This window comes from Streptomyces sp. NPDC021749, from assembly GCF_040640655.1.
In the GTDB taxonomy this organism is placed as follows: Bacteria; Actinomycetota; Actinomycetes; order Streptomycetales; family Streptomycetaceae; genus Streptomyces.
In genome coordinates, this window is the sequence record NZ_JBFACE010000008.1 from 1 (window position 1) to 113515 (window position 113515).

The following is a 113515-nucleotide window of genomic DNA, read 5'->3' on the forward strand; positions in this document are numbered from 1 at the left end:
CCGGTGGGGCCGGGGTGTGGGACGTAAAGCGAAGCAGTCCCACACCCCGGCCCCGCAGGACCGTCACCGCACCCGACAACAACCCCGCCCGCCGCAGGCGCCAGGCGAGAAGCCCCGCGGCGGGTCAGACGAGTACGTACGGGGCGCCGCAAAGCGCAACGGCGAGACGCCCCGCGGCGGGACAGCCAAGTACGTACGCGGCACCCCTGAGCGCGCCGAGGAACGTCAGCCGAGCGACGCGAGGTACGCCGCGGCCTTGTCCGGGTCGAAGAAGAAGTTCTCGAAGTCGGACGGGTCGTTGAAGCCGTTGGCGAAGCGGTCGGCGATGGGCTGGAGCTGGCCGGCCGCGCCGAGGATGTTCAGGACGTGCTCCGGCGGCGGGGCCAGCATCGCGTTGGTCCACTTGGTGACGTGCTGGGCGGTGTCCCAGTAACGGTCGAAGGTGGCCTGCATCCAGGCCTCGTCGAACGGCTTCTCACCGCGTTCCACGATGGAGGCGAGGTAGGCGGCGGCGCACTTGGAGGCCGAGTTGGAGCCCTGGCCGGTGATCGGGTCGTTGGCGACGACCACGTCGGCGACGCCGAGGACCAGGCCGCCGGAGGGCAGCCGGCCGATCGGGTTGCGCACGGTGGGCGCGTAGCGGCCGGCCAGCGTGCCGTGGGCGTCGGTCAGCTCGACCTTGGTGCAGCGGTCGTACTCCCACGGCAGGAACGTCTTCATCAGGTCCAGCGTGACGGCCAGGTGCTCACCGGGGTCCTTCACGTTCTGGAAGACGTCCAGGGGGCCGCCGGGGATGCCCTCCCAGAAGAGGATGTCGGCCCGGCCGGAGGTGGTGAGCGTCGGCATCACGAAGAGCTCGCCGACACCGGGGACGACGTTGCAGCGCACCGCCTCGAAGTCCGGGTGCTCGGGGCGCGGGCCCATGCCGTGCACGTAGGCGACGGCCAGCGCCCGCTGCGGGGTGTCGTACGGCGAACGGGAGGCGTCCCGGCCGAACATGGACACCAGCTCGCCCTTGCCGGCCGAGACCAGCGTCAGGTCGTAGCGGCTCGCGAAGAAGTCCAGGTCGGAGACGGCGGCGCCGTGGATGACGAGCTGCCCGCCGCGCTGTGCGAAGGTCTCCATCCAGCCGGCCATCTTCACCCGCTGGTCGACGGACTGGGCGTAGCCGTCGAGCTTGCCGACCCAGTCGATGGCGCGCTGGGAGCCGTCGGGTCCCTCGTGGCTGCCGGGGGCGGCGACGGAGACGCCGAGGCCCTCGATGCGCGGGGCCTGGCTCTCCCAGAAGTTGATGCCCAGGTCGCGCTCGTGCTGGAGGGCGGTGTCGAACATGCACTGCGTCGACATGACCCGGCCGGAGCGGATCTCGTCGGCGGTGCGGTTGGACATGAGGGTGACCTCGTAGCCCTTGGACTGCAGGCCCAGGGCGAGCTGGAGGCCGGACTGGCCGGCTCCGATGACGAGTATTTTCCGCATGGCGGCACTCTTCTCTGCTACTGCGATGTTTCGGGGGTGAGGGGTGGGGTCGTGCGAGGGGTGGCCCCTCAGGGCGGGCCCGCGGTGGGGGGCGGGGCCCGGCGAAGGGCCGGCCCGTAGGAGGGCCGGCCCGGTTACTCCGGCGCGGTTTCCAGGGCGTGGCCGACCAGGGCGAGCAGCGACTGGACCACGGTGGGCCGCTTGCGCGCGTCCATGATCACGATCGGTACCGCCGCGGGTACGGTCAGCGCCTCGCGGACGTCCTCGGCCTCGTAACTGTCGGTGCCCTCGAAGTGGTTGACCGCGACGACGTAGGGCAGTCCGCAGCTCTCGAAGTAGTCCAGCGCCGGGAAGCAGTCCTCCAGCCGCCGGGTGTCGGCCATCACGATCGCGCCGATCGCGCCGCGCACCAGGTCGTCCCACATGAACCAGAACCGCTGCTGCCCGGGCGTGCCGAACAGGTACAGGACCAGTTCCTGGTCGAGGGTGATCCGTCCGAAGTCCATCGCGACCGTGGTCGTGGTCTTCTCCGGGGTGGCGGTCAGATCGTCGGTGCCCTCGCTGGCCTGGGTCATCACCGCCTCGGTCTGCAGCGGAGTGATCTCCGAGACCGAACCGACGAACGTGGTCTTGCCCACGCCGAAGCCACCGGCCACCACGATCTTGGTGGCGATCGGCGCCCGCGAGCGGTCCGTCTGCCAGCTCTGCAGCCCCGCGTCGGCGGCCGTGGCCACCGGGCCGGCCTGACCCACGGAACCGGCGGTCGTCGTCGGCCCGGCCGATATCGTGTCAGAGCCTGTGAAGTCCACTCAGCACCCTTTCGAGCAGCGCGCGGTCGGGCCGACCGGTGCCGTGCCCGGTGCCGTAGACGCGAATCTTTCCCTGGTCGGCGAGGTCGCTGAGCAGGACGCGGACCACGCCCAGCGGCATCTTGAGGAGGGCGGAGATCTCCGCCACCGAGCGCATCCGGCGGCAGAGCTCGACGATCGCCCGCATCTCCGGCATCACCCGGTCGCCCCAGCCGCCGGACGTGAGCTCGCGCCGCTCTTCGGGGGCTTCCAGCGCGGCCACGAAGGTCTCGACGAGCAGCACGTGGCCGAACCGGGTGCGGCCGCCGGTGAGCGAATACGGCCGCACGCGCGAGGGTTTGCGATCCCCGCCGCGCACGGGGAGTTTGGGGGACTTACTCACTGGGCGCTCTCCATCGACTTGCGGAGTTCGGTGCGGAGTTCGGGGGTGAGGACGTGGCCGGCCCGGCCGACGAACAGCGCCATGTGGTAGGCGATGACGTTCATGTCGCAGTCCGGTGCGGCGTGCACGCCGAGCAGCGAACCGTCGCTGATCGACATCACGAACACGCTGGCCTCGTCCATCGTGATCATCGTCTGCTTGACGGCCCCGCCGTCCATCAGCTTCGCGGCGCCCTGGGTGAGGCTGCCGAGCCCGGAGACGATGGTGGCGAGGTCGGCGCTGGACCCCCGGGGCCCGCCGGCGTCACCGGGGCGTGCCGCCCCGTCCGCCCGGTCAGGGTCGGAGCTGAGCAGCAGCAGCCCGTCGGAGGAGACCACCGCGACCGAGCGGATGCCCGGCACCTCCTCCACCAAGTTGCTCAGCAACCAGTGGAGATTGCGGGCCTGGCTGCTCAGTCCTTGTCCGTAAGCAGTGGGCGCTTGCGCCATCACTCGCGTGCCTCCTCGACAATCTGGCTCTCTTCCGGGGCCCCCGCTCCGTCGGTGTCGTTCAGTGGGTCGGTCTGGTCCGTCGTATGTCCTGCGAGTTCGGCCGCCACGTCGCGTCGGCCGGTCCGCGCCCCCTGCTGGAATCCGCCGAGCCGGCGCCGCAGTGCCTCGGCGTTGGCCGCGCCGCTCTTGCGCGGGGCGGTGGGCGCCTGCTGCTGCGCCACGATCTTGGGCGTGCGTTTGGGCAGGCCCAGGCTGGTCCGCTGCTTCTCCGGGGCGGCCGCGGGCGCCGTGGCGTCGGGCGCCGTGGCGGAAGGGGCCTCCTCTGCGGGTGCGGTGTCCGTGGGCGCCGTGGCCGCGGGTGCCGGGTCCGGGGCCGGAGTGGCCGCCTCGGCGCGGGTGTGCTCGTCCGGGCCGATGGCGTACGGGTCCGGTGCGGCCGGGGCGGCGGCCGGCGCGGGCTCGTCCGGCGTGACCTCGCGGGGCCGGGTGTGCTCACCGGTGCCGCCGGCCGGGATCCCGGCCGCGTCGATCGCGCGCTCCGCGGCGGCGACGAACGGGTCGTCCGCGGAGCCGCCCGCGGGACCGGCCTCCTGGGCGGCCGGGGCGGGCCCCGCAGCGGCGTTGCCCTCCGGGGCCGGCTCGGTCTCCGACGCGGCGCGGCCCGCCGCCGGGTCCACCCGCGGCACCCGCGTCTGCAGCGTGTTGGAGTTGGCCTCGGCCACCGACCCGGGCAGTCCCGGGGCGTGCGCATCGTGCTGGACGGTCAGCGAGGACGCCGGGCCGGGACGGGTCGGCAGGATCGAGCCGGGCAGCACGATGACGGCGGTGACCCCGCCCTGCTTGGCGTCCCGCAGCTGGACCCGGACGCCGTGCCGGGCGGCCAGCCGCACCACCACGTACAGCCCGAGGCCCAGCGCCTCGTCGATGTTCTCGGCGGTCGAGGCGGCCTCCGCGTCCGTCAGCCGCTCGTTGAGCTCGGCCATCCGCTCCGCGGTCATCCCGATGCCCTCGTCCTGGACGGAGAGCATCACCTCACCGCTCTCCAGCAGCCAGCCGGACAGCTCGACGTGGGCGTCCGGCGGCGAGAACGCGGTGGCGTTCTCCAGGAGTTCGGCGACCAGGTGGCTCAGGTCGTCCGCGGCGAACCCGGCGACCTGGGAGTGCGGGGGCAGCGACTGGATGCGCACCCGTTCGTAGCGTTCGATCTCACTGACCGCGGCGCGGAGCACGTCCAGCAGCGGGACCGGGCCGGGGTGGTTGTTGCCGTGCTGCTCGGCGCCGGCCAGGACCAGGAGGTTCTCGCTGTTGCGGCGCATCCGCGCGGCGAAGTGGTCCAGTTTGAAGAGGGTGTCCAGCCGCTCCGGGTCCTGCTCGGTCTCCTCCAGCCCCTCGATGACGCCGAGCTGGCGCTCCACGAGGCCCAGGGTGCGCAGTGCGAGGTTGACGAACCGGCCCTGCACACCGGTGTGGGCGGCCTTGAGCCGCTCGGTGAGGTCGGCGATCTCCTCCTTGAGCGCCTCGTTCTGCTCCTGCAGCACCTCACGCTCGGCGACCAGCCGCTGCCGGCCGCCGACCAGCCGCTTGCGCTCGCCCTCCAGTTCGGTGGTGCGCCGTGACAGCTCGCCGACCTGGGCGTGCAGCGCGTTCACCGACCGTACGGTGGCGGCGAATTCGTCGTTGCGGCCCTTGTAGGTGACAGGGTCCTCGTGCGCCGGGTCCGCGGCCACCCGGCGGGCGCCGATCCGCAGCGCGGCCAGCGGCTGGGTCATCGAGCGGGCGGCCCAGATGCCGGCGCCGACGGCGAGCAGCAGGCACAGGCCCGCGAGGCCGATCCGGACCTCCAGCTCCGTGACGTCGTCGTCGCGCAGCTGGCCGAGGCGCTGGACGTCGGCGGTGGCCATGGCCGATTCGACGCCCCGCATCAGCCCGATCCGGGCGGTGAGGGCGTTCTCCACCCGCTGGCGGCTGAGCCGCAGATCGGCGGCGTCCAGGCGTGGCTGGTCGGTGAGCCGGGTCAGATAGCGCTCGGCGGTGCTGACGTCCGAGCCGTTGACGGTGCGGTCGAACCGGTCCCGGGCGCCCTGGCTCGCGGTCTCCCGGAAGTCGCCCAGCGCGCCCTGCTCGCGGACGTGCGCGACCTGTGCGAGGCCGGTCAGCGTGGGCTGGTTGCCGCCCGCGTTGAGCCCGGCGAGCAGCAGCGCGCGGGTGCCGGCGGCCTGGTCGGTGGCGCGGGCGAGCGCGGGCAGCGCCCGGGTGTCGGCGGCCGCGGAGTCCGCCCGGGCGGGCAGCCCGCGGGCGATGTCGTCGCTGATCGCCCCGAGCGCCTGGATGATGCCGGTGTAGGCACGGTAGACCTGCTCGGCCGATTCCGCTCCGGTCAGCGCCTTTTGACGGGTTTCCGGGAGGGTCTTGAGCAGTTTGTCGGCGGTCGCGTAGACCGCGCTGTCGCCCGAGCCGTCCTGGGCCTCGGTGCGCAGGTCGTCGATCTGCCGGTCCACGCGGGCGCGCTGCGGGCGGGCGACGGCGGCGCTGTCGGCACCGGGCCCGCTGGTGACGGCGGTGCGGGCCGCGGCCGTGTGCGCCCGGGTGCCGTTGACGCCGGGGAGACCGGTGCCGGTTCCGGCCGTTGTGGTGCCGGTTGTTCCGCTTCCACCGGTCGTGCCGGTTCCGCCGGTCGTGCCGGTTCCGCCCGCTCCGGTCGTGCCGCCGGTGCCGGTGCCGTTGGCCCTGCCGTTCCCGGGGCCGGTGCTCCTGCCCGCACCCGCGCCGTTGTCGCCGGTGCCCGTACGGCCGTTGCGTCCCGTGGCGGCGTACGCGGTCATCCCGTCGCGTTCGTCGGCGAGGGAGTGCGCCAGGGCGATGGCGCGTGCGTTGAGTTCGGCCAGGTCGACCAGCTGCTGGCTGTTGTTGGCGTCGTCCGCCGTGCCGAGCAGACCGGGGGCGCCGGCTCCGAGGACGGCGGCGGCCACGACGGCCACCGCGCCGACCAGCCGGTTGCGGACCCGTGCGGGACGGCGCCCCGCGAGGTCGTCACCGCCGGTCGTGCCCGGTCCCTTGCCGGAACCGGAGCTCTTGCCAGGACCCGTACCCGTACCCGGTCCGGAGACCGAACCGGCCGGTGAACCCGGCTTCCCTGCGCCGCCCCGAAGCCGCATCTTCCGCACCGCTGCTCGCAATCCTGTCTCGCCTGCCCACGCCGTGTGGCGTCGCGGACCCGGCTCGCTCTCCGCTCGCGGGCGGACCTGCGCGCACTCCGCAGCGGCGCATACTTCCGCGAGGGGGAACAGTCCGGCTCTGCGCGTCGCAACGAATGGCCTGGCCCCCCGTGATTCCGGGCATCGACCATTCCACCGGCCCCGCGCAGTGGCTCGGCAACACATGCCCGGCCACCCGAACGAGTGAACATCACTCGGAGTTTGGCCATCAACTTCCGTGCGGCAACGATTTTCGCCGCAACCCCGCGCAACCCCCGAACGGGTTTGGAGATGCGTCCCCGTCCTGGCAGGATGCGCGCCCGCACGCCGCCGGGCCCCCGGTCCGTACCTTCCGCACGGCGCTGACCTGCCCGTACGCCGAACGTCGCGGTGCGCGCCGGTCACCCGGTGGAATCCGCGCCCTCCGGCACACTGGCCGGCATGCGCATCGAACTCGCCACCGAGCCGGGCGGTGCCCAACGCCCCAACGAGGACTACGCATCGGTAGCTCTGCCTGCCTCCGGCCAGGGCGGAGTGCTGGTCCTGCTGGACGGCGTGACCCCGCCCGAGGAGGACTACGGATGCCGTCACACGGTCCCGTGGTTCACCGCGCGGCTCGGCGGCGCAATGCTCGAACTGTCGGTTTCGCGGCGGGATATGACGCTGGCTGAGGCGCTGGCCTCGGCCATCTCCCGGACGGCCGCCGTTCACCGAGGCACGTGTGACCTTTCTCACGTCCGCACTCCGCAGGCAACTGTGGTGGCCGCCAGGTGGTCCGCGGACACCGTCGAGCACCTCGTCCTGTCCGATTCGGTGCTCCTCCTGGAGCACATCGACGGTTCGGTGCACCCCGTGGTGGACCCGCGGCTGGACGAACTGCCGCCCGCGGTCCGGGCGCAGCGCGCCGCCGTACGGGCGCTGCCCCGCGGGTCGGCGGAACGGGCCGCGGCGGGCCGGGAGTACGGGCGGGCCGTCGAGGCGCTGCGGAACGCGGAGGGCGGCTTCTTCACGGCGGCCGCCGATCCGTCGGTGGCGGCCCGCGCGGTCACCGGCACCACCCCGCGGGCCCGGATCCGCTCGCTGACCGCGCTCAGCGACGGCGCAGGCCGCTGGGTCGAGGTCTTCGGGGAGGGCTCCTGGGCGGACTGCGTGCGCGTGGTGGCCGAGGAGGGCCCCCAGTCCCTGATCGACCGGGTGCGGGCCGCGGAGGCGGCGGATCCGGAGTGCACGGCCTACGCGCGGGGCAAGGCCCGGGACGACGCCGCGGTGGTTTTCGTCATGCCGTGACAATCCCGTGCGTGACGGCTCTTGCCGGGCTGGTGGGTGCGTAACGGGCGTTTCCGGGCCGGCTCTTGGCCGGACGCACCCGGCTGCGGCGGGTCGTTCCGCGGTGGTTCGTTCCGCAGCGGGAATTAAGCGGCGGGACCGGTCACCTGGCCGGCTTTCATCCCTCTTCGCCCTCTTGCTCCGTGTTCAAGCGGTGCAGCAGCCGGGCGAGTTCGGCCACCTCGCGGCGGTCCCAGGCGGCGAGGCGCCGGGCGTACCGGGCGCGGCGGTCGTTGCGGACGCGGGTGAAGCGTTCCCGGCCCTCGTCGGTGAGGCGCACCAGGACGGCGCGGCCGTCGGCCGGGTCGGGTGCGCGGGCGACCAGCCCGAGCTGTTCCAGGGCGTGCAGCTGGCGGCTCATCGTGGCCTTGCCGACGCCGAAGAACCCGGCGAGGTCGGTGGCGCGCTGCGCGCCGGCGTCGGCCAGCCGGACCAGCAGGCCGTAGGCGGACGACTCCAGGTCGGGGTGCACCTCCCGGGCGAGTTCGCCGGACGAGGCCCGGGCCCGGCGGAGGAACACCGCCAATTCGCGTTCCAGGGCGAGGAATACGTGGTCCACACCGGTCGGCTCGCCGTCCGCCGGCGTCCCGTCGGCCCCGGGGTTGTGCACGTCAGCGCCCCTTCTCGCGTTTCCTGGTCTGAAAGTTTCCGCCCGCGGCGGCCGAAGCCGCAGCTCGGCCAGTATTTCGCAGGATTAGACCAACGGCAGCCCAGGGACCCTCTTTTGTCGCGCCGGTCTACGCGCGTATCGTCATTTATGGCATGGCCACACCAAACAGCGGCCGTTCGCCAAAGGTTCCGCCGCGCGTCCCTGCACACCGCACCTCCGTGTCAGCCACGCCCGCGCCATGCCGGCAGATCACCCCCCTCAGAGCAGCACTCATCCCCCTCAGGTCACACCGAGATCTCCGGAGACACGTATGTCCGTGCTCAGATCCGGCTCCCCCCATCGCCCCGCACGCTCGCTCGCGACCGTGACCGGGGCCCTCCTCACCCTCCTCGCCCTGCTCCTGGCGCTGCCCGGCACGGCCGGTGCCGCGGCCGTGCGGCGGGCGCCCGAGCCGACCCACCCCGGCCAGGACTGGGCCGGCTCGCAGATCGCCAAGCGCGAGGGCACCGCGGCCGGCCGCACCGCCCCGCCGGCGGGCTCGCTCCTGGCGTCCGTCGAAGGAGTGGACGTCAGCAGCCACAACGGCAACGTCGCCTGGTCAACGCTCTGGAACAGCGGCGCCCGGTTCGCCTACGTCAAGGCGACGGAGTCCACCAGCTACACCAACCCGTACTTCGCGCAGCAGTACAACGGCTCCTACAACGCCGGCATGATCCGCGGCTCCTACCACTTCGCCACGCCCAACACCTCCAGCGGCGCCGCCCAGGCCAACTACTTCGTCGACCACGGCGGCGGCTGGTCCAAGGACGGCAAGACGCTGCCCGGCGCACTGGACATGGAGTACAACCCCTACGGCGCGACCTGTTACGGGCTCAGCGCGGCCGGCCTGGTCAACTGGATGAAGGACTGGTTCGCCACCTACAAGGCGCGCACCGGCCGGGACGCGGTCATCTACACCTCCACCAGCTGGTGGAAGCAGTGCACCGGCAATTCGTCCGCCTTCGGCGCGATCAACCCGCTGTGGGTCCCCCGCTACGGCTCCTCGGTCGGCGAACTCCCGGCCGGCTGGGGCTTCCACACCATCTGGCAGTACACCTCGACCGGCCCCACGGTCGGTGACCACAACCGCTTCAACGGTGCGATGGACCGGCTGCAGGCGCTGGCCAACGGCTAGCCGGTCGCGGAGGCCGTGCGGGCGGACGGCCCGCCCGCACCCCGAGACCCCTCCCGCCTGCCGCGGGAGGGGTCTTCCGCTCGGGTCGCGCCGCTCACGCCGCGACCGGAACCTCCGGTGCCGCGCCGTTGCGGGCCGGGGTCAGCGCGAGCTCCAGCACCTGGCGGACGTCGGAGACCGGGTGGACCTCCAGGGCGTCCAGCACCTCGGCGGGCACGTCGTCGAGGTCCGGTTCGTTGCGCTTGGGGATGATCACGGTGGTGAGCCCCGCGCGGTGCGCCGCGAGCAGCTTCTGCTTGACGCCGCCGATCGGCAGCACCCGCCCGGTCAGCGAGACCTCGCCGGTCATCGCCACGTCCGGCCGTACCTGCCGGCCCGACAGCAGCGAGGCCAGCGCCGTCGTCATCGTCACGCCCGCGCTCGGCCCGTCCTTGGGAACGGCGCCGGCCGGTACGTGCAGATGCACTCCGCGCTCCTTCAGGTCGCCGACCGGAAGCTCCAGCTCCGCTCCGTGCGACCTCAGGAACGACAGCGCGATGTGCGCGGACTCCTTCATCACGTCGCCGAGCTGGCCGGTCAGCGTCAGACCGGAGGCCCCGGTTTCCGGATCGGCGAGCGACGCCTCCACATAGAGGACGTCACCGCCCGCGCCGGTGACCGCGAGACCGGTCACCACGCCCGGCACGGCCGTCCGCCGCTCGGCCGGGTCCTGGGCCGACTCCGGGGTGTGGTGCGGCCGTCCGATCAGCGGGCGCAGCTGGTCCGCGCCGACGCCGAACGGCAGCTCCTGCTCGCCGAGTTCGTGCTGCGCGGCGATCTTGCGGAGCAGCCGGGCGATCGACCGCTCCAGATTCCGCACGCCCGCCTCGCGGGTGTACTCGCCCGCCAGCTTGCGCAGCGCGTCCTCCTCCAGCGTCACCTCGCCGGGCTCCAGACCGGCCCGTTCCAGCTGGCGCGGCAGCAGGTGGTCCCGGGCGATGACGACCTTCTCGTCCTCGGTGTAGCCGTCGAGCCGGACCAGTTCCATACGGTCGAGCAGCGGCTCGGGGATGGCTTCCAGCACATTGGCGGTGGCCAGGAAGACCACGTCGCTCAGGTCGAGTTCGACCTCCAGGTAGTGGTCGCGGAAGGTGTGGTTCTGCGCCGGGTCCAGAACCTCCAGGAGGGCGGCGGCCGGGTCGCCCCGGAAGTCGGAGCCCACCTTGTCGATCTCGTCGAGCAGGACGACCGGGTTCATCGAACCGGCTTCCTTGATCGCCCGGACGATCCGGCCCGGCAACGCGCCGACGTACGTACGGCGGTGGCCGCGGATCTCCGCCTCGTCCCGGACGCCGCCGAGCGCGACCCGGACGAACTTGCGGCCCATGGCGCGCGCCACCGACTCGCCCAGAGAGGTCTTGCCCACACCGGGCGGCCCGACCAGCGCGAGGACGGCGCCGCCGCGGCGGCCCCCGATCAGCCCGAGCCCGCGCTCGGCCCGGCGCTTCCTGACGGCCAGGTATTCCGTGATCCGTTCCTTCACGTCCGCCAGGCCCGCGTGGTCGGCGTCCAGGACCTCCTTGGCACCGGCGATGTCGTAGGCGTCCTCGGTCCGTTCGTTCCACGGCAGTTCGAGGACGGTGTCAAGCCAGGTACGGATCCAGGAGCCCTCGGGGCTCTGGTCGCTGGCCCGCTCCAGCTTGTCGACCTCCTTGAGGGCGGCCTTGCGGACGTCCTCGGGCAGATCGGCGGCCTCCACCCGGGCGCGGTAGTCGTCGCTCTCGTCCTCGGGGTCGCCGTTGAGCCCGGCGAGCTCCTTGCGGACCGCCTCCAGCTGGCGCCGCAGCAGGAACTCCCGCTGCTGCTTGTCGACGCCCTCCTGGACGTCCTTGGCGATGGACTCGGCGACGTCCTGCTCGGCGAGGTGGTCGCGCAGCGCCTCGGTGGCGAGCTTCAGCCGGGCGACCGGGTCGGTGGTCTCCAGCAGGCGGACCTTCTGCTCGACGGTCAGGAACGGCGAGTAGCCGGAGTTGTCCGCCAGCGTCCCGACGTCCTCGATGCCCTGGACGCGGTCGACGACCTGCCAGGCGCCGCGCTTGCGCAGCCAGCTGGTGGCCAGCGCCTTGTATTCCGTGACGAGTTCGGTGACCGCCCCCGGGAGGGGATCGGGGACGCTCTCCTCGACGGCGGTGCCCTCCACCCACAGCGCGGCCCCGGGCCCGGTCGTGCCGGACCCGATCCGCACCCGGCCAAGGCCCCGGATCAGCGCTCCGGGATCGCCGTCGGACAGCCGCCCGACCTGCTCGATCCGCCCGAGCGTGCCGATTCCGGCGTAGTTCCCGTCGACGCGGGGCACAAGGAGCACCCGCGGTTTGTTGCCCGAGGAGGCGGCGGCCTGCGCGGCCTCCACCGCGGCGCGCACCTCCGCGTCGGACAGGTCCAGGGGCACCACCATGCCGGGGAGCACCACCTCGTCATCGAGGGGCAGCACGGGCAGAGTGAGCGGTGTGGACGTCGAAGCCATGATCTCCCCTTCGGCAAGCAAGTTGAGCTTTACCCACTCAATGCAGGGAGTCGGGGAGATGTTCCCCGCCGCGCGTTCGCTGTGAGCGATCAGGTGGCGGGGCGCCAGTGGGCGGGACGGGTCAGGCCGGACGGGAGCCTGGTGGCCGCATCGCCCCGGGCCGCGTTCAGTTGGGCCTGGGTCAGGAAGAGCGCACCGGTCAGATCGGCACCGCTGAGGTCGGCGTCCCGCAGGTCGGCGCCGATCAGGTCGGCCCGCCGCAGGTCCGCCCCGGTGAGGTCGGCGGCGATCAGGTACGCCCCGCGGAGGTTGGCGCCCTGGAGCCCCGCGCCCTTGAGGCGGGCCCCCATCAGGTCGGCGCCGCGCCGCTCCTGCTTCCGGCCGGGCACCCGGGCCCGCACGAGCTCGCTGGTGCGCAGCAGCAGGACGTTGACCTCGGCCCGGTGGGCGGGCACGTCCAGCCCGCCGAGCTCCTCCGCGCTGCCGCGGGTGAGGGCCTCGGTCTTCTCCAGCGCGGCACGCAGGTCGTCGTGGATCGGGCGGGCGGCGGGCAGGGTCAGCGCCTCGGACAGGTACCAGAGGAGTTCGTGCAGCTGCCGCATGACGGGGAAGACGTCGAACATCTGCCGGGCGGTCGCGGGCGCCTGCCGCCAGTCCGTGCCGCCGAAGGTGACCTGGGAGACCTTCTGCCCGGCGCCGAAGCAGTCGAAGACCGTGCAGCCGGAGAAGCCGCGGTTCCGCAGGTCGCGGTGGATGCCGCAGCGGAAGTCGTCCTGGAGGTTGGGGCAGGGCCGGCCGGCGTCCTTGTCGATCGCGAAGTCCGCCGAGCGCGCGAACGGCAGGGCGACGCAGCAGAGCCCGAAGCAGCTGCCGCAGTCGGCGTTCAGGCCGAGGTCGGCAGCCGTGCGGCCGGAGTCGCCGCTCTGCCGGCCCGGTTCGGCGGCGTCGGGAAGCGGACGGGCGGTGCGGTCTCGGGACACGATGCGGGTACTCCTGCGGCCGGCGGGCGCGGTAGGCGGCGGCGCCCGGATGGGGTCCCATTCTCCCAGCCCGCGCTCCCCGCTCTGCCGGACTGCGTGGTCGGGGGCGTTGTGGTCGGGGGCGTTGTCAGTGGTCGCCCCTAACCTCGGCCACATGAGCATGATCGGAGAGTACGCACGTGTGACACCCGCCGAACTCACCCGCGTCCTCGGCGATCCGGAGTGGGGGCTGGCGCTCGTCGCCCGGCGGCGCGAGGCGGAGGCCGAAGAGGTCCCCGAGCCGGCGAGCGCGCGCTGCCTGGACGTCGACAAGAGCTGGGACGCACTGGGATTCCTGCTGCGCCGGGCGGGCTTCCCGGTGGACGTCGTGCACGGCGAGGAAGCCGTCCCGGACGCCGAGGACTGGGGGTACGGCCCGCCGCGCTACCTCACCCCCGAGCGGGTGCGGACCGCGGCCGAGGCGCTGGCGGGGATACCCGCGACGAGCCTGACGGCCGGAGTCGGCCCGGAGGACCTGGCCGAGGCGGAGATCTACCCGACGATCGTGTGGGAACGGGGGGAATCGCTGGACTACGTCACCGACTACTACGCACTCCTGCGGCCGTTCTTCGGTGCGGCGGCGGAGAAGGGGGACGCGATGCTCATGTGGCTGGGCTAGGGGCGGCTGACGGCTCGCCGCCGCGACGGCCGGTCAGGCCGCGACCGGGCGGCCCGCACGGCCGCAACGGCCCCTCGGCTCCGGCCCGGCACCCTGCCACCGCAACGGCCCCTGGGCTCCGGCCCGGACGGGCCTCACGGAACGTCAGGACTGCTAGGTTCGCGGCATGTTGCAGCGGATGTCCGGGGTGTTCATCGGTGCACTGTTCGGGACGGTCTTCGTGGTCGCCAACGCGCACGATCCGCTGAGCCCCGTCGTCGGCGTCACCCTGCGCGTGGTCGCGGTGCTCACCTTCGCGGGCCTGCTGGCGCTGGCGCTGCTGGCGGGCCGCCGGGGCCGGCCCGTGGCGGACGGGGACGGGGCTCCGCAGGCGGACTGGTTCCGCGGGAAGTTCGGGTTCGTGGTGGCGGCCGAGGCGCTGCTGCTGATCGGCGGCCGGCTCGCGCTGCGCGGGGCGGGCGCCCCCGACGAGACCGCCGTGGCCTGGATCGCGCTCATCGTCGGCCTGCACTTCATGGCGTTGGCCGCGGTCTGGCAGCGGCGCTCGGTCGCCGTCCCGGGGACGGCGCTCACCGCGCTCGGCGCGGCCGGTCTCGGGATGGCCGCGACCCGTGCGGTGGTGTGGGTGCCGTTCGTCAGCGGCGTCCTGTCCGGCGTCGCCCTGCTGGGCGGCTGCGCCTACGCCATCGCGCAGACCTACCGGTCCGCCGTACGGCCGTAGTTGACCCACGACGGCCGGGGGCTCGCGCGGTAGGCGCCCGGCGCACGGATGCGTAGTCACACCCCGGCGAGCTACGTATCTCCGTCCGCAGCGGACGCACTCCCCGGGTTCGGTGCGGGCGCCCTCCCCGGGCTCGGTGCGGGCGCACGCCCTGGGTTCGATGCTGGCGCACGCACCGCGGTCCGGCGTGCGCGCGGGCTCAGGAGGTGCCCGGGCTCAGGAGGCGGCCGGACTCAAGAGGCGCCCGCGCTCAAGAGGCGACGGGGCTCAAGAGGCGACCGGGCTCCGCAGGGCCGGGTGGCCCAGGTCGCCGAGGAGCGGGGCGGGGCCGGCGCGCACGGCCCGCCAGCGTCGGAGCAGTGGCCAGCTCGCCACGCCCAGGGTGAGCGAGAGCAGATGGCCCCAGTCCGTCATCGGGTCGGCGTAGGCGAGCAGGGCGGTGCCGGCGAGCCAGCCGGCACCGCCCAGCAACGGCCAGCGCAGCCGGGCCGGCAGCACCCCGGCCAGCGCGCCGGTGCAGGTCATCACGCCGAAGCTGATCCCGTAGTCGAGGCGGTGCAGCGAGCTCTCCGGCAGCCCGCCGGCGGCGACGGTGAAGGCGACCGGGACCTCCGTGGCGAGGGTGGCCAGCGCATGCCCGCCGAAGAAGACCGCAGCGGTGCGCAGCCCGCCGATCCGCCGTTCCAGCGCGGGCAGGACGAGGAGGAACCCGAGCGCGTAACCGGAGGTCAGTCCTCCGGCGACCCACAGTGCGCTGGCGACCAGCACCAGCAGCGGGGCCTGCGTGAGGTGCACCACGTCCGTACTGGAGCCCTGGAGCAGCTCGGAGACCAGGGTGGGGTCGGCGTGCTCGGCGAAGAGGGAGGTGGCCACGAGCAGCAGGGCGTAGCCGAGGGAAAAGGGGGCGCCGAGCAGCAGCCGCCAGGGCCGCGGGCGGACGCGCGGCCGGCCGGGCGCGCCCTCCGCCGCGGCGACGGGTATCGCGGTGTCCCGCCCGGTGCGCTGCCGGGGGATGCCCGGCAGGACGGCGGGCGGGCCGTCCGCCCCGGTGCTCCCGGCCGGCGCCCGGCCGTCCGACGCCCGCTCCCCCTGCATTCCCCCGACGGTTCCCAGCCTGCTCACGGTCCGAGGCCCCTTCCGTCCTGACGCATCCACCGAGCCACGCCCGGAGTCAACTGGGCCGTGCGTGAGTGCTCCGCCGTGCATCACGTCCGCCCGCCCTGCACAACGTCGCGGACCAGCCTGCACGCTCAACCCATGAAGAAGCTGTGAGAGTGAGATGCATCACGCGAGGCAACCATCACGGGACGGCCACGGTCCCGTTCGGTCCGCACGCCACCCGCCCGCGCCGCCGCCCGGTACCGCCCCGGACCCCACCCCCTCTATTCCCCCTCAAGCCGTTGGACCACCAGGGCCTCTCTTGGCCACCATGGCCGCATGGCTGCTCCCGTTACCCCTCCGCAGACCCCGTCCGACCGCCCCGAGTCGCCGCGCACGCTCGACCGCCGGGAGGGCCCGTACGGCGAGGTGGTCCTGCGGGAACGGGCCGGGTCACCGGGTGGCCCGCCCGTCATCCACGAGATCATCGCCAACGGCTGCTTCCTGATGGACACCTCCGACGGCCGGTCCGAGCGGCTGCTGGTCGACGCCGCGCTGGCCGAGCTCCCGGCCGACCGGCAGCGGCCTGCCGTCCTCATCGGCGGCCTGGGCGTCGGCTTCTCGCTGGCCCGTGCGGCAGAGCAGCCGCGCTGGGGCCGGATCACGGTGGTCGAGCGCGAGGCCGCGGTCATCGACTGGCACCGGAACGGCCCGCTGTCCGCGATCTCGGCCGCGGCGCTGGCCGATCCGCGCAGCGAGATCCTGCACACCGACCTCGTCGCCCACCTCCGCGCGCCCGCCGGCCCGTCCGCCGGCGGGGCGCCCGGGGCCGACGCGGCCCCCGACGGCGGCGCCGTCACCTACGACGCCCTCTGCCTCGACATCGACAACGGCCCCGACTGGACCGTCACCGAGGACAACAACGGCCTCTACTCCCCCGCCGGCCTCGCCGCCTGCCGGGACCGGCTCACCCCCGGCGGAGTGCTCGCCGTCTGGTCCGCCCAGCCCTCCCCGGCCTTCGAGGAAGCGCTGCGAAATGCCGGTTTCCAGGGGGTCCGTACGGAAGAGATCCCGGTTGCCCGAGGCGTCCCGGACGTCGTTCACCTCGCTCGGAAGGGTGCGTAGCCGACAGTCACACCATGCCCGTACGCTGCTGCCCAGCAAGACGCGACCACGCAGGGACATGCAGGGGCGGGCGATGGACCAGACTCAGACAACGCAGGGCGGCGCCGCCGCTGCCACCCCGGGCGCCCAGCGCCGGGTGCTGGTGGTGGAGGACGACCCCACGATCGTCGATGCCATCGCGGCCCGGCTGCGCGCCGAGGGCTTCCAGGTGCAGACGGCCACCGACGGCCCGGCCGCGGTGGACACCGCCGAGGCCTGGCAGCCCGACCTGCTGGTCCTGGACGTGATGCTGCCGGGCTTCGACGGCCTGGAGGTCTGCCGCCGGGTCCAGGCGCAGCGCCCCGTTCCGGTGATGATGCTCACCGCCCGGGACGACGAGACGGACATGCTGGTCGGCCTCGGCGTCGGCGCCGACGACTACATGACCAAGCCGTTCTCCATGCGCGAGCTGGCCGCCCGGGTGCACGTCCTGCTGCGCCGGGTCGAGCGGGCCGCACTGGCCGCGCACACCCCGCGCAGCGGCATCCTGCGCCTGGGTGAGCTGGAGATCGACCACGCCCAGCGCCGGGTCCGGGTCCGCGGGGCCGACGTCCATCTGACGCCGACCGAGTTCGACCTGCTGGTCTGCCTGGCGAACACCCCGCGCGCGGTGCTCTCCCGCGAGCAGCTGCTGGCCGAGGTGTGGGACTGGGCGGACGCCTCCGGGACCCGTACGGTCGACAGCCACATCAAGGCGCTCCGCCGCAAGATCGGCGCCGAGCGGATCCGTACGGTGCACGGCGTCGGCTACGCCCTGGAGACCCCGCCGGCATGAGCCCCTGGCGCCTGCGGTCCTGGCCGCTGCGGAAACGCCGGTGGTGGCGGACGCCCGTCCGTGAACTGGGAACACGGGTCTGGGAGGCGCTGCGCCCGCTGGACCCGTACCGCTCGGTCAAGGCCGCGCTGGGTGCGCTGGTCAGCGTCTCGGTGATCATCACCACACTGCTGGTGTTCGTCGCCATGCACTCGGCGACCGAGCTGCGGGTGATCACGATCTTCTCGATCATCGCCTCGCTGCTGATCACCCAGTTCGTGGCGAACAGCCTGACCGCCCCGCTCGGCGAGATGACGGACGTCACCCGCGCGATGGCGCACGGTGACTACACCCGCCGGGTGCGCTCGGTTCGCCGCGACGAGTTCGGCGACCTGGCCGACGCCTTCAACCGCATGGCGGCCGACCTGGAGGCGGTGGACACCCACCGCAAGGAGCTGGTCGCCAACGTGTCGCACGAGCTGCGCACCCCGATCGCCGCACTGCGCGCCGTCCTGGAGAACGTCGTCGACGGCGTCAGCGAGCCCGACCCCGAGACGATGCGGACCGCCCTGAAGCAGACCGAGCGGCTGGGCCGCCTGGTCGAGCACCTCCTCGACCTGTCGCGGCTGGACAACGGCGTGGTGCCGCTGCACGCCCGGCGCTTCGAGGTCTGGCCGTATCTGTCCGGGGTGCTCAAGGAGGCCAACATGAGCCGCGGCGCCTCCACGCTCTCCGGGCTGGCCGGCTCCGGCACCCACACCCGTACAGACGTGCATCTGCACCTCGACGTCTCGCCGCCGGAGCTGACCGCGCACGCGGACGCCGAGCGGCTGCACCAGGTCGTGGCGAATCTCATCGACAACGCGATCAAGCACAGCCCCCGGCACGGCCGGGTCACCGTGCGCGCCCGGCGCGGGGAGGGCCCGGAGAGCCTGGAGCTGGAGGTGCAGGACGAGGGCCCCGGCATCCCGGAGTCGGAGCGCTACCGGGTCTTCGAGCGCTTCAACCGCGGCGGCCCGGGCCCCTCGGGTCCGGGGACGGACGGCGGTACCGGCCTGGGCCTGGCGATCGCCCGCTGGGCGGTGGATCTGCACGGCGGCCGGATCGGCGTGGCCGAATCCGCACGCGGTTGCCGGATCCGGGTCACTCTTCCGGGGCTGGAGTCAACGCGGAGCTGACGACCGTACGGACGGTCGCTGGCGTAGGGTCGGTGGTGGGAGCACTCACCCCGTGGGTGCGACGGCGGTGAGCGCTACCCGCACACGGGCAAACTCCGTGTGTTTCCCGCCAAGTCATGCCGCGAAACCCTTCGGTGAATGTGACGTACGCGACGAGTGGCCCTCCCGGACTGCACCAAAGGTCACAAGAGGCGTAGCCTTTATTCCCGCTGTCCACCACCTTAGGAAGCGGAAGAGGGCGGTTGCCGCCGTGTCGCTACAGTCCCCCAACACTTCGAGCATCTCGAACGAGGCCGATCAAGAGGGGCAGGGCAAGAGCCCTGCCGCCGCCTTCGGCCCCAATGAGTGGCTCGTCGACGAGATCTACCAGCAGTACCTCCAGGACCCGAACTCGGTAGACCGAGCCTGGTGGGACTTCTTCGCCGACTACAAGCCGGGCGGCGCCACCGCGCCGAGCACGCCGGCGGAGGCCCCCGCCCCCGCCGGGGCCACCCCGGCCCAGTCGACCCCCGCCGCGCCGGCCGCCCCCGCGGCCCCCGCCGCGGACGGGCCGAAGCCCGCCGCCGCGCCAGCCACCCCGGCCGCCAGCGCCCCGGCCCCCGCCCAGCCCGCGCCGGCCAAGGCCGCCGACGCCCGGCCCGCCGCCGCGAAGCCCGCGCCGAAGCCGGCCGCCGCGAAGCCGGCTGCGAAGGCCGACGGCGAGGCCCCGGCCGCCGGTCCCGAGTTCGTCACCCTGCGCGGCCCGTCGGCCGCCGTCGCGAAGAACATGAACGCCTCGCTGGAGCTGCCGACGGCCACGTCCGTCCGCGCGGTCCCGGTGAAGCTGCTCTTCGACAACCGCATCGTGATCAACAACCACCTCAAGCGCGCCCGGGGCGGGAAGGTCTCCTTCACCCACCTCATCGGGTACGCGATGGTGCAGGCCCTCAAGGCCATGCCGTCGATGAACTACTCGTTCGCGGTGAAGGACGGCAAGCCGACCCTGGTCAAGCCGGAGCACGTCAACCTCGGCCTGGCCATCGACCTGGTGAAGCCGAACGGCGAGCGCCAGCTGGTCGTCGCCGCGATCAAGAAGGCCGAGACGCTCTCGTTCTTCGAGTTCTGGCAGGCCTACGAGGACATCGTCCGCCGGGCCCGGGACAACAAGCTGACGATGGACGACTTCACCGGGGTCACCGCGTCGCTGACCAACCCCGGCGGCATCGGCACGGTCCACTCCGTGCCGCGCCTGATGCCCGGCCAGTCCATGATCATGGGCGTCGGCGCGATGGACTACCCCGCCGAGTTCCAGGGCACCTCGCAGGACGCCCTGAACAAGATGGGCGTCTCCAAGGTCATGACGCTGACCAGCACCTACGACCACCGCGTGATCCAGGGCGCCGCCTCCGGCGAGTTCCTGCGCGTGATGAGCCAGCTGCTGCTCGGCGAGAACGCCTTCTACGACGAGATCTTCAAGTCGCTGCGGATCCCCTACGAGCCGATCCGCTGGATGCGCGACATCGACGCGTCGCACGACGACGACGTCACCAAGGCCGCCCGGGTCTTCGAGCTGATCCACTCCTACCGGGTCCGCGGCCACGTCATGGCCGACACCGACCCGCTGGAGTACCACCAGCGCAAGCACCCCGACCTCGACATCACCGAGCACGGCCTCACCCTGTGGGACCTGGAGCGGGAGTTCGCGGTCGGCGGCTTCGCCGGCAAGTCCATGATGAAGCTGCGCGACATCCTGGGCGTGCTGCGCGACTCGTACTGCCGCACCACCGGCATCGAGTTCATGCACATCCAGGACCCCAAGCAGCGCAAGTGGATCCAGGACCGGGTCGAGCGTCAGCACAAGTCGCCCGAGCGTGACGAGCAGCTGCGCATCCTGCGCCGGCTGAACTCCGCCGAGGCGTTCGAGACCTTCCTGCAGACCAAGTACGTCGGCCAGAAGCGCTTCTCGCTGGAGGGCGGCGAGTCCGTCATCCCGCTGCTGGACGCGGTCATCGACTCCGCGGCCGAGTCGCGCCTGGACGAGGTCGTCATCGGCATGGCCCACCGCGGCCGCCTCAACGTCCTCGCCAACATCGTCGGCAAGTCCTACGCGCAGATCTTCCGCGAGTTCGAGGGCAACCTCGACCCGAAGTCGATGCACGGCTCCGGCGACGTGAAGTACCACCTGGGCGCCGAGGGCACCTTCACCGGCCTGGACGGCGAGCAGATCAAGGTGTCGCTGGTCGCCAACCCCTCCCACCTGGAGGCCGTCGACCCGATCGTCGAGGGTGTCGCACGCGCCAAGCAGGACATCATCGGCAAGGGCGGCACGGACTTCACCGTCCTGCCGATCCAGCTGCACGGTGACGCGGCGTTCGCCGGCCAGGGCGTGGTCGCCGAGACGCTGAACATGTCCCAGCTGCGCGGCTACCGCACCGGCGGCACGGTGCACATCGTCATCAACAACCAGGTCGGCTTCACCGCCGCGCCGGAGTCCTCGCGCTCCTCCATGTACGCCACCGACGTGGCCCGCATGATCGAGGCGCCGATCTTCCACGTGAACGGTGACGACCCCGAGGCCGTCGTCCGCGTCGCCCGGCTGGCCTTCGAGTTCCGCCAGGCGTTCAACAAGGACGTGGTCATCGACCTGATCTGCTACCGCCGCCGCGGGCACAACGAGTCGGACAACCCGGCCTTCACCCAGCCGCTGATGTACGACCTGATCGACAAGAAGCGCTCGGTGCGCAAGCTCTACACCGAGTCGCTGATCGGCCGCGGTGACATCACCCTCGAAGAGGCGGAGCAGGCGCTCCAGGACTTCCAGGGCCAGCTGGAGAAGGTCTTCACCGAGGTCCGCGACGCCACGACGGCCCCGGCCGCCCCCGAGGTGCCGCAGCCCAAGGCGGAGTTCCCGGTCCACGTCGACACGTCGATCTCCCAGGAGGTCGTCAAGCGGATCGCCGAGTCGCAGGTCAACATCCCCGAGCACATCACCGTGCACCCGCGTCTGCTGCCCCAGCTGCAGCGCCGCGCGGCCCAGATCGAGGACAACGCCATCGACTGGGGCATGGGCGAGACCCTCGCCATCGGCTCGCTGCTGATGGAGGGCACCGCGGTCCGGCTCGCCGGCCAGGACTCCCGCCGCGGTACGTTCGGGCAGCGGCACGCGGTGCTCATCGACCGCGAGACCGGCGAGGACTACACCCCGCTGCTCTACCTCTCCGAGGACCAGGCCCGCTTCAACGTCTACGACTCGCTGCTGAGCGAGTACGCGGCGATGGGCTTCGAGTACGGCTACTCGCTGGCCCGCTCCGAGGCGCTGGTCATGTGGGAGGCGCAGTTCGGTGACTTCGTCAACGGCGCGCAGACCGTCGTCGACGAGTTCATCTCCTCGGCCGAGCAGAAGTGGGGCCAGACCTCCGGCGTCACCCTCCTCCTGCCGCACGGCTACGAGGGCCAGGGCCCGGACCACTCCTCGGCCCGTATCGAGCGGTTCCTGCAGCTCTGCGCGCAGAACAACATGACCGTCGCGATGCCGACGCTGCCCTCCAACTACTTCCACCTGCTGCGCTGGCAGGTGCACAACCCGCACCACAAGCCGCTCATCGTCTTCACCCCGAAGTCGATGCTGCGTCTGAAGGCCGCGGCGTCGAAGACGGAGGAGTTCACCTCGGGCGGCTTCCGTCCGGTGATCGGCGACTCCACGGTCAAGCCCGAGGACGTCCGCAAGGTCGTCTTCTGCTCCGGCAAGGTCTACTACGACCTGGACGCCGAGCGGCAGAAGCGGGGCGCGCACGACACCGCGCTGGTCCGCATCGAGCGGCTCTACCCGCTGCCCGGCAAGGAACTCCAGGCGGAGATCGCCAAGTTCCCGAACGCCGAGAAGTACCTGTGGGCCCAGGAAGAGCCGGCGAACCAGGGTGCCTGGCCGTTCCTCGGCCTCAACCTGATCGACCACCTCGACCTGGCGGTCGGCGCCGACGTCCCGCACGGCGAGCGTCTGCGGCGCATCTCGCGCCCGCACTCCTCGTCCCCGGCCGTGGGCTCCGCCAAGCGCCACCAGGCCGAACAGGCCCAGCTGGTCGCGGAGGTCTTCGACGCGTAGGCGTCGGCCCGCTGACAGGGCAGGACAGAGCGGAAGGGCCCGTCCCCGGTGGGGCGGGCCCTTCCGCCTGCTCCGGTCAGACCGGCTGCGGCTCGAAGTCCCAGTACGGCCGGCGGCGGCGACGGGCCGAGACGGTGTGGGGGTGTTCGGCGCCCAGGGTCTCGCTGAGCTGCTGGACGGCTTCCTGCTCCAGTTCGGCGGCGTCCCTGGCGCGGCGCAGCGCCCGCAGATCGTCGGCGAGCGCGGTCTTGGCGGACAGGGTCAGCGGATGCGTGTCGCCGAGTACTTCCGCGGCCCGCCGCACGATGTCCCGGCCGAGCTCGACGGCGCCTTCCTCGTCGTCGGCGCGGTTGCGGGCCGCGGCCGCGTTCAGCGCACACCCCAGGGTCCAGGGGTGGTCGGGGCCCACCGCCGCGGTCATCCCGGCGAGTGCTTCCTCCGCGAGGGCCAGGGCTTGGGCGTGCTCACCGAATTCCGACCGGACGAGCCCGACGTTGCCCAGGGTGCCCAGGGCGTAGGGGTGTTGGTCCCCGACCAGGGCGCGGTAGCGCTCGGCGACCTCCTCGGCCAGGTCCCGGGCCCGCCCGAGGTCGCCGTGTTCGCGCAGGAACGTGGCGTGGTCGGCCGTCATCATGAGGGTGTCGGGGTGCCGGGCCCCCAGGACCCGCTTGCTGCGTTCGACCACGTCCGGCAGCAGCGCGTCGGCCTGCGCGGTCTCTCCCATGCGGCGCATGCACAGGGCGAGATTGTGCTCGGCCCGGAGGGTCTGCGGGGTGTGGCGTCCCATGACCTGGCGGTGCAGCCGGGCGTTCAGCTCCTGGCGGGAGACGGCGTCGCGGTACCGTCCGGTCAGCCGCAGCATCCGGGCGTAGAGGGTGCCGGTGCCGAGGGTGAGGTGGTGGCGGGCGCGCAGCTCGCGCTCGCGGATCGTGACCACCTCGCGGAGCAGGTCCAGCGCTTCCTCGAAGCGCCCGAGCAGCCCCAGGGCGATGGCGAGGTTGTTGCGGGAGGCGACCGTGCGCGGTGACTCCGGGCCGAGCAGCTCGGTGTACCGGCCGGCGACCTCCTGGAAGAGAGCGCAGGCCCGTTCGTACGCGCCGAGGGTCATGAGCGTGCCGGCCAGACCGTCCTTGGCCCGCAGCAGATCGGCGTCGGCCTCGCCGCGTTCGGCCTCCAGCTCGTCCACGATCGCGCTGCCGACCGCCTCCGCCTCGCGGTACCGGCCCAGCCGGCGCAGCATGTTGGCGTGCTGGTGGGTCAGGACGAGCATGGTGCGATGGGTGGGTGCCAGCCGGTTCTTCCAGCGGAACATGAACTGTTCGCACAGCCGGAGGCCCATGCGGTACTCGCCGCGCACCCGGAGGTATTCGACGCAGTTGATGACCAGGCCCTGTACCGCGGGTTCGGCACTGTCCAGGGCGCCGGCCGGCTCCAGGTGCGGAATGAGTTCGGCGTAGCGGTCCCACTCGCGGGTGTCGAACGGGTTCTGCGGATCGGCCGAGACCAGGACCCGGCAGGCCGTCGCGGACAGCTTGTCGCGTTCGTCCTCGGACATGTCGCTGCGCAGGAAGCGGTGGTAGAGCCGGTGCATCTGCGCGGTTTCGACGGCCGGGTCGGAGTCCTGGGAGTTCTGGTAGTCGAGGCGTACCGCGGTGGACTCGGTCAGGCGGCGGAGCGCGGTGTTCCAGCTGATCGGTTCGGCGGCGAGATCGGCCAGGTGCTCGGGCAGGTCGCCGCGGCGGGCCTTGGCCAGTTTGGGCACCGGGATGGCGTCCGGTGCGAAGAAGGCGAACAGTTTGAGGAGTTCGACCGCGGCCGGGCTGCGTTCCCGGAGGGTGTTGAGGGTTATGGCCCAACTGGTCTGGAAGGCCATCGGATAGTCGGTGGAGATGCGGATCCCGACGAGACTGGGCTCGCCGCGCCGGATCAGTTCGATGTACTCCCTGGGCGGCATCGGGTTGGCGTCCAGCCAGGCGGCGGTCTGCGCCAGCAGCAGCGGCAGGTCCTGCACCGCGTCCGCCAGGTCGTCGGCGTCCCTGGGCGTCAGCCGCGGGGCGCGGCGCCGGGCGTAGGCGACGCTCTCGACACGGTTGAAGGGCAGCACCTCGATTTCCTGGGCGCTGCCGGAGCCGGACCAGTCGCGGGTGAGCGTGGTGATCAGGACGTGGCCCCGGCCGTCCGGGACGAGATCCTCGATCTGCTCCATGTCGTCGGCGCTGTCGAAGATCAGCAACCAGCGGCGGTAGGGACGTCCGGTGCGCAGCGCCTCGTGCACCGCCCTGATCCGGTCGCCGATCTCCTGGCCGACCGGCAGCCCGAGCCGGGAGGCCAGCTCGGCGAGCTGCTCGCGGGCCGCGCCGCGGTGGGTGGCGCTGATCCACCACACCACGTCGTAGTCGTTGCCGAAGCGGTGCGCGTACTCGGCCGCGATCTGGCTCTTGCCGACGCCGGAGATGCCGTACAGCGCGATCCGGGTCTCCTGCGGCGGGCCGGAACCGGCGGCTCCGGAACCGGCCAGCTTGTGGTGGAGTTCTTCGAGGACGTCGTCCCGGCCGGTGAAGCGGTTGTTGCGGCGGGGGATGTTCCAGACCTCGGGCGGGTCGTTGGGGAAGCGGGGCGCGCCGGGTACCGGTTCGTGCCCCACGGGGGCCGTGGCGGTGATGCCGAGCCGGTTCCGTACCCGGCGGTTGGCCTCGCGGGCGTCGAGGTCCCGGAGATCGGCGGGCCGCAGCAGAGAGGCCGTGGCGGGCAGGCTCTGGGTCGCGACGCTCACCGCCGCGAACCGGTCGGCGTGCGGTTGCACCACCTCCCGCAGGGCGGTGGTCCATTCGTCCTGGGTCTTGGGGCCCAGCCGGAAGTACCAGTCGTCCAGCACCATGAGGAGCCGGCCCTCGGCCTGGAGCAGCCCGGACAGTTCCTCGGTCAGCGCGGTGTCCGCTTGGGGGTCCCAGCGCAGCAGGGTCGTGCCGTAGTTCAACTGCTCCAGCTGGTGCGAGAGCCAGGCGGCCCAGGGCCGTGCGAAGCCTGCATAGCTGATCGTGACGTGTTCTGCGGAGCCGGCGGAACCGGTCTGATCGGCCATGCGACCGTCTCCCTGCGATTAGCGGTACGTCATGCGTGCGCGATTGGCTGGCACGATAACCCAAGTGTGCACCGATTCGTCGACTGTGCGTCAGCTGATGTCGGCACGCCGCGAGTTGGGCGCCAACGCGGCGTTGACCCGGCTTGCGATGTGGCGGATCAGCCGCTCCAGGTCCGCGCAGTAGACGGACGGGTTGCGAAAACCGCTGCCGGCGTCGCGGTAGCGGTGGGCGTAGTTCCCGCCCCCGCAGACCGTCACCAGCGGGCAGGCCCGGCACTGCTCGCCGAGTCCGGCCAGGCCCTGTTGCCGGGCCGCCATGCCGGGGTGGGCGAGGGCCTGGTCGAAGCTGTGCCGGAAGACGTCCAGGCCGGTGGCGGCGGCACCGTCGTAGGCGGACTTGAGCGAGTCCACCTGCTCTATGGTGCCGTCGGTGTCCACCACCAGGGCGACCACCGGCGACAGTCCGACCGCCTCGGTGGAGCTGGGGCGCCCCAGCAGCAGCCCGATGATCTCGGTGAACAGCCGTATCCGCGGCCCGGGTGCCGGCCCGTCCCACCACAGGTCGAACACCGTACAGAGCCAGTCGCCGTACGGTGTGCGGCCCGCGGGCGGGGCCGGGAGAGGCGGCGGGCTGGACCAGTTGGCGTGCGGCAGCAGGAAGTCGAGCATCGGCGGGGACAACGCGCCGAGGCTCCGGTAGACCTGCCCGGGATCGGTGGCGAGGTCGATGGTGCAGAGGATGCCGGCGAACGCGTCGGGCCTGGCGGCCAGTAAGCGGGCCGCGCGGGCGGCCGCCGGCCAGGAGGGCCGGCCCGCGTGGTCGACCCGGCGGTGGTTCAGTGCGGCGGTGCCGCCGTCCAGGCTGAGCCCGACCAGGAATCCCGAGTCGGCCAGGGTGTTCAGGCCCGCGGCGGTGAGGAGGGTGCCGTTGGTCTGGACGCCGAAGCTCACCGCACAGGACGCGGGGACCGCCGCCCGGATGGCCTGCGCCTGCTCGATGAGCGGGCCCGGTCCGGTGAGCAAGGGCTCCCCACCGTGCAGATCGATGCGGATGTCGGGGAGGTGGTGGGCGCTGACGTGTTCGGCGATCCGACGGGCGGTCTGGCGTACGGTGTCCGGCCGTACGGTCAGCGGCCGGCTCTGCCAGCTGCGGTCCGGACCGGTGTAGAGGTAGCAGTACGTGCAGGCCAGATTGCACCGGCTGTGCAGTTTGAGCACGAATTGCCGGAAGGGGGCCGCGGCGGCCCGGTCGGTTCTGCGCACCACGACGCCGCCCCCCTGCCTCCGCCGAGGTTCCCGAGACCCCGTCGACGCCCGCTGCTCCATATCTGGCTCATCGCAGGAAAAGCAATCAATTCCGATCGATAACTGGCTGAATTCTTTAACCCGTTGCCCAGAATCAATCGTTGCGGGGAGAGTGCCGAAGACCCACATGGGAAGGGCCGTCGTCGTAATAGGCCACTGCCTCGCCCTCCGGCAGCCAATTGCGGAGCAGCAGGTCCGCCACTTCCCGGAGCACAGGATGGGGCGTCATCTCGGGCAGGGCACCCACATCGACCGCCCCGAAATCCGGCAGCGGCTCGGCCGACGGCCCAAAGGGGGCGGCCGCAGCCGGTTCGGTGCGGGGGGTGTTCGCCACGCTGCTCTCCTCTGGCCGGCTGGACGGGGGTGTTCCCGGACTCCCGTCCACGGAAACACGTTCGGGTGGCGGCGGCCGGGCGGCCGGCCGGGGCTGCCGGGGGCTCAGGCGGGGGCTTCGAGGGCGCGCATACGGGCGCGGGTGCGCTGCGCCTCGGGGCCGGGGTCGGCGGCGGTGCGCTGCCAGTGTTCCCAGCTCTCGCGGTAGGCCTGGAGTGCGGAGCGGGGACCGGCGGTGACTTCCAGGACCTCGCCCCGGCGGTGGTGGGCGCGGGCGGCCAGCAGGGCGCTGCCGGCCCGGCTGGCGGCCTCGGCGGCGCGGCGGTAGCAGGCGGCGGCGCGGTCGTGGCGCTCGCGGGAGCCGAACCGGCGGTCCAGCAGCAGCTGCACGTCACCGACCTCGATCCACGCCTCGGCGACCACCACGTCCGGCACCCCGGCCCCCCGGGCGGCCAGCTCCAGGATCCAGTCGGCCTCGTGCAGATCGGCGACCGAGGGCCGGCGCTCGTGCCGCAGCCGCAGCGCCCGGCCGAACAGCAGCCGGTGACTGCCGAGGTCGGGGTCCTGCGGCGCGACCCGGGCCAGCGCCTCGCGCAGCACGTGCACCGCCTCGTCGGCCAGTCGCCGGCCGGGCTCCTCGGCCGGCTCCTGGCGGGCCCGCAGCAGCAGCGCGGCACCGCGTTCGGCGAGCAGCGAGCTGTGCTCGGGGGTGTCCGGTGCGGTCAGCCGGAGCGCGGCGGCCAGCGCGTCGACGGCCGCGTCCAGGGCCGCGAGATCACCGGTACGGGTGTGGACGGCGCGCTGCGCGGCGGCGATCCGGCGCAGGCCGTCGGCCTCCAGCGCCGGGTCGCCGAGGGCCTGCGCGATCGCCCGGGCCCGCTCCAGGGTGGGGAGCACGGACGGCAGCCCCGCGCCGCCGCCCAGCCGACGGGCCGCCGCGAGGTCGAGCAGCGTGAGGCACACCAGGCGGTCGGCGTCGCTGCCGCGGCGGCGCAGCAGGACGGTCGCGGTGTCGAGGTCGTCGGCGGCGCGCAGCGCGAGCACCTCCGCCGGACGGGCCGCGCCGGGTTCCTCGGGCCGGCGGGCGGCGGCCCGGCGGGCCTGGTCGAGCAGCACCCCGCCCCGGGCGGCGTAGACCTCACCGGGCACCTGCTGCCCGCTGGGCCAGCGGTCGAGGAGGGCGGTGAGCGAGCGTTCCGCCTCGTCGAGCGGGTCGGGCGCCGCGGTCGGGTCCGGCGCCGCGGTCGGGTCGGGCACCTCAGCCGCCCCCGGCAGGGCGGCCAGGCGGCGCAGGGCCTCGGTGCGCAGCACCATGCTCTCCAGGACCCGGGGGTCGAGCAGGCTCATCAGCCCGCAGGCGGTGTCCAGTCGGCGGGCGGCCTCGGCGAGCGCGGTGCGTTCCCCGGCCGGGTCACCGGCGGCGCGGCGCTCCCGGGCACGGGCGTGGGCGACCCGGCCGAGCACGATCAGCACCCGGGTCCGCTCGGCCGTACCGGCGTCGTCGTCCCCGGAGCCGTCCCCGGAGCCGTCGCCGGAGCCGTCGCCCACGGTGTCCGCGGGGGACACCCGGCAAAGGGCCCGTTCCGCCGCGCGCACCGCCCGTTCCGCCTCCTCCAGGGCGTCCGGCTGGCGCCACTCGGTCCAGGCGTGCAGCAGGGCCCGGGCGAGGTCCGTGCCGGCCGGTGGGAGGCGTTCCGCGGCGGCCCGCAGCAGCCGGACCGCCGCGATCAGGTCGCGGACGGCGCGGTCCTGTTCGTAGCGCTCCAGGAGGGCGGCGCCCTCCGCCGCCGGGCCGTCGGAGGCGTACGGCCGCCGGTCGGGCGGGCGCAGCGCCGGTTCGAAGCGGCGCAGTACGCGTTCGGAGACCCGGGCGAACGGTTCGGGGACCGCACCCCGGCCGGTCTCCGGCTCCCGGCCGCTGCCGGAGAGCATGGCCACCGCGACCGCGGGAAAATTGCGGGCGCTGCGGCCGAAGGTGCGCTCGATGTAGAGCGAGCAGTGCTTGAGCACCAGCGCGGCCTCGCCCGCGCTCAGCCGGGCGAGCAGTTCGTCCCGTACACCGGGCACGAAGTCGTACCAGGGGCCGGTCGCGGCGGGTTGCTCCTCCGGCGGGCCGGCGCCCGGGGTGTGCTCCCCCGGTGGCGACTCCTCCGCCGGGACCTGCACGACCAGGCCGCTCAGCAGCACCTCGGCCAGCTCGGCCGGCCCGGTCTGGGGCAGCATCGCGCGCTGGACGAGCTGGATGACGGGCAGCGCGAGCGGCACGGCGGAGAGGTGCACCGCGAGCAGCCGGGCGGCCGGCGACGCCTGCCGGTCGAACTCCCGGACCATCCGGGACGGTTCGCCGCTCCCGGGCGCGGGCGGCGGGCCGGTCCGCGGCTCGGCGCCGTGGTCGGCCCGGACGACGGAGGCCGCGCCGCGCAGCGAGAGACCGGCGTCGGCGGCGGCCAGCCGGGCCCAGGAGCCCAGCGCGGAGGGGGTGGCGGCGAGCACCGGGACGGCGCGCTCGCGCGGCGGCTCGGACCCCGCGCCCGGGGCCGGGGCGGGCCGGCGCCGCCGCCGGGCGGGCCGGAAGTCGAGGGGCTGGTACGGGCCCTGGCGCCGGACCAGGGTGCCCGCGACGGCGGGCAGCAGCGTCCGTCCCCACATCCGCTGCGGCAGCGGCTGGACGACGGCGAGCGGGGCGTCGGCCGCCCAGCGGTAGAGCAGCCGCTGCATCCGGCCGTCGCGCCAGAGGGGGCCGGCGCAGTCGCTGACGACGAGGGTGAGGTGGTGGCCCGTCGGGTCGTGCAGCTGGTCGGCGGGGCGCAGCGGGCGGCCGGGGCCCGGGGTCGCGGCGACGCCGACGTCCGCGCCGTGCGGGTGGAGGTAGTGGACCGTGACGTCCCGGAAGGCGCCCACACGCTCGCAGACCTGGCGCAGGTCGTGCAGCATCTGCTCCCATACGGCCATCGAGGAGGAGCCGTCCATCAGCAGCCGGAGCGCGGCCGTGCGGCGGTGCACCCCACGCAGCACGGGGATGACCATTTCGGCGTGCGCGGAGAGTTCGGCGGTGGCCCGCTCGTCCAGCTTGTGGCGGGCCGGGGCGGCCGGCGGGCGGTACCGCTGGACCGGCCGCAGGGCGCGCTGCAGCGGCAGGAGGCCGGGGAACGCCGAGGCGATCGGGACCGCGACCTCGCCGAGGCGGTGCCGGTCCGGGTCGGTGCTCCGCTCGTGCCGGGCGGGCAGCAGCTCCGCCACGCGGCGCCGGGCGGCCTCCCGGAGCGCGGCGGCGGACGCGGCCCGGCCGGCGTCCGGGTCCGGGGAGCCGTCGCCGTCGAGGGACGCTCCCCGCCCGCCCGTCAGGCCCGGTGGGACGGGAGGCCCCGCCCGGAAAGTGACCGGATCCGCGCCGTCGGGGCGGCGGCCGGCACCGGTGTCTCCGGACCCGTGAGCACCGCCGGCCCCAGCCGTCCCGTCGCCCTCGTCCGTCCCCTCGGCCCGCGAGGGATCGGGGGTGATCCACTGGGCGAGCCAGAGGGCGTCGGCCATCCCGCGGGCATCGGGCGGCAGCCCCGCCGCGGTCAGCCGGGCGACGAGCTCGTCGAGGGGGCCTGGACCGGGCTCCCCGAGGGGCACCGCACTCACCTCGTCCGATCGAGAGGCCGCATCAGCTCCGCCGTCAGTCGCCGCCGGGTCTCCTCCTCGTCCTGGTCCGTCCAGCCGGCCTTCTGCGTGAGGTGGATGGCGTTGAAGAGCTGGTCGACGGCGCGCACGTCACCGGGCTCGCGGTCCAGGAACCGGTCGATCACGGATTCGTAGCGCTCGGCCGCGCCCTCGCCGAAGTGGGCCCGCACCATGGCGGCCAGCCGCTCCTTGTCGGGCGCCGGTATGTGGAGGTGGATGCAGCGGCGCAGCAGGGGCGCCGGGAAGTCCCGCTCGCCGTTGCTGGTGAGGACGATGAAGGGGAAGGCGTGGCAGCGCACCCGGCCGCCGCGGACCGCCACCTGCGTGCCGTCGTCGGTGAGCACCTCCACCTCGGGCGCCGATCCGGCCAGCCGCTCCAGCTCCGGAATCCTGAACTCCCCTTCTTCCAGGACGTTGAGGAGGTCGTTGGGCAGGTCGATGTCGCTCTTGTCGAGCTCGTCGACGAGCAGCACCCGGGGCCGGGCGGCCGGCAACAGGGCCGTGCCCAGCGGGCCGAGACGGATGTAGCGGCCGATGCCGCCGCCCGGTTCGCCGGCCCCGTCCTCGGTGTCTCCGGCACCGCCGTCCGCGGCGGGCGACGGGGCGGCGCGGGCGATCTGGAGGTCCTGGAGCCGGCCGATGGCGTCGTAGTCGTACAGGCCGTCGCGGAGCGTGCTGCGGCTGACCACCGGCCAGCTGAGCACCCGGCCGAGGCCGAGTTCGTACGCGACCGAATGCGCGAGGGTGCTCTTGCCGCTGCCCGGGGCGCCGGTCACCAGCAGCGGCCGGCGCAGGTAGAGCGCGGCGTTGACCAGCTCGCGCTCGGTCTCGCCGGGGCGGTGGTGGCTGGCCTCGCGGTACTGCACACCGAGCCTGCGCTCGGAGGCGGGGTCGAGCGCGGCCGGCGGCGCCACGAGGGGGCCGCCGTCGAAATCACGCCAGGGGGGCGGCGGCGGAAGGTGCTCGATTCCGTCGTGCGGTGCCCCCGCGCCACGGTAGATGAGCCAGTCGCTCACGTCGGAACTCCTCGTCGCCGGCCCGGGTCGATACCTTCTGTCACGGCCTTCTGTCACGTCATCGCGCCACCGCGCGGGTCCTCACGTCGTCCCGCTCACATCGTCACGTGCCCGCAGCCCGGCCACGCCGAACTGCCCTGCGCCGTCGCGCCGTTGCGCCACATCGTCCACGCACAAGTCTTCCACGAAGCTATGACAGTACCCATCCCCGCGGAAGCGCACGGGGCGGTTTCCGGTCTCGCGGGTCGCGGGCGGGGCGCTGCGCGCCGGGCGGGGGCACGGGACCGGGGCACGGCATCGGCCACCCGGCGCACGCCCTCGTGCGCTGCCCCCGCTCATCCGGGGGACACCTGGGGCCGGTCCGGGAAGAGCGCGGGCAACGGATCCTCCGGATCGTCGTAGAGGAGGATCAGGTCACGCGCCCAGTGGCTGCCCTCCTCCGCCGCCTCGGCGGCCTTGGCGCGCAGCTGCCGGACGAGTTCGGGGAGCCGCACCAGGCCGCCCGAGCCCTGGAGCAACTCCCGTACGCCGCGGTGGAATTCCTCGCAGGCGGCGTCGCACTCCCGCTCCTCGCCATGACCGCGGGCCGGCCACAGCCCGGCCGGGAAGCCGGTGTCCAGGGCCACCCCGACCGCGTCCCGGCCGAACCCGTCGGCGACCGTCCGGCACAGCGCGGGCAGCGCCCCGTCCTCCGCCGTCTCCAGCAGCCGCCAGATCGTCTCGGCCGAGCCACCGGGGCGCACGCCGGCGCCCGTGGGCGGGATGCGCAGCGCCGACAGGGCGGGGACGGCGGTCATCCCCTGCCAGCGGCGCAGCCAGGCCGGATCGACCTCCTCGCGCCGGCCCTGGTCCCGCAGGACCACCGCACGGCCGGGACCCACCGGCCGCCGCCGGGCGGTGCGCCGGGTCGACGCGGCGACCTCCCACTGGCCGGCGGCGGTGTGCCAGCGCCCTTCGGGGACGGCGACCTCCAGGCGCACCCGGGCGCCCGGCCCGGCGTCCCCGTCGGCCCGCAGCAGCCGCCCGCCGAGCCGCCGCAGCACCTGCTCGCGGGCCTCCTCGAACGGCACCCCGCCGGCCGACTCCTGGACGTCCACCCGCAGCCACTGCCCCCGGCCGTAGCCCTCGCTGACCGACCAGTTGTAGAGCTCATGGCCGTTCTCGTCGTAGAAGAGCGGCTCGAACTCGACGAGGACGGAGCGCGGGCGGCGGCGCACCGGCCCGATCCGTCGGCGGTCCTGCGGCTGCAGCACGACCGCCTTGGCCTGGACGAACTCCGCGAGCCTGGCCGTGCCTTCGCGGATCGCGGCGGCCTCCTCGCCCGGTACGTCCCGCACCTCGTCGGCGGTCCGCTGGGCCACGATCCGCAGGTAGTGCACGAAGGCGCGGAGCTCCGTGTACGGATCGCTGCCCTGGTAGAGCGCGCCGTGCCCGTCCCGCCAGGTGCGCAGCGACCAGGCGCCGGGCCGGGCGCCGCGCTCCAGCGCCTCGTCGACCGCCGCCTCGACGAGCAGCGGGTCGCGCGGTGCGGGCAGCCGGGCGAGCAGGTCCAGGGCCTGCAGCCGCTCCTGGACGCCCCAGAGGCGGCCGCGGCCCGCCATGATGGCGTGCTGGGCGTCGAACCAGGTCGGCCCGCCGGCCCGGGCGAGGTCCTGTCCGGCCCAGTGCCAGCGGTCGTGCAGCCCCATCAGCGCGTGGTACGGCTCGGGCCCGAGGCCTTCCGCACCGGCCACCAGATGCTCCGGGCCCAGCCCGCGCAGCGCGGTGACCGGTACCGCGAGGCCGACGTGGTCCTGCTGGTGGCGGCCCTTGACGATGCCGACGACCTCGCCGCGGTCACAGTCGATCAGCGGCCCGCCGGACGCCCCGGGGGTGACCCGGACATCGCTGCCGAACTGGAGCCCCCGGGCGTCCCGGGCGCCGAAACGGACGGCGATGAACGGGTCCACGGCGGCGGACGGGGCCGGCGCCCCGGCCGGCCCGCGCACCGCCGACTCACGTACTACGCGTTCCTCGGCGGCCGGCGTATCGCATCCGCCGGACCGCTCGTGCCCGCCGGGCTGCTCCTGTGCGCCCGACCGGTCGTGCCCGCGGAAGATGTAGGCGTCCTCCAGGAGCGTCGCCGGCTGGTCGCTCAGCCAGGCGCACGGATGGCCGGCCTCCGCGTCGAGCAGCCGCACCAGGGCGAGATCGGCACGGGCCGCGCCGGGGCCGGCCTCCGGGGCGGGCCGGCTCAGATCGTACACCAGGCGGGCCGGCTCCACCCGGCCGCCGAACACCACCCCGAAGACCCCCTCCGGGCCGGTGTCGCGGCGCCGTCCGTCGCTCGCCGCGAGGACGTGGGCGCAGGTCAGCACCCATCCCGGGGCGATCAGCACACCGCTGCCCCACAGCCGGATGTCGGCTGCGCCCGGCGCCGCGCGCAGCGCGACGGTGGTGCGGCCGGCGTGCTCCAGGAGCCGGGCGTACCGGGCGCGGTCGTCGCGGTCACCGGTACGTCCCTCGACGGTCGCCATCAGCGGCCCGTGTCATCCGGCTCCGGGGGGCCGGCCGGCGGATCCGGCTGCGGTGCGGCCGGGGGGTGCGCCTGCGGTGCGCCCGCCGGCGCGCCCCCACCGCGGTCCGGGCCGCCCTGCCGTTCCTGCCGGTCCTGCCGCCAGGTGAGGGTGACGGAGAGGTTCGTCTTGGCTTCGCCGTCGGCGAGCAGGGCGACCGCCTTGCCCGGTTTCGCGGAGAGCTCCACACCGAAGGTCACGCTGGTCTCGTGCGGTGCGACCCGGGCGGCGGCCTGGCGGACGCTGGCGGCCACCCCGCCGATCACCTCGCGGAGCCCCTCGACCCGGGCGCCCATCGCGTCCCAGGCGCCGACGTCCTCGAAATCCCCGTCCCCGTCCTCGCCCCCGCGCAGGGGATCGCTCCCGTCGAGGCCGGGGGCGTCCAGCCGGGAGACCCGGGCCCAGACCTCCGTCCCGTCGGGCAGTTCGATGCGCTGTGCGCGATCGTGCATCACGGCCTCCGCTCCCCCTGGACGGCAATTCCCCGATTGCCGCAGGACCGCTGACAGGTGATCAGGCTAGCCCCCGGGCGGCTGGGGCGCGAGAGGTCCGTGGGCCTGCCTATCCTGGCCGGGAATGACCCATGACCCCTGGTGGAGAGCGCGTGTATTTCACTGACCGTGGCATCGAGGAGCTGGAGAACCGGCGCGGCGAGGAGGAGGTCACCCTCGCGTGGGTGGCCGATCAGCTGCGCACGTTCGTCGATCTGAACCCGGACTTCGAGGTTCCGGTGGAGCGGCTGGCCACCTGGCTGGCGCGGCTGGACGACGAGGACGACGAGTAGGCGGACGAGGGACGAGGACCAGGGAAGACGTAGGGGACGAAAACCAGGGATGACGTAGGGGGCGAGTAGGGGACGGGTCAGGGTCGGGGCCGCTTGACTTCCCGGAGCCGCGATATATCGTGTCTGCTGAGGACGCGATATGTTGCGTTGCACGGCTATCCAGGGGAGGCCAGGAATGTCAGCCCGGACCGCGTGGTCGCAGAACCCGATCGAGGTGACCGAACCACGCACGCTGGAGATCCCGGACTCCGTCCGCGGGCTCAACGTCCGCCTGGTGGGCGGCACGGTCAACGTCGTCGGCACCTCCGACGACAGCCCCCCGCGCCTGGAGATCAGCGAGCTGCACGGCCCGCCCCTGACCGTCTCCTTCGACGACGGCACCCTGTCCGTCGCGTACGAGGACCTGCCCTGGAAGGGCTTCATGAAGTTCCTCGACCGCAAGGGATGGCAGCGCAGCGCGGTGGTCTCGGTGGCGGTGCCGGCCGGCACCCGGGTCGAGGTCGGGGTGATCGGCGCCAGCGCGGTGGTCTCCGGCATCTCGGGGCGTACGGACGTCCGCGGCATCTCCGGCGACATCACGCTGGTCGGCCTGACCGGCGGGGTGCGGGCGGACACGGTCTCCGGCAACGTCGAGGCGCAGTCGCTCCAGGGGGACCTGCGGTTCAACTCCGTCTCGGGCGATCTGACGGTGATCGACGGTGCGGGCGGCGCGGTGCGCGCGGACTCCGTCAGCGGCGACATGGTCCTGGACCTCGACCCCGGCAAGGGCGCCGGCATCACCCTCACCACGGTCTCCGGCGAGGTCGCCATCCGGCTGCCCGACCCCGCCGACGCCAGGGTCGAGGCCAACACCACGACCGGCACGGTCTCCAACGCCTTCGACGACCTCCGGGTCAGCGGCCAGTGGGGCGCCAAGAGGATCACCGGCTCGCTGGGCGCGGGCACCGGCCGCCTCAAGGTCACCACGATCTCCGGCGCACTGGCCCTGCTGCGCCGACCCGCCTACGAGGACTCCCCCGCCGACCCGCCCGCCGAGAAGAAGGTGCTCTGAGCATGCCCCCCGTCTTCGCCCATGGCCGCCTGCGCCTCTATCTCCTCAAGCTGCTGGACGAGGCCCCGCGGCACGGCTACGAGATCATCCGCCTCCTGGAGGAGCGCTTCCAGGGCCTCTACGCCCCCTCCGCCGGCACGGTCTACCCGCGGCTGGCCAAGCTGGAGGCCGAGGGCCTGGTGACGCATGCGACCGAGGGCGGCCGCAAGGTCTATTCGATCACCGACGCCGGTCGGGCCGAGCTCGCCGACCGCGGCGGCGAACTGGCCGATCTGGAACTGGAGATAAGGGAGTCGGTCGCCGCGCTGGCCTCCGACATCCGCGAGGACGTGAACGGCTCGGCGCGCGATCTGCGCCGCGAGATGCGCGAGGCCGCGCAGCAGGCCCGTGCGGGCGCGTCCGCGGGGGGCGGGCACGGCGGCGGCGCGAAGAACGGTGCCACGGCGGGCGCCGGACGCGGCGGCTCCGGACGGCCGTTCCCGGAGGCCGCGGACTACTTCGACGCCCCGTTCGGCGACAAGGAGGCCTGGCGGCAGGCGAAGGAGGAGTTCCGGCGCGCCAAGGAGGAGTGGAAGGAACAGGCCCGGCGGGCCAAGGAGGAGAGCAAGCGGGCCCGGCAGGACGCCCAGCGCGCCCGTAAGCAGGCCCGGGAGGCGCAGGTCTTCGCGCGTGAGGAGGTCCAGCGGGTCATCAGGCGGGTCCAGGAGCAGGCCCAGGGTGCGGTGCGGTCGGGCGACTGGTCGGGCGTGGTACGGGAGGCGTTGTCCGAAGTGTCCCGGGAGGTCGGCCGGTTCACCGGCGAACGGCCCGCGGAGGACCGGCCCACCGGGGAGCACACCCCCGACGACGGCACCAGGGTGACGGTCGAACGCATCGACCTCTCCAAGGAGGACACCGAGCACCCCCAGGAGCCCACCGCGTCCGCGGAGCCCCCTGCCCCCGAGTGGGCGAAGGAGCCCGTCAGCGGCGACCCGGCCCGCGACTTCGACCGGCTGCTGGACCGCTTCCGCGACGACCTGCGGGACGCGGCCCGCGATCACGGCGTCACGCCCGAGCAGTTCAGCGAAGCGCACCGCCGCCTGTCGGCCACCGCCGCGCACATCGGCGCCCTCCTCCGACACCCGGACCAGCATCCGCCCACCACGACCCCGCAGCGGTAGCCCGCAGTCCCACACCCGAGGCCCACAGCGGCGCGCCCGGTTCGCCGGCATACCGGCTCCGAAGCCCGCCGCCGCAGGCCCTCCCACCCTCCGCCACGCCCTCCGCCCCCGCGGCCGAAAGCGCACCCCCCCCCCGCCCCCAAGGAGCCCACCAGGCTCGCAGCACGGCCCCAACTCACCGACAACTACACAGAGTTGCCTTCTGCGCGCTGGATTCACGCGCCGTAATCGGGGAAGTCACTATTTCGCACGGCTTTTCGTCCGGCACGGGGGTTCCGACGGGCCCCTTCCCCACGCCGCCGGCCGGCGGCCGCGCTCCGGCCCCTTAAGGACCAGCCCGGTCAACTCCCTGTCCGCGCGCACCCGTAGCCCAAGAGGTAACGCGATGTCGGAATACCTTTCGGTCGCCCGCCGGATGTGGCATCTGCTGGAGCCACTGCACGCCATGCTGCACTTCGCGCCCGAAGCCCGTCAGGTCGCGGCGGACCTCGGTTACGACGTCGCCTCCCCCTGGCCCAGCTACTTCGCCTGGCGGACGGCTCCCCTCGGCGCCGCCGGGCCCGAGCTGGTGACCGCCACGTTCTACACCTTCAGCCCGCGCCTGGTCGCCCGGTACGTCCCGCAGATCTGGACGGTCGCGGAACCGGCCAAGGTGCTGGACGCCCGGCTGCTGGCCATGGACCGCGCACTGACCCCCCTCATCGACGGCCGGCTGACCACCGCTCAGCTCACGGAAGCGGCCCGGCTCGCGCGCCAGGCCGCCGAGAACGCCGGTCCGGCCGGCCGCCCGCTGGCCGCCGCCAACCGCGACCTGCCCTGGCCGGAGGCCCCCCACCTGGTCCTCTGGCAGGCCGCCAGCGTCATCCGGGAGCACCGCGGCGACGGCCGGGTGGCGGCGCTGCTGACGTGCGGACTGGACCCGTGCGAGGCGCTGGTGTCGTGCGCGGCGATCGGGACCGCGCCCGACGCCGGGTTCGCCGGGCGCGGCTGGAGCGCACAGGAGCGGAGCGACGCCCGCCATCGCCTCGCCGCGCGCGGCTGGATCGCCCCGGACGGCAGCGCGACCGCACGCGCCCGTGAAGAACGCCAGACCATCGAGCGCCTGACGGACCGGCTCGCGGCCGGCCCCTGGCGCGCCCTCGGCCGCTCCCGCGCCGACCGCCTGGCCCAACTCCTGGAGTACCTGCCCCGCCCCACGTTCCGCTGCGCTTAGCGGCGCCGCGTACGCACTGGGCCGTCCCGCCGCGGGGGTTTCCCACCGTTGCGCGCTGTGCGACGCCGCGTACGTTGTCGGCTGTCCCGCCATGCGTGTTGTTCGCCGTTGCTCCCCCACTGCCTGAAGGGCGTGAGGGAGCAACGGCGAGAAACCACCGCGGCGCCGCAGCCAAACACGCGGGAAGCCACGCCAAGCAGCGGAATTCAGACGGTAAGGACGATCTTGCCGAACAGGTCCCCCTCGGCCATCTTCGCGAAGCCCTCGGGGGCCCGGTCCAGCGGCAGGGTGGAGTCGATCACGGGGCGGATCCCCTTCGCGGCGCAGAAGCTGAGCAGGCCGGCCAGTTCCTCCTTGCTGCCCATCGTCGAGCCGACGATCTTCAGCTCCAGGAAGAAGATCCGGTTGAGCTCCCCGCTCTTGGGGGTGAAACCGCTGGTCGCGCCGGAGATGACGAGCGTTCCGCCGGGGCGCAGCGACCTGACGGAGTGCGACCAGGTGGCGGCGCCGACCGTCTCGATCACCGCGTCCACCCGCTGCGGCAGCCGCTCGCCGCTGGCGAACACCGCCTCGGCGCCCAGTTCCAGGGCGCGCTTGCGCTTGGCCTCGTCGCGGCTGGTGGCGAAGACCCGCAGCCCGGCAGCGGCGCCCAGCACGATCGCCGCGGTCGCCACGCCGCCGCCCGCGCCCTGCACCAGCACGCTGTCGCCGGGCCGTACGCCCGCGTTGGTGAACAGCATCCGGTACGCGGTCAGCCAGGCGGTCGGCAGGCAGGCGGCCTCCTCGAAGGACAGCTCCTTCGGCTTGGGCAGCACGTTCCAGGCGGGAACGGTGACCTGCTCGGCGAAGGAGCCCTGGTAGCGCTCGGTGAGGATGGAGGGCTTCTCCTTGGGGCCGACGCCGTGACCCGTCTGGCCGATGACGGAGTGCAGCACGACCTCGTTGCCGTCCGCGTCGATCCCGGCGGCGTCGCAGCCGAGGATCATCGGCAGCGCGTCCTCGGTGATGCCCACCCCGCGCAGCGTCCACAGGTCGTGGTGGTTGAGCGAGGCGGCCTTGACGTTGACGGTCGTCCAGCCGGGGCGTACGTCGGGGGCCGGGCGCTCCCCCAACTCAAGGCCGTTCAGCGGCTGGTCACGGTCGATGCGGGCGGCATAGGCAGCAAACATGATCCCAACGTAGGCCGCGGGCGGGCGCCGCGGTACCGCGCACGGGTGTGACACGCGCCGCGCCACCCGGCCGCAAACCGGCACAACGGCCGCGCACCTCATCAGGTCGCACACCGCGACGGGCCGGGCCCGCACCCTGAGGAAGGTGCGGGCCCGGCCCGTGCGCGTGGGCGGCAAGGGCCGCCCGGTGGCTCAGCGGCGTGCCACGCCCTCGGCTCGGGCGGCGGCCGCCACGGCGGCGGTGACGGCGGGGGCGACCCGCTCGTCGAACGGCGAGGGGATGACCCGGTCGGCGCTCAGCTCGTCGGCGACGACGGCGGCCAGCGCCTCGGCGGCGGCGAGCTTCATGCCCTCCGTGATCCGCGACGCGCGCACCTGCATGGCGCCGGCGAAGATGCCGGGGAAGGCGAGCACGTTGTTGATCTGGTTGGGGAAGTCGCTGCGCCCGGTGGCCACCACGGCCGCGTACTTGTGCGCGACGTCGGGGTGGATCTCGGGGGTGGGGTTGGCCATGGCGAAGATCAGCGAGTTCTTCGCCATCTTGGCCACCGCCGCCTCCGCCACCGTGCCGCCGGAGACCCCGATGAAGACGTCGGCGCCGTCCAGCGCCTGCTCCAGCGACCCGGTCAGCTTCGCCTTGTTGGTGAAGCCGGCCAGCTCGCGCTTGACGTCGGTGAGGTCCTCGCGGTCCGCGGAGACGACGCCCTTGCGGTCGCAGACCGCGACGTCGCCGATGCCGGCCTCGATGAGGATCTTGGCGATGGCGACCCCGGCCGCGCCGGCGCCGGAGATGACCGCGCGCAGCTGCCCCAGCGAGCGGTCGGTGAGCTTCGCGGCGTTGCGCAGCGCGGCGAGCGTGACGACCGCGGTGCCGTGCTGGTCGTCGTGGAAGACGGGGATGTCCAGGGCTTCCTGGAGCCGGCGCTCGATCTCGAAGCACCGCGGCGCCGAGATGTCCTCCAGGTTGACGCCGCCGAAGGACGGGGCCATCCGGACGACGGTCTCGACGATCTCGTCGGTGTCGGTGGTGCCGAGCGCGATCGGCACCGCGTCGACGCCGCCGAACTGCTTGAACAGGATGGCCTTGCCCTCCATCACGGGGAGGGAGGCCTCCGGGCCGATGTCGCCCAGGCCCAGCACCGCGGTGCCGTCCGTGACGACCGCGACGACCTGGGACTTCCACGTGTAGTCGTGCACGAGCTCGGGCTGCTCGGCGATGGCGCTGCACACCTTGGCGACGCCCGGCGTGTACGCGAGGGACAGGTCGTCCTTGTCACGCACCGGGACGGTGGCCTGAATGGCCATTTTGCCGCCGCGATGCAGCGCGAAGGCCGGATCGAAGGTGCCGTCGGGCGCCGTGCCCGTGCCTTCGTCCGCGCCGGTATTGCCGTCGCTGGCGGGATTGACGATCTCCGCTGCCACTTGTCTTACCCCTTTTATTCGTAAATCTGCTGAGGGTGACCACTCCCTGGTTAAGGGGTGGGCGGGCACCGCGTCCGCGCCCTGCGTGACGGTTGGCCGCCGCGCGGGGGGAGGTACGGACGCCGGGCGCGCCGCACACGCGCCCTGAGCCCCGGATGAGGGGTGTAACGCACCTTTCTACCCGACGGGCGCAGGCCCCGACGAGTCAGATTCATTACCCTCGGGTTGAGAGGCCCGACAATAACGGCGAAATGGACGAAAAGGGCAGAAGAGCCATGAGTCTGCTGTCCGGATTCCGAGACACCCGGAGTGAACCTAACGCCCCTCGCGCCTCACCGGACGCCGGCTTCGCATCTGCCACAAGGCCGTCACCTTCGCTTCCCCGTCCGTTATCCGATTTTGACCTGTACGACAGTCCGAATACCGGAGTCCGGATGGCAAGATTCCGTCACCAACCGAGGTCGCGACGCTCGAAGGGGTGCGCACGGCCCCTTTGTCACGTCTTTGTCACGTCGGCTTCTCCATCCGCAGGAGGATCAGCATGACCGCAAGCACCACGCGTCGCCCGGCCGCCGGCAGGCACCGTAAAGCCGTGGCGGGTGCGGCCGCGGTCGTCGCCTCGCTGATGGTGCTCAGCGCCTGCGGCGACCAGACGGACGCCGCGATCGCCCGGCGCGAGGCACAGAAGAGCCGGAACGTCCATGCGCCGCTGTTCAAACTGCTGCCCAAGGACGTGCAGGAAAAGGGCTTCCTGCAGGTCGGCTCGGACATCACCTACAAGCCGGTGGAATTCCGCTCGAACGGTGTGGTCAAGGGCATCGACCCGGACCTCGCGGCGGCGATGAGCAAGCTGCTGGGCATCAAGCTCAACTTCAACAACGCCACCTTCGACACCCTCATGGGCGGCCTGAAGTCCAAGCGCTACGACATCGCGATGTCGGCGATGACGGACACCAAGGAGCGCCAGCAGGGCATCGACAGCAACACCGGCAAGAAGATCGGCCAGGGCGTCGACTTCATCGACTACCTCAACGTCGGCGTCTCGCTGTACACCCAGAAGGGCAAGACCAACGGCGTCGACGGCTGGGAAACGCTGTGCGGCAAGAAGATCGCGGTACAGCGCGGCACGGTCTCGCACGACCTGGCCAAGGACAAGTCGAAGGCCTGCCAGAAGAACGACCAGGAGCCGATCTCGATCGAGGCGTTCGACAACGACTCCGAGGCGCAGACCCGGCTGCGGACCGGCGGCGTGGACGCCGTATCCAGCGACTACCCCGTCGCGGCGTACGCGGTGAAGGTCTCCGGGGGCGGCAAGGACTTCCAGATGGTCGGCGGCGCGCCCCTCAAGGCGGCCCCGTACGGCATCGCCGTCCCCAAGGGCCAGGAGAAGCTCCGCGACGCCCTCAAGGCCGCCGTGGAACTCGCGATCAAGAAGGGCTCGTACGCCGACGTCCTGGACAAGTGGGATGTCAAGGACGCGGCGGTCAAGGAAGTGAAGCTCAACGGCGGCACCTGAGCCGCCGTCAGCCGTCCCGTCCCCTTTCCGGCCCCTCCGCCGAATGCTGAAAGGCAACATCCGTGTCAGTTGACGTCGACAAGCCGGCCCAGCCGCCGGCGGACGCCCCGCCCCCGCCCGAGTCCATCAAGGCCATCCCGGTCCGCCACTACGGGCGCTGGGTCGCGGCGCTCGTCGTCCTCGGGCTGATCGCGCTGCTGTTCCGGGCCTTCGCCTCCGGGAACGTCAACTGGGGCGCGATCCCCCAGTACATGTTCAACGCGGACATCCTCAAGGGCCTGCGCAACACCCTGCTGATCACCGTCCTGTCGATGATCATCGGCATCGTGCTCGGCGTGATACTGGCCGTGATGCGCCAGTCCAAGAACCCGGTGACGTCCTCCGTCGCGTGGTTCTACGTCTGGTTCTTCCGCGGCACCCCGGTGTACGTCCAGCTGTTCCTCTGGTTCAACCTGGGCCTGGTCTTCCAGTACATCGACATCATGCCGATCTACAAGGACGAGTGGTCGGACTTCATGACCCCGTTCCTGTGCGCGCTGCTCGGCCTCGGCCTCAACGAGGCCGCGTACATGGCGGAGATCTGCCGGGCCGGCCTGAACGCCGTCGACGAGGGCCAGACCGAGGCGGCGCACGCACTGGGCATGAGTCACGCCAGGACGCTGCGCCGGATCATCGTGCCGCAGGCGATGCGGGTGATCGTGCCGCCGACCGGCAACGAGGTCATCAACATGCTGAAGACCTCCTCGCTGGTCATCGCCGTGCAGTACTACGACCTCCTGCAGGCCGCGCAGAACGTGGGCCGGGACTCCGGTGTCGTCGTCGAGATGCTGATCCTCGCCGCCGCCTGGTACCTGATCGCCACCACCGTGCTGAGCATCGGCCAGTACTACCTGGAGCGCTACTACGCGCGGGGCTCCAGCCGCCAGCTCCCGCCCACCCCGCTCCAGCGCGCCAAGGCGAAGCTGTCCGGCGGCTTCAACCGCTCCGCCGGAGGTGTCGGATGACCAGCAAGCTGACGACGAAGGCCGCCGGCAGCAGCGGCGGCCCGATGGTCAAGGCCGAGGGCGTCCACAAGTCCTTCGGCGCGGCGCACATCCTCAAGGGCATCGACCTGGAGGTCGCGCCCCGCGAGGTCTTCTGCCTGATCGGCCCGTCCGGCTCCGGCAAGTCGACGTTCCTGCGCTGCATCAACCACCTGGAGAAGATCAACGCCGGCCGGCTGTCCGTCGACGGCGAACTGGTCGGCTACCGCGAGCACAACGGCAAGCTCTACGAGCTGCGCGACCGCGAGGTCGCCGCCCGCCGCCGCGACATCGGCATGGTCTTCCAGCGCTTCAACCTCTTCCCGCACATGACCGCGATCGAGAACGTCATGGAGGCGCCGGTCCAGGTCAAGGGCGAGTCCAAGGCCGCGGCCCGGGAGCGCGCGGCCAAGCTCCTGGACCGGGTCGGTCTGGCCGACAAGGCCGGGAACTACCCCTCGCAGCTCTCCGGCGGCCAGCAGCAGCGGGTGGCGATCGCCCGGGCCCTGGCCATGGAGCCGAAGCTGATGCTCTTCGACGAGCCGACCTCGGCGCTCGACCCGGAGCTGGTCGGTGACGTCCTGGACGTCATGAAGGACCTGGCGGCGGACGGTATGACGATGATCGTCGTCACCCACGAGATGGGCTTCGCCCGCGAGGTCGGCGACTCGCTGGTCTTCATGGACAACGGCGTGGTCGTCGAGTCCGGCCACCCGCGCGAGGTCCTGGGCAACCCGCAGCACGAGCGGACGAAGTCGTTCCTGTCGAAGGTGCTGTGAGGCCGCTCCCGTAGAAGGTGCGGTACGACGTGGTGGGCCGGCCCCGGGGGGAGCGGCCCACCACCGCTTCGTACGGGCGGCGCTACTTGAGCCCGAGCACCAGCGCGTCGGTGGGCGAGGACCACACCGTCCGGGCCTCCGCGAAGCCCGAGTCCCGCAGGGCGGCCGCGTGCCAGGCCGCCGAGGGGGTGTCGCCGTCGGCGTGCTCGCCGTAGATCTCGAAGCGCTCGGCGGTCGGCTTGGCCAGCCGCGGGTCGGCGGCGGCCAGCTGCCACCACTCGGCCCAGTCGACCGCGCCGGCGGCCTTGGCCTCGTCCATCCGGGCGTGCCGGAAGGCCCGCTCGGCGGCGTTGATCCGCGGGGTGGACGCCTCCGGCATGCGGTCGGCGTTGAGGAAGACCCCGCCGTCCCGCACCAGCGCGCCGAGCTGGCCGTAGAGGGCCCGCAGGTCCTCGGAGTGCAGCCAGTGCAGCGCGGTCGCGGTGAGGACGGCGTCGTAGGAGTCGTGCGGCAGCTTCGCCGTCCAGTCCGGGTCCTTCAGATCGGCCCGTACGAACCTGACCCGGCGCTCGTTCTCGAAGTACCCTTCCGCGATGGCCAGCAGCGCGGGATCCAGGTCGACACCCACACTCTCGGCCTCCGGGAACCGCTTCAGCAGCCGGTCGGTGATACTGCCCGTGCCGCACGCGAGGTCGAGTACCCGGGGCGCGGGGCCCACCAGCGCCTCGACCATGTCCAGCATCACCCGGAACCGCTCCTCGCGGTCGGGGAGGTACCACTCCTGCTGCCGGTCCCAACTGTCCTGCCACGCCTGCCAGTCGGCACCGACGACGGTCTCGGTCATCGCTTCCCCTTCACGCCGTAATACCCTGGTAGTGGGTACGCCCATTACCGCACCTCACACCCGCACCCTATCCGCCGCCCGTAAGGACTACAAGTGGAACTGGCCTATTACTCGGACTATGCCGTGCGACTGGTCAACACCGAGCAGCCCGAGCGCGGCAGCGACAGCCTGACCTCGGTCGAGGCCGTGCGCGAGCTCTTCGGGCCCGCCCAGCAGGCGGCCCGGCGGGCGACCGACAGCGACGTCACCCGGCTGCGGGCGGTGCGCGCCCGGCTGCGCGCGGTCTTCGAGGCCGCCGACGCCGGCGACGAGGTCCTGGCGGTGGACCTGCTCAACGCACTGATGATGGAGTTCCCGGTCAGCCCGCAGATTTCCGGCCATGAGTACCGGGACGAGGACGGCCGGCCCCATTGGCACATGCACATCGCCGACCAGGCCGCCAACGCGACGGCCGGCTTCACCGCGACCGCCTGCATGGGCCTGGCCTTCCACCTCACCGAGCTGGGCGTGGACCGCCTGGGCATCTGCGAGGCGGCCCCCTGCCGCCACGTCTACCTGGACACGTCCACCAACCGCTCCCGGCGCTACTGCTCCGACCGCTGCGCCACCCGGGCCAACGTCGCCGCCTACCGCGCCCGCAAACGCCTGGAGAGCGAGCGCTCGGCCCGCACCGGACGGACCGCGGACGCCGCCCAGGAGAGCAGCGCGGGCACCGACCGCTGAACCCCGCGCGGCGACCGCAGCCGCAGCCGGGCACGGGCGATGACCAGTTCGTCCGGAACGACCCCGAATTCCCGGCTGTCGTTCTCGACGAACGGATTGTCCCCCTGGACCCACCAGCCGCCGTCCTGCCGCCGCAGGGCCCGCTTGACGATCAGCAGGTCCTGCCGGAACGGATGCCGCAGCACGACCACGTCACCGGGCCGGACCACCGCGCCGTACTGCACCACCAGCTGGTCACCGGGCTGCAGCGTGGGCACCATTGACGGGTTGTAGACCTCGGCCAGCCCGAACGCGCGGAGCAGCCCGGCCCGCTCCTGCCCCGGCTGCCTGCCCTCGCCCTGCCCCGGCTCGGCGCCCTCGCCCCGCTCCGGTCCGCGCTCGTCCACCCGCTCCGGCATCCCTTACCTCCCGGTCCAGCCCCGGTCCGATCCGCTCACGGTCCATCCTCCAACAGTCCCGGACCGACACCGGACTTTTGCCCTAAGACCCCCGGGGCGCCCGAGAAAAGCCTTCCCGCACCGAGTAATCTCGCACCTGAGAAGACGATCACGAGGAAGGACTGCATATGCTTTCCCGCCTGTTCGCACCGAAGATCAAGGTCAGCGCCCACTGCGACCTGCCCTGCGGTGTCTACGACCCGGCCCAGGCCCGCATCGAGGCCGAGTCGGTCAAGGCCGTCCAGGAGAAGTACCAGGCCAACGAGGACCCGGACTTCCGCACCCGCGCCGTCCTGATCAAGGAGCAGCGCGCGGAGCTGGCCAAGCACCACGTCTCGGTGCTGTGGAGCGACTACTTCAAGCCCCCGCACTTCGAGAAGTACCCCGAGCTGCACCAGCTCGTGAACGACACCCTGAAGGCCCTCAGCGCCGCCAAGGGCTCCAACGACCCGGCGACCGGCCAGAAGGCCCTGGACTACATCGCCCAGATCGACAAGATCTTCTGGGAGACGAAGAAGGCCTGACGCTTGTCTAGGCGGCCTGACCTGCACTTTCGCGGGTGGCCTCGCCTACCTGTCCGCACCCGGTCCGCATGCCGCCGAGCACGGCGCCCATGACGGAGCGGGTGCGGTCTTCTTTGCCCGGCCGCAGGTGCGGTCTTCTTTATCCGGCCGCGGTGCGGTCTTCTCTACCCGGCCGCAGGTGGGGTCGATGCGCTCGGCCGGCCGGCTCCTACGGCGGACGCGGTCGCCGCGGTCGGACACGACCTCCACGCGCGACAGCGCAGGGCGAGCCGGTCCCGCAGCTGCTCGGGGCGCTCACCCCGCCCCTGCCGCTCGCCCCGCCCCTGCCGCTCGGCCGGCGCCGGCCGAACAGGCCTCTTTGCGCGTCAGCGCAGGAACCCTTCGTAATCGCGCTGCTGGAGCTGACTCTCGATCTGCTTCACGGTCTCCAGTCCGACGCTCACGATGATGAGGATGCTCGTACCGCCGAACGGGAAATTGCTGCCGTTGAACAGCACCAGTGCCGCTGTGGGCACCAGGGCGATCAGCCCCAGGTAGAGCGCTCCCGGCCAGGTGATCCGGTTGAGCACGTAGCCCAGATATTCAGCCGTGGGCCGGCCGGCCCGGATGCCCGGGATGAATCCGCCGTGCTTCTTCATGTTGTCCGCGAATTCATCGGGGGTGAAGGAGATGGCGACGTAGAAGAACGCGAAGACGACGATCAGCAGGAAGTAGAGCGTCAGATGGATCGGTTGGTCACCCCTGGCGAGATTGGTGGCGATCCACCGGGCCCATTCCGACGCCGAGTTACCGCCGAGGTCGATCAGACTGGGGATGGAGAGCACTGATGAGGCGAAGATGACGGGAACGACACCCGCCTGGTTCACCTTCAGCGGGATATAGGTCGAAGTACCGCCGTACGAACGGCGGCCGATCATTCGTTTCGCGTACTGGACCGGGATCCGGCGCTGCGCCTGCTCGACGAAGACCACCAGGCACACCATGCAGAGGCCGGCCAGGATCACGAGGGCGAAGTCTCCCCAGCCGCCCAGGATTTTGCCCGACTTCTTGATCTCCCACAGGTTGGCCGGGAAGCTGGCGGCGAGGGAAATGAACATCAGGAGGGACATGCCGTTGCCGATGCCGCGGTCGGTGATGAGCTCTCCCAGCCACATCACTACGGCGGCGCCGGCGGTCATGGTGATGACCATGACGGAGGCCCGGAATACCGAGGTGTCCGGGACGACCTGGGCGCGGACCTGACAGGTGGGGAAAAGCCCACCGCTTTGGGCTTTGGCCACCAAGGCGGCGCCCTGGAGCACCGCCAGGCCCAGCGTCAGGTACCGCGTGTACTGGGTGATCTTTGCCGTGCCCGCCTGTCCCTCCTTCTTCAGCGCCTCCAGGCGCGGCACGACCACCGTCAGCAGTTGCAGGATGATGCTCGCCGTGATGTACGGCGTGATCCCCAGGGCGAAGACGGTGAGCTCCAATAGCGCACCACCGCTGAACGTGTTGATCAGGCCGAAGAGGCCGCCGTTGCCGGCACCGTCCTTGATGCACTGCGTGACGTACCGGTAATTCACCCCGGGAACCGGGACGTTCTGCCCCAGCCGGTAGAGGAGCAGGATTCCCAGGGTGAAGAGTATCTTTTTGCGGAGACCGGGCGCCTTGAAAACCCTGACGAATACGGTAGGCACTTTTCACATCGTCCTTACTCTCGCAAGTTGACGGGCATGCAAGTTGACGGGTATGCAAGTTGATGGCGGAACCGCATGGCGATCTCTTAATGGGCCCTTCACCGGGGGGACCGTCTCAGTGGCCGGCCGCCTGGGGAGGAAACAGCTCTGCGCGATTGCGGCGGGACCAACAGGCACCGCGGCAGCGTCGTTGTTGCTGAGGTGGGGATTCTGGTGAGCGTGTTCCGTCAGACGGTTGCTGCCGTGGGCGCCCGGCGTGCGGATGTCGACGGGAAGTCCGCTCGCGGATCTGCCGGTCGGCGGGCGGCCGGTGGTGGGCGACTCGAAGCTCCGGCAGCGGTGCGGCGCAGCGTCGCACGGGGCGAGGTGCTCCTCGCCCCGGGTCCGTGCCGCTACCGGACGGGGTTGCGTCTGCGCAGGTGAGCGGCGTGTTTCGCAGCGTACTTACGGCACTCCCGCGCCCGCTCCTCCATTCCGGGCGCCGGGGTCCCGCTCCTGCGCCATGGACCGAACCTCGGCCGGCGCTACTTGGTCGTCGGGGTGGGGGTCGGGATCGGGGCGGGTGCGATCGTGCAGGTACGGGTGGGGAGCGGGACCGGCACGGTCGTGGAGGTGTGGGTCGGCAGCGGAACCGGCACGGTCGTGCAGGTGCGGGTCGGGAGGGGGACCGGCGCGGTCGTGGCGGTGGGTTGGTGGTGAGGCACGGTGGGCCCGCCTTGAGCGGAAGCGCTCGGCAGGACTTCCAGCCCGACGCCGAGCCCGGCGATGGTCAGCGCCGAGCCGGTGGCCACCCAGACTGTCCGGGCACGGCGTCGGGCACGGACACCGGCTTGCAGCCGCTGCCGGTGCTGGTCCTCGAAGGGGGTGTTTGCCTGGGTATCGCGCATCATCCGCGCGAGTTCGTGTTCGAAGTCTTCCATGATGTCTCCTTTCACTTCACCGGCTCGATGGCGTCACCCAGGAGCTGCCGCAACCGCGTCACGCCCCGTGACGTGAGGGACCGGGCGGTGCCCACCGGACACCCCAGCGCCTCGGCAACCTGCACCTCGGACAGGTCCTGGTAATAGCGCAGCACCACCGCGGCGCGCTGCCGCACCGGCAGCAGTGCCAGCGCGGCCTCCAACCGAGTCCGTTCCTCCACGGCAGTGGTCACATCGCCGGCCTCGGGAAGTTCCGGCAACCGTTCCACCGGACGCTCGCCCCACCAGCGACGCCGTGCCGAGCGAGCCGCCGCACGTGTCAGCACCCGGCGCACATACGCCTCCGGCGCCTGCTCGGCCACCCTCGGCCAGGCGAACCACAGCTTGACCAGCGCCTCCTGCAGCAGGTCCTCGGCCCGATGCCGATCTCCACCGGTGAGCAGATGCGCCAGGTGGAGCAGTGCCGACCAACGACCCGCGACGAACCGGTCGAACGCATCGGCCCGCAACTGCCCCATCAACGCCGTCCCTCGTCTCGATCACTCGCCTACGCCCCTACAAAGGCAGTGACCCACGTCCCGCTATGCAGTCCCCGGGCGTGAGCTGCCTCACATGCCCCTCTCGGCCGGTCGGTTCCGGGGCGCCGCCGGCCTTGAACGAAGTGGTCGCGAGGGGGCCGGGTCGCCGGGCCGGCAGCGTTGGACCAGGGGGCGGCCGGTTGCCGCTGGACGCTCGTGCGTGGCTCCAGGGGCCGTGTGCAGCGGGGCCTGACGCCGGGGAGCCGCGGGGCCCGGGGAGGCCCCGCGGAGGTCCCGCGGACGTCCCGCGGAGGCCCCGGAGAGGGGCACCCGCTATGTCGCGACCGGCAGCGGGGGGTCGTGGCGGACGAGCCAGGCGCGGTAGGCGTCGCTCGCCCAGGCGATCTCCATGTAGGAGGCGGTCAGGTCGGCGAACAGCTCGTCCGGTGTGCCCGCCGGGGTGCCGTCCTGGCGGCAGGCCATGAACAGCCGGACCGCCAGCGGGTCGCCGTACAGGGGGCGGATGGCCATGCCGGGCCGGGAGCGGGCGGTCGGCTGACAGGGCGTGACCACCTCACCGGCCGTGACCAGGTCCACCGTGGTGAGGTAATCGCCGTGCACGACCCGGGGGTTGATGCCGGCCGCCGCCCAGATGCGGCGCAGACCGGCCCATTCGCCGTCCACCGTCGGGTCGACCATCCACTGGTCCTCGGCGAGGTCGGCGACCCGGACCACGTCCTGCGCGGCCGCCGGGTGGCTGTCCGCCAGGGCGATGAACTGCGGCTCGCGGGCGATGAGTTCGTGCTCGACCAGACCCTCGGGGACGCGCAGCGGGGCGCCCTCGACCTCGTGCACGAACGCGGCGTCGAGCTGGCCGGTGGCGACCATGTGCAGCAGGGCGTTGGCGGACACATCGGTACGTATGGTCGTGTCCGTTGCGGGCAGCCGGACCCGTAGTCGGCGCAGCCAGCCGGCGACCGCGGGGCTGTTGGTGCTGCCGATGTGCAGCCGGGCGCCCTGCTCGCGGTGCGAGACCGACGCGACCTCGTCGACAAGCGCCCGCATTTCGGCCACTATCGGCCGGGCCCGGCACAGCACCGCATGGCCCAGTGGGGTGGGCCGGCTGCCGGTCGATTCGCGGAAGAAGAGCTGGCCACCGAGGGCCTTTTCGATGCGGTGGAGCTGTGTCGTCAAGGAGGGCTGGGTCATGCCGAGTTGCCGGGCCGCCTTGCGTACGCTGCCGGAGTCCGCGATGGCGCACAGTGCGCGAAGATGCCGTACCTCTAGCTCCACGCCGGGAGCATAACGACGAGGGCATCCGTCACACCAGGCTCTCAAACCCGCCGGAACGCGCCTTTTTCGCACGGGTATGGGGCCAAGCTATCGCCACCTGAAATCTCCGTCCTGTGGGTGAAGTCCGTCCAGACTCAACGGCACCAAGAAATCCGCAGGGCCCCGGTCGCCGCCCCACACGGCGACCGTACGGCCCTCGGAGATGAAGGAGCCCCCACATGAGATCTCCCAAGACGGCGCTGTCGGCGGCGCTCGGTCTGGGCCTCGCCGCCGCGCTCGCAGCCGCGGCGCCGGTTTCGGCAGCTTCCCCCTCCCCCACCCCCTCCTCGCACCTCAGCACCCCGGCCTCGGTCGCCGCCTACAACGGCTCGGCGGCCGAGAAGGCGGACACCAAGGCGTTCTTCGAGGCCGTGATGAAGTCGGCGCGGGCCAAGATGAAGGCCCACCCGCACGCGGAATCGGTCACCGTGACCTATGACGCCAGCGCCGCACCGACCTTCAAGAGCCAGATAGCCGAGAGCGCGTCGATCTGGAACAGCGCCGTCAAGAACGTGCATCTGCAGGAGGGCAGCGGCGGCGACTTCCAGTACCGCGAGGGCAACGACCCGCGCGGTTCGTACGCCAGCACCGACGGCCACGGCAAGGGCTATGTGTTCCTGGACTACCAGCAGAACCAGGAGTACAACTCCACCCGCGTGACCGCCCACGAGACCGGCCATGTGCTGGGTCTGCCGGACCACTACGAGGGCCCGTGCAGCGAGCTGATGTCCGGCGGCGGCCCCGGCACGTCCTGCCAGAACACCCAGCCGGACGCGAACGAGCGCGCCCAGGTGGAGCAGCTGTGGGCCAACGGCCTGACGGGCGTCCACTTCGGCAAGGCGTCCTGACGCCTGGTTCGCACCACGAGTTCGGCGGTGGCCGGCGGACCGGACCGGTTGACGGTGAACGGTCCGCGCACCCGGCCTGGGGCTGACGAGTACCGGATCCTGGCGGCCGGCTCTCGTATCCCCACCAGCCCTCGCAGTTCCTGCGCCGCCCGTGCGGTGGGGCTCTTCGGAGCCCCACCGCTTTTTCGTGCCTGCCCGGGTTTCCCTGGCGCTGCTGTCCATTGCCCGGTGGGCCGCCTGCGCGCGGCCCGACGCGGTGGAGCGCGGGCTGTGGAGTGCGGGCTGTGGAGCCTAGAGCCAGCCGTTGCGTTTGAAGCCGCGGTGGATCACCCAGCAGATGATCACCGTGAGGGCCATCACCAGCGGGTAGCCGAAGGTCCAGTGCTTCTCCGGCATGTACTCGAAGTTCATGCCGTAGATGCCGCAGACCATGGTCGGTACGGCGAGGATCGCCACCCAGGCGCTGATCTTCCGCATGTCCTCGTTCTGCGCAACGGTGACCTGGGCGAGATGGGCCTGGAGTATGGAGTTGAGCAGTTCGTCGAAGGCCGTGATCTGTTCGGTGACCCGGGCGAGGTGGTCGGCGACGTCCCGGAAGTACGTCTTGATCTGCGGGTCGACCTGCCGCATCGGCCGGGTCGCCAGCTCCCGCATCGGCCGGTCCAACGGGGCCACCGCCCGCTTGAGTTCCAGCAGCTCGCGCTTGAGCTGGTAGATCCGGCCGGCGCCGCCGGTGACGCGTTCCGAGAAGACCTCGCTCTCGACGTCGTCGATGTCGTCCTGGACGGCGGCCGTGACGTCGAGGTAGTCGTCCACGACGAGGTCGGCGACGGCGTGCAGGACGACGGACGGGCCGAGCGCCAACTGCTCGGGCACCCGCTCCAGTTGCTCGCGCAGCGGCCCGAGCGAGCCGTGTCCGCCGTGCCGGACGGTGATCACGAAGTCGGTGCCGGTGAAGACCATGATCTCGCCGGTCTCCACCACCTCGCTGTTGTCGGTGAGCTGGTCGTGCTCGACGTAGCGGACCGTCTTCAGCACGGTGAACAGCGAGTCGTCGTAGTGCTCCAGCTTGGGGCGCTGGTGGGCGTACACGGCATCCTCGACGGCGAGCGGATGCAGCCCGAAAAGGTCGACGATTCCGGCGAATTCCTTCTCGGAGGGCTCATGCAGCCCGATCCAGACGAATCCTCTGCCGGACTCCCGTACCCGGCGTATCGCCACATCGGCCGGGTGGTCGCCGTCCTGCCGCACACCGTCGACGTACACCGCGCAGTTGACCACGGCGGTGCCCAGCGGCGAGCGCGCGGGGTGGCTGAGGTCCACCCCGCGCGTACGCGGCTGCGGCAGCCGGACGGCCTTGCGGAGGTTGCTGATCATCGACACCCGGCCAGTATGGCAAGCGGTCGCCGGGGAACGGTATGCCGATGCGGGTGGTTCTGCTCCGCGCGGACGCCGCCCCCGGGCCGGGCGTCAGGGGACGGGGACCGGCTGCGGGTCTTCCTCCGCCGCGCGTTCCGGGGCGTCCCGCGTCCCCGTTTCCGGGGGCGTCTCCGAGGGGAGGGAGATCTCCGCTTCCGGGGACGTCTCCGTCCGCGCCGTACGGCCCCGGTGCGGGAGCAGGAACAGCAGGGCCAGGACGAGGACCAGGCCGGCCGCGACCCACCACAGGGCGTGGGTGGTGGCGGCGATGAACGCGGGATGGGCGACACCGGGCGCGGCCGCCCCGCCGCCGGCCTCCCCCGAGCCGCCGACGACCCCGAAGAACGCCACCGACGACAGCCCCAGGCCGAGCGCCATGCCCAGCTGGCCGGTGGTGTTGAAGATGCCGGACGCCGAGCCGGAGTGCGCGGCCGGCACCTCGGATATCGCCATATCGGTGACCGGCGCGACGATCAGGCCCATGCCGGCGCCCATCAGCAGCATCGCCGGGGCCATCTGCCAGGACGTGAGGGCGGCGCCGTAGTGGTCGGCGGACCAGAGGTAGAGCAGCGCGCCGGACAGCATGATCAGCGCGCCCGCCTGCAGGACCGCGCGGCCGAAGCGCGGCACCAGCTTCTGCACCGACATCCCCGCCGCGACCGAGCAGGCGAGCGAGAACGGCACCCCGGTCAGCCCGGCGTGCAGCGGCCCCCAGCCCAGCCCCAGCTGCATGAAGAGCGTCCAGATCAGGAAGAACAGGCCGCTGACCGCACCGAAGGTGAGCTGGACGGCGGCGCCCGCCGCGAAGGACCGGACCCGGAAGAGGGAGAGTTCGACGAGCGGTGAGCCGTCCTTGCGGGCCTTGGCGCGCTCGTAGCGGACGAAGCCGGCCAGGACGAGCGGGCCGGCGCCCATCGAGACGAATCCCCACAGCGGCCAGCCGGACTCCCGGCCCTGGGTGAGCGGGTAGAGCAGCATCAGCAGGCCGACGGTGGCCAGTGCGGTGCCGACGAGGTCGAGGCGCAGCGCTGCCGGGGAGCGGGACTCGGTGAGGAAGCGGCGGCCGAGCAGGATGCCGGCCACCCCGACCGGCAGGTTGATCAGGAAGATCGGGCGCCATTCCAGGCCGAGGAGGTCGCCCTGGGTGAGCACCGCGCCGATCAGCGGGCCGCAGACCGCGCCCAGGCCGATCACCGCGCCGAACATCCCGAAGACCTTGCCGCGTTCGTGCGCGGGGAAGGTGACGTGGATGATCGCGAGCACCTGCGGCACCATCAGCGCGGCCATCGCGCCCTGGAGCACCCGTGCGCCGATCAGCATGCCCGGGCCGGTGGCGAGTCCGCACAGCGCGGAGGCGAGCGTGAAGCCGGCCATGCCGAGCAGGAACAGCCGCTTGCGGCCGTGGATGTCGCCGAGCCGGCCGCCGGTGATCAGGCCGAGCGCGAAGGCGAGGGCGTAGCCGGCGGTCACCCACTGCAGGGCGCTGAAGGTGGCGCCGGTGTCCTGCTGGATGCTCGGCAGCGCGATGTTGACGATGGTCGCGTCGACCAGGTCCATGAAGGCGGCCGTGAGGACGACGGCGAGCGCCGTCCAGCGTCTGCGGTCGGGCGCGGCGGGGTCGGGCGCGGCACCGTCGGGCACGGCGGGGTCGGGCGTGGTCATGGGCGTACTACTCCACTCCAGGGCCGGGGTCGGTGGTGCCGGAACAGCTGTGACGGTAGGGCCGATGTAGGACAGAGGCGGTCCTATTACCTGCGGCATCATCGGGGGATGAGTGAGACATCGGCACGTCTGCTGAATCTGCTGTCCCTGCTGCAGACCCCGCGCGAATGGCCCGGGCCGGAACTGGCGGAGCGGCTGGGGGTGACCTCCCGGACGATCCGGCGGGACGTCGAGCGACTGCGGGACCTGGGGTATCCGGTGCACGCCACGATGGGCGCGGTGGGCGGGTACCGGCTGGCGGCGGGGGCCGCGATGCCGCCGCTGCTGCTGGACGACGAGGAGGCGGTGGCCATCGCGGTGGGCCTGCGGTCGGCGGCCGGCCACACCATCGCGGGGATCGAGGAGGCGTCCGTACGGGCGCTGGCCAAGCTCGAACAGGTGCTGCCGGCCCGGCTGCGGCGCCGGGTGGGCACGCTGGGCACGGCGACCGTCCCGATGCCGGCCGGGAACGGCCCGACCGTCGATCCGGAGCATCTGACGGTGCTCGCCGCGGCCATCGCCAACCACGAGCGGCTGCGCTTCGCCTACCGGGCGGGCGCCGGGGAGCGGACCAAGCGCCTGGTGGAGCCGCACCGGCTGGTGGCGGCGGGCCGGCGCTGGTACCTCGTGGCGTACGACAACGACCGGGAGGACTGGCGGATCTTCCGGGTGGACCGGCTGAGCGAGCCGTTCCCCACCGGCGTGCGGACCGCGCCGCGCGAGCTGCCGGCCGCCGACGCCGGGGCGTACGTACGGGAGCGGATGCAGGGGATGGCGCCGGCGCACCGTGCGGTGGCGACGGTGTACGCGCCGGCCGGGGAGGTGACCGCGCGGCTGGGCGGGCCGGCGGCGGGTGAGGTCGTGCCGCTGGACGAGGGGTCGTGCCGGTGGCACAGTGCACCCGATTCGCTGGAGTGGCTGGCGATGCGGCTGGCGCTGCTGGGGCGCGAGTTCACGGTGCACGAACCGCCGGAGCTGTCCGCGTATCTGCGGGCGATGGGCGAGCGGGTGGGCCGGGCGGTGGACGCGAGCGGAGCGGGCGGGGACCCCGGGGACGGGGGCGCCGGGGGCGGGAACCCGGCGGAAGGGGGCGCGGAATGAGGGACACGCCGCAGAGCGGAATACCCTAGGGGGGTATAACGTTGCGTACGGGGAACGCGCACGCGTGACACGCAGTCGCAGCACACCGAGGAGCACCGATGACCACCGCGATCGGAGAGCACGGCGTCGAGCTGGAGATCGGCGGGATGACCTGCGCGTCCTGCGCCGCCCGCATCGAGAAGAAGCTCAACCGCATGGAGGGGGTCACCGCCACCGTCAACTACGCCACCGAGAAGGCGCAGGTCGCGGTCGCGGAGGGCAGCGGGGTCACCGCCGCGGACCTGATCGCCACCGTGGAGCGGACCGGCTACACCGCCGCGGTCCCCGAGCCCCCGGCGCCCGCCGAGCCGCCGGGCGACGGGCCGGACGGCGGGCCGGCGGGGGCCGACGAGGAGGCCGGCGGCGCCCTCGCCCTGCTGCGCCACCGGCTGCTGGTCTCGCTCGCGCTGTCCGTCCCGGTGGTGCTGATGGCGATGGTGCCGCCGCTGCAGTTCACCAACTGGCAGTGGCTCTCGCTCACCTTGGCCGCCCCGGTGGTGGCCTACGGCGCCTGGCCGTTCCACCGGGCCGCGTGGACGAACCTGCGGCACGGCGCCGCCACGATGGACACGCTGATCTCGATGGGCACCCTGGCGGCGCTCGGCTGGTCGGTGTGGGCGCTGTTCTTCGGTGACGCCGGGATGCCCGGGATGACCCACCCCTTCGAGTTCACCCTCACCCGCACCGACGGCAGCAGCGCCATCTATCTGGAGGCCGCGGCCGGCGTCACCACGTTCATCCTGGCCGGGCGCTACTTCGAGGCGCGGTCCAAGCGGAAGGCCGGGGCGGCGCTGCGTGCGCTGATGGAGCTGGGTGCCAAGGACGTCGCGGTCCTGCGGGACGGCCGGGAGGTGCGCGTCCCGGTCGCGGAGCTGAGCGTGGGTGACCGGTTCGTGGTACGGCCCGGCGAGAAGATCGCCACCGACGGGAAGGTGGTGGAGGGCGCCTCCGCCGTGGACGCGTCGATGCTCACCGGCGAGTCCGTTCCGGTCGAGGTCTCCCCCGGCGACACCGTCACCGGCGCGACGGTGAACGCGGGCGGCCGGCTGGTCGTCGAGGCCACCCGGGTCGGCGCGGACACCCAGCTGGCCCGGATGGCGCGGCTGGTGGCGGAGGCCCAGAACGGGAAGGCCGCGGCGCAGCGGCTGGCCGACCGGATCTCCGCCGTCTTCGTCCCGGTCGTGATCGCGCTCGCCGTCGGCACCCTCGGCTACTGGCTGGTCACCGGCGCGGGCGCGGTGGCCGCCTTCACCGCGGCGGTCGCCGTGCTGATCATCGCCTGCCCGTGCGCCCTGGGACTCGCCACCCCGACCGCGCTGATGGTCGGCACGGGGCGCGGCGCGCAACTGGGCATCCTGCTGAAGGGGCCCGAGGTGCTGGAGTCGACGCGCAGGGTGGACACCATCGTGCTGGACAAGACCGGCACGGTCACCACGGGCGTGATGACGCTGACCGAGGTGCACCTCGCCGAGGGCGTGCCGGAGACCACCGCGCTGCGGCTGGCCGGGGCGCTGGAGCACGCCTCCGAGCACCCGATCGCCCGGGCCGTCGCCACCGGCGCCGCGGCCCGCGTCGGCACCCTGCCCACCCCGGAGGACTTCACCAACGTCCCCGGCCTCGGCGTCCGCGGTGTCGTCGACGGGCACGCCGTCCTGGTGGGCCGCGCACAGCTGCTGGACGAAGAGGGCCAGGGCCTGCCGGACGGGCTGGCCGCCGCCAAGGCCGCGGCCGAGGAGCAGGGCCGTACCGCGGTCACCGTCGGCTGGGACGGCGCGGCGCGGGCGGTGCTGGTGGTCGCCGACGCGGTCCGGCCGACCAGCGCGGAGGCGGTCCGCCGGCTGCGGGCGCTGGGCCTGACGCCGGTGCTGCTGACCGGCGACCACCGGGCGGTCGCGGAGTCGGTCGCCGCCGAGGTCGGCATCGACGAGGTGATCGCGGAGGTTCTGCCGGAGGACAAGGTGGACGTGGTCGCCCGGCTGCAGGCCGAGGGCCGCTCGGTCGCCATGGTCGGCGACGGCGTCAACGACGCGGCCGCCCTGGCCCGCGCCGATCTGGGCCTGGCCATGGGCACCGGCACCGACGCCGCCATCGAGGCCGGTGACCTCACCCTCGTCCGCGGCGATCTGCGCGCCGCCGCCGACGCGATCCGGCTGGCCCGGGCCACCCTGGGCACCATCCGCACCAACCTGTTCTGGGCCTTCGGCTACAACGTCGCCGCGCTGCCGCTGGCCGCTGCCGGGCTGCTCAACCCAATGATCGCCGGTGCCGCGATGGCCTTCTCGTCGGTCTTCGTGGTCGGCAACAGCCTCCGGCTGCGCCGCTTCCGGGCCCTGGACGGGGCGGCCGCCCGCGGCTGACCGCCGCCGACCCGCCCGGACGCCCCGGGGGGCTTCCCTGGCCTCCCCCGGCCTCCCGGACCTGCCCCGAGGTCCGGTTCTGGCGCCAGTCTCCAGTTCTGGCGCCGGAACATTGGCGGATCGCTCACCCGCCGGCCGCCGCCGGCGGGTGAGACTGGTGCGGAAACGAACATCCACGTACCGACAGTCCACGCACGGCCGTCCACGACCGCCCGCGCACCGGCCGTCGGCGTGCGAACGATCCGCACCCACGCTCCACGTACAGGGGGACCTCATGACCGGGTCACGCGTCCTGGCTCTCGGCCATTACCAGCCCTCCCGGGTGCTCACCAACGACGACCTCGCCCAGATGGTCGACACCGACGACGCCTGGATCCGCAGCCGGGTCGGCATCCGCACCCGCCACATCGCGGCCCCGGACGAGACCGTGGACTCGATGGCGGCCGCCGCGGCGGCCAAGGCGCTGGCCGCCGGCGGGGTCGCTCCCGGGGACGTCGACCTGGTGCTGGTCGCCACCTGCACGGCCGTCGACCGCAGCCCGAACGCCGCGGCCCGGGTCGCCGCCCGGCTCGGCCTCGGCTCGCCCGCCACGATGGACGTCAACGTCGTCTGCTCCGGCTTCACGCACGCACTGGCCCTGGCCGACCAGGCCATCCGGGCCGGCTCCGCGACCACCGCCCTGGTCATCGGGTCGGAGAAGTTCACCGACATGATCGACTGGACGGACCGGACGACCTGTGTGCTGGCCGGTGACGGGGCGGGCGCCGCCGTCGTCACCGCGGCGGACGAGCCGGGGATCGGTCCGGTGCTGTGGGGCTCGGTGCCCGAGATGGGCGGCGCGGTCCGTATCGAGGGCGAGCCCGGCCGGTTCTCCCAGGAGGGCCAGACCGTCTACCGCTGGGCGACGACCCGGCTGCCGGGCATCGCCCGCCAGGTCTGCGAACGCTCCGGGATCGCGCCCGCCGACCTCGCCGGGGTGGTCCTCCACCAGGCCAACCTGCGGATCATCGAGCCGGTCGCGGAGCGGCTCGGCGCGGTCAACGCGGTGGTCGCCAAGGACGTCGTGGACTCCGGCAACACCTCCGCCGCCTCCGTCCCGCTGGCGCTGTCCAAGCTGGTCGAACGCCGCGAGGTCCCCTCCGGCGCCCCGGTGCTGCTGTTCGCCTTCGGCGGCAACCTCTCCTACGCGGGGCAGGTCATCCGCTGCCCTTGAGGGGCACCCGAGGGGAGCCGGGCGCGGCGCCGTACGAGGCCGCCGGGCGGCTTGGGCCGTACGGGTCCGGCCGGCGTCCGATTCGTTCAAGACCCCGGCCCGGCGGCCTCCCTACGCTCGCCGCATGACGACTACTCCTCCGCGTTCCCCCGGTTCTCCGCGCTGTGCGGCCTTCGGCATGGTGGTCGCCGACATGGCCGCCGCCCTCGCCTTCTACCGCCGGCTGGGCCTGGTGGTCCCGGCCGGATCGGACACCGCTCCGCACGCCGAGGCCGACCTGCCGGGCGGCCTGCGGCTGATGTGGGACTCGTACGAGACCGCCCGCGCCATCGACCCCGACTGGACCCCGCCACCGGCCGGCACCCCGACGGGCCTGGCCTTCGAGTGCGACGGCCCGGCCGGCGTCGACGCGCTCTACGCCGACCTCACCGCCGCCGGCTACAAAGGCGAGAAGCCGCCGTGGGACGCGTTCTGGGGCCAGCGCTACGCCGTCGTCCAGGACCCGGACGGCCACGGGGTGGACCTGTTCGCACCGCTGCCGCGGAAGCCGGGCGACGGGCCGGAGGTGTGAGCGGAACCCCTGGGTCCCGCTAGTGCCCGGGCTGCTCCCGCAGGTACTGCGCACCGCACAGGAAGCAGAACGGCTCGGCCTTCGGCGTGCCCCAGGCTTCGGCCGACTGGGTGGCGGCGGCCGGGGCCAGGTCCCGGCCGCACATGGCGGTGGTGCTGCCGATGCGCGTCATGTGCCAGAGCTTTACCGGGGTGTCCTCGTGCGGCAGCAGCCCTTCCTCGTACTCGGCGCGGATCTCGTGCTCCATGGCGGTCCACCTCCTACCCTTACGATGCGCCAGCGGGTCGGGCGCCACAACGCCAGCCGGACCGGCCGGCCGGTGCTCAGAACACCGACCAGCCGGTCAGCGTGGTGAAGTGGTCCAGGGCCGCGGCGCCCGCGACGGAGTTGCCGCGGGCGTCCAGTGCCGGGCTCCAGACGCACAGCGTGCAGCGGCCGGGGATCACCGCGATGATGCCGCCGCCGACGCCGCTCTTGGCGGGCAGCCCGACCCGGTAGGCGAACTCCCCGGCCGCGTCGTACGTACCGCAGGTCAGCATCACCGCGTTGATCCGCTTGGCCTCCCGGGCCTCCAGCAGCCGGCTGCCGTCGGCGCGCAGTCCGTGCCGGGCCAGGAAGCCGCCGGCCACGGCCAGGTCGCGGCAGCTCATCTCGATGGAGCACTGCCAGAAGTAGTGCTGGATGACGCTGGGGACCGGGTTCTCCAGGTTGCCGAAGGACGCCATGAAGTGCGCGAGGGCGGCATTGCGGTCGCCGTGCTCGGCCTCGGAGTCGGCCACCGCCTGGTCGAAGGCCAGCTCGGGGTTGCCGCTCTCCTCGCGCAGGAAGTGCAGCATCGAGGTGCTGGCGTCTCCGGTGAGGGTCTGCAGCCGGTCGGTGACGACCAGCGCGCCCGCGTTGATGAACGGATTGCGCGGAATGCCGTTCTCCGCCTCCAGCTGGACCAGCGAGTTGAACGGCGTACCGGAGGGCTCGCGGCCGACCCGCTGCCAGATGTCGCCCCCGCCGGGACCGCCGTTGCCGCCGTGGGCGCCATGACCGCCGAGACCGCCGTGATCGCCGTTGCCGCCCTGGCTGCCGTGGCTCTGGGCCATCACCAGCGCCAGCGAGAACGCCTTGGAGATGGACTGCACGGAGAACGGGACCTCCCAGTCACCGACCCCGTAGACCGCGCCGTGTATGTCGGCGACCGCGATCCCGAACCGGTCCGCGGACACCCGCTCCAGCGCCGGTATGTAGTCGGCGACCTGTCCCTGTCCCACGTACGGCCTGGCGTAGGCCGCTACCTCCTCAAGAACGGCCTGGTAGTCCATGCGCACACGCTAACCCGACCCGAGCAGCGCCCCCATCGGGGCCCCCGCCAGCGACTTCACCTCGCGGGCGAGGTGGGCCTGGTCCGCGTATCCCGCGCACACCGCGACCTGCGCGTACGGCATCCCGGTGCGCGCGAGGCCCAGGGCCCGCACGAAGCGGAGCACCCGGGCGAGCGTCTTGGGGCCGTAGCCGAACGCGTCCAGGCTCAGGCGGTGCAGCTGGCGTTCGCTCAGCGCGACGGCCCACGCGACCTCGGCCACCGGCCGGCCGCGGCCCAGCGCCGCGGCGACGGCCGCGGTCCGGGCCTCACCACCGGGCCCCGGCACGCCCTGCCGAAGCCGCTCCCCGACAACCTCCTCCAACACCCGCCCCACCCCGCTGGGCACGCGCACCGCCGCCCGTTCCGCCGCCCGTTCGGTCAGCTCCCGTACCTGCGCCGCGGGCCACAGGTCCGCCAACGGGACCCGCCGGTCGCGCAGTTCGTGCGCCGGTACGCCGAAGACGGCGGGGCCCCGGCCCGGCGCGAACCGCAGCCCGGTGTAGCCGGTGCCGGACGGCACGCCGTCGGGGTGGTACGGCCCGGTGTCCGGACCCGCCACCAGCAGCCGGCCCGCACTCCAGATCAGGTCGGTGCAGCCGTCGGGGAGTACGGGGCGCGCGGACGGCCCGGTGGTGGTGGTCCACAGCACCGCACCGGCCACCCGCGACTCCCGCTCCCGGTACCGGCCGTGCGCACCGGGTACATCGGCCACCCCGACTACGCCGGCTGGCTCATCCATGTCGCGTCGTCCACCCACGTCCCCCAGCCTGGCACGGGAACCGCACGGCCGTCCGCGCCGTTGATCCCTTACGACACGGACCGCACGGAGGTGGCAGATGTCAGGGTTTCTGGACCGCGCCAAGGAGCAGGCGCAAAGCGCGCTCAACCAGGGCAAGCAGAAGGTCGAAGAGGTGCAGCAGCACCGGGCGGGCAACGACCTGCTGAAGAAGCTGGGCGCCGCGTACTACGCCGAGAAGCGGGGCAGCGGCACTCCCGAGGCCACCCAGCAGGCGCTCACCGCCCTCGAAGCGCACATCAGCACGCACGGCGACGGGTTCCTGCACGGATAAACGGATCAGGGGCACGCCCGACGGAGCCTGGAACGCGACGGCAGGGAACGGGAGGCGCAGCCCGCCCGGAGCCGTGGGTGGCGCTCGGCCGAAACCGCTCGTACAGCCACCGAACGGCCGATCTGTTTTTTCACGTTCCCCTCCACCTCTGCGGCGCCATCCCGTACAAGCGAGACAGCAGGCGGTGCGCGGACGGCGGCCGCCGTGTCCCGTATCGGAGTGGCCATGTCCGAACCGCTGTCCGCCGCCCGCTTCCTCGCGGCGCTCAAGGCCGAGGGCCTGCGGATCGCCGAGGTCGACGGCTGGAAGACGCACAACCGCAACGACAAGGGCCCGTGGGGCCCGGTGCACGGAGTGATGGTGCACCACACCGGCACGTCCGGCGCCGCGCGCACCGTCAAGCTCTGCCACGACGGCCGGGCGGATCTGCCGGGCCCGCTGTGCCACGGCGTGATCACCAAGGACGGCACGGTGCACCTGGTGGGCTACGGCCGCGCCAATCACGCGGGCCTGGGCGACGGTGACGTGCTGCGCGCGGTGATCGCCGAGAAGCGGCTGCCCCCGGACAACGAGGCCGACACGGACGGCAACTGCGCCTTCTACGGCTTCGAGTGCGAGAACCTCGGCGACGGCGCCGACCCCTGGCCCGAGGCCCAGATGGCGGCCCTGGAAAAGGCCGCGGCGGCCGTCTGCCGGGCCCACGGCTGGACCGAACGCTCGGTGATCGGCCACCGCGAATGGCAACCGGGCAAGGTCGACCCCCGCGGCTTCACGATGGCCTCCTTGCGCGACCACATCGCGGCCCGTTTGAAGTGAACCCGCCGGCGGGCCGGTCCGGTACGAGCAGGGGCGCCGGACGGGTGTCGCACGCCCGGGCGACAATGGGCCGTGTGACCGCGCCCGCCCCCGACCCGCTGCCCGGCCTCCAGGCCCTCCGCCCCCGCCTCCCCTCCCCTCTCCAGGAGGTCGAGGACGAGGTCTTCGCGCGGTGCGGGGTGCGGCTGCTGCTCAAGCGGGATGATCTGATCCACCCGGATCTGCCGGGGAACAAGTGGCGGAAGCTGGAGCCGAACCTGCGGGCCGCTGCCGCGGCGGGGGCGCGGACGTTGCTGACGTTCGGCGGGGCGTACTCCAATCATCTGCGGGCGACCGCGGCGGCCGGCCGGTTGCTGGGGTTCGACACCATCGGGGTGGTCCGCGGTGACGAGCTGGCCGGTGCCCCGCTCAATCCGTCGCTGGCCCGCTGTGCCGCCGACGGGATGCGGCTGCACTTCCTCGACCGGGACCGGTACCGCCGCACGTCCGAGCCGGAGGTGCTCGCCGCCCTGCACGACCGGTTCGGCGCGTTCCACGTCCTCCCCGAGGGCGGCAGCAACGCCCTTGCCGCACAAGGGTGTACGGAGCTGGGCCGGGAGCTGCGCGGGGTGGCGGACACGGTCGGGGTGGCCTGCGGCACGGGCGGCACGCTGGCCGGTCTCGCCGCGGGACTGGGCCCGGGCCGGCAGGCCCTCGGCTTCGCCGTACTGAAGGGCGGCCGCCCGCACTTCCTCCAGAGGACGGTCGAGGAGCTGCAGCGGGCGGCGTTCGGCGGGCCGCGCGGCGACTGGCGGCTGGTGGACCGCTTCCACTGCGGCGGTTACGCCCGCCGCACGCCCGAACTGGACGCGTTCGCGGACGCCTTCGAGCGGCGGCACGGCCTGCCGCTGGAGCGGGTCTACGTCGCGAAGCTGTTGTACGGGCTGACGACGCTGGCCGAGGAGGGCGTGTTCCCGAGCGGCAGCACGGTCGCGGCGGTGATCACCGGCGCGCCGTGAGCCGGGCGCCGACCGGATCAGGAGGTGCCCTCGCGGTACGCCGTCGCCTCCTCCAGGTCGAGTCGGCGCAGCAGCGTGCGCAGCATCTCGTCGTCGATCCGGCGGGCGTCCCGCAGCCGGACGAAGACCCGCCGCTCGGTGTCGATCATTTCCCGGGCCAGCCGCCGGTAGGTCTCGTCGGCGGACTCCCCGGTCACCTCGTTGACCGCGCCGAGCCGCTCCCACACGGAGTTGCGGCGGCGCTCCATGACGGTGCGCAGCCGGTCCGAGAGCGGGCCGGGCAGTGCGTTGCGCTCGTCCCTGAGCAGTTCCGTGAGGCGTTCCTCGGCGGCCCGGGACGCCTCGTTCTGGGCCTCGGCCTCGGCGAGCGTCTCGGCCTGCGCGTCCCGGCCGGGCAGCCGCAGGGCGCGGATCAGTACGGGCAGGGTCAGCCCCTGGACCACGAGGGTGCCGATGACGGTGGTGAAGGTCAGGAAGAGGACGAGGTCGCGCCCCGGGAAAGGCCCGCCGCCCTGCACGGTGGCCGGCACCGAGAACGCGATGGCCAGCGACACCACCCCGCGCATCCCGGCCCAGCCGACGATCACCGGTGCGGTCCAGTTCACGCCGGGCTCGCGGGCGCGGATCCGGGCGGAGAGCAGCCGCGGCAGGAAGGTCGCGGGGAAGACCCAGACGAAGCGGGCCCCGACCACGACGACGAACACCACCGCCGCGTACGCCAGCGCCGGGCCCGCGCCGTACGCCCCCAGGCCGCGCACCACGACCGGGAGCTGCAGTCCGATCAGCGCGAAGACCGCGGACTCCAGCAGGAAGGAGATCACCTTCCAGACGGCGTCCTCCTGGAGCCGGGTCTCGAAGTCGACCTGCCAGGACCGGTGCCCCAGATAGAGGCCCACCACGACGACGGCGAGCACGCCGGAGGCCCCGACCTGCTCGGCCGCCGCGTAGGCGACGAAGGGGATGAGGAGCGAGAGGGTGTTCTCCAGCAGCGCGGATTCCCGCAGCCGGACGCGCAGCCAGTGCAGCGGCACCATCAGGACGACCCCGATGCCGATGCCGCCCAGGGACGCCAGCGCGAACTCCTTGATCCCGTCGCCCCAGGTGGCGGCGGCGCCGACGGCCGCGGCCACCGCGACCTTGTAGGCGGTGATCGCGGTGGCGTCGTTCACCAGGGATTCGCCCTGCAGGATCGTGGTGATCCGGTGCGGCAGCCCGAGCCGGCGGGCGATGGCGGTGGCCGCGACGGCGTCCGGCGGGGCGACGACCGCCCCCAGGACCAGCGCCGAGGTCAGCGGCAGGTCCGGGACGAGGAGGTAGGCCGCGTATCCGACCACCAGCGTCGCGAACAGCACATAGCCCACCGACAGCAGCGCCACCGGCCGTACGTTGGCCCGCAGGTCCAGGTAGGAGCTGTCCAGCGCCGCGGTGTGCAGCAGCGGGGGCAGCACCAGCGGCAGCACGATGTGCGGATCGAGGGTGTAGTCCGGCAGGCCGGGGATGTACGACGCGGCGAGCCCGGCGGCCACGAGCAGCAGCGGCGCCGGCACCGGTGTCCTGCGCGCCAGCCCGGCGACCGCCGCACTCCCCGCGACCAGCAAGAACAGCGCCATCACAGCCATCTGCCCGTCCCGTCCCCTCACCCCGCCGCCGTCCGTCCCGGCGATCTAACCTGGCCATCATGAGCGAGTGCACGCACGTTGCCGGACTTCCGCGCGCCGAACCGGCGCCGCTGAGCGCCACCTGCCGGGAGTGCGAGGCGGTCGGCAGCCATCCCGTACAGCTGCGGCTGTGTCTGGTCTGCGGGCACGTCGGCTGCTGCGATTCCTCGCCGTACCGGCATGCGACGGGGCATTTCCAGGAGACCGGGCACGCCGTCATGCGGACCTTCGAGCCGGGCGACTCCTGGCGGTGGTGTTTCGTCGACCAGAAACTGGTCTGAGGTGAAAGCGGGGTGCGGGAAAAACGGCGTGAGGTGTTCCGCCGCGTCCGTTTAGCCTTCAGGAATGATCCGCGAAGCGACACCCGACGACGTCCCGGTCCTCCTCGCCATGATCGGCGAGCTGGCCGCCTACGAACGCGCCCCCGAGGCCGCCCAGGCCACCGAGCCGCAGCTGAAGGAGGCGCTCTTCGGGGCGCAGCCGGCGGTCTTCGCGCTGATCGCCGAGGCGGACGGCGCCCCGGTGGGCTTTGCCCTGTGGTTCCGGAACTTCTCGACCTGGACGGGCACGCACGGTGTCTATCTGGAGGATCTCTACGTCCGTCCCGAGGCGCGCGGCGGCGGCCACGGCAAGGCGCTGCTCGCCGCCCTCGCGGAGATCTGCGTGGCCCGCGGGTATGAGCGTTTCGAGTGGTCAGTCCTGGATTGGAATGAACCGTCCATCGGTTTTTACCGGTCGATCGGCGCCCGGCCCATGGACGAATGGACGGTCTTCCGGCTCACTGGAGAGGCACTGCACAACCTCGCGGGCGCACCACGCGTCAACGGAGGGTAATCGCCCGCGATTTGGTGGTGCACACCCCTAGCCACTTTCCGTACCCGTGGATTTACAATCAGTGACAGTGCAGGACGTCCCGCGACCCGGGCCGTTCGCACCGGGGAGCGGTCGTGCCCCTTCCGGGCGACACCGGCCCGCAGATCGCGATAGCGTCACAGCCGAACCATGTGCCGCGCCGAATCGTTCTCCTTTCGTCCGAGGGGAGAAAGGAACGGCGCGAAATATCCCCAACCACGCGAATATCGCGTATTCCAGCTCAACCAGCTTGTGCCACCTTGGAGGTGAGGGTGTCCCAGATCGCAGGCGAGCCCGGGACTCAGGACTTCGTGGAAGTCCGTCTGCCCGCTGCGGGTGCCTACCTGTCCGTGCTGCGTACGGCCACGGCCGGGCTCGCAGCCCGCTTGGACTTCACCCTCGACGAGATCGAGGATCTGCGCATCGCGGTCGACGAGGCCTGCGCGATCCTGCTGCAACAGGCCGTCTCCGGCAGTGTGCTGAGCTGCGTCTTCCGCCTGATCGACGACGCACTGCAGGTGACCGTGTCCGCCCCGACGACCGACGGCCGCGCCCCGGAGCGCGACACCTTCGCCTGGACGGTGCTCTCCGCACTGGCCGGCAAGGTCGATTCCAGCGTCGCCGAGGACCGTACGGTCACGATCAGTCTGTACAAGGAGCGCGGCGCCGGTCCCGGACCGTCATGACCGAACAGGGGGCCCCGTGAAAGATCTCGAACGCGGCGGGCGGATGGCGTCCGGTGCGACCATCCCCGGTCAGCAGGCCCGGCCGCATCCGGTGGGCACGGACGACCACGGCGGCCGGTTGGACGCGGCGGAGCAGGCAGAGCGGGCGGACCACATGGACCAGAGCGAGCAGCAGGGGCAGCAGGCGCATCGGCATGATGCCCCCGCTCCCGACGACACGCTGCAAGAACCACAGCACCCCCAGGAGCCGCAGGACCGCAACGGCGCCCGGGCGATGTTCTACGAGCTGCGCAAGCTGCCCGACGGCTCACCGGAGCGCGCGGAGCTCCGTAACACCCTCGTCCGCATGCACCTCCCGCTCGTCGAGCACCTGGCCCGCCGGTTCCGCAACCGCGGCGAGCCCCTCGACGACCTGACCCAGGTCGCCACCATCGGCCTGATCAAGTCGGTGGACCGCTTCGACCCGGAGCGCGGCGTGGAGTTCTCCACGTACGCCACGCCCACGGTCGTCGGCGAGATCAAGCGGCACTTCCGCGACAAGGGCTGGGCGGTCCGCGTCCCGCGTCGCCTCCAGGAGCTGCGGCTGTCCCTGACGACGGCGACCGCCGAGCTCTCCCAGCGGCACGGCCGGGCGCCGACGGTGCACGAGCTGGCCGAACACCTGTCGATCTCCGAGGAAGAGGTACTGGAGGGCCTGGAGTCGGCCAACGCCTACAGCACGCTCTCCCTGGACGTCCCGGACACCGACGACGAGTCGCCGGCCGTCGCCGACACCCTCGGCGCCGAGGACGAGGCGCTGGAGGGCGTCGAGTACCGCGAGTCCCTCAAGCCGCTGCTGGAGGACCTCCCGCCCCGCGAGAAGAAGATCCTCCTGCTCCGCTTCTTCGGCAACATGACCCAGTCCCAGATCGCCCAGGAGGTCGGCATCTCCCAGATGCACGTCTCCCGCCTGCTGGCCCGCACGCTGGCCCAACTCCGCGACAAGCTCCTCGTGGAGGAGTGACCCAGGGTAGCCACGGGAATACCCCCTCGCCCCGACCGTGTTGTGGCCCCGTAGGGGGCGCTCGTGACCCTTAGGGGATCCGTTCGCCTCTCCCCTACGGGGCCACCTCATGCCCGCCGACGCCCACCCCTCCACCGGCTTCCCCCTCACGGGAGGGGACGGACCGGAGGGGCCGGTGGTGTGGCGTGGGAGGCGCCGCCTACGGCGTCTCGCGCGGCCCGATCCCCAGCGCCTCCGTAGCCGTCGGGTTGACCAGCAGGACGAGGACGACGAGCGCGGCCAGCGCCAGCACGATGCCGCCCGCGATCAGTGCGCCTCCGCCGTGCACCAGCGTCCAGGCCACCGGCAGGGCGACGATCTGGGTGATCAGCGAGGGGCCCCGGCTCCAGCGGCGGCGCAGCCACAGTCCGCGCGCGGCGACCAGCGGCAGCGCGGCCAGCGCGAGCACGGTCACCCCGCCCATCTCCGCCTGCTGCGGACTGTCCGGCGAGCCCGTGAGCCCCATGATCAGCATGTACGCACCGAGGGCGGCCAGGGCGAGGCCCTCGACCCCGGTGAGGGCGGCGGCGGCGCTCAGCCGGGCGGGCCGCGGACCGGCCGGGGCGGGCGCGGCGGGGGCGCCGGCGGCGCGCTTCACGGACTGCTTCTGCTGACTGCTCACCCCAGCAGGGTAGCGCCGGCGGTGCCCGCGCCCCGGAACGCCCGGTACGCGGACGGGGCGTGAGCCGGGTACCGGCAGGTAGGTACGCTCTGCACATGCGTGCTCTTCTCGTGGTCAATCCCGCTGCTACCACCACCAGTGCGCGCACCCGCGAGGTCCTCACCCACGCCCTCGCCAGCGACCTCAAGCTGGAGGTCGCCGAGACCCGGTACCGCGGGCACGCCCGGGACCTGGCCCGGCAGGCCACCGAGGGCGGGGAGACCGAGCTGGTCGTGGCCCTGGGCGGGGACGGCACGGTCAACGAGGTCGTCAACGGTCTGCTGGCGAACGGCCCCGATCCGGAGTCGCACCCCCGGCTGGCCGTGGTTCCCGGCGGCTCCACGAACGTCTTCGCCCGGGCCCTCGGGCTGCCCAACGACGTCGTGGAGGCCACCGGCGCCCTCCTGGACGCGCTGCGCGACGGCAGTGAGCGCACCATCGGCCTGGGTCTCGCGGCGGGCACACCGGGCACGGAGGACGAGGGCGTTCCGGAGCGCTGGTTCACCTTCTGCGCGGGCTTCGGTTTCGACGCCGGGGTCGTCGGCCGGGTCGAACAGCAGCGGGAACGCGGCAAGCGTTCGACGCATGCCCTGTACATGCGACAGGTCGTACGGCAGTTCCTGGGCGAGGCGAACCGCCGGCGGGGGGTCATCACCCTCGAACGTCCGGGCGGCGAGGACGGCGCGGACGGTGCGGCGGAGATCGTCGAGAACCTCGCGCTGGCCATAATCTGCAACACCGCTCCGTGGTCCTACCTGGGCAACCGTCCGATCTATCCGTCCCCGGACGCCTCGTTCGACACGGCTCTCGATCTGTTCGCACTGAGCAAGCTGTCCTCGTCGGCGGTGGCCCGGTATGCCACGCAGCTGCTCACGTCAACCCCCGAGCGCGGCCCCCGCGGCAAGCATGCGCTCTCACTTCACGACCTCACGAACTTCACCTTGCATTCGCAGGTGCCGCTGCCCTTCCAGATGGACGGCGACCACCTGGGCCTGCGCACGAGTGTGACGTTCACAGGCGTTCGCCGTGCACTGCGTGTGATTGTGTGAGCAGTAGGGCCCAAAGTCCTTTCACTCGAACGTTTAGACTGGTTTCCACCCCCTGGAATGACGGCTGTGACCGAGGCGACACCAAGGAATCAAAAAAAAGTTTCCGGAAGGGGTTGTATCCGCAGCCGAGGTTTGCGAGTCTCTTCATGGCGATCGGGACGGCCGCTTTACCGGCCCCCTTGAGAGCCCGAATCCTCCTCCTCATTCCCAGGACCGCACCAGTTCGCAACTGGAGTTCGGCCCTTCCCTTGTCGGGGGATTCGTGAAAGCGTTCACATTCACAAGCAACGATCCCGTCACACGAGGAGATGGAGCAGCCATGGACTGGCGTCACCGCGCCGTTTGCCGCGAGGAAGACCCCGAGCTCTTCTTCCCCATCGGCAACACCGGTCCTGCGCTGCTGCAGATCGAGGAAGCCAAGGCCGTCTGCCGCCGCTGCCCCGTCATGGAGCAGTGCCTGCAGTGGGCGCTTGAGTCCGGCCAGGACTCCGGCGTCTGGGGTGGTCTGAGCGAGGACGAGCGCCGCGCGATGAAGCGCCGTGCAGCTCGCAACCGGGCGCGCAACGCGAGCGCCTGAGCCAGCAGCCCCGTGGCCCCCGAGCCGCAGCGCGCAGTACCCCCGATGCACACCCGGCGCTGAGAAGCCCGGTCGTTACCGCATCGCAATAGCTTTGAGCCCCGGACCATCGGTCCGGGGCTTGTTGCTGTTCCGGCCCCGATGACGCACCCGGGGGCCGGCCGGGCCCCCCTTGGACCCTCCCCCGGTTCCGCCTAGTGCTGCTTCTCCGGCCGTACCGGGATGTCGAGGAGGACCCGGGTGCCGCGCTCGGGCGCCCGGACCATGTCGAACGTGCCGCCCAGCTCGCCCTCCACCAGGGTCCGTACGATCTGCAGCCCCAGGTTTCCGGCGCGCTGCGGGTCGAAGTCCTCGGGGAGGCCGCGGCCGTTGTCCTGGACGGTGACGATCAGCCGGGGGTCGGTACGGCTGCCGCCGCGCACCGCGCCCACCTCCACGATGCCCTGCTCGGCCTGGTCGAAGGCGTGCTCCAGGGCGTTCTGCAGGATTTCGGTGAGAACCATCGACAGCGGGGTGGCCACCTCGGCGTCGAGGATGCCGAAGCGCCCGGTGCGGCGGGTGGCCACCTTGCCCGGGGAGATCTCCGCGACCATGGCCAGCACCCGGTCGGCGATCTCGTCGAACTGGACCCGTTCGTCGAGGTTCTGGGACAGCGTCTCGTGCACGATCGCGATCGAACCGACCCTGCGCACCGCCTCGTTGAGCGCCTCGCGGCCCTGCTCGGAGTCCATCCGGCGGGACTGCAGCCGCAGCAGCGCGGCCACCGTCTGCAGGTTGTTCTTCACCCGGTGGTGGATTTCCCGGATGGTCGCGTCCTTGGTGATCAGTTCGCGTTCGCGCCGGCGCAGTTCGGTGACGTCCCGCAGCAGCACCAGGGAGCCGATATGGGTGCCCTTCGGTTTGAGCGGGATGGCGCGCAGCTGGATCACCCCGTCGTTGCCCTCGACCTCGAATTCCCGGGGGGCCCAGCCGCTGGCCAGCTTGACCAGGGCCTCGTCCACCGGGCCGCGGGCCGGGGCCAGTTCGGCGGTGGTCTGTCCGAGGTGGTGGCCCACGAGGTCCGCGGCGAGACCGAGCCGGTGGTAGGCGGAGAGCGCGTTGGGGCTGGCGTACTGGACGACGCCGTCCGCATCGAGCCGGATCAGCCCGTCGCCGGCGCGCGGCGAGGCGTCCATGTCGACCTGCTGGCCGGGGAACGGAAACGTTCCGGCAGCGATCATCTGGGCGAGGTCGGAGGCGCTCTGGAGGTAGGTGAGCTCCAGCCGGCTGGGGGTGCGCACGGTCAGCAGATTGGTGTTCCGGGCGATCACGCCGAGCACCCGGCCCTCGCGCCGCACCGGGATGGACTCGACCCGGACCGGGACTTCCTCTCGCCACTCCGGGTCGCCCTCGCGTACGATGCGGCCCTCGTCCAACGCGGAATCCAGCATCGGCCGGCGTCCCCGGGGAACGAGGTGGCCGACCATGTCGTCCTGGTAGGAGGTGGGGCCGGTGTTGGGACGCATCTGGGCGACCGAGACGTAACGGGTGCCGTCGAGCGTCGGGACCCAGAGGACGAGATCGGCGAAGGACAGGTCGGAGAGCAGCTGCCACTCCGAGACCAGCAGATGGAGCCACTCAAGGTCGGTGTCGCTCAGAGCGGTGTGCTGGCGTACGAGATCGTTCATGGAGGGCACGTCTTGGAGCCTACCGGCGTACGGTATGAGTGTTGCCCCCGCAAGGGCATGGACAAGTGAGAATGGTCTAGTCCAGAATTCAGCAAAGACCTCCGCCCTCCCCGCACAGGAGGGTGGAACGAGGCCCCAGCGCTCTCTGCCCTGACTGCGCCGAGGCCTCCGATCGGCCGGCCCCAGGACGGGACGGCGACCCCACCGCACACGGGGAAGCCCAGCGTCCGCACGGCGGGACCGGGCGATGTCAGCTCCGGGCTGCGGTGCCGTCGACAGGTTGAGGGTCCTGTCCCGGCGCCGCGGCCCGCGGGTGTTTTCGGGGCCGGTGGCGGCTCGGTGGTCCACTTTCCGTACGACGCGAGGGGGATCGCGTGCTACCTTCATTCTGGACCGAGCGATACAAAATGTCGCCCGGCAGACACGGATGGGGAGGGGCACGTTCCATGGGTGCGCTCAGCGGCAGGACGGCACTGGTCACCGGCGGCGGCAGGGGGATCGGCCGGGCGATCTCGGAGCGGCTGGGGAGGGACGGCGCCCGGGTGGGCGTCCACTACGGCCACGACGAGACGGCGGCGAAGGAAACGGTGGCGGCGATCGAGGCCGCGGGCGGGGCGGCCTTCACCGTCCGGGCGGAGCTGGGCGTGCCGGGGGACGCCGAGGCACTGTGGGCGGCGTTCGACGAGCAGGCCGCGGGGCTCGACGTGCTGGTCAACAACGCCGGGATCAACAAGGCGGTGGACGGGACGCTCAAGGGGGTCGGCGAGCTCACCGAGGAGGACTTCGACCGCCTTTTCGCGGTCAACACCAAGGCGCCGTTCTTCCTGGTGCAGCGCGGGCTGCCCCGGCTGCGCGACGGCGGGCGGATCGTGAACGTCTCCACCGGCCTGACCCGGGGCGCCGCGAAGCCCGAGCTGATCGCGTACGCCATGTCCAAGGGGGCGGTCGACGTCTTCACCTCGACGCTCGCCAAGGACCTCGGGCCGCGCGGCATCACGGTCAATGCGGTGGCGCCGGGGGCCGTGGACACCGACATGAACGCCGGCTGGCTGCGGGGCCAGGCCAATGCCGCGGCCCGGGAGCGGGTGCGCGGGCTGTCGCCGCTGGGACGGGTCGCGGGCGGCACGGAGATCGCCGACATCGTGGCCTTCCTGGCGTCGGACGACAGCCGGTGGGTGACCGGGCAGTGGATCGACGCGACGGGCGGCGGCCTGCTCTGACGCCGCCTCACCGGCCGGTCACCGTACCGACGGGAAGCCGCCGCCCGCCGTTCCGCGCCGCCACCGGGTCCGGGCGCCCACCCTCTGATAGATTGGTCTATACCACCTCGACTCATCGACCCTCTCGACTCACCGGACCTTCTCCAGAACGGCAGGCCAAGCGTGGAAGTTGTCATCGTTCCGGACGCCACGGCAGGCGGCGAGCTGATCGCGGAGGCCATCGCCACCCTGGTGCGGCGCAAGCCCGATGCGCTGCTGGGGGTGGCCACCGGCTCGACCCCACTGCCCGTCTACCAGGCACTGGCGGCGAAGGTCAGGGCCGGCGAGGTGGACGCCTCGCGGACCCGGATCTGCCAGCTCGACGAGTACGTCGGGCTGCCGGCCGGGCACCCCGAGTCCTACCGCTCGGTGGTGCTGCGCGAGGTGGTCGAGCCGCTCGGTCTGGACGAGGGCGCGTTCATGGGGCCGGACGGTACTGCCGAGAACGTGCAGGCCGCCTGCGAGGCGTACGACCGGGCGCTGGGCGAGGCCGGCGGTGTGGACCTCCAGCTGCTCGGCATCGGCACCGACGGGCACATCGGCTTCAACGAGCCCTGCTCGTCGCTGGCGTCGCGGACCCGCATCAAGACGCTGACCCGGCAGACCCGGGAGGACAACGCCCGGTTCTTCGACAGCCTCGACGAGGTCCCGCACCACGTCATCACCCAGGGCATCGGCACCATCCTGGAGGCCCGTCACCTGGTGCTGCTGGCCACCGGTGAGGGCAAGGCGGACGCGGTGGCCCATGCGGTGGAGGGCCCGGTGGCCGCGCTGGTCCCGGCGTCCGCGCTGCAGCTGCACCCGCACGCCACGGTCGTCGTCGACGAGGCCGCGGCCGGCAAGCTGAAGCTCGCCGACTACTTCCGCGCCACCTACGCGGCGAAGCCGGAGTGGCAGGGCCTCTGACCCTTCCGGCGGGGCCGCACCCGCCCCTGACCCGGCCGGGGCGTTCCTGCGGGAGCGCCCCGGCCGGGTCGTAGCTCGGCCGGTTCGGATATCAGGGGCGCCCGGTGAGGGCCTCGGCCGCGGCCTGGCCGCAGACCCGGGCGGCGCCGTGGGTGGCGAGGTGCAGGGCGCCCCGGGGCAGGGCCTGCGGGACGCCCATTTCGACGACCGCGGTGTCGGGGCGGGCGGCCAGGAGGGCGGCCAGGGCGTCGGCCATCCAGGGGTGGCGGTGGACGTCGCGGACGACGGCCACGATGCGACGGCCGGCGGCCGCGGTGAGCAGGCCCTCGACCAGTGCCGGCGTCCCGGCCGTGGCGGCGGCGTCCGCGCTGTAGGTGCCGGTGTCGGTGCCCGGCAGCAGACGGGCCAGTTCGGCGGCGACGCCCCAGGGGGTGTCGCCGCCGACCGCGATGTTGGCGAGCGGGGTGAAGGCCGCGACGTAGGCGGCGGCGGTGAGCGGCGGGTAGGGCCGCTCACCGGCGGTGCGGCGCAGGGCGCGCCGGGCGGCGGTGAGGCCGATGTCCGGTGCGGGCGCGGTCCCCTCCCGCCCGCCCGCTTCCCGGGTCCAGCGCGCCAGGGCGCGTACCCGTGCCGCGGCGTCGGCGAGCCGTTGTTCCGGCAGTTCGCCGTCGCGCACCGCCGCCACCAGGGCGTCGCGCAGCCGCAGCACGGTGTCCTCGTCGGCCAGTCCGCCGCCCACGCAGATCGCGTCCGCGCCGGCCGCGAGGGCGAGCACGCTGCCGCGTTCGATGCCGTAGGTGGCGGAGACGGCCCGCATCTCCATGCCGTCGGTGACGATCAGGCCGTCGAAACCGAGGCCGCCCTCGGTGGCGGGGGCGCGCAGCAGGCCGTGCAGGGCGGCCGGACTGAGCGTGGCGGGGCGGTCGCCGTCCAGGGCGGGCAGCAGGATGTGCGCGCTCATCACGGCGCGGGTGCCGGCCGCGACGGCGGCGCGGAACGGGACGAGTTCGCGCTCCTGGAGGGTGGCCAGGTCGGCGGTGATCCGCGGCAGGTCGAGGTGGGAGTCGACGGCGGTGTCACCGTGGCCGGGGAAGTGCTTGGTGCAGGCGGCCACGCCGGCGGACTGCAGGCCCTCGACGTAGGCGGCGGTGTGCCGGGCGACCAGGTGCGGGTCGGCGCCGAAGGAGCGGACGCCGATGACCGGGTTGTCCGGGTTGGAGTTGACGTCGGCGGACGGCGCCCAGTTGAGGGTGATGCCGCACTCGGCCAGCCGGCGGCCGAGTTCCCGGGCGACCGCGCGGGTCAGGGCCGGGTCGTCGACGGCACCCAGTGCGTGGTTGCCGGGGAAGGAGGAGCCGCCGCGCACTTCGAGGCGGGTGACGTCGCCGCCCTCCTCGTCGACGGCGACCAGGACGTCCTCGCGTTCCCGGCGCAACCGGGCCGTCAGGGATGCCAGTTGGTCGCAGCTCGCGACATTGCGGCCGAACAGGCCGACCGAGGTGAGGCCCTCCCCGAGCCGGCGCAGCAGCCAGTCGGGGGCGGTGGTGCCGGTGAAGCCGGGCTGGAGGACGGCGAGCGCGTCGCGGGTGAGGGTGTCGGTGGGGCGTACCGGGCGGGCGAGAGGTGGCATGGGGTGCGTTATCCCTTCACTGCGCCGGAGGTGAGACCGCCGACCGCCTTGCGTTGCAGGAACAGGAAGAGGACGAGGATCGGGACGGCGAAGATCGAGGCGGCGGCCATGGTGGCGCCCCAGTCGTCGCCGAACTGGCTCTGGAACTGCGAGAGCCACAGCGGGAGGGTGCCCGTGGCCGGTTCCTTGTTGAGGACCAGCACCAGCGGAAACTCGTTCCAGGCGGTGATGAAGCCGAAGAGGGAGGTGGCCATCAGGCCGGGCGCCAGCAGCGGGAAGACGACCTTGCGGAACGCCTGCCGCCGGGAGCAGCCGTCGACCATCGCGGACTCCTCCAGTTCCCTGGGCACCGCGGCGACGTAGCCGCGCAGCGTCAGCAGGGTGAAGGGCAGCACCATCAGCGTGTAGAAGCAGGTGAGCGGCACCAGGCTGTTGAGCAGGTCGGCGTCCCGGACGATCAGGTAGATGGAGATCACCATGACCTCCCAGGGCGCCATCTGGGCGACCATGAAGGTCAGCAGGATGCCCCGGCGGCCCTTGAACCGCATCCGGGTGAGCGCGAACGCCCCGCAGAGCGCGATGACCAGGGACAGCCCGACGGCCAGCACGGTCACGACGACCGAGTTCCCGGCCAGCACCCAGAAGTGGGGGGCGTGCACGGCCGTGGCGAAGTGCTCGACGGTGCCGTGGAAGGGGAACCACACCGGGTCCTCGGTGACGATGTCCCGGGTCGGTTTGAAGGCCGTGCTGAACATCCAGTAGACGGGGAAGGCGAAGCCGAGGGCGAGCAGGGCCGCCGTGGCGTTGGGCCAGATGCGTGCGGCGAGGGAGCGCTTCACAGCTCGTTCTCCTCTTGCTGTTCCTGCTGGAGCGTCAGGCGCAGGTAGTACGCGGTCATCACGAGCAGCACGGCGAGGGTCAGCAGGGAGATCGCGGCGCCCATGCCGAAGTGGAGGTTGCCGACGCCCTCGGTGAAGGCGTAGATCGGCAGGGTTTCGGTGAGCCGGTCCGGGCCGCCCTGGTTGATCGCGAAGATCTGCGGGAACGCCTTGAAGACCCAGATGATCTCCAGGAACGTGGTGGCCAGGAAGAACGGCTTGAGGAAGGGGAAGGTGACGGAGGTGAAGACCTTCCAGGTGCCGGCCCCGTCCATCCGGGCGGCTTCGTAGAGCTCCCCGGGGATGGTGGTGGTGGCCGCGTAGAGGTTGAGGGCCACGAACGGCAGGGACTGCCACACGATCAGTACGGTGATCACGAAGAAGGTCGACAGCTGGGTGCCGACCCAGTCGTAGTGGGCCATGGCGTGCCAGCCGAGCTTGTCGAGCAGCCAGTTGACGACGCCGTAGCGGGAGTCGAAGAGCCACTGGAAGACGGTGGTGGCGGCGATCACCGGCATGGCCCAGGCGAGGACCAGCGCGAGCGACAGCGTCAGCCGCATCTTCTTGCCGAGCCGGGCCAGCAGCAGTCCGATCAGCACGCCCAGGACCATGATCAGGACGACGTTGACCGCGGTGAAGACGACGGTCCGGCCGGTGACCCGCCAGAACTGTTCGCTGCCCAGGATCTCCTGGTAGTTGCCGGTCCCGCGCCAGTCGGTGAGGTGCTGGATGAGCTCCTTCATGTTGAGGTTCTGGAAGGAGAGCAGGAGGTTGCGGACCAGCGGCCAGCCGAGGAAGACGGCGGTGGCGAGCAGGGCGGGCAGAAGGAGGAGATACGGGGTGCGGGCGGCGTTCGGTCTGCCGTCGGTGCCGCGGGCGGGCGGGGCTCCCCCCTTGCCGGTGCGCGGCGCGGTCGTGTCCACCGCGGCGTCGAGCTGCACTGCCATGGGCCCGGGTTCCCCCTTGTTGTCGCCGTGTTGCCGTGAAGGCCGGTGTGGCCTGCTGACGCGCGTACGGGGCCGGGGACGGCCGGCCCCGTACGCAGCCGGTGTGGTTACTGCTTGGCGAGCCGCGTGTTGATCTCGGACTCGATGTCCTTGGCGGCGTCGGCCGGGGACTTACCGTTCAGCACGGCCGTCATGTAGTTCTTGATGGGGTTCGGGATGTTCTCCACGGCGGCCCACTGCGGAATGAGCGGTGTGGTGCCGCCGGACTTCTGTGCCGCGGGGGCGGCGGCCGCGGCGGCCGGGTTTTCCTTGGCGGCGTCGGCCAGGTCGGGGGACTTCGGGGTCCAGCCGGCCTCCTTGACCATCTGCCCGTCGTTCTCCTTGGAGAGGGCGACCTTCAGGAATTCCTTGGCGAGTTCCTGGTTCTTGCCCATTCCGGCGACGGCGAAGTTCGAGCCGCCGAGGAAGACGCCCTCGGGCTTGTCCGCGGTCTCGCCCGGAATGGTGAAGAATCCGATGTCCTGCTTGATGTCCGGGTTGGCCTTGACGGCGGTGGCCGCCTCGTAGCCCATGGCGATGACGGCGCCGGTCTTCCCCTTGGCGAAGACCTCGGCCTGCTGCGGGGTGGCCTCGTCCTTGTTCTTGGGGGCGGTGCTGAAGGACTGGTACTGCCGGTAGATGTCCATGGCCTTGGAGACCTTGGGGTCGCCGAGGTTGGAGACCCATTTGCCGCCCTGCTTCTTCACCAGGTCGGCGCCGGTGCCGATGGTCAGGCCGTCGAAGAAGTACCAGTTCTGGCCGGGGAGGTAGAGCGGTTCGGCGTCGGTCTTCTTCTTGATGGTGTCGAAGTCCTTGAAGAGCTCGGAGCGGGTCTTCGGGATGCCCTTGATTCCGGCCTTCGCCCAGATCTTCTTGTTGTACATCACCACGCGGTTCCCGGCGTACCAGGGCAGTGCGTACTGCTTTCCGTCCACCAGCGACGCCTTGTTGAACGCATCGTTCCAGTCGGCGCCGATGTCCTTCTTCAGGTCTCCGAGGTCGGCCAGGGCGCCCGCGTTGGCATAGGCGGCGGTCTGGGTGTTGCCGATTTCGACGACGTCCGGCGGGGTGTCCTCGGAAAGGGCGGTGCTCAGCTTCTGCTGTATGCCGTTCCACTGCTGGACCTTGAACTCGACGGTGGCGCCGGTCTTCTTCTTGAATTGCTCGGAGACCTGTTTGGTCCACTGTTCCGGGTTCGATCCGCTCATCACCCATACGGTCAGCTTCTGGCCCTTGAAGCCGTCCGCCCCCGTCTTCCCGCCGTCGCTGGCCCCACAGGCAGCGACACTCACCAGCATTCCCGCGACCGCCGTCGCTGCTATGAGCCCACGCTTCATTGCGCTCTCCCCTAAAGGCCGGGTGTGGTCTTTAATGGTTTAGACCAGTTCCCGCAGCTTGGCCTAGACCTTTTGGGGTGTCAAGGGTGTATAAGAGTCGCTGTCAGGTCCGTTACCGGACCGACATCTGGCGGGCCGGGACCTGCGAGAGGGCGCGGGGAACCCTTCCGTGCCACGATGTGAGCCGCTACGTACGGAGGAGCCGGTGACGGCAGCAGGACAGGGGTCGGAGAGGCGGGTCATGGAGACCGACGGCGGCAGCGCCGAGAGCGGTGGCGGCGGCGCGCGGACCGCGCGGGTGCCCAAGTACTACCGCCTCAAGCGGCACTTGCTGGAAATCACCGAAACCCTGCCGCCCGGCACCCCGGTCCCGCCCGAGCGCACCCTCGCCGCGGAGTTCGACACCTCGCGGACCACCGTCCGCCAGGCGCTCCAGGAACTGGTCGTCGAGGGCCGGCTGGAACGCATCCAGGGCAAGGGCACGTTCGTGGCCAAGCCCAAGGTTTCCCAGGCCCTGCAACTGACCTCCTACACGGAGGACATGCGCGCCCAGGGCCTGGAGCCGACCTCCCAGCTGCTGGACATCGGCTACGTCACCGCCGACGACCGGCTGGCCGGACTGCTGGACATCGCGCCCGGCGGCCGGGTGCTGCGCATCGAGCGGCTGCGGCTGGCCAGCGGTGAGCCGATGGCGATCGAGACCACCCACCTGTCGGCCAAGCGCTTCCCCGCACTCCGCCGCAACCTGGTCAAGTACACCTCGCTCTACACCGCGCTGGCCGAAGTCTACGACGTCCGGCTCGCCGAGGCGGAGGAGACCATCGAGACCTCGCTCGCCACCCCGCGCGAGGCCGGCCTGCTGGGCACCGACGTCGGGCTGCCCATGCTGATGCTCTCCCGCCACTCCCTCGACGCCCAGGGGCAGCCGGTGGAATGGGTGCGCTCGGTCTACCGCGGCGACCGCTACAAGTTCGTCGCCCGGCTGCAGCGCCCCACGGACTAAAGCGGTGCCGGCGGGCGCGGAACTCCCGCTGCCCGCCGTGCATTTCCCGTGCGAAGTGTCCATACCGATATGCGGACACCTAGTGACGCGTGCCACTTCCCTGCCATAGATTTCCAGCCGATTGCACAGGAGACAGTCAGGGACGGAGCCACGCCGATGCCAGAGCCAGCCGAATCACCGACCAGAAGACAGGCCGTCACCCCGACGCGCATAGTGGCCGGACTGTGCCTGCTGGCTCCGTTCGTCTCGATGCTGTGGGTGAGTTCGTACGCCAAGATCGAGCCGACGCTGATCGGGATCCCGTTCTTCTACTGGTACCAGATGGCGTGGGTGCTGATCTCGACGGTGCTGACCACCGTCGCGTACAAGCTCGTCCGGCGTGAGCAGCGCCTGCGCAAGGACGGTGTCCGGTGAGCGCCCTCGTGACCGCGGCCCCGGCGACCGTCCGGCTGGCCGCCTCCCAGACCCACGGCGTCAACGGCGTGGCCCTCGCCGTCTTCGTCTTCTTCTTCGTGGCCGTGACGGTCATGGGCTTCCTGGCCGCCCGCTGGCGCAAGGCCGAGCAGTCCGCCAACCTGGACGAATGGGGTCTGGGCGGGCGGAGCTTCGGCACCTGGATCACGTGGTTCCTGCTCGGCGGCGACCTCTACACCGCGTACACCTTCGTGGCCGTCCCGGCGGCCATCTACACGGCGGGCGCCTCGGGCTTCTTCGCCGTGCCGTACACGATCCTGGTCTACCCCTTCATCTTCCTCTTCCTGCCCCGCCTCTGGTCGGTCTCGCACAAGCACGGCTACGTCACCACCTCCGACTTCGTCCGCGGCCGCTTCGGCTCCAAGGGCCTGTCGCTGGCGGTGGCGCTCACCGGCCTCCTCGCCACCATGCCGTACATCGCGCTGCAACTGGTCGGCATCCAGGCCGTGCTGGACGTGATGGGCCTCGGCGGCGGCGCGCACGCCAACTGGTTCGTCAAGGACCTCCCGCTGCTGATCGCCTTCGCGGTGCTGGCGGCCTACACCTACTCCTCCGGTCTGCGCGCGCCCGCCCTGATCGCGTTCGTCAAGGACGGCCTGATCTACCTCGTCATCGGCGTGGCGATCATCTACATCCCGATCAAGCTGGGCGGCTTCGACGCCATCTTCGACGCGGCGGGCAAGGCGCTCGCCCAGCCCGGCGCCGTCCCGGGCAAACCGCGCGGTGAACTGACCAGCGGCCCCAACGCCCAGTGGGCGTACGCCACTCTGGCGCTCGGTTCGGCGCTGGCGCTGTTCATGTACCCGCACTCGATCACCGCGACGCTGTCCTCGCGCAGCCGCAACGTGATCCGCCGCAACACCACGATCCTGCCGCTCTACTCGCTGATGCTGGGCCTGCTGGCGCTGCTCGGCTTCATGGCGATCAAGGCCGGTACGGACGTCCAGGGCAACCCCCAACTGGCCATCCCGCAGCTGTTCGAGGACATGTTCCCGAGCTGGTTCACCGGTGTCGCGTTCGCCGCGATCGGTATCGGCGCCCTCGTCCCGGCGGCCATCATGTCCATCGCCGCCGCCAACCTCTTCACCCGGAACGTCTACAAGGACTTCCTCAAGCAGGACGCCACGCCCGAACAGGAACACAAGGTCGCCAAGCTGGTCTCCCTGCTGGTCAAGGTCGGTGCCCTGGTCTTCGTCCTCACCATGGACAAGACCGTCGCCATCAACTTCCAGCTGCTGGGCGGGATCTGGATCCTGCAGACCCTGCCGTCGCTGGTCGGCGGCCTGTTCACCCGCTGGTTCCACCGCTGGGCGCTGCTGGCGGGCTGGGCGGTCGGCATGCTCTACGGCACGCTCGCGGCGTACGGCGTGGCCAGCCCCACCCAGAAGCACTTCGGCGGCTCCAGCGCGGAGATCCCCGGCCTCGGGGAGATCGGCTACATCGGGCTGACCGCGATCGTCCTGAACGTCGTCGTCACGGTCGTCCTCACCTTCGTCCTGCGGGCCTTGAAGGCCCCCGACGGCACGGACGAGACCAGCCCCGCCGACTACACCGCCGACGCGGGCGACGAGGGCGTCATGGCCGACCTACCGCCGGCAACGGCGGGGGCGCCGGCGGGGCACTGACCCACCGCGTCCGACGCGCCACGGGCCGCTGTCTCCTCCGGGAGGCGGCGGCCCTTTTCGTGCTCCGGGTCAGTTCACCCAGTCCTTGAGCGGCTCGGTTACCTGCCCGTTGATCAGCTCCCACCGCGCGCTTCTTCCAGACGGCTGAGCATCCGGGCGGCTTCTTCGACATCGTCCGTGCTGAGGTGCGGCCGGTCGGCGAGCGCGGTCATGAGGGCTTCTCCTTCCTCCACCGACGGAGCAGGCAACGCGCAACCGACGATAGCCAAGACCACTGACAGGCACCGCGTGATCACGCACGACACACTAGATGTGGGGGTGCATCCGAGGGGGCACCACCACATGTATGCTCGTCCTCGCTGTCGCCGCAGGGGAACCCGGTGGGAATCCGGGACTGTCCCGCAACGGTGTACGAGCGCACCCGCCCGCCTTTGTTGACGGGCCGCCGTGCGCCCGGAAGTCCGAGGACCTGCCGACGGCACGTCCGTACCGCCATCGGTGCGGACGTCGATACGTCCGGGCCCCGAGGGATGGGCCGATGGACGCCGCGCGGTGTGCCCGCGCACCCCGGACCGACGGGGTGCCGCATGCCCGCGTGCGCCCGTCGCGCCCCGCCCTCCCGGCCCCCGCCGAGTGAGGGAGAGCATCACGTGACCATCGCGCCCACGGAACCCGCGTCAGACGCCGAGGTCAACCCGACCGCGGTGGCCACGCCGCCCACCTCCGACGGCCCGGGCGTCGCCCTGCTGCGCACCCTCACCGAGCTGACCGTCGACCTGACCGCGACCGACCCCGGCAAGGTGGCCGCCGCCGCCCTGCGCGGCCGGTACGAGGGCGCAGGCGAGGCCGAGCTGCGCGCACTGGCCACCGAGGCCGCGGCCGGTCTGATCGGTGACGAGCCGCAGTACTCCAAGCTCGCCGCCCGGCTGCTCACCCTCGCGATCTCGGAGGAGGCGGCCGAACAGGGGGCGGTCGCCTTCTCCGCCTCCATCGAGGTCGGCCACCGCGAGGGCCTGATCGCCGACGCGACCGCCAAGTTCGTCCGGGCGCACGCCGAGCGACTGGACGCGCTGGTCGAGCAGGCGCTCGCGGACGGCGCCGACGACCGGTTCGGCTACTTCGGCCTGCGCACCCTGCACTCCCGCTACCTGCTGCGGCACCCCACCACCCGTCAGGTCGTCGAGACGCCCCAGCACTTCCTGCTGCGGGTGGCCTGCGGCCTCGCCGAGGACCACTCCGAGCGGGCCCTGGAGGACGTCGCCGAGCTGTACCGCCTCACCAGCTCGCTGTCGTACCTGCCCTCCTCCCCCACCCTGTTCAACTCCGGCACCCGCCACCCCCAGATGTCGTCCTGCTACCTGCTGGACTCCCCGCTGGACGAGCTGGACTCGATCTACGACCGTTACCACCAGGTCGCCCGACTCTCCAAGCACGCCGGCGGCATCGGGCTGTCGTACTCCCGGATCCGGGCCCGCGGTTCGCTGATCCGCGGCACCAACGGGCACTCCAACGGCATCGTGCCGTTCCTGCGCACCCTGGACGCCTCGGTCGCCGCGGTGAACCAGGGCGGCCGGCGCAAGGGCGCGGCCTGCGTCTACCTGGAGACCTGGCACGCGGACATCGAGGAGTTCCTGGAGCTGCGCGACAACACCGGCGAAGAGGCCCGCCGGACGCACAACCTGAACATCGCGCACTGGATCCCGGACGAGTTCATGCGCCGGGTGGAGGCGGACACCGACTGGTCGCTGTTCTCGCCCTCCGACGTCCCCGAGCTGGTGGACCTGTGGGGCGAGGAGTTCGACGCCGCGTACCGCAAGGCCGAGGCCGAGGGCCGGGCGCTCAAGCAGGTCCCGGCCCGGGTGCTGTACTCCCGGATGATGCGCACCCTGGCGCAGACCGGCAACGGCTGGATGACGTTCAAGGACGCCGCCAACCGCACCGCCAACCAGACCGCCGAGCCGGGCAAGGTCGTGCACTCCTCCAACCTGTGCACGGAGATCCTGGAGGTGACCGACGACGGCGAGACCGCGGTCTGCAACCTGGGGTCGGTCAACCTCGCCGCCCACCTGAGCGACGACGCCGGCGGCTGGGAGGAGGCGATGGACTGGGAGCGGCTGGACGCCACGGTCCGTACCGCCGTCACCTTCCTCGACCGCGTCGTGGACATCAACTTCTACCCCACCGAGCAGGCCGCCGCCTCCAACTCCCGCTGGCGCCCGGTCGGTCTGGGCCTGATGGGCCTGCAGGACGTCTTCTTCCGGCTGCGGCTGGCCTTCGACTCCGCCGAGGCGAAGGAGCTGTCCACCCGTATCTCCGAGCGGATCATGCTCGCCGCCTACGAGGCGTCCGCCGACCTCGCCGAGCGGCACGGCCCGCACCCGGCCTGGTCCGCGACCCGTACCGCCCGCGGTGTGCTGCACCCCGACCACTACCCGGATGCCGAGCCGCGCTGGGCGGACCGCTGGGCCGCGCTGCGCGCCCGGATCGCGAAGACCGGGATGCGCAACTCCCTCCTCCTCGCGATCGCGCCGACCGCGACCATCGCCTCCATCGCCGGCGTGTACGAGTGCATCGAGCCGCAGGTCTCCAACCTCTTCAAGCGCGAGACGCTGAGCGGTGAGTTCCTGCAGGTCAACGCGTACCTGATCGAGGAGCTCAAGGCCCTGGGCCTGTGGGACGCGCGGACCCGGGACGCGCTGCGCGAGGCGAACGGCTCGGTGCAGGACGTCCGTTGGATCCCCGAGGAGGTCCGGGCGCTGTACCGCACCGCCTGGGAGATCCCGCAGCGCGCCCTGATCGACATGGCCGCGGCCCGTACGCCGTACCTCGACCAGAGCCAGTCGCTGAACCTCTTCATGGCGTCGCCGACCATCGGCAAGCTCAGCTCGATGTACGCGTACGCCTGGAAGCGCGGCATCAAGACCACGTACTACCTGCGGTCGCGTCCGGCGACCCGGATCGCGCAGTCGGCGCGCGCCGCGTCCGTGCCCGCCCAGCAAGCGCCGCAACCGCCGGTGACCGACCCCGAGGCGGTCGCCTGCTCCCTGGAAAACCCCGAGTCCTGCGAGGCCTGCCAGTAATGACCACCGAAGTGAACACCGCCGCGGCCGCGCACACCGCCACCACCGGCGAGAAGAACCTCCTGGACCCGGGCTTCGAGCTGACGCTGCGCCCCATGCGGTACCCGGAGTTCTACGACCGCTACCGCGACGCGATCAAGAACACCTGGACCGTGGAGGAGGTCGACCTCCACTCCGACGTCGCCGACCTCGCCAAGCTCTCGCCGGGTGAGCAGCACATGATCGGCCGGCTGGTCGCGTTCTTCGCGACCGGTGACTCGATCGTCGCCAACAACCTCGTGCTGACGCTGTACAAGCACATCAACTCTCCCGAGGCGCGGCTGTACCTGAGCCGTCAGCTCTTCGAGGAGGCGGTGCACGTCCAGTTCTATCTGACGCTGCTGGACACCTACCTCCCCGACCCGGACGACCGCGCCGCCGCCTTCGCGGCCGTGGAGAACATCCCGTCCATCCGGGAGAAGGCCGAGTTCTGCTTCAAGTGGATGGACTCGGTCGAGAGCATCGACCGGCTGGAGTCCAAGGCCGACCGCCGCCGCTTCCTGCTGAACCTCATCTGCTTCGCGGCCTGCATCGAGGGGCTGTTCTTCTACGGCGCGTTCGCCTATGTCTACTGGTTCCGTTCGCGCGGGCTGCTGCACGGCCTGGCCACCGGCACCAACTGGGTCTTCCGCGACGAGTCCATGCACATGGAGTTCGCGTTCTCGGTGGTGGACACGGTCCGCGAGGAGGAGCCCGACCTCTTCGACGACAAGCTGGAGCTGCAGGTCACCGAGATGCTGAAGGAGGCCGTCGAGGCCGAGCTGCAGTTCGGCCGTGACCTGTGCGGCGACGGCCTGCCGGGGATGAACACCGAGTCGATGCGCGAGTACCTGCAGTGCGTCGCGGACCAGCGTCTGCAGCGGCTCGGCTTCGCGCCCGTGTACGGCTCGGAGAACCCGTTCTCCTTCATGGAGCTGCAGAACGTCCAGGAGCTGACCAACTTCTTCGAGCGCCGGGCCTCCGCCTACCAGGTCGCCGTCGAGGGCTCGGTCTCCTTCGACGACGACTTCTAGGCCGGCGCCCCGAAGTCCTTGCCGGCGACGCCCGTTCCCCCCGGTCACCTGCCATTGTGAGCGTTCTGTTACCTCGGCAACCGGAGCCGAGGCCGCCACATCTATCCGGGTATGAAGGGCACGAAGGGGCGTCGCCGGTTCATCGACTATCCGCGCCGGGGACGGGAGGGGCTGCGGCGATGGCTGCCGTCATGGCGGCTGTGGCTCGGCACCCTCGCGTTCGGCATCCTCTCCCTGGCGGGGTTGTTCGCGTTCGTGTACGCGAAGGTCGACATACCGGACGAGAACGAGCTCGCCGGTAAGGAGGCCACCGTCTACTACTGGGCGGACGGCAGCCAGATGGTGAGCGTGGGCGCCGTCAACCGTCAGAACGTCACCCTCGACAAGGTCCCGGACTCGGTCGAGAACGCGGTGATCTCCGCGGAGAACGCCACGTTCTACAGCGACCCCGGGATATCCCTCCAGGGAATTGCCCGGGCCGTGGTGAACATGGTGTCCGGCGAGGAGACCCAGGGCGGCTCCACCATCACCCAGCAGTACGTGAAGAACACCTATCTCTCGCAGGACCAGACGGTCACCCGCAAGCTGCGGGAATTCATCATCGCGCTGAAGGTGAGCAACCAGAAGTCCAAGCGCGAAATCCTCCGCGGCTATCTCAACACCAGCTGGTTCGGCCGCGGTTCGTACGGCATCCAGGCCGCCGCCCACGCGTATTACGGCATCGACGCCAAGAACCTCAGCCCCAGCCAGGGCGCCCTGCTGGCCGCCACGCTGAAGGGCGCGGACCAGTACGACCCGGGGCTGAGCAAGGCCAACCACCGCCGGGCCGTGGCACGTTGGCGGTGGATCCTCGACCGGCAGGTCGCCACCGGAAAGATGAGCCGGGAAGAACGGGCGAAATACCGCACCTTCCCCGAGCCCCGGCCGCCGTCCAAGCCCACCAGTCAGGCCGGCCAGATCGGCTATCTCGTCGACGTCGCCAACAAATTCATCAAGGCCGACACCGGGCTCACCGACAAGGACCTGGCCCGCGGCGGCTACCGCGTCCACACCACCTTCGACAAGGACCGCACGCGCCGCCTGGAAAAGGCCGTGAACACCGTCCGCCGGGAAAACCTCGACCCGAAAGAACGGACCGCCGACACCTTCGTGGAATTCGGGGCGGCCTCCGTGCGCCCCCGGGACGGCGCGATCGTCGCGCTCTACGGCGGTGCGGACGCCACCCGGCACTTCAGCAACAACGCGGACACCACGGCGGTCCCTGCCGGTTCGGCCTTCAAACCGTTCGTGCTGGCGGCCGCCCTCCAGCAGCAGGTGGACGCCACCCCGCAGCCCACCGACCGCCCGGAGGGAGCCGGCAGGACCGTCCCGGTGGACTGGCGGCCGGACCACGCCGCCGCGGACCTGGGCAGCGCCCTGGTGAAGGCCCAGAACCCGCCGTTCGTCGAGGCCGGGCAGCGGATCGGGCTGGAGCGGATCCGGGACCTCGCGGTGGCCGCCGGGCTGCGCAAGGAGAGCATGGCGCGCCTGGAGCAGACCTTCCCGCTCGGCACCTCGGCGCCCAGCGCGATACGGATGGCGAGCGCCTACACCACGTTCGCCAACGGGGGGCTGCACGCTGATCCGTACGCGGTGTCCGGCATGACCCACGACGGCCGCAGGGTCGCCGGCTTCGAGCGGTCCGTGCCCCAGCAGGTCCTCGACGCCGGGGTCGCCCAGCAGGTGACCGGCGCCCTGGAGGGCGTGGGCTGGCGCACGCTGGGCCTGCCGGATGCCAAGCCGACCGGGCAGCCGGTGGCGGCCGGCCGTACCGAGCCGGGTGACCGGATGAAGTCGGCGTGGTTCATCGGCAGCCCGCCGCCCGCCCCCGCCGGTGCCGGGCCCGGCACCGGCGGCGGGAACTGGGGCGGGATCCGTCCCGGCCCCACGCCGGGCACCGGTGACGAGCCGACCACCGCCGTCACCATGTTCCGCAACCAGCCCGGGGCGCCCGAGCTGCTGGGTCTCCAGGGCGTCGGTGGCCCCGGCACCGGGCTGGGGACGTCCCTCCCGCCGAAGGTCTGGAGCGCCTACCAGGACGCCTCGTAGACCGGCCCCTGGACCCGTCCTCGTAGAGCGGTGCACGCGGCCGCCTCGTGGACGCGCGCGGGCGCCCGCCCCGAACCAGGGGCGGGCGCCCGCGCGCCGGTCGTTCCGCGTCCGCTCAGTCGTTGGCGACCACGGGGTAGCGCGGCTCCCGCTCGGCCATCTGCCGCAGCGCGTCCTTGCGTTCCCGCTTGGAGAGCCGGTCGATGTAGAGGTAGCCGTAGAGGTGGTCGGTCTCGTGCTGCAGGCAGCGCGCGAAGTAGCCGGTGCCCTGCACGGCGATCGGCTCGCCCTTGGCGTTCTGGCCGCGGACCACGGCGTAGTCGGGGCGGGCCAGCTCGGCGTACGCACCGGGCACGGACAGACAGCCCTCGTTGGAGTCGTCCAGCACCCGGCGCTCGGCGGGCAGCTCGTCCAGGACCGGGTTGCAGACCGCGCCGACGTGCCGGACGCCCTCGTCGTCCAGGCAGTCGTAGACGAAGACCTTGAGGTCCACGCCGATCTGGTTGGCGGCCAGGCCCACGCCCTCGGCGGTGCGCTGGCTGGCGAACATGTCGTCGATCAGCTGGGCCAGGCCGTCGTCGAACTCCGTGACGTCCTTGCACTCCTTGTGGAGCACCGGGTTGCCGACCACGGTGATCGGGCGGGAGGTGCCGCGCTCCCGGTGGGCGCGCTCGCGCTCCTCGCAGTCCTCCGTGTCGACGATGAACTCGACGCTCGCCTGCTGATCACTGTCCTGCTGGGCCATCTCCGCCGTACGCCTTCCTCAAAACCCCGATGGGACGTCCTACAGCCTACGGGGACGGCCCGGCGCTCAGCAGACCTCTTCCAGATCACGCCATTCACGGGTGTCCGGGCTGTCCGCGACCCAGCCGTCGAGCAGCCCGCGGACCAGCGCGGACGGCGCGGCGATACCGCATTCGCGCTCCGGCACCCACAGCGAGCCGGAGCCCGCGGTGCGGTGGCCCAGCGGGCCGGGGTGGCCCGGTTCGCTGTGGTCGTGCGGGTCCAGGTGCTCGCCGTCGCCCTCGTCGCTGGGCATCCGGCTCTCCGAGCACGTACGGCACAGCAGGCGGACGGAGGACGACCAGTCCTCGGCAGCGAAGCCGGCGTCGGCGGCCAGCCGCTCCAGGGCGTCCCGGTCGGCCTCCGTGGCGGCCTCCAGGAGCACCACCCAGGTCGGGACCGGGGAGGGCGCCCACAGCTCGATCTCGTCGAAGACCGGGTACGCCCGCCCGTCCGACGTCGTCCGCTCGCCGTGCGGGACGCCGTCGTGCAGCACGACCTCGCCCCAGCGCCGCCCGGAGGACGGCAGCGGGATCGACAGCACCTCGATGCGGGCCGGGTCCAGCCGGCGGCCCCAGACCACCTCGGCCTCGCCCTCCGGGGAGAGCCGGACCGCGGCGCTCCCCAGGGCCATCCCGAGCGGTTCACCCGACGGGGAGCCCTCACCGGGGACCTTCAGGCCGTACGCCTGCCAGGCCCGGCGGGCCAGCGGCCAGTCCTGGAGGGCGGTGGCGGCGATGCCGACGTTCCACCAGTCGGGCGCACCGGCCTCGCGGTCGAGCAGCGCCACCGCGCGCAGTCCGGCGGCCCGGGCCTGCTCCCAGTCGTGCCGGAACTTGTGCAGCAGCGCGAGGTTGAACCAGGACTCCGACAGCCACGGCTCCATGTCCGCGGCCCGGGTCAGCAACGCCCCCGCGTCCTCGTAACGGCCGTCACCGATCAGCGTGAAAGCGCGGTCGGTCGCCTGCCGCCACGAGGCGGAGGGCCGGTGCCGTACCTTGCCGAAGATCCTCACGATTCCCGCCTGCCGGTTGCTCTCGATGCCGCCTGGGAGGCCTCCCGGGCGGCTCCCGGGGCCCTTCCGGGGGCCCACTCGACAACCTGCCACAGATTGCCGTCGGGCTCAGCCTGGTTTGCTGCTCCCCCTGCGGCTGATGCCCTTCACCGACCCCCTGAATCCCCTGGGACACTCCTTGCAGGGGCTTCCTTCGCATCCAACCATGCCCGTCTGGAAGGGCGCTCATTACCCATGGGTTCTGGCACCTCGGGTGGAATTCCGCAGGCGGAGGGAACCACGGGCGGCGGCGCGGGGCGGGCCGCGCGGTGCGGTCCTTCTCACATCTCCCGGCCACCGCGGGACAGGACCCGGGCGAGCGCCTCGACGACACGGGGCTCGTGGTCCTGCGCGGTGGCCAGCCGCAGCCGCTCCAGGGCGCGCAGCCGGCCGCCCGGCCCGCCGGCGCCGCCCGCCAGGTCGTCGTAGGCGTTGACGGTCCGGACGATACGGGCGGTGACCGGCTGGTCCCGGTACGGGTCGGCCTGCCGCTCGACGATCACCGCGACCTCGGCGGGCACCCCGGTCTGCCGGACAACGGCGCCGCCCAGCAGGGCTATCCGGCGCTGCTCGGCGGGCGGCAGCGGGGCGGTGGCCCCGTCCGGCACCGGGTCCAGGAGGGACAGCTGGCCGATGTCGTGCATCAGGGCGGCGTACTCCAGCACGTCCAAGTCCGGCTGGGTCAGGCCCAGTTCACGGCCCACCGCGCGGCTGAGCGCGGCCACCCGGCGGGCGTGGCCGTGCGGGGTGTACCCGGCGATCTCGGTGGCGCGGGCCAGCGAGGCGATGGTCTGGCGGTAAGTGGTGCGTACCGCCGCGAACCGGCCGAAGGCGAACTGGGTCAGCAGCAGCGGCAGACAGAACACCGGCAGGGCCCACAGACCGGCGACCGCGGTGGCGAGCGCGATCACCACGCCGGTGGCGCAGACGGCCGTGCCGATGCCGGGCAGCGCCCGCAACTCGTCGCGCAGCAGCGGCCCGTACGGCCAGCCGGTGCGGGCGTGCGCCAGAGTGGCGGCGAGCACCGCGTCACACAGCGTGGTCAGCGCCAGCAGGCCGACCAGGAAAAGCGGATAGACCGGCCCGTCCGCCACCCAGCTGCCCAACGTGCCGGTGTGGTAGAGGGGTTGGAAGCAGGTGGCGGCGAATCCCGTGGTCAGCACCTGGCGGGCGAGCCGGTCCGGCGCCGTGCCCCGGCCGCGCGCGATCTGCGGGACGACGCCGATCAGGCCGGCCGCCAGGACGACGGCCACGATCTGCGGGACGCCGTGCGTCGTCGGCCGGCCGCCCACCTCCCCGAGCAGCGCGTACGCCAGGGCCCCGGCGGCGCCCAGCGGGGCCGCCGCGCGGTCGTCCGGCGCCCGCCCCGGCCCGGTGGCGGGCGCCGGGTCGCAGGCGGCCAGCTCGCCGACCGCGATCAGCACCCCGAAGGCCAGCGCGATCCCCGGCCGGTCGAGCCCGGTCCACAGGGTCTGGCCGAGGGACCAGCAGGCCAGCGCGGCGGCGGCGGTGTGGACGGCGACGACGATGCCGCGGCCTTTGGGGTGCCGGGCGGCCGGCCGGGTGCCGTCCGGGGCGGCGGTGGGCCCCCCGGCGACCGCAGGCCGGCCGGTCCACCGGGTATCCGGGGGTTCGCCGCGGGCGCCGCTCATCGCGGACCACCGCCCCACCCGGACCGCCCGGCGGCCCCGGGCACCGGCTCGGGCGCCGCACCGGCCGCCCGGTCACCTGGGCCTTCCGCGCCGGGGCCGTCCGCCTCCCGCTCCGGTGTGACGTTTCCGCTCCGGGCCGCGCCCGGCCCGTCCGCCGCGGTCACCAGGTCCGGGTCCCAGCCGTACCGGTGCAGCGCCGCCGCCAGCGCCCGCACCATCCGCGGGTCGAACTGCGTGCCGGCGCATTTGCGGAGCTCCGCGACGGCCACCGGCACCGGCCGGGCCCGGCGGTAGGAACGGGTGGAGGTCATCGCGTCGAAGGCGTCGGCCACCGCGACCACCCTGGCGAACTCCGGGATCTGGTGACCGCGCAGGCCGTACGGGTAGCCGCGGCCGTCCAACCGCTCGTGGTGGTGCAGGATCGCCGCCCGCGCCTCCCCCAGGAAGCCGATGCCGCGGACGATCTCGTGCCCGTACTCCGGGTGCAGTTCGATCACCCGGCGCTCCTGTGGGGTCAGCGGTCCGTCCTTGCGCAACAGCCGGGTGGGCACGCCGAGTTTGCCGACGTCGTGCAGGATGCCGGCGAACCGGAGCGCTTCGGTCCGGTCCTCCGGCATGCCGAGCTCGCGGGCGATCATCACCGAGGCGCGGCCGACCCGTTCGCCGTGCCCGCGGGTGTAGCGGTCCTTGATGTCGACGGCCTGGACGAGCGCCCGGATGGTGGCCTGGTGGGCGGCGCGTTCGCGGTGGCAGCGGTCGAAGACCCGGCACGAGAGGCACACCGGCAGCAGCACCAGCAGCGCCGCCGGCGGCCCGTACGAGCTCTGCCACAGCACGGCCGTCATCAGACCGGCCAGACCGTGCACGACGTACCGGGCCAGGCCGCGGGCGAGCAGCCCGCGCCAGGCGGTGCGCACCGGGTGCCGTTCGGCGGCGACCACGATGCCGCCGTCCAGCGCCGCGAGCACCGCGCAGAAGACGGCCGCGGCGGCCACGGCCGGCAGCAGCAGGAGGGGGAACCGGGGGGCGGACAGCGCGGGGTGGCCCAGGGCGCCGAAGGCCGCGGCGGCCGCACAGCAGGCGAGGGCCTGTTCGGCGGCGTGCCAGATCCGGCGGGCGGTGGCCGCCCAGGGCCGTACGGGGGCGAGCAGCGCCCCGGGGACGGCGGCCAGCGCGGCCAGTGCCGGCGGCAGCAGGAAGACCCCGGCGAGGACCAGGGGGCTGGTCCAGGCCGTGCCGCCGCCGGACCGCGCCATCCGGTCCGGCAGCCGGCGGCCCAGCAGCGGGCAGCGGGGTATCCGTTCGCACAGTGCGTACAGGGCGGCGAGGACGAGGGCGGTGCCCCAGGGGGCGCCGGGGGCGGGCCGTAAGGCCGGAGCGATGCACAGCGCCGCAGCCAGGGCCGTGCCGCCGATGTAGCCCCGCGCGGCCACCGGAAGTTCCCGCATCGCGCCCTCCTCACCCTGCCCGCCGGCTCCGCCCCGCTCCGGAGGGGCAGGGACGGTCCTCGGCACGCCGCATCCGCAGCGCGCTCGGGTCGGTGAGAATAGAGGGGCCGGCGCGCCCGGGAAGGCGCATCAGCGGATCGGGCGGGAGGAATCGCCCCGCCCCTCACTCCTTGGGGTGATGTGCCGCGGTCTTCGCCCCGCACGGCCGCGGTCCGTGCATCGTGGCGGGGGGGGGAGCCCAGGGGCCCTGCCGGGCCCGGGCGTCAGGCGTCGGCGGTGCGGGCGTCGGCCGCCGTGCCGGAGCCGCCGCTGCCGGCCTCGGCCTCCCGCGCCTCCTGCTCCCGCTGGGCCTGTTCGTGCCGGGCCTGCTCCAGGACGCTCACCTCGGGCACGGCCTCGCCGGCCCGGATGAGGTCGATCCTGCCCATGACCTTGGAGCGCAGGTCGCTGGGGACGTCGTCATGGCCGCAGCAGCGCTTGACGAGCTTCTTGACGGCCTGCTCCAGGCCGTACTTCTCCAGGCACGGGGAGCATTCGTCGAGATGCACCTGGAATTCCGCGCACTCCCCGGCGGGCATCTCCCGGTCGAGATACTCGTAGAGGTGGTCAAGGACCTCTGAGCAGTCCTTCTCGTGCGGCTCTCCGCAGCTCATGATCCCGAGCCTTTCCGGTCGTGCGAGTCCGACGTCCGCGCGGCCTGCGGATCCGCAGGGGCCGCACCCGCCGGAACCAGCCCGCGTTCGCGGGCGTAGTCCTCCAGCATGCCGCGCAGTTGGCGGCGGCCGCGGTGCAGACGGGACATCACCGTGCCGATGGGTGTCCCCATGATGTCCGCGATCTCCTTGTACGCAAACCCCTCGACGTCGGCGAGGTAGACCGCGATGCGGAATTCCTCCGGGATCGCCTGCAGGGCGGCCTTCACGTCCGAGTCGGGGAGGTGGTCCAGCGCCTGGGACTCGGCGGAGCGCAGCCCCGTCGACATGTGCGACTCGGCGCGGGCCAGCTGCCAGTCCTCGATCTCCTCCGCGGCGCTGCGCTGCGGCTCGCGCTGCTTCTTGCGGTAGGAGTTGATGAAGGTGTTCGTCAGGATGCGGTACAGCCACGCCTTGAGGTTGGTGCCCTCGCGGAACTGGTGGAACGACGCGTACGCCTTCGCGTAGGTCTCCTGGACGAGGTCCTCCGCGTCGGCCGGATTGCGCGTCATGCGCAGGGCGGCGGAGTACATCTGGTCCAGGAAGGTGAGCGCGTCCCGCTCGAAGCGCGCATTGCGCTCGGTCGCACTCTCCTGCCGGCGGTCGGACATCTCCTCGGCCGAGCCGTCGGTCCCTGCGTCGGTACCGGTGACCGGACCCACCTCCTCGAACACCGTCACGGATCCGGAAGCGGACCCACTCGATTCGGAGAATAGACGACGATCCGGTGCCGCCGCCGCTCCAGCCAGGGCGGGCTGTGCCACCTGCATCTGCGACCACGGCAGGTCGGCGGCCGGGCGGGCCGGGCAAGCGATTCCCATGCGGCGGACTCCCATTCCTCGTGCTTCGCTGGACGTACGCGCGTCCGTACGAATGCCACAACAGCCGCCCCGGCCCGGGCATTCCCGCTCCGCGCGATCTTCTTCGGCGATTTTTCCGCGCACGGGTTGACAAATGGGGTTGCCGGTTCGGCAATGGAATCGTGGACGATGACATTGCGCGCACCCCGGCGGACCGCACGACGGGTGCCCCGGCGGACCGCACGACGGCCACTCCCGCGGACCGCACGACGGGCGCCCCGGCCCCCGGCGCCTCCCCCGACCGCGCCCCGGCGCCGGACCAGGTCTACGACCGGGTCCTCGCCGAGGTGGGGCCCCGGCTGCGGCGGATCCGGCAGGAGCGCGGGGTGACCCTGGCCGCGCTGTCCGAGGCGACCGGCATCTCGGTGAGCACCCTCTCGCGCCTGGAGTCCGGCGGCCGCAAGGCCACCCTCGAACTGCTGCTGCCCCTGGCCCGGGCGCACCAGGTGCCGCTGGACGAGCTGGTGGGCGCGCCGGAGGTGGGCGATCCCCGGATCCGCGCGGTGCCGCAGCGGCGCGGCCGCATGACGGTGGTGCCGCTGACCCGCCAGCCGGGGGTGCTGCAGGCGTTCAAGCTGGTGATCGATCCCGTCACCGCCCCGCCGGAGCAGCGGACGCACGAGGGCTACGAGTGGCTGTACGTGCTGTCCGGGCGGCTTCGGCTGCTGCTGGCCGACCGCGACGTGGTGCTGCGGGCCGGGGAGGCGGCGGAGTTCGACACCCGGCTGCCGCACTGGTTCGGGGCCGCGGACGGCACACCGGTGGAGGTGCTGAGCCTCTTCGGGCGGCAGGGCGAGCGGATGCACGTGCGGGCCCGGCCGCGCGGGCAGGCCGACTGAGCCCGCGGCCGCCAGCCCTCGGCCCTCAGCCCCCCCCGCTCTCAGCCCTCAGCCCTCAGCTCCCCGCTCTCGGCTCTCGGCTCTCGGCTCTCGGCTCTCAGTCGAAGAGGCCGTCCAGCCAGGCGAGTACGGCGTCGGTGAGCCGGGCCATCGTCGCGGCCTCGTCGACGCCCGCCTTCTTCGGGACCGCGAAACCATGGTCGCCGTGCGGCACTTCGGCGAGCTCCGTGCCCGGCGGGAACTCCTCGGGCCGGCCGAACGGATCCCGGCCGCCCTGGACGACCAGCGTCGGCACCCCGGCACCGGTCAGCTCGTCGACCCGGGACTTCTCCGGCTTGCCCGGCGGGTGCAGCGGGAAGCTCAGCGCCAGTACGGCCTCGGCACCGAGCTCGCGGGCCGTACGGCAGGCCACCCGGGCGCCCGCGCTCCGGCCGCCGGCGACCACCGGCAGCCCCGGCTTCTCCAGCGCGGGCCACAGCGCGGTCCACGCCGCGTCCAGGGTCTTCGGCGCGGGCGCCACCTTCTTGCCGGCCACCCGCCACGGCTGCTCGACCAGCGCCACGGGGTAGCCGCGGGCCGGCAGCGCGGCCGCCAGGGCCCGCAGGTCGCGTGCCTCGATGCCGCCGCCTGCGCCGTGGCTCACCGCCACCACGGCCCGCGCCGGCGTCGCCGCGCGGTACCAGGTGATCCGGGCCTCGCCCGCCGGCGTCCCGACCGTCTCGGTCTCCTTCGCCCCTGTGCTCATACGCCCATCCTGCCCGCGCCGGGACGCGAACGGCACCGCCCCACGCCCGCCGGGCGGCCGCCGGGCCGGGCGTTTCCGGGCACGCGCCGGCTCAGAACAGTGTGCCGACCTCCGGCCCGTCGAGCTCGGTGAGCAGCTCGGGCCCGTTGTTGCGGACGTTGCTGACGTCGGTCGGTACGGGATGGGCGCGCATCAGCCCGGGCGGCGGGGGCGCCAGCAGCTCGCGCAGCTCGTCGGGGTCCGTACGGCCCGGGTCGAGCCAGGCGTCCCAGCGGTCCGGCGTCAGCACCAGCGGCATCCGGGGGTGGATCTCGGCCAGCGACTGCGGGCCGGCGCCGCCGTCCGCCCCGGCCAGCGGGGTGGTCTCGGCGGCGGTGGTGACGACCGTGCAGGTCACCCACCAGGCCATCGGGTGGTCGCCGGGGAGCGTCCGGTCCCGCCAGAACTCGTACAGGCCGGCCATCGCCATCACGGAGCCGTCCGCGGGCGTCACGAAGTACGGCTGCTTGCGGGGCCGCTTCTTCCGGCCCTGCTCCTCCAGCTCCCGCTCGGCCGCGGCGGTGACCCACTCGAAGTAGCCGTCACCGGGGATCAGACAGCGCCGGGTCGCGAAGGCCCGCCGGAACGACGGCTTCTCGTGGACCGTTTCCGCCCGCGCATTGATCATTCGTGCCGCGCCGTCGGGTGATGTCGACCACGACGGGACCAGCCCCCACTTCAGCGGCCGCAGCTGGCGCACCGGCCCGTCCGGGGCGCCCTCGCCTTTGAGGGGGCGTTCCAGCACCGCGTGCACGGTGGCCGTCGGCGCCACGTTCCAACTGGGTGCCAGCGTCTCCTCGGGCTCCCACTGCTGCACCCCGAACAGACCCACCAGGTCCTCGGGGCGACGACTCGCTGCATACCTCCCGCACATGCATGCCACACTGCCATGCCACACGAAGGGGAGACATGGAGACCGACCACCTCACCGACATATGGGGCCGGGTCACCGGGACCCAGCCCGCCCCGTCGCTCTGGCTGGTGATCGCCACGGCGGTGCTCGCCCTGGGCGTCGTCGTCCCGCACACCGCGTGGCGGCTGTCGCGCAATGCGATCACCATCGCGCACGAAGGCGGGCACGGCCTGATCGCGCTGGTCAGCGGGCGCCGGCTGGACGGCATCCGGCTGCACTCCGACACCTCGGGGCTGACCGTTTCCCGTGGCAAACCGACCGGTCTTGGCATGGTGCTGACCGCCGCGGCCGGTTATGTGGCACCGTCCCTGCTCGGTCTGGCCGGCGCCGCCCTGCTGGCGGCCGGGCACATCACGGCCCTGCTGTGGGGCGCGACCGCACTGCTGCTGGCGATGCTGGTCATGATCCGCAATGCCTACGGCGTGCTCACCGTCGTCCTGGCCGGCGCCGCGTTCCTGCTGGTCTCCTGGCTGACCACACCAGACGTGCAGGCCGGCTTCGGGTACGCGGCGGTGTGGTTCCTGCTGCTGGGCGGGGTGCGGCCCCCCTTCGAGCTGATGGGCAAGCGGCGCCGCGGCGGTGCCGTGGACTCCGACCCGGACCAGCTGGCGCGGCTCACCCACGTCCCGGCCGCCCTCTGGCTCGGCCTCTTCCACGTGGTGACGCTGTGCTCCCTGATAGGCGGCGGGCGCTGGCTGCTGGGCCTGTGACGTCACCGGGCCCGTGCCGTCACCGGGCCCGTGCCGTCACCGGGCCCGTGCCGTCAACGGCGGCACGCCGTGTACTCCCGCTCGGTATGTCCGCGGCGCCTCGCTCCTCCGCCGCGCACGGCCCGTACGTCCGCCCGCGCCGCGCTTCCGGCACGCGCACTACCAGTGCCACGTTTCGGAGGGGTTGCGCCACTTTTGATCAAGATCGGCACCCTTGCCCAGCCATTAAAGTAAGGGCATGACCGAGAGCCCCGCACATCCCGCCCTGTGGCCCGCCCCCGTCGCACCCGGGGCGGTCGATGCAACCGTCACCGTGCCCGGCTCCAAATCGGTCACCAACCGCGGCCTGGTGCTGGCCGCCCTCTCCTCCGAGCCCGGCTGGCTGCGCCGCCCGCTGCGCTCCCGTGACACCCTGCTGATGGCCGAGGCGCTGCGCACCCTGGGCGTCGGCATCGAGGAGACCGCCTCCTCCAGCTCCGCCGGCTCCGGGGACGCCGTGGACCGGCCCGGCGGCGGCGAGGCCTGGCGGATCATCCCGGCCGGTCTGCACGGCCCGGCCACCGTCGACGTCGGCAATGCCGGAACGGTCATGCGCTTCCTGCCGCCGGTCGCCGCGCTCGCCGACGGCCCGGTCCGCTTCGACGGCGACCCCCGCTCCTACGAGCGCCCGCTCGGCGGCGTCATCGACGCGCTGCGCTCCCTGGGCGCCCGGATCGACGACGACAACCGCGGCGCGCTCCCGATGACGGTCTTCGGCAGCGGTGCCCTGGAGGGCGGCGCGGTGGAGATCGACGCCTCCTCGTCCTCGCAGTTCGTCAGCGCCCTGCTGCTGTCCGCCCCGCGCTTCAACCAGGGCGTCGAGGTCCGGCACGTCGGCGCGGCGCTGCCGTCGATGCCGCACATCCGGATGACCGTCGACATGCTGCGCAGCGTCGGCGCCCAGGTGGACACCCCGGAGGCGGGCGGCGAGCCCAACGTCTGGCGGGTCACCCCGGGCGCGCTGCTCGGCCGCGACCTGGTCGTCGAGCCGGACCTGTCCAACGCCCAGCCCTTCCTGGCCGCCGCCCTGGTCACCGGCGGGCGGGTCACCATCCCGGACTGGCCCGAGCACACCACCCAGCCCGGTGACGCACTGCGGGAGATCTTCACCACCATGGGCGGCTCCTGCGAGCTGACCGACCAGGGCCTGACCTTCACCGGCAGCGGCCGCATCCACGGCATCGACGTCGACCTGAGCGAGGTCGGTGAGCTGACCCCCGGCATCGCCGCGGTCGCCGCGCTCGCCGACTCCCCCTCCACGCTGCGCGGCGTGGCCCATCTGAGGCTGCACGAGACCGACCGGCTGGCCGCGCTCACCAAGGAGATCAACGAGCTCGGCGGCGACGTCACCGAGACCGAGGACGGTCTGCACATCCGCCCGCGTCCGCTGCACGGCGGGATCTTCCACACCTACGAGGACCACCGGCTGGCCACCGCCGCGGCGGTCATCGGCCTCGCCGTCGAGGGCGTGGAGGTGGAGAACGTCGCCACCACGGCCAAGACCCTGCCCGACTTCCCGGCGCTGTGGACGGACATGCTCGCCGCGTCGCCCGGCCCGGCGCGGAGAGCCTGAGGGGTCCGGCCGCCATGCGCCGCTACGGCAAGAACCCCGATGAGGACGACGTCCGCGTCCGCCCCAACCGCAAGGGCAACCGGCCCCGCACGAACATCCGCCCCAAGCACGAGGACGCCGCCGAGGGCCTGGTCCTGACCGTCGACCGGGGCCGGCTGACCTGCCTCATCGAGGGCCGTACGGTCACCGCGATGAAGGCCCGCGAACTGGGCCGCAAGAGCGCGGTGGTCGGCGACCGGGTCGCCGTCGTCGGCGATCTGAGCGGTGCCAAGGACACCCTCGCCCGGATCGTCCGGGTCGAGCCGCGCACGTCCACGCTGCGCCGGACGGCCGACGACGACGACCCGTTCGAGCGGGTGGTGGTCGCCAACGCCGACCAGCTCGCCATCGTCACCGCGCTCGCCGACCCCGAGCCGCGTCCCCGGCTCATCGACCGCTGCCTGGTCGCCGCCTACGACGCGGGCCTGGACCCGCTGCTGGTGCTCACCAAGTCCGACCTGGCGTCCGCCGACGCACTGCTGGAGTCCTACGGCACCCTCGGCGTCCCCGCCATCGTCACCAACCGCGACGAACTCACCGACGGCAGCGCCGCCGAGCGGGTCCGCGAGTCGCTCAAGGGCCGGATGACGGCGTTCGTCGGGCACTCCGGCGTCGGCAAGACGACGCTGGTCAACGCGCTGGTCCCGGAGCGCCGCCGGGCCACCGGCAACGTCAACGCGGTCACCGGCCGCGGCCGGCACACCACCACCTCGGCGCTGGCGCTGCCGCTGCCCGGTGACGCCGGCTGGGTCATCGACACCCCCGGCGTCCGCTCCTTCGGGCTGGCGCACGTCGACCCGTCCCGGGTCATCCACGCCTTCCCCGACCTGGAGCCGGGCACCGTCGACTGCCCGCGCGCCTGCAGCCACGACGAGAAGGACTGCGCCCTGGACGAGTGGGTCGCCGACGGCCACGCCGACCCGGCCCGGCTGCATTCGCTGCGCCGGCTGCTGGCCACCCGCGAACGACGCGAGGGCGACTGATCTCCCGGAGTTCGCTGCCGACCGCCGGGGACAACTGCATAATCACACCAAGGCTGGCGTATGGTCACCGGCCGCTGACCGCCAGGCGGGGCCCAGAGGAGTGAGGCTGCGGTCCCGTCGTCACTCATCCGGCTGACGGAGGCAATGGGACATGGCGTGGCTGCTGGTCGTGGTGGCGGGGCTGCTGGAGACCGGCTTCGCGGTCTGTCTGAAGCTCTCGCACGGTTTCACCCGCCTGCTGCCGACCATCGCCTTCTGCTCGTTCGCGCTCGCCAGCTTCGGGCTGCTGACCCTGGCCCTGCGCAAGCTCGACGTGGGTCCGGCGTACGCGGTGTGGACCGGCCTCGGCGCGGCCGGGACCGCGGTCTACGGCATGGTCTTCCTCGGTGACGTGGTCTCCACCCTGAAGATCGTCTCCATCACGCTGGTCATCGTCGGCATCGTCGGCCTCCAGCTGTCGGGCGGGGCGCACTGAGCCGACTGCGGTGACGCGCCGTCAGCCCCGTCCGGCCGCTGCCTGCGCGCCGTCCCCGGCCACCCGCCCGAACGCCCCCCTCACGAGCCGCGACACCGCCTCGGCCTCCTGGTCCCGCCGCGCCCGCTGCGCCGGTACGCGCCCCGGCGGTGCCGCCCCCGGGGAAGCCGGCGCGGGAGGGGCCACCACACAGGACAGCGTCAGCCGTGCCGCGGTCTCGCAGGCGACGCCCAGGGCGGGCAGTTCCTCCGCGGGCCAGTCGGGCTCCAGCGCCGCGACCGCCTGGGCGCAGAACCGGCCGACCAGCTCGGCGGGCGCCGGGCCGGCGGACGGCGAAAGGGGCGGCAGCCGGTCGCCCCCGCAGCCCGTCAGTGCCGCCCTGACCAGGGGGTTCGCCCGTGCGGTCCGGAGCGTCCAGGCGGCCGCGGCCACCATCCGGGCGGCCGCGTCCCGGCGCGTCCCGGCTCTCCCGGCGCCGCCCCGGGCCAGCGCCCTGGCGACCCCGGCGAGGTAGTTGTCGGTCTCCCGGCGCACCAGGGCCCGGGCGAGCCCCTCCTTGCTGCCGAACTCGTTGTAGAGCGTCTGCCGGGACACCCCGGCCGCGGCGGCCACCTCGACCATCCGGATGTCGGACCAGGCCCGGGCGATCAGCGCCGTATAGGCGGCGTCCAGCAAGGACTCACGCGCTGCGGGCATCCGTCGCCTCCCCGGCCGCCGGCCCAGGTGGCCGGTTTTGGCACAGAATTGAGGCGGAGTCAGGGACTGTCAAGGGGCGTCACAGGGTGCTCGCCCGCGCGTCCCGCGACCGGTGCGCCGCCGGGGCGGCAGGGGGCGCGGCCGGGCCCGCACCCGCCGGACGGAGGGCGACACACGCCCGCCGGGCATGGCCGTGTGGCCAGCAGGTATACCAATGGATACTGTTCGCACATGCCCGACTATCACGATGATCTTCGCCTCGGCCACGTCCTCGCCGACGCCGCGGACGCCGCCACCATGGAGCGCTTCAAGGCGCTCGACCTGAAGGTCGAGACCAAACCGGACATGACGCCGGTGAGCGAGGCCGACAAGGCCGCCGAGGAGCTCATCCGCGGCCAGCTCCAGCGGGCCCGGCCGCGGGACGCGGTGCTCGGCGAGGAGTTCGGCAGCGAGGGCGCCGGACCGCGCCGCTGGATCATCGATCCGATCGACGGCACCAAGAACTACGTCCGCGGCGTGCCGGTCTGGGCGACGCTGATCGCGCTGATGGAGCGCGGCGAGGGCGGAGACCGCCCGGTGGTCGGCATCGTCTCCGCCCCGGCGCTCAACCGCCGCTGGTGGGCGGCGGAGGGCCTGGGGGCGTTCACCGGCCGCAGCCTGACCTCCGCGACCCGGCTGCAGGTGTCGAAGGTCGGCCGCGTCCAGGACGCCTCGTTCGCGTACTCCTCGCTCACGGGATGGGAGGAGCGCGGCAAGCTGTCCGGGTTCCTCGACCTGAGCCGGGACTGCTGGCGCACCCGGGCGTACGGCGACTTCTGGCCGTACATGTTGGTCGCCGAGGGTGCGGTGGACATCTGCGCGGAGCCGGAGCTGTCGCTGTGGGACATGGCGGCCTGCGCGGTGGTGGTGAGCGAGGCCGGCGGGCAGTTCACCGGCCTGGACGGCAAGCCGGGTCCGCACAGCGGCAATGCGGCGGCCTCCAACGGTCTGCTGCACGAGGACCTGCTGAGCTACCTCGGCGACGCGGCCCACTGACCCCGCGGGAACTCCGGTTCTCCGACGGCCTTCCCGCCGCGTCCCGCGCTGACCTGTGACGCAGCGCCTCCGGGCGGCAGCGTTCGGACATCCGTCCAGCAATTGCCCCTTGTGACCGCGCGCGACGGCATGTGAACATGAGAATCCGCAAGTTTGTGAACTTGTGAATTCGTTCGCAAGGCGCATTCACCAAGGAGGTGGCTCCGCTCCATGCCCATGCACGTCAAAGACGCCATGAGCACGGTGGTCCTCACCATCGGACCCGCTCACACCCTCCGCCAGGCGGCCCAGCTGATGGCGGCCCGCCGCATCGGCTCGGCCGTGGTCCTCGACAGCGACAACAGCGGCATCGGCATCCTGACCGAGCGCGACATCCTCAACTCCCTTGGCGCGGGCGAGAATCCCGACCGGGAAACCGTGCACGCCCACACCACCCCGGACGTGGTCTTCGCCGCTCCGGACTGGACCCTCGACGACGCCGCGGACGCCATGGTGCGCGGCGGCTTCCGCCATCTGATCGTGCTGAACGACCACGGGCCGGTCGGCGTGGTCTCCGTCCGCGACATCATCCGCTGCTGGTCCACGGCCGGCGTACGGGCCGGCGCCGTCCCGGCCTGACCCCCGTCAGCCGTCCCTGATGAAGCGCCGGGCCCCTGGAGCCGGGCGCACGAAGAGGCCGGAGCCCCTTGGCGTCCGGCCTCCTCGGCTGTTACGGCAAGCGGCCGCCGAGCTGCCCCGAGGGGCCGTTCGGTGATCAGCCGCGCAGGGCCTGGACCGCGGCCTCCAGCCGCTTGCCGTAGTCCGCGTCCGCCGCGCGGAAGTTCTCGATCGCCCGCTGGGCGATGTCGTCGCGGGAGACCTTGGCGAGGAAGCCCGCCAGGTTGCCGATCAGGCGCTCCTTCTCGTCCTCCGACATCAGGCGGTAGAGGTTGCCGGCCTGGACGAAGTCGTCGTCCTCGGCGTGCGAGGGCGCGGCGTGCCCCCCGGTGGCACCGGTGACCGGGGCCGGCTGCCACAGCGGCCGACCCGTCTCCGCCGGGCCGCCGAAGCTGTTGGGCTCGTAGTTCTTCTGCCGGCCGTGGCGGCCGTCGTAGAGCACACCGTCCCGGCCGTGGCTGCGCGCCTCGGTGGCGTGCGGGCGGTTGACCGGCAGGTGGTCGGCGTTGATGCCGACGCGGTAGCGGTGCGCGTCGCCGTAGGCGAAGAGCCGGCCCTGGAGCATCTTGTCGGGGGACGGGCCGATGCCCGGCACGAAGTGGTGCGGGGAGAATATCGACTGCTCGACCTCGGCGAAGATGTTCTCCGGGTTGCGGTTGAGCTCCAGCTTGCCGATCTCGACGACCGGGTAGTCCGCGTGCGGCCAGACCTTGGTCAGGTCGAACGGGTTGAAGCGGTAGTTCGCGGCCTCGGCGGCGGGCATGATCTGCACACCGACGGTCCAGGTCGGGAACTCACCGCGCTCGATCGACTCGCGCAGGTCCCGCTGGTGGCTGTCCGGGTCCTCACCGGCGAGCCTGTTCGCCTCGGCCTGGGTGAGGTTCTTGATCCCCTGGTCGGTCTTGAAGTGGTACTTGACCCAGAAGACCTCACCGGCGGCGTTGTTCCACTGGAAGGTGTGCGAGCCGAAACCGTCCATGTGGCGGTACGAGGCCGGGATGCCGCGATCGCCGAACAGCCAGGTCACCTGGTGGGTGGACTCCGGGCTCAGCCCCCAGAAGTCCCAGACGTTGTCCGCCTCCTGCGAGCCGGTGTACGGGTCGCGCTTCTGGGTGTGGATGAAGTCGGGGAACTTGATGGCGTCCTTGATGAAGAAGATCGGGGTGTTGTTCCCGACGAGGTCGTAATTCCCCTCCTCCGTATAGAACTTCACCGCGAAGCCACGGGGGTCACGCACCGCGTCGGCCGCACCGAGGTTGCCCGCGACGGTGGAGAACCGCAGGAAGACCTCGGTCTGCTTGCCGATCTCGGAGAGGAACGCGGCCCGGGTGTACTTCGACGCATCGGCGGTGACCGTGAACGTGCCGTACGCGCCGGCGCCGCGGGCGTGCACGATGCGCTCCGGGATGCGCTCGCGGTTGAAGTGCGCGAGCTTCTCTATCAGGAGCTGGTCCTGGATCAGACCGGGGCCACCGATGCCCGCCGTCTCGCTGTTCTGGTTGTCCGCGACCGGAGCGCCGGCCTCCGTGGTCAGCGGTCCGCTGGTGCTCTCTACCGACACGTGCGCCTCCTGAAAAGTCTCTCCACCTGCCTGGGCTTGCGCCGTACCCGATCCTACATTGGACATTGTCTAAGTCAAGAAGAACCCGAAACCCATACCCGATCCGGTGATGGACGGTCGCTGGTACCCTTGGCACTATCTGACTGATAGGTGATTGGCATGAGTGACCTGCTGGAACGGCTCCGGGGACGCGGCTGGCGGCTGACCGCGCAGCGACGCGTCGTCGCCGAGGTCCTCGACGGGGACCACGTCCACTACACCGCCGACGAGGTGCACGCCCTGGCGGCCGACCGACTCCCCGAGATCTCCCGCGCCACGGTGTACAACACCCTCGGCGAGCTGGTCTCGCTCGGCGAGGTCATCGAGGTGAGCACGGACGGCCGCGCCAAGCGCTACGACCCCAACGCCCACCACGACCACCAGCACCTGGTCTGCTCGCAGTGCGGCACGATCCGCGACGTGCACGTCCAGGGTGACCCGCTCACCGCGCTCCCCGAGCCGGAGCGGTACGGCTTCCAGGTCTCCGAGGTCACCGTGACGTACCGGGGCATCTGCCCCACGTGCAGCGGCACCTCGCCCTGACGCACCGGTGGTCACCGGCCCGGCCGGTGACCACCCGGCAGCTGCCCCGCCGGGCGGATGCGCGCATACGACGAAGGCCCGGATTCCTGGGAATCCGGGCCTTCGCCTTGCAGTAGCGGGGACAGGATTTGAACCTGCGACCTCTGGGTTATGAGCCCAGCGAGCTACCGAGCTGCTCCACCCCGCGTCGTTGTGCCCTCACTCTAACCCGGGCCCGAGGACCGGTGCAAATTCCTTTCACCAGGTCGTTCGCACCGGTCCACCGGCCCGTCGCTACGCCGTCAGCTCGTCCTGCAACGCCGTACGCAGCCGTGCGGCGCGCTCGGCGACCTCCGGCGGACCCATCTCGACGGCGTGCGCGCACCAGCGCTGCGCCTCGGCGAGGGCCCCGCGGCGGGCCGCGAGCAGCGCCAGCCGCAGCGCCGCCCGGCCGTGGCCGGCCTCGGCGGCGCGCTGCCACCACAGGGCCGCCTCGGGCAGGCTGCCCTCACGGGCCAGCAGCAGTCCGAGGTTGAAGGCGCCGTTCCGGCTGCCCGCCTCGGCCGCCGTGCGGTACCAGTCGGCGGCCTCGACGACATCGCCCCGCGCCGCCGCGAACATGCCAACCCGTACCTGGGCGCGGCGGTGGCCCTGGCGGGCGGCCCGCTCGTACCACTCCATGCTCTCGTCCTCGGCCGTGCGGTCGCCGTCCGCCTGCCCCTCGCCGGCCGCCGAGGCCTGGCGGTCGAGCAGGTCGGCGAGCCGGAAGGCGGCCTCCGCGCTGCCGCCGCCGGCCGCGCAGCGCAGATTGCGCTCGGCGTCCTGCAGGTGGCCCTCCCGCAGCTGCACGATGGCCACCTGCAGCGCCGCGTCGGTGTGCCCGGCCGCGGCCGCCCGCTCGTACCAGGTGTGCGCGGTCCGTTCGTCGCCGCGGCTGGCGTAGAGGATGCCGAGGTTGAACGCGGCGTCCACGCTGCCCGCCTCGGCCGCCTTGGAGAACCACGGCTCGGCCCCCGAGGCGTCGCCGCGCTGCAGCAGCAGGATCGCCAGCGCGTTGGCGGCCTCCCGGTGCCCGGCGTAGGCGGCCCGGCGGTACCACTGCTCGCCGCGCCCCGGACGGCCCTGCTCGGCGCAGAGCAGGCCGATGTTGTAGGCGCCGTTGACGTCCCCGGCGTCCAGGGCGGCGCGGTACCAGCGCTCGGCGGTCTGCAGTTCACCGCGGTCGGCGTGGAGTGCGCCCAGCGCGTTGGCGGCGTTGCCGTCGCCGTCCTGGGCGGCCCGCCGCCACCATTCCGCGGCGCTCTCCTCGTCACCGGCGTCGCGCAGCAGGTAGCCCAGCGCACAGGCGGCGCGCGCCTCACCGTCCTTGGCGGCGGAGAGGTACCAGCGGCCCGCCTCCTGGACGTCGCCGCGGTCCTCCAGGAGCGCGCCGAGATGCAGCGCGGCCCTGCGGTGGCCGCGGGCGGCGGCCTGGCGGTACCACTGCTCGGCCTCCTCCTGCTGGGTCAGCTCGCCGTACGCGGGCACCGCCCGGCGATCGGCGTCGCGGCCGTCCTCGATGAGCCGGGCGAGGCGGTACGCGGCCTCGCGGTGGCCGCGCTCGGCAGCGGCCCGGAACCAGCGCTCGGCGCCGTCGTCACCGCGGTGTTCGAGCAGGTCGGCGAGGGCGTACGCGCCCAGGCAGTGGCCGGACTCGGCGGACTGGCGCAGCCAGTACTCGGCGGCCGGCTCGTCGCCGCGCTCGCGGTAGTGGCGGCCGAGGGCGTGCGCGGCGGCGGCGGACCCGGCGACGGCGGCGATCCGCCACCAGCCGGCCGCCTCGTCCCCGTAGCCGCGCTGGTGGAGGAGGACGCCGAGGTTGTTGGCCGCGGCGCGGTCCCCGGTGGCGGCCGCGGACCGCAGATGCGGCTCGGCGCCGTCGAGGTCACCGCGGCGCAGCAGCATCGCGCCCAGGGCGCTCATCGCGGCGGGGTCGCCCGCCTCGGCGGCCCGGCGGTGGCCGGACTCGGTCACGGCATCGGACGCCTCGGCGGCCTCCGCGGCCTCCATCGCGTCGATCTGCAGCTCGGATTCGCGCCCGTCGTCGGGCGCATGCACAAACCGGTCCGTCTCCAACAACCTTGCCTTGTCCCCCATAAGACCCATCGTCGCATCACCTGTAACCCGCGTACACCTGGTATACCGCAGCCAGTGAGGTCACTTCAGCGGTTTGTCGACTTCCCGACACGACGACATGTCAAACTCAAGCACACAGGTTCCCTACACGCGCAGTGCGACCCGGCTTTCTCTCCGGATCGGGTGAACACATGACGAAGGCCCGGATCCTTGAGGATCCAGGCCTTCGACCTTCAGTAGCGGGGACAGGATTTGAACCTGCGACCTCTGGGTTATGAGCCCAGCGAGCTACCGAGCTGCTCCACCCCGCGTCGTTGTGCCGTCAATCTATCACGATCCCGCACGGTCTGCGCACGGGCCCCCGAAGCGGCGCGGCCCCGCGGCAACCGGTGCGTACCGGCTGCCGCGGGGCCCTGCGCTCCGCCGGGAGGTCAGCTGCCCGGCTTGCCGGCCTTCCGGGCGGCCTCGGCGGCCCGGTCCAGCGCCGCCTTGAGCTTCTTCTTCGCCTCGTCGTACCCCGCCAGGTCACGCTGCCCGAGGGCCTTCTCGCCCTCCTCGTACGCCTTCTCGGCGTCGGCCAGCGCCTGCTGCACGGTCTGGTCGGACGGCGGCTGCTTGCCCGTGTCGCCGCCCGGCGGTTTCTCCGTTCCGGAGCTGGCCGCCTTCTTGCCGAAGACCACGTCCAGCGCGTCCTTCAGGGAGTCCTCCAGGACCGGCTTGCCGTCGCCGTAGCTCACCAACACCTTCTTCAGCAACGGGTAGTTGGTGTTGGCACCGCGCAGGTACACCGGTTCGACGTAGAGCAGGCCGCCGTCCAGCGGCACGGTCAGCAGATTGCCGTACTCGATCTCCGAGTCGCCGAACTTCTTGAGGACGTTGAGTTCGTTGGCGATGACCGGATCGGAGTTGAACTTCGACTGCACCAGCTGCGGGCCGGGCACCGGTGTCTCCGACGGCAGCTTCAGCAGTCTGATCCTGCCGTAGTCACCGCTGGTCGCGTTGGCGTCGACCGCCATGAAAGCGCCCAGGTTCTGCCGCTTGTTGGGCGTGAAGGTCGTCGTCAGCGAGAAGGACCGGTCCTTCTGGTCCGGCATCTTCATGCTCAGGTAGTACGGCGGTACCGCGTTGCCCGACTTGGTGGTCGGGTCGCTGGGGATCTGCCAGCGCTCGGAGCCGGTGTAGAAGGTCCCCGGGTCCGTGACGTGGTACGTGGTCAGCAGCTGGCGCTGCACCTTGAACAGGTCCTGCGGGTAGCGCAGGTGCTCCTTCAGCGACGGGCTGATCGCGCTCTTCTTCTCGACCGTGCCGGGGAACGCCTTCATCCAGGTCTTGAGGACCGGGTCCTTCTCGTCCCACTGGTAGAGCTTGACCGAGCCGTCGTAGGCGTCCACCGTCGCCTTGACGGAGTTGCGGATGTAGTTGACCTGGTTCTGCTGGGCCACCACCGCCCGCTGGCCGTCGGTGAGCGAATCGGCCGTGGTGTCCCCGAGCGTGGTGCGCGAGGCGTACGGATAGCCGTTGCTGGTGGTGTAGGCGTCCACGATCCACTTGATCCGGCCGTCGATGACCGCCGGATAGGCGTCGCCGTCGATGGTCAGCCACGGGGCGACGGATTCGACGCGCTCCTTCGGCGTGCGGTTGTACAGGATCCGCGAGTGGTCGCCGATCGCGCCGGAGTAGAGGATCTGCGGCTCCCCGAAGGCCACGGCGTAGGCCGCGCGGTTGACCGGATTGGCGAGGCTGACGCCGCTGTTGCCCCGGTAGCTGTAGCCCTTCTCGTTGCCGTTGTGGGAGTAGTCCAGCTCCTGCTGCGGGCCGCCGACGATGGAGTACTGCGTGGTCTTCTCGCCGTAGTACACCCGCTGCTGGTACGGCTTCGCGCTCAGCTGACCCTTGGCGGGCAGGCCGGACTCGGTGTACTTGGGGCCGCCGCCCTCGCCGGTCTCGGTCCCCTTGGCCGCGACCACGCCGTGGCCGTGGGTGTACTTGAAGTGGTCGTTGATCCAGTTGCGCTCGGGAATCCCGGCGATGTTCAGCTCGCGCAGACCGATGACGGTGTCCTGCTCGGCGCCGTCCTGGTCCTTGTACCGGTCGACGTCGAGCGTGGAGGGGAACTGGTAGTACCCCTTGACCTGCTGCTGTTGCTGGAAGGCCGGCGAGACCACGTTCGGGTCGAGCAGCCGCATGCTGGCGGTGGCGTCGGCGTCGTCGCGCAGCCGCCGGCCGTCGTCCTTGCCGGTGGGCTTGTAATTGCCCTTATAGGGCGTGACCTCAGCGTCCTGGATGTCGTACGCGTCCCGGGTCGCCTTGATGTTCTGCTTGATGTACGGCGCTTCCTTGGCCTGCTCGTTGGGCTGGACCTGGAACTTCTGCACGATCGCCGGATACAGCCCGCCGATCAGGATCGCGGAGAGCACCATCAGGCCGAAGCCGATCACCGGCAGCTGCCACGTACGCCGCCACAGGGTCGCGAAGAACAGCACCGCGCAGATCGCCGCGATGAAGAACAGGATGGTCTTCGCCGGGAGATAGGCGTTGGCGTCCACGTACCGCAGACCCGTCCAGTTGTCGGCCGACTTCAGACCGCTGGACTTGACCGCGAGGCCGTACCGGTCGAGCCAGTACGCGATCGCCTTGAGCGAGACGAAGATGCCCAGCAGCACCGACAGATGGCCGGTGGCGGCGGCGGTCGCCCGGGAACCGGGGCTGGTCAGCCGCAGCCCGCCGTAGAGGTAGTGGGTCAGCGCCGCGGCAACCAGGGACAGCACCGCGGCGGCGAAGCCGAAGCTCAACAGGAAGCGGTACCAGGGCAGATCGAACGCGTAGAACGCGACGTCCATGCCGAACTGCGGGTCCTTCGTGCCGAACGGCACGCCGTTGACCCACTGCAGCCACGTACGCCACTCACCGGACGCGGACGCGCCGGCGATCAGGCCGACCACGGCCGCGATCGCGATCAGCGCCCACTTCTTGAAGGGCGCGACGCCCATGCGGTAGCGGTCCAGGCTCTGCTGCTCCATGGACATCGCGCTGAGCGGCGGGCGCAGCCGGTGCGCCAGCCAGATGTTGACGCCGACGGCCACCGCCATCACGACGCCGAAGGCGAAGAACAGACCGATCTTGGTCCACAGGGTCGTGGTGAAGACCGAGGAGTAATGGACCGAGCGGTACCAGAGCCAGTCGGTCCAGAACCCCGCGAACATCACGAAGAGCATGGCCAGCACGGCCAGCACGCCCAAGGTCATGAGCAGGGTCCGGACCCGCCGCGACGGTCGGCCGACTCTGATCCGTGGCCCGGACGGGCCTCCGCCGCGGTCCGGCATCTGGAAAGCCAAGGTGCGCACCTCGAAGTTTCGCTGTCGTGTGGAGCAGGCCCGGCGATAGTAGGACCCACTGATGCAACTTACGAAGGCTTTACCCGGTTCCCGATTTCGGGGGTGGACAAGGCACGATGTTGAGCATGACTGACATCCCCGGCTCTCCCGCTTCCGGCACTCCCCTCGCCGCCGACCCTCTGACCCGCGCGGTGCTCGAAATCGACGAGTACAGCGCCGGCCTCGGCTGGGACCAGCCGGCCCGACTGTTCGCCCTCGTCGACACCGCCAAGCTGCGCGAGCAGGAGCCCTCGCTCGCCGAGCAGCTCGGCATCGACGACTCCACCACCGCTTCCCTGACCCCCGTGGAGCAGGACGAGATCTCCGCGGACGTGCCGCTGGACGAGTTCCTCGCCACCATCGCCTGGCCGGACGCCGTCACCGGCTGCGCGCTGACCGTGGAACGGCTGATGCTGCCGCCGTCCGCCGAGGACGCCGAGCCCGAGGGCATGGACGAGACGCAGCTCGCCAAGTGGGTCGCCCAGCACCCGGACCGCGAGGAGGTCCGGATGACGGTGGCCGTGCTGCGCGACGGCCGGCGCGAGTCGGCGCTGCGGCTGCGCTCGAAGGACTCCGCCTCCGAGGTGCTCACCGGCGCGGCGCTGGTGCCCGGCCTGGCCGACGCGCTCGCCGCGACCTTCGAGGGCTGACCCGGCGGCGGCCCCGGGGCCGGACGCCTACGACCGGCCTGCCGGGCTGCAGCTCGGCAGGCCGTCGGTGTCGCCCTTGCTGATCTTCTGCAGTGCCTTGACGGCGTCGCCTATCGTGCCGACCTTGACCAGGCGCAGGCCGGCCGGTATGTCCTTGGCGGCGGTGGCACAGTTGTCCTTGGGCGTCAGGAAGAACTCCGCGCCCTTGTCGCGGGCACCGACCGTCTTCATCGAAATCCCGCCGATCGGGCCGACCTTGCCGTTGTCGTCGATCGTGCCCGTGCCTGCCACGAACCGGCCGCCGGTCATGTTGCCCGGGGTGAGCTTGTCGACGATGCCCAGCGCGAACATCAGCCCGGCGCTCGGCCCGCCGACGTCG

At 72.2% G+C, this 113515-nt stretch carries 97 protein-coding genes, 2 tRNA genes and 1 riboswitch (1 of these 100 cut by a window edge); of the genes, 48 read left to right on the plus strand and 51 right to left on the minus strand.

All coding sequences use genetic code 11. From position 1 onward, the window contains the following. Positions 1 to 225: 225 nt before the first annotated feature. From AB0G35_RS10140 to AB0G35_RS10160, 5 genes are all read right to left on the minus strand, one after another. Positions 226 to 1476, minus strand: a complete 1251-nt coding sequence (locus tag AB0G35_RS10140) for a styrene monooxygenase/indole monooxygenase family protein (protein WP_360946734.1) — start codon at positions 1474 to 1476, stop codon at positions 226 to 228. Between the two features lie 134 nt (positions 1477 to 1610). Beyond that, entirely contained in the window at positions 1611 to 2228 is a 618-nt protein-coding gene (locus AB0G35_RS10145; protein WP_360946736.1) for an ATP/GTP-binding protein, read from the minus strand. A gap of 37 nt (positions 2229 to 2265) precedes the next feature. Continuing rightward, positions 2266 to 2667 (minus strand): DUF742 domain-containing protein, encoded by a 402-nt coding sequence (locus tag AB0G35_RS10150; protein WP_261955719.1) that lies wholly within the window; start codon positions 2665 to 2667, stop codon positions 2266 to 2268. Further along, a complete protein-coding gene (locus tag AB0G35_RS10155; RefSeq protein ID WP_360946738.1) occupies positions 2664 to 3155 on the minus strand; it encodes a roadblock/LC7 domain-containing protein in 492 nt (163 codons plus the stop codon). The genes AB0G35_RS10150 and AB0G35_RS10155 overlap by 4 nt, the downstream gene beginning before the upstream one ends. After that, entirely contained in the window at positions 3155 to 6313 is a 3159-nt protein-coding gene (locus AB0G35_RS10160; RefSeq protein WP_360946740.1) for a nitrate- and nitrite sensing domain-containing protein, read from the minus strand. Before AB0G35_RS10160 ends, AB0G35_RS10155 begins: the two co-directional genes overlap by 1 nt. Before the next feature lie 480 nt (positions 6314 to 6793). On the opposite strand from AB0G35_RS10160, the gene AB0G35_RS10165 reads away from it, so the two are divergent. After that, positions 6794 to 7639, plus strand: a complete 846-nt coding sequence (locus AB0G35_RS10165) for a hypothetical protein (RefSeq protein WP_360946742.1) — start codon at positions 6794 to 6796, stop codon at positions 7637 to 7639. A gap of 157 nt (positions 7640 to 7796) precedes the next feature. On the opposite strand, the gene AB0G35_RS10170 is transcribed toward AB0G35_RS10165, so the two are convergent. After that, the gene (locus AB0G35_RS10170; protein ID WP_360946744.1) at positions 7797 to 8288 is read right to left on the minus strand and encodes a MarR family transcriptional regulator; all 492 of its coding nucleotides are present in this window, start codon (positions 8286 to 8288) and stop codon (positions 7797 to 7799) included. A 310-nt stretch (positions 8289 to 8598) separates the two neighbouring features. Between AB0G35_RS10170 and AB0G35_RS10175 the strand changes: the two genes are divergently transcribed. Next, a complete protein-coding gene (locus AB0G35_RS10175) occupies positions 8599 to 9462 on the plus strand; it encodes a lysozyme (RefSeq protein ID WP_360946746.1) in 864 nt (287 codons plus the stop codon). 94 nt (positions 9463 to 9556) lie between these two features. Here AB0G35_RS10175 and lon read toward each other — a convergent pair whose 3' ends face one another. Next, positions 9557 to 11965, minus strand: coding sequence for an endopeptidase La (gene lon, locus AB0G35_RS10180; protein WP_360946748.1), 2409 nt, complete (start codon positions 11963 to 11965; stop codon positions 9557 to 9559). An 89-nt stretch (positions 11966 to 12054) separates the two neighbouring features. Next, a complete protein-coding gene (locus AB0G35_RS10185; protein ID WP_360947107.1) occupies positions 12055 to 12852 on the minus strand; it encodes a pentapeptide repeat-containing protein in 798 nt (265 codons plus the stop codon). A 247-nt stretch (positions 12853 to 13099) separates the two neighbouring features. On the opposite strand from AB0G35_RS10185, the gene AB0G35_RS10190 reads away from it, so the two are divergent. Together AB0G35_RS10190 and AB0G35_RS10195 are read left to right on the plus strand one after the other, a co-directional pair. Next, complete coding sequence (locus AB0G35_RS10190) at positions 13100 to 13603, plus strand: YfbM family protein (protein WP_360946750.1); 504 nt, start codon at positions 13100 to 13102, stop codon at positions 13601 to 13603. Between the two features lie 166 nt (positions 13604 to 13769). Continuing rightward, positions 13770 to 14324, plus strand: coding sequence for a hypothetical protein (locus tag AB0G35_RS10195; protein ID WP_360946752.1), 555 nt, complete (start codon positions 13770 to 13772; stop codon positions 14322 to 14324). 267 nt (positions 14325 to 14591) lie between these two features. On the opposite strand, the gene AB0G35_RS10200 is transcribed toward AB0G35_RS10195, so the two are convergent. After that, positions 14592 to 15419 (minus strand): rhomboid-like protein, encoded by an 828-nt coding sequence (locus AB0G35_RS10200; protein WP_360947109.1) that lies wholly within the window; start codon positions 15417 to 15419, stop codon positions 14592 to 14594. Positions 15420 to 15761: 342 nt separating this feature from the next. Here AB0G35_RS10200 and AB0G35_RS10205 point away from each other — a divergent pair, with 342 nt between their 5' ends. From AB0G35_RS10205 to AB0G35_RS10220, 4 genes are all read left to right on the plus strand, one after another. Continuing rightward, positions 15762 to 16547 (plus strand): spermidine synthase, encoded by a 786-nt coding sequence (locus AB0G35_RS10205; RefSeq protein ID WP_360946754.1) that lies wholly within the window; start codon positions 15762 to 15764, stop codon positions 16545 to 16547. 73 nt (positions 16548 to 16620) lie between these two features. Continuing rightward, positions 16621 to 17361, plus strand: coding sequence for a response regulator transcription factor (locus AB0G35_RS10210; RefSeq protein ID WP_360946756.1), 741 nt, complete (start codon positions 16621 to 16623; stop codon positions 17359 to 17361). Next, on the plus strand, positions 17358 to 18518 hold the full coding sequence (locus AB0G35_RS10215) for an ATP-binding protein (RefSeq protein ID WP_360946758.1): 1161 nt from the start codon (positions 17358 to 17360) through the stop codon (positions 18516 to 18518). The genes AB0G35_RS10210 and AB0G35_RS10215 overlap by 4 nt, the downstream gene beginning before the upstream one ends. A 250-nt stretch (positions 18519 to 18768) precedes the next feature. Next, entirely contained in the window at positions 18769 to 22599 is a 3831-nt protein-coding gene (locus AB0G35_RS10220) for a multifunctional oxoglutarate decarboxylase/oxoglutarate dehydrogenase thiamine pyrophosphate-binding subunit/dihydrolipoyllysine-residue succinyltransferase subunit (RefSeq protein ID WP_360946760.1), read from the plus strand. Positions 22600 to 22675: 76 nt separating this feature from the next. On the opposite strand, the gene fxsT is transcribed toward AB0G35_RS10220, so the two are convergent. From fxsT to AB0G35_RS10255, 7 genes are all read right to left on the minus strand, one after another. Then, complete coding sequence (gene fxsT, locus AB0G35_RS10225; RefSeq protein ID WP_360946762.1) at positions 22676 to 25681, minus strand: FxSxx-COOH system tetratricopeptide repeat protein; 3006 nt, start codon at positions 25679 to 25681, stop codon at positions 22676 to 22678. A 90-nt stretch (positions 25682 to 25771) separates the two neighbouring features. Next, a complete protein-coding gene (locus tag AB0G35_RS10230; RefSeq protein ID WP_360946764.1) occupies positions 25772 to 26947 on the minus strand; it encodes an FxsB family cyclophane-forming radical SAM/SPASM peptide maturase in 1176 nt (391 codons plus the stop codon). Between the two features lie 133 nt (positions 26948 to 27080). Next, positions 27081 to 27320, minus strand: coding sequence for a YxD-tail cyclophane-containing RiPP peptide (locus tag AB0G35_RS10235; protein WP_360946766.1), 240 nt, complete (start codon positions 27318 to 27320; stop codon positions 27081 to 27083). A 104-nt stretch (positions 27321 to 27424) separates the two neighbouring features. Further along, on the minus strand, positions 27425 to 30937 hold the full coding sequence (locus tag AB0G35_RS10240) for an SAV_2336 N-terminal domain-related protein (RefSeq protein WP_360946768.1): 3513 nt from the start codon (positions 30935 to 30937) through the stop codon (positions 27425 to 27427). A gap of 5 nt (positions 30938 to 30942) precedes the next feature. Then, complete coding sequence (locus AB0G35_RS10245; protein ID WP_360946770.1) at positions 30943 to 32001, minus strand: MoxR family ATPase; 1059 nt, start codon at positions 31999 to 32001, stop codon at positions 30943 to 30945. 335 nt (positions 32002 to 32336) lie between these two features. Further along, positions 32337 to 34517: a trypsin-like peptidase domain-containing protein gene (locus AB0G35_RS10250; RefSeq protein ID WP_360946772.1), complete on the minus strand. Its 2181-nt coding sequence runs from the start codon at positions 34515 to 34517 to the stop codon at positions 32337 to 32339. Continuing rightward, on the minus strand, positions 34517 to 35008 hold the full coding sequence (locus tag AB0G35_RS10255) for a CU044_2847 family protein (protein WP_360946774.1): 492 nt from the start codon (positions 35006 to 35008) through the stop codon (positions 34517 to 34519). Before AB0G35_RS10255 ends, AB0G35_RS10250 begins: the two co-directional genes overlap by 1 nt. A gap of 152 nt (positions 35009 to 35160) precedes the next feature. Here AB0G35_RS10255 and AB0G35_RS10260 point away from each other — a divergent pair, with 152 nt between their 5' ends. The 4 genes from AB0G35_RS10260 (at position 35161) to AB0G35_RS10275 (ending at position 38764) form a co-directional block, all read left to right on the plus strand. Continuing rightward, on the plus strand, positions 35161 to 35340 hold the full coding sequence (locus AB0G35_RS10260) for a DUF6104 family protein (RefSeq protein WP_030415955.1): 180 nt from the start codon (positions 35161 to 35163) through the stop codon (positions 35338 to 35340). A gap of 175 nt (positions 35341 to 35515) precedes the next feature. Beyond that, positions 35516 to 36391: a DUF4097 family beta strand repeat-containing protein gene (locus tag AB0G35_RS10265; protein ID WP_360946776.1), complete on the plus strand. Its 876-nt coding sequence runs from the start codon at positions 35516 to 35518 to the stop codon at positions 36389 to 36391. 2 nt (positions 36392 to 36393) lie between these two features. Then, positions 36394 to 37551, plus strand: coding sequence for a helix-turn-helix transcriptional regulator (locus tag AB0G35_RS10270; RefSeq protein WP_360946778.1), 1158 nt, complete (start codon positions 36394 to 36396; stop codon positions 37549 to 37551). 385 nt (positions 37552 to 37936) lie between these two features. Next, positions 37937 to 38764 carry a hypothetical protein gene (locus AB0G35_RS10275; protein ID WP_360946780.1) on the plus strand — a complete coding sequence of 276 codons (828 nt, stop codon included), beginning with the start codon at positions 37937 to 37939 and terminating at the stop codon, positions 38762 to 38764. 206 nt (positions 38765 to 38970) lie between these two features. Here the strand turns inward: AB0G35_RS10275 and AB0G35_RS10280 are convergent, their stop codons facing one another. Further along, the gene (locus AB0G35_RS10280; RefSeq protein ID WP_360946782.1) at positions 38971 to 39933 is read right to left on the minus strand and encodes a zinc-binding dehydrogenase; all 963 of its coding nucleotides are present in this window, start codon (positions 39931 to 39933) and stop codon (positions 38971 to 38973) included. A gap of 192 nt (positions 39934 to 40125) precedes the next feature. After that, positions 40126 to 41355 (minus strand): NADP-dependent malic enzyme, encoded by a 1230-nt coding sequence (locus AB0G35_RS10285; RefSeq protein ID WP_360946784.1) that lies wholly within the window; start codon positions 41353 to 41355, stop codon positions 40126 to 40128. A gap of 541 nt (positions 41356 to 41896) precedes the next feature. Here AB0G35_RS10285 and AB0G35_RS10290 point away from each other — a divergent pair. The 3 genes from AB0G35_RS10290 to AB0G35_RS10300 all read left to right on the plus strand — a co-directional run bounded on the left by AB0G35_RS10290 (position 41897) and on the right by AB0G35_RS10300 (position 44672). Continuing rightward, positions 41897 to 42871: an ABC transporter substrate-binding protein gene (locus AB0G35_RS10290; protein ID WP_360946786.1), complete on the plus strand. Its 975-nt coding sequence runs from the start codon at positions 41897 to 41899 to the stop codon at positions 42869 to 42871. 62 nt (positions 42872 to 42933) lie between these two features. Beyond that, positions 42934 to 43875, plus strand: coding sequence for an amino acid ABC transporter permease (locus AB0G35_RS10295; RefSeq protein WP_360946788.1), 942 nt, complete (start codon positions 42934 to 42936; stop codon positions 43873 to 43875). Between the two features lie 44 nt (positions 43876 to 43919). Further along, positions 43920 to 44672: an amino acid ABC transporter ATP-binding protein gene (locus AB0G35_RS10300; protein WP_360947111.1), complete on the plus strand. Its 753-nt coding sequence runs from the start codon at positions 43920 to 43922 to the stop codon at positions 44670 to 44672. Between the two features lie 82 nt (positions 44673 to 44754). Here the strand turns inward: AB0G35_RS10300 and AB0G35_RS10305 are convergent, their stop codons facing one another. Next, entirely contained in the window at positions 44755 to 45516 is a 762-nt protein-coding gene (locus tag AB0G35_RS10305) for a class I SAM-dependent methyltransferase (protein WP_360946790.1), read from the minus strand. Between the two features lie 93 nt (positions 45517 to 45609). Between AB0G35_RS10305 and AB0G35_RS10310 the strand changes: the two genes are divergently transcribed. Further along, complete coding sequence (locus AB0G35_RS10310; protein ID WP_360946792.1) at positions 45610 to 46239, plus strand: CGNR zinc finger domain-containing protein; 630 nt, start codon at positions 45610 to 45612, stop codon at positions 46237 to 46239. Here the strand turns inward: AB0G35_RS10310 and sodX are convergent. Next, complete coding sequence (gene sodX / locus AB0G35_RS10315; protein WP_360946794.1) at positions 46143 to 46637, minus strand: nickel-type superoxide dismutase maturation protease; 495 nt, start codon at positions 46635 to 46637, stop codon at positions 46143 to 46145. The genes AB0G35_RS10310 and sodX overlap by 97 nt on opposite strands. Before the next feature lie 167 nt (positions 46638 to 46804). Here sodX and sodN point away from each other — a divergent pair, with 167 nt between their 5' ends. Then, the gene (sodN, locus tag AB0G35_RS10320) at positions 46805 to 47200 is read left to right on the plus strand and encodes a superoxide dismutase, Ni (protein WP_360946796.1); all 396 of its coding nucleotides are present in this window, start codon (positions 46805 to 46807) and stop codon (positions 47198 to 47200) included. 365 nt (positions 47201 to 47565) lie between these two features. Here the strand turns inward: sodN and secY are convergent, their stop codons facing one another. The 4 genes from secY to AB0G35_RS10340 form a co-directional block, all read right to left on the minus strand. Next, positions 47566 to 48876, minus strand: coding sequence for a preprotein translocase subunit SecY (gene secY / locus AB0G35_RS10325; protein WP_360946798.1), 1311 nt, complete (start codon positions 48874 to 48876; stop codon positions 47566 to 47568). 524 nt (positions 48877 to 49400) lie between these two features. Then, positions 49401 to 49796: a cellulase gene (locus AB0G35_RS10330; protein ID WP_360946800.1), complete on the minus strand. Its 396-nt coding sequence runs from the start codon at positions 49794 to 49796 to the stop codon at positions 49401 to 49403. 11 nt (positions 49797 to 49807) lie between these two features. Then, positions 49808 to 50314 (minus strand): SigE family RNA polymerase sigma factor, encoded by a 507-nt coding sequence (locus AB0G35_RS10335; RefSeq protein ID WP_360946802.1) that lies wholly within the window; start codon positions 50312 to 50314, stop codon positions 49808 to 49810. Between the two features lie 333 nt (positions 50315 to 50647). After that, positions 50648 to 51607 (minus strand): LysR family transcriptional regulator, encoded by a 960-nt coding sequence (locus tag AB0G35_RS10340; RefSeq protein ID WP_360946804.1) that lies wholly within the window; start codon positions 51605 to 51607, stop codon positions 50648 to 50650. Positions 51608 to 51825: 218 nt separating this feature from the next. Here AB0G35_RS10340 and snpA point away from each other — a divergent pair, with 218 nt between their 5' ends. Next, positions 51826 to 52494, plus strand: coding sequence for a snapalysin (gene snpA / locus AB0G35_RS10345; RefSeq protein ID WP_360946806.1), 669 nt, complete (start codon positions 51826 to 51828; stop codon positions 52492 to 52494). Between the two features lie 291 nt (positions 52495 to 52785). Here snpA and AB0G35_RS10350 read toward each other — a convergent pair whose 3' ends face one another. Then, a complete protein-coding gene (locus tag AB0G35_RS10350) occupies positions 52786 to 53871 on the minus strand; it encodes a magnesium and cobalt transport protein CorA (protein WP_360947115.1) in 1086 nt (361 codons plus the stop codon). Positions 53872 to 53964: 93 nt separating this feature from the next. Continuing rightward, on the minus strand, positions 53965 to 55575 hold the full coding sequence (locus AB0G35_RS10355) for an MFS transporter (RefSeq protein ID WP_360946808.1): 1611 nt from the start codon (positions 55573 to 55575) through the stop codon (positions 53965 to 53967). A 108-nt stretch (positions 55576 to 55683) separates the two neighbouring features. Here AB0G35_RS10355 and AB0G35_RS10360 point away from each other — a divergent pair, with 108 nt between their 5' ends. The 4 genes from AB0G35_RS10360 to AB0G35_RS10375 all read left to right on the plus strand — a co-directional run bounded on the left by AB0G35_RS10360 (position 55684) and on the right by AB0G35_RS10375 (position 60895). Next, the gene (locus AB0G35_RS10360; protein ID WP_360946810.1) at positions 55684 to 56715 is read left to right on the plus strand and encodes a YafY family protein; all 1032 of its coding nucleotides are present in this window, start codon (positions 55684 to 55686) and stop codon (positions 56713 to 56715) included. Between the two features lie 98 nt (positions 56716 to 56813). Beyond that, the gene (locus AB0G35_RS10365) at positions 56814 to 59111 is read left to right on the plus strand and encodes a heavy metal translocating P-type ATPase (RefSeq protein WP_360946812.1); all 2298 of its coding nucleotides are present in this window, start codon (positions 56814 to 56816) and stop codon (positions 59109 to 59111) included. Positions 59112 to 59385: 274 nt separating this feature from the next. Further along, on the plus strand, positions 59386 to 60324 hold the full coding sequence (locus tag AB0G35_RS10370; RefSeq protein ID WP_360946814.1) for a beta-ketoacyl-ACP synthase III: 939 nt from the start codon (positions 59386 to 59388) through the stop codon (positions 60322 to 60324). Between the two features lie 124 nt (positions 60325 to 60448). Continuing rightward, positions 60449 to 60895 (plus strand): VOC family protein, encoded by a 447-nt coding sequence (locus AB0G35_RS10375; protein WP_360946816.1) that lies wholly within the window; start codon positions 60449 to 60451, stop codon positions 60893 to 60895. 19 nt (positions 60896 to 60914) lie between these two features. On the opposite strand, the gene AB0G35_RS10380 is transcribed toward AB0G35_RS10375, so the two are convergent. The 3 genes from AB0G35_RS10380 to AB0G35_RS10390 form a co-directional block, all read right to left on the minus strand. Beyond that, positions 60915 to 61142 carry a hypothetical protein gene (locus AB0G35_RS10380; protein ID WP_360946818.1) on the minus strand — a complete coding sequence of 76 codons (228 nt, stop codon included), beginning with the start codon at positions 61140 to 61142 and terminating at the stop codon, positions 60915 to 60917. Positions 61143 to 61218: 76 nt separating this feature from the next. Further along, positions 61219 to 62208, minus strand: a complete 990-nt coding sequence (locus tag AB0G35_RS10385; protein WP_360946820.1) for a glutaminase — start codon at positions 62206 to 62208, stop codon at positions 61219 to 61221. Between the two features lie 9 nt (positions 62209 to 62217). Further along, entirely contained in the window at positions 62218 to 62988 is a 771-nt protein-coding gene (locus AB0G35_RS10390; RefSeq protein ID WP_360946822.1) for a helix-turn-helix domain-containing protein, read from the minus strand. Positions 62989 to 63085: 97 nt separating this feature from the next. Here AB0G35_RS10390 and AB0G35_RS10395 point away from each other — a divergent pair, with 97 nt between their 5' ends. From AB0G35_RS10395 to AB0G35_RS10405, 3 genes are all read left to right on the plus strand, one after another. Continuing rightward, positions 63086 to 63319 carry a hypothetical protein gene (locus tag AB0G35_RS10395; RefSeq protein ID WP_360946824.1) on the plus strand — a complete coding sequence of 78 codons (234 nt, stop codon included), beginning with the start codon at positions 63086 to 63088 and terminating at the stop codon, positions 63317 to 63319. Between the two features lie 225 nt (positions 63320 to 63544). Continuing rightward, the gene (locus tag AB0G35_RS10400) at positions 63545 to 64135 is read left to right on the plus strand and encodes an N-acetylmuramoyl-L-alanine amidase (RefSeq protein ID WP_360946826.1); all 591 of its coding nucleotides are present in this window, start codon (positions 63545 to 63547) and stop codon (positions 64133 to 64135) included. 65 nt (positions 64136 to 64200) lie between these two features. Further along, on the plus strand, positions 64201 to 65133 hold the full coding sequence (locus tag AB0G35_RS10405) for a pyridoxal-phosphate dependent enzyme (protein ID WP_360946828.1): 933 nt from the start codon (positions 64201 to 64203) through the stop codon (positions 65131 to 65133). A 17-nt stretch (positions 65134 to 65150) separates the two neighbouring features. Here AB0G35_RS10405 and AB0G35_RS10410 read toward each other — a convergent pair whose 3' ends face one another. Next, on the minus strand, positions 65151 to 66752 hold the full coding sequence (locus AB0G35_RS10410) for a Na+/H+ antiporter (protein WP_360946830.1): 1602 nt from the start codon (positions 66750 to 66752) through the stop codon (positions 65151 to 65153). A gap of 59 nt (positions 66753 to 66811) precedes the next feature. On the opposite strand from AB0G35_RS10410, the gene AB0G35_RS10415 reads away from it, so the two are divergent. The 4 genes from AB0G35_RS10415 to AB0G35_RS10430 all read left to right on the plus strand — a co-directional run bounded on the left by AB0G35_RS10415 (position 66812) and on the right by AB0G35_RS10430 (position 69332). Continuing rightward, positions 66812 to 67072, plus strand: coding sequence for a UBP-type zinc finger domain-containing protein (locus AB0G35_RS10415; RefSeq protein WP_360946832.1), 261 nt, complete (start codon positions 66812 to 66814; stop codon positions 67070 to 67072). A gap of 64 nt (positions 67073 to 67136) precedes the next feature. Further along, complete coding sequence (locus AB0G35_RS10420) at positions 67137 to 67625, plus strand: GNAT family N-acetyltransferase (protein WP_360946834.1); 489 nt, start codon at positions 67137 to 67139, stop codon at positions 67623 to 67625. Positions 67626 to 67915: 290 nt separating this feature from the next. Beyond that, the gene (locus AB0G35_RS10425; RefSeq protein WP_360946836.1) at positions 67916 to 68329 is read left to right on the plus strand and encodes an anti-sigma regulatory factor; all 414 of its coding nucleotides are present in this window, start codon (positions 67916 to 67918) and stop codon (positions 68327 to 68329) included. A 43-nt stretch (positions 68330 to 68372) separates the two neighbouring features. Then, positions 68373 to 69332: an RNA polymerase sigma factor SigF gene (locus tag AB0G35_RS10430; RefSeq protein ID WP_360947117.1), complete on the plus strand. Its 960-nt coding sequence runs from the start codon at positions 68373 to 68375 to the stop codon at positions 69330 to 69332. Positions 69333 to 69531: 199 nt separating this feature from the next. Here the strand turns inward: AB0G35_RS10430 and AB0G35_RS10435 are convergent, their stop codons facing one another. After that, entirely contained in the window at positions 69532 to 69993 is a 462-nt protein-coding gene (locus AB0G35_RS10435) for a hypothetical protein (protein ID WP_360946838.1), read from the minus strand. A 95-nt stretch (positions 69994 to 70088) separates the two neighbouring features. On the opposite strand from AB0G35_RS10435, the gene AB0G35_RS10440 reads away from it, so the two are divergent. Both AB0G35_RS10440 and AB0G35_RS10445 read left to right on the plus strand, forming a co-directional pair. Continuing rightward, on the plus strand, positions 70089 to 71081 hold the full coding sequence (locus AB0G35_RS10440) for a diacylglycerol kinase family protein (RefSeq protein ID WP_360946840.1): 993 nt from the start codon (positions 70089 to 70091) through the stop codon (positions 71079 to 71081). 319 nt (positions 71082 to 71400) lie between these two features. Next, positions 71401 to 71658, plus strand: a complete 258-nt coding sequence (locus tag AB0G35_RS10445) for a WhiB family transcriptional regulator (protein WP_003983230.1) — start codon at positions 71401 to 71403, stop codon at positions 71656 to 71658. Between the two features lie 194 nt (positions 71659 to 71852). Here the strand turns inward: AB0G35_RS10445 and AB0G35_RS10450 are convergent, their stop codons facing one another. After that, positions 71853 to 73325, minus strand: a complete 1473-nt coding sequence (locus AB0G35_RS10450; RefSeq protein ID WP_360947119.1) for a PAS domain-containing sensor histidine kinase — start codon at positions 73323 to 73325, stop codon at positions 71853 to 71855. A gap of 446 nt (positions 73326 to 73771) precedes the next feature. On the opposite strand from AB0G35_RS10450, the gene AB0G35_RS10455 reads away from it, so the two are divergent. Next, on the plus strand, positions 73772 to 74545 hold the full coding sequence (locus AB0G35_RS10455) for an SDR family oxidoreductase (RefSeq protein ID WP_360946842.1): 774 nt from the start codon (positions 73772 to 73774) through the stop codon (positions 74543 to 74545). Between the two features lie 162 nt (positions 74546 to 74707). After that, positions 74708 to 75490, plus strand: a complete 783-nt coding sequence (gene nagB, locus AB0G35_RS10460) for a glucosamine-6-phosphate deaminase (RefSeq protein ID WP_360946844.1) — start codon at positions 74708 to 74710, stop codon at positions 75488 to 75490. Between the two features lie 91 nt (positions 75491 to 75581). Here the strand turns inward: nagB and AB0G35_RS10465 are convergent, their stop codons facing one another. The 4 genes from AB0G35_RS10465 to AB0G35_RS10480 form a co-directional block, all read right to left on the minus strand. Beyond that, positions 75582 to 77120 (minus strand): glycoside hydrolase family 3 N-terminal domain-containing protein, encoded by a 1539-nt coding sequence (locus AB0G35_RS10465; protein ID WP_360946846.1) that lies wholly within the window; start codon positions 77118 to 77120, stop codon positions 75582 to 75584. A gap of 8 nt (positions 77121 to 77128) precedes the next feature. Then, complete coding sequence (locus AB0G35_RS10470) at positions 77129 to 77959, minus strand: carbohydrate ABC transporter permease (protein ID WP_360946848.1); 831 nt, start codon at positions 77957 to 77959, stop codon at positions 77129 to 77131. Next, positions 77956 to 78945 (minus strand): sugar ABC transporter permease, encoded by a 990-nt coding sequence (locus AB0G35_RS10475; protein WP_360946850.1) that lies wholly within the window; start codon positions 78943 to 78945, stop codon positions 77956 to 77958. The genes AB0G35_RS10470 and AB0G35_RS10475 overlap by 4 nt, the downstream gene beginning before the upstream one ends. Before the next feature lie 107 nt (positions 78946 to 79052). Then, entirely contained in the window at positions 79053 to 80321 is a 1269-nt protein-coding gene (locus AB0G35_RS10480) for an extracellular solute-binding protein (RefSeq protein ID WP_360946852.1), read from the minus strand. Between the two features lie 241 nt (positions 80322 to 80562). On the opposite strand from AB0G35_RS10480, the gene AB0G35_RS10485 reads away from it, so the two are divergent. From AB0G35_RS10485 to AB0G35_RS10510, 6 genes are all read left to right on the plus strand, one after another. Beyond that, complete coding sequence (locus AB0G35_RS10485) at positions 80563 to 81324, plus strand: GntR family transcriptional regulator (protein WP_360947121.1); 762 nt, start codon at positions 80563 to 80565, stop codon at positions 81322 to 81324. 156 nt (positions 81325 to 81480) lie between these two features. Next, on the plus strand, positions 81481 to 81738 hold the full coding sequence (locus tag AB0G35_RS10490; RefSeq protein ID WP_360946854.1) for a DUF3311 domain-containing protein: 258 nt from the start codon (positions 81481 to 81483) through the stop codon (positions 81736 to 81738). A 35-nt stretch (positions 81739 to 81773) separates the two neighbouring features. Continuing rightward, positions 81774 to 83423: a monocarboxylate uptake permease MctP gene (mctP, locus tag AB0G35_RS10495; protein ID WP_360947123.1), complete on the plus strand. Its 1650-nt coding sequence runs from the start codon at positions 81774 to 81776 to the stop codon at positions 83421 to 83423. Positions 83424 to 83794: 371 nt separating this feature from the next. After that, positions 83795 to 83893, plus strand: a riboswitch (cobalamin riboswitch). A gap of 180 nt (positions 83894 to 84073) precedes the next feature. Next, the gene (locus AB0G35_RS10500) at positions 84074 to 86503 is read left to right on the plus strand and encodes a ribonucleoside-diphosphate reductase subunit alpha (protein ID WP_360946856.1); all 2430 of its coding nucleotides are present in this window, start codon (positions 84074 to 84076) and stop codon (positions 86501 to 86503) included. Beyond that, the gene (locus AB0G35_RS10505; RefSeq protein WP_360946858.1) at positions 86503 to 87555 is read left to right on the plus strand and encodes a ribonucleotide-diphosphate reductase subunit beta; all 1053 of its coding nucleotides are present in this window, start codon (positions 86503 to 86505) and stop codon (positions 87553 to 87555) included. Before AB0G35_RS10500 ends, AB0G35_RS10505 begins: the two co-directional genes overlap by 1 nt. A gap of 111 nt (positions 87556 to 87666) precedes the next feature. Next, positions 87667 to 89643: a transglycosylase domain-containing protein gene (locus AB0G35_RS10510; protein ID WP_360946860.1), complete on the plus strand. Its 1977-nt coding sequence runs from the start codon at positions 87667 to 87669 to the stop codon at positions 89641 to 89643. 115 nt (positions 89644 to 89758) lie between these two features. Here AB0G35_RS10510 and def read toward each other — a convergent pair whose 3' ends face one another. From def to AB0G35_RS10540, 6 genes are all read right to left on the minus strand, one after another. Continuing rightward, positions 89759 to 90388 (minus strand): peptide deformylase, encoded by a 630-nt coding sequence (def, locus tag AB0G35_RS10515; protein ID WP_360946862.1) that lies wholly within the window; start codon positions 90386 to 90388, stop codon positions 89759 to 89761. A 66-nt stretch (positions 90389 to 90454) separates the two neighbouring features. Beyond that, on the minus strand, positions 90455 to 91441 hold the full coding sequence (locus AB0G35_RS10520) for a hypothetical protein (protein ID WP_360946864.1): 987 nt from the start codon (positions 91439 to 91441) through the stop codon (positions 90455 to 90457). Positions 91442 to 91761: 320 nt separating this feature from the next. Further along, positions 91762 to 93132 carry an HD domain-containing protein gene (locus tag AB0G35_RS10525; RefSeq protein WP_360946866.1) on the minus strand — a complete coding sequence of 457 codons (1371 nt, stop codon included), beginning with the start codon at positions 93130 to 93132 and terminating at the stop codon, positions 91762 to 91764. Next, entirely contained in the window at positions 93129 to 94580 is a 1452-nt protein-coding gene (locus AB0G35_RS10530) for an HD-GYP domain-containing protein (protein ID WP_360946868.1), read from the minus strand. Before AB0G35_RS10530 ends, AB0G35_RS10525 begins: the two co-directional genes overlap by 4 nt. Positions 94581 to 94843: 263 nt before the next feature. Further along, entirely contained in the window at positions 94844 to 95233 is a 390-nt protein-coding gene (rsrA, locus tag AB0G35_RS10535; RefSeq protein WP_360946870.1) for a mycothiol system anti-sigma-R factor, read from the minus strand. After that, on the minus strand, positions 95230 to 95934 hold the full coding sequence (locus AB0G35_RS10540) for a sigma-70 family RNA polymerase sigma factor (protein ID WP_360947125.1): 705 nt from the start codon (positions 95932 to 95934) through the stop codon (positions 95230 to 95232). The genes rsrA and AB0G35_RS10540 overlap by 4 nt, the downstream gene beginning before the upstream one ends. A 485-nt stretch (positions 95935 to 96419) precedes the next feature. Between AB0G35_RS10540 and AB0G35_RS10545 the strand changes: the two genes are divergently transcribed. Continuing rightward, a complete protein-coding gene (locus AB0G35_RS10545) occupies positions 96420 to 96971 on the plus strand; it encodes an XRE family transcriptional regulator (protein ID WP_360947127.1) in 552 nt (183 codons plus the stop codon). A 97-nt stretch (positions 96972 to 97068) separates the two neighbouring features. On the opposite strand, the gene AB0G35_RS10550 is transcribed toward AB0G35_RS10545, so the two are convergent. Beyond that, positions 97069 to 97716 (minus strand): alpha/beta family hydrolase, encoded by a 648-nt coding sequence (locus tag AB0G35_RS10550; RefSeq protein WP_360946872.1) that lies wholly within the window; start codon positions 97714 to 97716, stop codon positions 97069 to 97071. Between the two features lie 91 nt (positions 97717 to 97807). Continuing rightward, a complete protein-coding gene (locus AB0G35_RS10555; RefSeq protein ID WP_360946874.1) occupies positions 97808 to 98629 on the minus strand; it encodes an SOS response-associated peptidase in 822 nt (273 codons plus the stop codon). A 35-nt stretch (positions 98630 to 98664) separates the two neighbouring features. Here AB0G35_RS10555 and AB0G35_RS10560 point away from each other — a divergent pair, with 35 nt between their 5' ends. From AB0G35_RS10560 to AB0G35_RS10575, 4 genes are all read left to right on the plus strand, one after another. Continuing rightward, positions 98665 to 99378: a M50 family metallopeptidase gene (locus AB0G35_RS10560; protein ID WP_360946876.1), complete on the plus strand. Its 714-nt coding sequence runs from the start codon at positions 98665 to 98667 to the stop codon at positions 99376 to 99378. Between the two features lie 238 nt (positions 99379 to 99616). Next, a complete protein-coding gene (gene aroA / locus AB0G35_RS10565; protein ID WP_360946878.1) occupies positions 99617 to 100990 on the plus strand; it encodes a 3-phosphoshikimate 1-carboxyvinyltransferase in 1374 nt (457 codons plus the stop codon). 14 nt (positions 100991 to 101004) lie between these two features. Next, positions 101005 to 102012 (plus strand): ribosome small subunit-dependent GTPase A, encoded by a 1008-nt coding sequence (gene rsgA / locus AB0G35_RS10570; RefSeq protein WP_360946880.1) that lies wholly within the window; start codon positions 101005 to 101007, stop codon positions 102010 to 102012. Between the two features lie 151 nt (positions 102013 to 102163). Next, a complete protein-coding gene (locus AB0G35_RS10575; RefSeq protein WP_030413485.1) occupies positions 102164 to 102487 on the plus strand; it encodes a multidrug efflux SMR transporter in 324 nt (107 codons plus the stop codon). Between the two features lie 21 nt (positions 102488 to 102508). Here the strand turns inward: AB0G35_RS10575 and AB0G35_RS10580 are convergent, their stop codons facing one another. Next, positions 102509 to 103183: a helix-turn-helix domain-containing protein gene (locus AB0G35_RS10580; RefSeq protein WP_360946883.1), complete on the minus strand. Its 675-nt coding sequence runs from the start codon at positions 103181 to 103183 to the stop codon at positions 102509 to 102511. 231 nt (positions 103184 to 103414) lie between these two features. Here AB0G35_RS10580 and hisN point away from each other — a divergent pair, with 231 nt between their 5' ends. Both hisN and AB0G35_RS10590 read left to right on the plus strand, forming a co-directional pair. Continuing rightward, complete coding sequence (hisN, locus tag AB0G35_RS10585) at positions 103415 to 104218, plus strand: histidinol-phosphatase (RefSeq protein WP_360946885.1); 804 nt, start codon at positions 103415 to 103417, stop codon at positions 104216 to 104218. Between the two features lie 216 nt (positions 104219 to 104434). Next, positions 104435 to 104836, plus strand: a complete 402-nt coding sequence (locus AB0G35_RS10590; RefSeq protein WP_360947131.1) for a CBS domain-containing protein — start codon at positions 104435 to 104437, stop codon at positions 104834 to 104836. Positions 104837 to 104972: 136 nt separating this feature from the next. On the opposite strand, the gene AB0G35_RS10595 is transcribed toward AB0G35_RS10590, so the two are convergent. Next, on the minus strand, positions 104973 to 106436 hold the full coding sequence (locus AB0G35_RS10595; protein ID WP_360946887.1) for a catalase: 1464 nt from the start codon (positions 106434 to 106436) through the stop codon (positions 104973 to 104975). A gap of 159 nt (positions 106437 to 106595) precedes the next feature. Here AB0G35_RS10595 and AB0G35_RS10600 point away from each other — a divergent pair, with 159 nt between their 5' ends. Continuing rightward, the gene (locus tag AB0G35_RS10600) at positions 106596 to 107018 is read left to right on the plus strand and encodes a Fur family transcriptional regulator (RefSeq protein ID WP_360946889.1); all 423 of its coding nucleotides are present in this window, start codon (positions 106596 to 106598) and stop codon (positions 107016 to 107018) included. 113 nt (positions 107019 to 107131) lie between these two features. On the opposite strand, the gene AB0G35_RS10605 is transcribed toward AB0G35_RS10600, so the two are convergent. From AB0G35_RS10605 to AB0G35_RS10620, 4 genes are all read right to left on the minus strand, one after another. Further along, positions 107132 to 107205: transfer RNA gene (locus tag AB0G35_RS10605), tRNA-Met, on the minus strand. Positions 107206 to 107291: 86 nt separating this feature from the next. Next, a complete protein-coding gene (locus AB0G35_RS10610) occupies positions 107292 to 109142 on the minus strand; it encodes a tetratricopeptide repeat protein (protein WP_360946891.1) in 1851 nt (616 codons plus the stop codon). Between the two features lie 207 nt (positions 109143 to 109349). Further along, positions 109350 to 109423, minus strand: a tRNA-Met gene (locus AB0G35_RS10615). Positions 109424 to 109543: 120 nt separating this feature from the next. Next, complete coding sequence (locus AB0G35_RS10620; RefSeq protein WP_360947134.1) at positions 109544 to 112435, minus strand: UPF0182 family protein; 2892 nt, start codon at positions 112433 to 112435, stop codon at positions 109544 to 109546. Between the two features lie 137 nt (positions 112436 to 112572). On the opposite strand from AB0G35_RS10620, the gene AB0G35_RS10625 reads away from it, so the two are divergent. Continuing rightward, the gene (locus tag AB0G35_RS10625; RefSeq protein WP_360946893.1) at positions 112573 to 113136 is read left to right on the plus strand and encodes a PPA1309 family protein; all 564 of its coding nucleotides are present in this window, start codon (positions 112573 to 112575) and stop codon (positions 113134 to 113136) included. Between the two features lie 27 nt (positions 113137 to 113163). Here AB0G35_RS10625 and AB0G35_RS10630 read toward each other — a convergent pair whose 3' ends face one another. Then, positions 113164 to 113515: the 3' portion of a PDZ domain-containing protein gene (locus AB0G35_RS10630; protein WP_360946895.1), read on the minus strand. The gene runs 746 nt beyond the window's last position; 352 of the gene's 1098 nt are visible here — the last part of the coding sequence; its start codon lies beyond the right edge, outside the window; its stop codon occupies positions 113164 to 113166.

Coding starts and splice junctions, on each gene's coding strand:
- AB0G35_RS10385 (WP_360946820.1), bottom strand. CDS start 62,208: ATGGACTACCAGGCCGTTCTTGAGGAGGTAGCGGCCTACGCCAGGCCG.
- AB0G35_RS10450 (WP_360947119.1), bottom strand. CDS start 73,325: ATGAACGATCTCGTACGCCAGCACACCGCTCTGAGCGACACCGACCTT.
- AB0G35_RS10465 (WP_360946846.1), bottom strand. CDS start 77,120: ATGCCACCTCTCGCCCGCCCGGTACGCCCCACCGACACCCTCACCCGC.
- AB0G35_RS10200 (WP_360947109.1), bottom strand. CDS start 15,419: ATGCAGGGGGAGCGGGCGTCGGACGGCCGGGCGCCGGCCGGGAGCACC.
- aroA (WP_360946878.1), top strand. CDS start 99,617: ATGACCGAGAGCCCCGCACATCCCGCCCTGTGGCCCGCCCCCGTCGCA.
- AB0G35_RS10160 (WP_360946740.1), bottom strand. CDS start 6,313: ATGCGGCTTCGGGGCGGCGCAGGGAAGCCGGGTTCACCGGCCGGTTCG.
- AB0G35_RS10620 (WP_360947134.1), bottom strand. CDS start 112,435: ATGCCGGACCGCGGCGGAGGCCCGTCCGGGCCACGGATCAGAGTCGGC.
- hisN (WP_360946885.1), top strand. CDS start 103,415: ATGCCCGACTATCACGATGATCTTCGCCTCGGCCACGTCCTCGCCGAC.
- AB0G35_RS10190 (WP_360946750.1), top strand. CDS start 13,100: ATGAGCATGATCGGAGAGTACGCACGTGTGACACCCGCCGAACTCACC.
- AB0G35_RS10140 (WP_360946734.1), bottom strand. CDS start 1,476: ATGCGGAAAATACTCGTCATCGGAGCCGGCCAGTCCGGCCTCCAGCTC.
- sodX (WP_360946794.1), bottom strand. CDS start 46,637: ATGCCGGAGCGGGTGGACGAGCGCGGACCGGAGCGGGGCGAGGGCGCC.
- AB0G35_RS10415 (WP_360946832.1), top strand. CDS start 66,812: ATGAGCGAGTGCACGCACGTTGCCGGACTTCCGCGCGCCGAACCGGCG.
- snpA (WP_360946806.1), top strand. CDS start 51,826: ATGAGATCTCCCAAGACGGCGCTGTCGGCGGCGCTCGGTCTGGGCCTC.
- AB0G35_RS10550 (WP_360946872.1), bottom strand. CDS start 97,716: ATGAGCACAGGGGCGAAGGAGACCGAGACGGTCGGGACGCCGGCGGGC.
- AB0G35_RS10250 (WP_360946772.1), bottom strand. CDS start 34,517: ATGGCGACCGTCGAGGGACGTACCGGTGACCGCGACGACCGCGCCCGG.
- AB0G35_RS10575 (WP_030413485.1), top strand. CDS start 102,164: ATGGCGTGGCTGCTGGTCGTGGTGGCGGGGCTGCTGGAGACCGGCTTC.
- AB0G35_RS10510 (WP_360946860.1), top strand. CDS start 87,667: ATGAAGGGCACGAAGGGGCGTCGCCGGTTCATCGACTATCCGCGCCGG.
- AB0G35_RS10330 (WP_360946800.1), bottom strand. CDS start 49,796: ATGGAAGACTTCGAACACGAACTCGCGCGGATGATGCGCGATACCCAG.
- def (WP_360946862.1), bottom strand. CDS start 90,388: ATGGCCCAGCAGGACAGTGATCAGCAGGCGAGCGTCGAGTTCATCGTC.
- AB0G35_RS10335 (WP_360946802.1), bottom strand. CDS start 50,314: ATGGGGCAGTTGCGGGCCGATGCGTTCGACCGGTTCGTCGCGGGTCGT.
- AB0G35_RS10440 (WP_360946840.1), top strand. CDS start 70,089: ATGCGTGCTCTTCTCGTGGTCAATCCCGCTGCTACCACCACCAGTGCG.
- AB0G35_RS10270 (WP_360946778.1), top strand. CDS start 36,394: ATGCCCCCCGTCTTCGCCCATGGCCGCCTGCGCCTCTATCTCCTCAAG.
- AB0G35_RS10490 (WP_360946854.1), top strand. CDS start 81,481: ATGCCAGAGCCAGCCGAATCACCGACCAGAAGACAGGCCGTCACCCCG.
- AB0G35_RS10505 (WP_360946858.1), top strand. CDS start 86,503: ATGACCACCGAAGTGAACACCGCCGCGGCCGCGCACACCGCCACCACC.
- AB0G35_RS10480 (WP_360946852.1), bottom strand. CDS start 80,321: ATGAAGCGTGGGCTCATAGCAGCGACGGCGGTCGCGGGAATGCTGGTG.
- AB0G35_RS10625 (WP_360946893.1), top strand. CDS start 112,573: ATGACTGACATCCCCGGCTCTCCCGCTTCCGGCACTCCCCTCGCCGCC.
- AB0G35_RS10525 (WP_360946866.1), bottom strand. CDS start 93,132: ATGAGCGGCGCCCGCGGCGAACCCCCGGATACCCGGTGGACCGGCCGG.
- AB0G35_RS10420 (WP_360946834.1), top strand. CDS start 67,137: ATGATCCGCGAAGCGACACCCGACGACGTCCCGGTCCTCCTCGCCATG.
- AB0G35_RS10560 (WP_360946876.1), top strand. CDS start 98,665: ATGGAGACCGACCACCTCACCGACATATGGGGCCGGGTCACCGGGACC.
- AB0G35_RS10365 (WP_360946812.1), top strand. CDS start 56,814: ATGACCACCGCGATCGGAGAGCACGGCGTCGAGCTGGAGATCGGCGGG.
- AB0G35_RS10590 (WP_360947131.1), top strand. CDS start 104,435: ATGCACGTCAAAGACGCCATGAGCACGGTGGTCCTCACCATCGGACCC.
- AB0G35_RS10360 (WP_360946810.1), top strand. CDS start 55,684: ATGAGTGAGACATCGGCACGTCTGCTGAATCTGCTGTCCCTGCTGCAG.
- AB0G35_RS10395 (WP_360946824.1), top strand. CDS start 63,086: ATGTCAGGGTTTCTGGACCGCGCCAAGGAGCAGGCGCAAAGCGCGCTC.
- rsrA (WP_360946870.1), bottom strand. CDS start 95,233: ATGAGCTGCGGAGAGCCGCACGAGAAGGACTGCTCAGAGGTCCTTGAC.
- AB0G35_RS10205 (WP_360946754.1), top strand. CDS start 15,762: ATGGCTGCTCCCGTTACCCCTCCGCAGACCCCGTCCGACCGCCCCGAG.
- AB0G35_RS10370 (WP_360946814.1), top strand. CDS start 59,386: ATGACCGGGTCACGCGTCCTGGCTCTCGGCCATTACCAGCCCTCCCGG.
- lon (WP_360946748.1), bottom strand. CDS start 11,965: ATGGCTTCGACGTCCACACCGCTCACTCTGCCCGTGCTGCCCCTCGAT.
- AB0G35_RS10290 (WP_360946786.1), top strand. CDS start 41,897: ATGACCGCAAGCACCACGCGTCGCCCGGCCGCCGGCAGGCACCGTAAA.
- sodN (WP_360946796.1), top strand. CDS start 46,805: ATGCTTTCCCGCCTGTTCGCACCGAAGATCAAGGTCAGCGCCCACTGC.
- AB0G35_RS10610 (WP_360946891.1), bottom strand. CDS start 109,142: ATGGGTCTTATGGGGGACAAGGCAAGGTTGTTGGAGACGGACCGGTTT.
- AB0G35_RS10280 (WP_360946782.1), bottom strand. CDS start 39,933: ATGTTTGCTGCCTATGCCGCCCGCATCGACCGTGACCAGCCGCTGAAC.
- fxsT (WP_360946762.1), bottom strand. CDS start 25,681: ATGGCCGATCAGACCGGTTCCGCCGGCTCCGCAGAACACGTCACGATC.
- rsgA (WP_360946880.1), top strand. CDS start 101,005: ATGCGCCGCTACGGCAAGAACCCCGATGAGGACGACGTCCGCGTCCGC.
- AB0G35_RS10175 (WP_360946746.1), top strand. CDS start 8,599: ATGTCCGTGCTCAGATCCGGCTCCCCCCATCGCCCCGCACGCTCGCTC.
- AB0G35_RS10405 (WP_360946828.1), top strand. CDS start 64,201: ATGGGCCGTGTGACCGCGCCCGCCCCCGACCCGCTGCCCGGCCTCCAG.
- AB0G35_RS10195 (WP_360946752.1), top strand. CDS start 13,770: ATGTTGCAGCGGATGTCCGGGGTGTTCATCGGTGCACTGTTCGGGACG.
- AB0G35_RS10455 (WP_360946842.1), top strand. CDS start 73,772: ATGGGTGCGCTCAGCGGCAGGACGGCACTGGTCACCGGCGGCGGCAGG.
- AB0G35_RS10215 (WP_360946758.1), top strand. CDS start 17,358: ATGAGCCCCTGGCGCCTGCGGTCCTGGCCGCTGCGGAAACGCCGGTGG.
- AB0G35_RS10580 (WP_360946883.1), bottom strand. CDS start 103,183: ATGCCCGCAGCGCGTGAGTCCTTGCTGGACGCCGCCTATACGGCGCTG.
- AB0G35_RS10275 (WP_360946780.1), top strand. CDS start 37,937: ATGTCGGAATACCTTTCGGTCGCCCGCCGGATGTGGCATCTGCTGGAG.
- AB0G35_RS10255 (WP_360946774.1), bottom strand. CDS start 35,008: ATGCACGATCGCGCACAGCGCATCGAACTGCCCGACGGGACGGAGGTC.
- AB0G35_RS10355 (WP_360946808.1), bottom strand. CDS start 55,575: ATGACCACGCCCGACCCCGCCGTGCCCGACGGTGCCGCGCCCGACCCC.
- AB0G35_RS10375 (WP_360946816.1), top strand. CDS start 60,449: ATGACGACTACTCCTCCGCGTTCCCCCGGTTCTCCGCGCTGTGCGGCC.
- AB0G35_RS10530 (WP_360946868.1), bottom strand. CDS start 94,580: ATGCGGGAACTTCCGGTGGCCGCGCGGGGCTACATCGGCGGCACGGCC.
- AB0G35_RS10400 (WP_360946826.1), top strand. CDS start 63,545: ATGTCCGAACCGCTGTCCGCCGCCCGCTTCCTCGCGGCGCTCAAGGCC.
- AB0G35_RS10265 (WP_360946776.1), top strand. CDS start 35,516: ATGTCAGCCCGGACCGCGTGGTCGCAGAACCCGATCGAGGTGACCGAA.
- AB0G35_RS10390 (WP_360946822.1), bottom strand. CDS start 62,988: ATGGATGAGCCAGCCGGCGTAGTCGGGGTGGCCGATGTACCCGGTGCG.
- AB0G35_RS10485 (WP_360947121.1), top strand. CDS start 80,563: ATGGAGACCGACGGCGGCAGCGCCGAGAGCGGTGGCGGCGGCGCGCGG.
- AB0G35_RS10445 (WP_003983230.1), top strand. CDS start 71,401: ATGGACTGGCGTCACCGCGCCGTTTGCCGCGAGGAAGACCCCGAGCTC.
- AB0G35_RS10300 (WP_360947111.1), top strand. CDS start 43,920: ATGGTCAAGGCCGAGGGCGTCCACAAGTCCTTCGGCGCGGCGCACATC.
- AB0G35_RS10155 (WP_360946738.1), bottom strand. CDS start 3,155: ATGGCGCAAGCGCCCACTGCTTACGGACAAGGACTGAGCAGCCAGGCC.
- AB0G35_RS10350 (WP_360947115.1), bottom strand. CDS start 53,871: ATGATCAGCAACCTCCGCAAGGCCGTCCGGCTGCCGCAGCCGCGTACG.
- AB0G35_RS10410 (WP_360946830.1), bottom strand. CDS start 66,752: ATGGCTGTGATGGCGCTGTTCTTGCTGGTCGCGGGGAGTGCGGCGGTC.
- AB0G35_RS10210 (WP_360946756.1), top strand. CDS start 16,621: ATGGACCAGACTCAGACAACGCAGGGCGGCGCCGCCGCTGCCACCCCG.
- AB0G35_RS10555 (WP_360946874.1), bottom strand. CDS start 98,629: ATGTGCGGGAGGTATGCAGCGAGTCGTCGCCCCGAGGACCTGGTGGGT.
- AB0G35_RS10600 (WP_360946889.1), top strand. CDS start 106,596: ATGAGTGACCTGCTGGAACGGCTCCGGGGACGCGGCTGGCGGCTGACC.
- AB0G35_RS10380 (WP_360946818.1), bottom strand. CDS start 61,142: ATGGAGCACGAGATCCGCGCCGAGTACGAGGAAGGGCTGCTGCCGCAC.
- AB0G35_RS10475 (WP_360946850.1), bottom strand. CDS start 78,945: ATGGCAGTGCAGCTCGACGCCGCGGTGGACACGACCGCGCCGCGCACC.
- AB0G35_RS10305 (WP_360946790.1), bottom strand. CDS start 45,516: ATGACCGAGACCGTCGTCGGTGCCGACTGGCAGGCGTGGCAGGACAGT.
- AB0G35_RS10165 (WP_360946742.1), top strand. CDS start 6,794: ATGCGCATCGAACTCGCCACCGAGCCGGGCGGTGCCCAACGCCCCAAC.
- AB0G35_RS10430 (WP_360947117.1), top strand. CDS start 68,373: ATGGCGTCCGGTGCGACCATCCCCGGTCAGCAGGCCCGGCCGCATCCG.